The sequence below is a fragment of the Aquimarina pacifica genome, assembly GCF_000520955.1.
Taxonomy (GTDB): domain Bacteria; phylum Bacteroidota; class Bacteroidia; order Flavobacteriales; family Flavobacteriaceae; genus Aquimarina; species Aquimarina pacifica.
Map to the genome: position 1 here is coordinate 57,672 of NZ_JACC01000011.1, position 103,024 is coordinate 160,695.

A 103,024-nucleotide genomic window follows, 5' to 3' on the forward strand; every position below is an offset into this window, starting at 1 on the left:
ATAATCTCTATCCTCTTTTTCGTAATTCTTACAGAAATCTGAATCTTTAGGTATATTCCAATCCATTCTAAAACCATTTAATTGACTGTAAAAAGCCAGCATAGAGTCAGGTAATTGTCTTTCTATACACGTTTCTATTTTACGAACCATATAAATATTTAATGGTTTTGGAACAAACGATATAAGAGAAAATTCAGTCGTCCAAGTCTCTGTATATGGAATTTTATTTTCTCCTTCTACAGGTTTATCTTCAAAAAAAACTTCACTTTTTGCTATTAATTCCTCAAAATAATTCTTTTGAACAGCAATAGATGTAAAAGGATAAGATGGTTCAATCGTCTTATCATTCCCTGAAAAATCAGTAAGATCTACCTCTGGAAACACAGAAGACATATTTGCAAAAAATCGCCCGCTTCTCATGATTTTCAATTGTTGAAGTGCCTCCTCTGTACATTTTTCTTTATCTATAAAATGTTCCATCCACGTATCCAATGCTCTTACCTTATCAACCCAATAGACATATTCTTGAAATGATATTTTTAACGGAAATAAGAAATTTGGATATATAAATAAGGTCAACTCTGGCTTAGGAGATGGGTCTTCACTAAAACTTAACAATACAAATGTATTGGAGTAAAAACATATAAAATCCAAAATAAAATATCTCGACTCTAACTCGTTGATCCATTCTGTATTCATCCCTTCTACCCAAAGATGCCCCTTAAGTTTCTCGCCTTTCTTTTTTGTTCTTCTAGCATTAAAATAACCTTTATTAAAAGAGTAAGGTCCGTGTAACCAAGATCGCCCGTTAATTAATCCTACTCCATCTTTTCTATACTGCCATAATAAATTAATAGATTCATGATAATTGTACAACTCCAACATTTCATCGGGTATACCAAAACCAATAGTTTTTTCAAACTTCTCGTTTTCTTTTTTACTTGATTTACTACTCCGTTGGTTAGAACAAGCAAACACTCCGTCTATACGTTGTATTTTATCTTCTAATTCGAATGGGGTTTTTAGAACTTCTAAATTCATAATTTTACCAACTAATTAATTTTTCTCTATCAATAACTCTAAGAGTTCTAAATATATCTGGAAAAGCACTTTTTGTTGTGTCAATTCCTTCGGCTTGAATTCTACTTTCTAAATCCGAAACTCCTGAAGCTCCAGATTTATGCTCCCAAATATGATCATATAAACGTTTACCTCCTGTTCTCTTATCTCTTAAATTATTTTTAAACGTAGTTCTATTTACACCTGCTTGATCAAAGTTAATTTCCATGATTTGTACAAAATCAGCGGAGGGGAAGTGTACTTTTTTAGCTTCAGTATTTGTAGTACTAGGCAAAGGTATTGGAAAGGACCTATCCAGAATTTTACGTTTGTCTCTTTTCCATTTTGATCCATCATAAAAATGTAACCCTCCTTTAACATGTATAGATTTTGCAAAAAGATATAGAGGCTTTCCTGTGGTATCATTATTAACATCTCTTCCTTCACTAGCCGAATAATAGGCTACATTTGTTTCCATCCAAATCACCGACTTGTCATATGTAGTCCCAACACCTACTGCTTGCTTATGTGGAGACTCAGACAGTTTTTCCATAGGTGTATTCACTGTTTTAGGTCCAGGAACTAAATTTTGGGATATCCCTTGTCCTCCCAAGTTATCATTAATTAAATGCATTCTTACCCATAAATTAGTTAACCCATTACTCGTAAAATAAGGCCAAGAAGCGCTTACGGTGCTTCCTGGAGCAGATCCATAATTCGGTTGATACGGAATCAACTCCATAACTGCTCTTTTAGGGTATTTGACTCCATCTCGGGTGACGAACTTAGATTTGTTCATACTCATTTTAGTTGCTTTGCTTACTTCAGGTATGTCTTCCTGCATTAAATCTCTTAATGCACCACTAAGTCTATCCATATTAGAAACAATAAGTCCATTAGATGTTTTTAAAGCTTTTTTACCGGCTTCTGTCTCTGGGTTTATTTTTTTTGATTTTGTAATTTCTCCTTTAATTATGTTATTAGAAGTAACGGCTGTCTGATAATGATTCTTTAATAAAGGATCATTCTGAAACTGGCTCTTTTTATCTTTTAAGAATTGATCTATTGTTCTCGGTTTTGAACGAACGTACAGCTTTGCATTTTTTTCACCTCCTTCTAGATATAAAGTATGTTGTTGACCATCCTTGGCCTTAAATTTCTTTTTCTTCTTCCACCATTTAATGATTCCGGCAATAGCCCCTTTGACCTTCGCCTTGCCTTTTCTGATCAGTTTCTTAAAGGCTTTTTTGGCCTTTTTAATCATCTTATTAATTGCCTTATCGATACGTTTTCGGATCTTTTTGACAATCTTTTGCACTTTAGAAGCGATCTTACTGATTCCTAGTAAAGCCGCTAAGAATCCAATCACCACAGGTAGTGCCGTTGCCAATGCCTTTTCTATCATTTCGGCCACTTTTTGCACCGATCCAGAAGCCACGGCTCTAATCCCATCGATAAAGGCTTTGACCAATTCTAAAATTTGACTACCTCGTTCTATAAAGAATTTGACAATCTCAATAATTGCCATTGCTGCTTTGACAAAGGCACCTGCTGGATTCATCAATCCTAAAATCCATTTTATCCCTGCTTCTACCACGGTAGTAATCACCATATCCTTGATAGCATCAAGTACGGTTTCTTTAAGATCCTGAAACTGTTCTTTGAGATATTCCCAAAGTCCTGAAATTCCTTCGTTTTTGATAATCATAAACATTTCGAATCCAGTTTCCATAGCAGCGACCATCTTCTCTCCCATGAGCTTCACTGCTTTGCGGCGAATAAAATCCCATGTCACACCCAATATCTGAGATACCAGACTAAAGACCCCTTTGAGACTAAATAAATCATCAGGCATCGTTATACCCACTGGTCCCAATGTACCTGTAAGCCATTGAATGAGTCCTGATTGTAAATGTTTGAAAATATTACTTCCGAAATTGGTAAATCCTTGACTGATTCCTGAAATTAAATTACTTAAGAACCCTATCGGATCACTGATAATTGCACCGATAGCATCAATAGCAGCAGCCAATAGATTCGTTAGTACATTTTTAATCTGGAGAATGACCTTGATTACTGCCCCAATAGCATCCATAACCATATCGATCAGTCCACGATTGGCTGCTTTCATCTCCTCTATACGGGCATCTACTGCTTCTAACTGTTCATTGTACTGTTCTGCTAAACTATCAATTAGCTCTTCTTGTTTACTATCTACTGATTGCTCTAATTCATCAAACTTGTTTTGTATACCTTCAGCAGCTTCTTTACCTATATTTTGTAGATTTTGTGGTAAAGCGGTTACATAATCTTGTACTTCTTGCTTTCCTTTTGTAATTCGCGTTTTGGCTTCTGTTAATTTACTGGCAACCAGATTTGCAATCACAGTAATCACTTTATCCATCTTATCGATAAATACCTGTCGCCCTTCTACAAAAAACTCATTCACCTCATCAGGTAAACCTGTAAAGGCATCTCCGATCCTACTAAAAAATCCACTTACTCCTGCATAACGCTCATCTCTGTATTTATCCATCTTGCGATCGACATAATTCTCAAATGCTAATTTGGCGATATAGGCCCCAGCTTTAAATAAAGCACTTACTTTTGTATCGAGATCGCTTAATAGTGTCTCTACATCTGTTTTGGTATTTTCGTAGATTGTATTAATTTCTCCGGCAATTCGTTCGCGTTCTGCAGTATCAGTGGTTCCTGTTTGTTGTTGGTTACCTGCTACTTGCCCTAGTAAATTGGCACGATCTGCATGCATTCCTCCTAAGGTCTGCTGACTTTGGTTCTCTGCACTCACACGTGCATTGGCTAATATTCCTTGTTCTTGCTGGCGGAATTGACCTGGAGCAGTATCGGTATGTTCTTGTGCTTTTTGCTTCTCTCCTAGCGCCCCTGTAAATTGCGGCTCATTTGAGTTTGCTAATTGTTCATCTGTGATTTCGTTATCCGCCATTTGCTGATCTACATCACCCATATTTTCTTGCAATGGTTGGGTTACCTCTGCATTTCCGCGTGAAGGCGGCATGGCTTGATTGGCATTTACACTATTAGGAACAGCGCCGGCTTGTTCAGGTTCTAAAGGTGTTACTTCTCTTGCTGGTATCGCAGCAGTATTAGGTGCTGCCTCTGTTGCAGATGCAATAGCTCCTGCTGCATTATCCCGTTCGGCTGCAGCATCCTGAGTACCTTGCTCGGTTACCTCATCAATATTGTTATTATTTTCAAAATCATCTGCCTCATCTTCATCCTTGGGCAATTGCATGCTCTCGATACGCTGCATCAATTGCGCTTTGAAAGCTTCTGCACTAAATTCTCCTGCTTCTTGCTCTTCCATGGTATCGACCTGAGCAGCTTGAGCTCCGCTTTCTTGCTCATTATCCGGAGATACGGCTGCGGCCTGCGCACTGCCGGCAGCAGAAGTGGCTGGAGCATGACCTTGTTGCTCCCCAGAGGTAGTTTCTACACGACCTTCTAGTTTCTTAAAGTTTGGATCTTCTTCTGGACTCCTTGGTGTTGTATGTTGTGGTGCTCCTCCTTCTTGTCCTCCTGCTTCTTGTCCTTGCTCATCTGCTGCTACTTCTTCAGCTCCTATTGTTTCTGCAACTGCTCCTTGTCCTGATGCTGCTGCCTCTTCAAGTTGAGGCTTTTCTGATTCTAGGGGCGCTACTGTATTTCCTGATGCTGACTCTACTGCTGTGCCCTCTAGTTTTGTGCCTTCTTGACCTGAAGGCCCAGATGCACCTTGCTGTATTGTATGGGTCAGCTCATGAGCTAATAGCGTTTGTCCCTCTGTAGTTGCGGGATTGAATTTATTTTCATTAAAATGAATATCATTACCCGAAGTAAATGCTTGTGCACCCAACGTTTTATTCATCCCTACTGATGTGCTACCAGTATGCACGCGCACTCCACTAAAATCTGCTCCAAAACCTGATTCCATTTGAGTTTTAACACCATCTGGTAACGGAGATCCTTGTCCTCTTGCACTTTTGATAGAGCTACTAATTGATGATGCTGGAGTAAGTCTTGAACGGCCGGGATTTACTTTTGCTTGGGCCTCTTCATCTGATTGAGTTTGAACATCCTCATCCTCTTGCATCTGCGCTTCTTCGTCTGACTGAGTTTGAACATCCTCATCCTCTTGCATCTGCGCTTCTTCATCTGATTGAGTTTGAACATCCTCATCCTCCTGCATTTGCGCTTCTTCGTCTGACTGAGTTTGAACATCTTCATCCTCAGCTTTTGTTTGTGCCTCTTCTTCTTCCATTCGCTGAACGGGGGACACCTCATTCAAACGCACCATTGGTTGAATACGTTCTGCTATAGGTTTTTCTTGAATAGTCTCTTCATCAGGTTTGGCTTGAATGGTCGATGGTGCCGACCCCAATCCGGGCATTGTACTTTGTTGTTTATTGACTACTTGATCGGCGACATGATCTGCCTCTACTTCATATTTATCACCCGGTTTTCCGACCTTCAATTTAGGCTGTATAAACATATCGCTTCTGTTTTTTTGTGTAAAAACAGAAGGCGTATTGTTGCCCTTGGTTGCGGTATTTGCCGTTTTTGGTGAAAACATGTTTTACATCATTATTCTTTATAAGGTTCCTAAGGTCGTTTTACCCAAAATGACCTGACCATCAATATCACTATCATTTTCGCAATCAATTAATCTACCCGCAGGATATAGCGTTTGTAAACTAAATAATCGTGCTATAAACTCTTTTAACTTTGCCATCTCTTCTTCATCGTTTTCTTGCGGATACTCGGTCTTCGCCATTAAAAATTCTTTATATGCATTTTCGAAAAGTAATAGACCATTTTCTGTATCGTCAACTTCTCCTTTTCTATGTCCTACCCAACATATTCGGGCAACCACATGTGCCGGAATTTCTTGCTTAATAACATTCTCCATATAATTTCTAAAATCAGTATCTGCAAATCGATAGGTATATCCTGGTAAAATAATACTAACTCTAAATGAATATGGATCTACAGGTTCGCAATTTTCGCATGTATCTGCACATATAGGTATAAAACACGAAGGATCTACATCTACTTTCTTTACATCAGGACGCAGTAATATATGTTCTACAAGAAATAATCCCTCCTCTGTAAAGTCATTTTCTATAAATGCCAATGCGTTAAAAATTGCTTCTCTCAACTCCTCTTGTGTATCATAAAAACGAGAATGTATTGAGGTAATCATTTTTGTACTTGATACCGGTTCTTCAGGATTGATAACCGAAAAAGAATACAGTTTTTCTTTTTCTGATATATTAATTTTGATATTACTAACATAGGTGTCGTCCTTTAGTTTTTTGGTAAACGCTTCTTCTAAATCATATACACTCGTTTCTATTAGTAATAATACTGTAAAATGCAGCTCATTTATCGCAGCTGTTTTTGATCCATAATTTTCTGTAGACCTAAAAATGGGGTCGCCATTCGTATCGAGAATCTCCCATCTAAATACAATGCAATCGTTTTTATCAACATCTGTTTTAATTCTGATAAAGGAGTTTGAGACATTTCTTCTGTTATAATCTTTGATCCCTAATAATCTGGCAATTCTCTTTTGAGTTCCCGAAACATTATCGGTATCCCATAAAGAATCTAACTCCTGATTATAATAATTAAATGCCTTTCCTCTTTCGCTGCTGATCACTTGGTACTCTTTTAAAAAAGCTTCTTTATTACGAAGTACCACCTCTCCTGTAGTATCACCATATAAGGTTTTCATTAAAAAAGTATACTCACTAAAACGTTCTGCAAATCGTGCTAGAAGATGATCTAAAACTTGATTTCTTCGCTCTACATTATTATCTATCTCTTTGAATAGTGAATTTGTTAATTCATCATCATTATCAGCATTATAATTAGTTACCAACTCTTCGAATCCTGCAATATCTTCTATGGCTTGCGTGAAATAAGTATTCACTGATTCTCCACTAACAGAGAGTAATTCTTTTACTTTCCCTAAGTGTTGAAAGTAACTTGCGAGAATCTTGTCAAAAAACAACAAATACCCTTTTAATTGTTTGGCTTGAGACTTTCTTTCTGTTGTCGCATTACCGGATAATCCATCTCTCCCAATACCATAAGTACTTGGGAAATCATTTTGGATAGTTGTATATTTTTCATTTTCGAAATATTGTCCCTCGGGAAAATCTAATTCCTGATCTAATACCTCAGTTTCTTCCGGCGTCAATTCTTCTATATACGCTTCAACTTTCTGTTGATTAAGATTAAGAGGTAAGAAGCCTTTATTGTAGTTGATAATACTTTTGCCGCATAATACTGGTTTTTTTCCTTCTTCTATGCAAATCAACCAATCATTTGACTCGGCTATATTATCATCGCAATTACCAATCGTAATTTCTTTTACGAACTTCACACCCTCAATATTCATGATCAATTTTATGATATCTGATAGCCGAACTTCTTCTCGTAAATTCGCTTCTTCTAACTCAATGGCATCAATAAAACCTTTGTTAAGAATTGGACCTTCAAATATTTGATCCGTGGTATACCCTTTATCCAACATTTGCTGAATAGAGTAAAAATTTATGGTGGGCGAAAAATAGTTATCAATTGCTATTAATATTTGTGCATGTATATATTCCTCATCCGCCTCATTCTCTACTTCAATACTTGCGCATATGGCAATCTCATGGGTTTGTATTTCTTCTATATCAATTAGATCTTCACAGAGATTTCTATTTTGATGATAAACAACTCTAATATTGTCTATAATTTGATTCTTCGCAGTATCATCTTCTACATCATCTTCATATTCAACATACAAATTATATAAACCTTTGAGCATAAATTCTTTTTTGAATTCATCTTTTAGGTCACTAACATCATCTTGATTATAAGTAAGTACATCATTCTTACAGTCTAAATACATCATTTTCTCATATGTACTCAGCCAGCAATTTTTAACTCCTGCTATATCAACAAATAATTTTCGATAATCTAATGCTGTTACAGGTTTGATAGGAAAGATATCAGCAGGCTTAAAAAACTGTGTTTCTAGTCCTTTTTTCTTATCATCAGAGGCTAACAGATTCTCTATCGGCATGTTAATCCTCATTCCTAAATCAGAAATTGCATATGCTAACATTTCGAGAATTGTGATTCCTGGATCATGTGTATTATAATCTGTCCAGAGATTTCCTCCTAACTGAGAAATATATTCTATCCCTAGTTTCCTTAAGAAATAGAAATCCAGATCATCCTCTGTGGATACATCTTTAGGAATGCTAATATGTGAATCTAAATTTGACATTTTTCTATTTCTTCTATAAATGTTGTTTTACATGTTTGGATCGCTGTGTCTATTTGATGTGTCTTTGCAGATACTAAAATTGATGAGGGATTAGAAGGTGCGATACTATTGCCAAATACTTCGTCATCTTTTTTCATGATGACATCCTGTAAATAATCGACATACGCTAGTTTCTCTATATAATCAATCAGTATACTTCTATGTAATGTAACTCCAAAATCTATACTTCGGGAAGTATCAAAAGCCCAAGGAGAAAGAAACTTAGTAATATCCTCGCTCAACTGCTTGGCATAAAAACTTTCATCGTATCCTTCATAAAACTTAACCGAAAGAGAAATTTCTACTTCTTCATAAGATGGGTTAATTACCGCCGCAGTAACATGCATTGAGTTCAATTTATTGATAAATGACGCTACTTTGTTTAACAAGGCTTTACTTACTCTGGGTTGAAAAATATCGAATACATTTTTATTGATCGTGTCTGGTATCACAACCAACGTGACATCTCCTGGGGATAAAAAAGAGGAATCATTAGTATGATTCAGACATTTTACTTGATAGATTTCTGGAAATTCTTGAAGTACCAAACTTTCATAATCCCAAAGAGTAATTGCTCTATTTTTATGACGTAATCGCTCACTTATTCTTCTATAGTAGGCATCATCTGACTCTTGGGGTTGACCATCAAAAGAAGTATAGGGTTGAGTAATTGATTTTATTTGAGGCACTCTAGTTATTAACTTACTTATAGTACCATCAGGCAGCCCTGACTCTAAGTGCGATAACTCATTACCTTGGTCTTCGAAAACAGCCACAACTGCCTGTGCATGAATTGCCTTTACCTTACTTACTACGTCATAAGTTTTATGCATTCGTGCACGAACCCATGTCAGCCCTGTTAATAATCTTGTATTTTCTTTGGTGGCTTCTTTAGGGATCGTAAATCTTACAATTCCCGAACTCAGAAAATTGTCGATATTATTAATTATCATTGATTCCTCAAGGTCTTTCCATTGATTCTGACATAAAACAGACCACTCTACTCGCTGTTTCCCTTCAAAACTATCCGCTTTTGGGTTTTCACTACCTTCTAAAACCTGTATTAGCAGAGAAACTTGTTGCGAGATTTCTGCTTCTTCTAATCCTATATATAGTGATCCTCCTTGGCAATAAGTTGGGATTAAATAACTATTGGTAATCAAATTTTTTGCTTGTGTTTCTGATAATCCATTACTAATACCCTCAGAAATTTCGGCTAGATCATTTTGGTCTTGTACATCTTTGGTTATCTTAATTTCTTTAAGAAAACCGTGCTCTTCATTCTGACCAAAAGGATTAATATGAAACAGTTGTATTCGATTATTCTGGTATGCAGTTTCCGTTTTTACACTAAAATCTGTAGTTTCTTCTGCCTTATAGTCCATGGTCAAAAACTCTACAAGTGGTGTATAGGCCTCTTGAGGGACAACCTCATCTCCTAAAGTATCATTTATGGCTTTAGCAATCTGCACTGCATACACCCTAGGAAAAACATCATGTAAAAACGATTGATTTAATGAAATTCGCAAAGGACCACTGTAATTTGCCTTGTATGCTCGACCCGCATTGGATAATGAATATTTGAACTCATATACACTATTGGTGGGTGCATTTTTATTAAATAAACCCGTTATCAAATCTCCACTATTACTATCATTCTGAATGATTTCCCACTCTTCATTTGCGTACATTGCCGATCTTACTGTAAAATAAGAATCTGACACTCCGCTAACTGAGTACCCCTCATATAGTTCTGTAAAACTACTAGTAGCAGGATCAGGCGTATTTTTCCACTCTGCATATATTGACATTTCAGTCCATTGTTTAGAAAAAGCCTCGTTATAATTGATATAAAAATTGGATTTTTTAAGTGGTTGTGTTGTAAATGGGAAAAAAGGTTTTTCTGCATTTATTTTTCCTGTATCATTTTCTAAATTCAAAGATTTTATTCCTGTTACCTCATTAGTAACGGTAATCGTTTCTACTACCTGATTTGCAAGGGTTGTATATAAATCATATCCTTTTATTACCTCTTGTTCTGCTTGGGTGAGATCTATATCTTCTTGTTTTATAAATACTCTAAATAATGGAAAATCTGTATCAAAATTTCCTCCTAGAACTTCGTTATTATAAGGTAGTATTGCGGGTACATCCTTAGCCAATGTGCATCCAATAATAAGTTGGTTTCCTATAATTTGAGAAACCGAAGTATCTAACGCCAGTGGACCAATCCATTCTTCTTCTCCAGAAGCATAGCAACTTAATGAAGCTACTAATTCATCTGTTCCTATTGCCCTCAAGTTTTCTTCAAAAGTGATAGTAATTTTCAGTTTTCGTTCTCCTTCCTGCAGCAATAGTAAAGGCGAGGCTATTGCGAAACCTATCGATGCATTTTGTAATTCTGGATATTCTGTCTCAGTTTTGGGATATCCAAAGGGCCACCAACTATTTTCTTCTTCATCAGGAAAAGTCTCTCCATCTCCACCATAAGAGTTTGCTATTTCACTAATTTTTATCCTTGTAGAATCAGCATCATTATATACATTTTTAAGAGCTGAGACCTTAATTTTATTGGCAATAAGTTCTTCTGTAGTTTTATAAATACGTTTAACACCAATGGTGTCCTTACCTCCATCTAAGGCTGTTGCTTCGGGAACTCTTTCTTCTACACTCTTTTTTGCAATTTCGAACAGGATATGCACTTTATCTTCAGAAGCCGGAAGTTTTTCTACTTTTAAAATTTCTTCAAAATAAAAATCCAAATGCCTCTTGGTAAGATTGTTAAATCGTTCTCTAGAAAGCGACAATAGCTTCAAAAAACAAATAAACAACGTAAAATGAGGCGTTATTTCTGCCTCACTTTCTTGCGCAGCTATTTTTGCTGTTATTTGTTCTTTGATTTTCTGATACTCTGTAGCACCTCGCAATGGTATTGTTTCTTCATCAAACTCAAAGTATCTGAATAAATCCTGCCAGTTTCCTGAAGGTGTATTATCGTTATTAGTATCAAAATAATTTACATGCTTTGCAAAATTATACGCAAAAAGCATCCAATCTTCTATATCAAGATCATGAAGTTTTAGATTATCCGGATCGAGCTTTTCATTAAACCGTTGTTCCTGATCCCTGCCACTTCTCTCTAAAATACTATCAATATATTCACAATTTTCTGACATTGTTTTGTTTTAAAAAATTTTAAATATCAGTTCCTTCTTCTAAATAAAATGGGAACACTACATTATTTCTAGCATTTGTAGCTCTTACAGTATATGCTACTTTTATATATAATTCTCCTTGTAGCGTATCACTTTGGGTAATATCAATTTTGTCTACATCTATTCTAGCTTCATGATATAAAATAGCTGTCTTTATCAATTCTGTAACATAAGAAATCAAGGTTCTATTAAGGTTTTCGAACAATAACTCATCAAGGTTACAGCCATAATTAGGAACCATAATACGTTCTCCCAAACGGGTAGATAATAACACCTCGAGGCTACTTTTTATATCTTCTTCGGCAGAAATCATTTTTACCGAATTTGTTTCTTTGGTAAATTCTGGCGGGAAGATCCAGCCAGTTCCTAAAAACGACTTTTTATTATCCATCATAATTATCCTATTAATACAGTAGGTTCTCCTGCCACTATGGTTCCGCCATGCGCAGTGCTATCACCCATTCTGGCTGCCGGCATACCACCTATCATAACTGTTCCTGATCCTACGGCTATCGTATCAGGAGGACCTGTACATGTTGCCATATCACCAACTCTCGCTGCTGGCATCCCAGCAATAAGTACTGTAGGTTCTCCCGCAGGTAAAATTGGACCTCCTACATGAGGTACCGTTCCTGTTACCATAGGACATACATGCATATCATTAATTCTTGCTGCTGGTGGCATATTATTTTATTTTTTTTTTGAATTAATTTATATTACTTAATCTTCTTTTTTTACTAGTTAATCTGCACTAATGATCCTTTTAATACAGCAGTAGCTCCCGAGGACACTTCTGCTCCCGAAGCTCCTTCGGCTTTAAAAGATGCATTGGCAGTTACATTTACATTGGTCCCTTCTATAGTAACATCTCCCGATGCTTTGATTTGTATATCGCCAGCACTTTCCATTACAATCCCCGAACTATCTAGGGTAAGGATATTCGAATTTTCATCCTCTACGACTATGGTTCCTTCATCTTCATCAAGTGCTATTCGCTTACCCGCAGGGGTAGTGATATTGAGTGTCTTTTTATCATCATCAAAAAGTACTTTCATCTCGCTTCGCGTAATAAAACCTTTTTCGTGGTTATCATCAGATGCTACTAATGGAGCTGGCTTGGCACTGCTATGAAGCATTCCTAAAATAACAGCATCATTTGGGTCTTCATTGATAAAACCAATGATAACCTCGTCTTCTATCTCTGGTCTAAAAAAAGCGCCTCTATTTTCTCCCGCATCTAATGACGCCATACGACACCAAATCCCTTGCTCTTCATTATTAATAATTGGTATTTGCACCAAAATACGTTCTTCGCCATCAGGATCATCTTGTAATTGTGATACGATACCAATTTGAAGTCCCTGGATTGCGGGAAGTAATCCCGAAGCCGGTGGGGTATGAATATCATATGTCTCTGTAAACCATTCTGGATTCAAACCAAATTGTGCATCAACGGTCCAATTACCATCAGTTAAACTATGTCGAACTCCGGTTACAAATACATTACCATTAAACCGATCACCTACTCCTTCAAGTTTTAATATGGTATTCGGTTTAACCTCAGAAATTCCTTGAAACTTAACACGTCCTCGTACTTTTGATAATTGTTGAAAAAGCAGCTTTGCATCTGCCCAGCTTTGTAATTCGGCATCAGTTACCGCTCCACCGTGTCTTAATTCAAGATTTTCTAACCCTATCGTTTCTGACAAATCTGAAGAAGATAAATTTCCGTTAAGTGATACTGCTGGATCTGTTCCTTCGATTTCTAACAATTCTTGATCCGAATAATTCCAGGCATACGAGGATACAGTACTCATTTGATGTCGTGCATCAATTTCTGCATCAAAATCTAACAGGCTTGCTCCAAAAGTTACTGTTTCTATTGCTTCCTGCCCCAAATCGGGAGCTTTGATTGTTATTTCACCATCATCAACACAGCAGATTTTTCCGTTTGCCTGCGCCCGTGCTATAATAAAATCCCAATCAGAAGCATTATATTGTACTAATTCTGCATGCGAATGCGTTGTTGCTTCAATCGTATTGGATAGCCCGTAAGTACCTATAATTTCTTCAAAAATATCACTATCAGTACTTTCATAGAAGTATTTACTCTTTCTACCAATCGTAAGTTTAACAGTCTCATCCTTACACTCTATAATCAATTGGTTGCCATTAGATCTAATTCGTAAGTTATGTTTAATCACAATTCCTTTAAAAATGGTACTCTCATCAGAATGATATCCTGCAGTAATTTCTATGTTCTTGCCTGGGATTAGTAAATCTTCATTACTTAACTCAAAATCCCGTGCTGTAGCATCACCGTCTATAAGTACTAGTTTTGCCATTGAAATTCGGTTTATTTCTTTATGGACCAGCACACTTTTTACTTGATATTTTTTAGACAATTCTTGCCCTTCAACCAGTATCTTAAAAGTTACTAAATCTGAACTCTTTGAGGTTTGTATGACTCCACTATTATTCATTTATGACTGCTTTTGTAATGGTGGAAAAAACAACTCTTGACCTACATTCAGTTTTCTGAAATTACTTATATTATTAACTCTAGCAACTTCTAGATAATACTTAGGATCTCCGTATATTCTAAAGGTCATTAACGGAAGTGTATCGCCTGCTTTAACTATCCTATAATGTGTTAAATCAGGTGATTGATCATTTTGTTCATTTGAGCGCTTTTCTTTTTCTATAAATTTTTTAAACTTGGCTTTTACCAATGCTCTAAGTGGGGTTCCATCTGGTTTAAACAATTTGTATTCTATATCCATAGAAACCAGATGACACGGAAATGTTAATGATCCCCAAATCACCATCAAATAGTTAGGCTTATGTTTATCTCCGTTATAATCATAAGCTGCTTTTTTAAAAGCATCTAGATCGTCAATAATACCATTCCCATTATCCTTATATACAGTATCATCACTACTAGAATTAGGATCATCACCATAATGCACGATTGCACCTGTACGATCAAAAAGAAATTCAAGATCAAGGTCTTCGGGAATAGATCTTACGAATTGTAGATCATTAGAACTTGTTCCTTGGGCTTGTTCCTCATTAAACTCTGTAGTAAGGGAGAAGCTATACTTTTCTGGATTTAATAATGCTGTATATTTCAGATCTGGTAGTTCTTCGGTGAACTTTTCATCCTTAAAACAACGAATAACCAATTTTTGTAATTTGCCTGTACTCATTTTCTCAACGTTTAACGTTCATTCTTCGTCTCCAAGATTTCCATTACCCTTTCTACACAATTAGCAATCAATTCGGCATTTCCTTTTTGACCAGAAGAGGTAGCACCTTGAGACTGATTTTTGGTTTCATCAACGTTTATCTTTATATGTAATTCTTTGATCTCTATTGGCATTAGTTAAGGGTTTTGAAATAATTATAGGTTAATTCTAAAGATTCTATCGCCAGTTTACTTTCTTCTGCATTAAAATCTTCTACAGCCCACTTCACTGGGTATGCATGAACAACATCCCAAGTAAGTAGCGGTTCATGCTTTTCGTTGAGTAGGATTACAGTAAGATTAATAGGCGCTATTTCTAGATCCTCAATGGCTTTTTTGCACCAATCTATTAATCCAGAATCGATCAAAAGTCCTCGTTTCAATACTAGATTAGGGTATTTAGTCCTAACAGGAATTTTATGTTTAAATCGATTCTCTCCTCCTTCAGCGATTTCTTCGGTTTCGAGATCTACAGAAAGTCCCGAAACCGACTGAAATTGATGATCATTAGATGCACTGGTAATCCCTTGAAATTCTACTTTAAAATGAAACCCAACTGGTGGATAGTATGCAGCCATTATAATAAGGATAACTTCTCATGAACAAATTCTGCTGTTTCTATTGCTATTTCATTACCATCAGCTTTGAGATCGGTAGATTGTATTTTGGTTACATATGCCTGCTCTGCTTTCCAGGAAATAACGGGCTCATGTTTCTCATCAAGGAGACTAATGGTTAAATCACCTCTATATTGCTCTTCACCTTCTTGAAAATAAACTGTTTTGATCCATTGTTCGTAAAACTGCTTATTTGTATCTATAAATGTTCCTCTTTTGACTGTGATATTGCTATACTTAGCTAGTCCAGGTTGTTTTGTTTTATGATATTCATTATCGGCTCCTCCTCTATACTCTATCATTTCTCTTTCGAAGTCCAAACCTGATACTTCGGTACAATTAAACTCTGATTCACCAAAAGACACTCTAAAATGAAATTTTGGTAATGGATATGTTGCTGCCATGTTTTGTATACTTTAAAAAATTAATTTTGATAATTTGTGGATTATGCTTCTTGCATTTTATGAGAGAATTTAAGTATGATAAATTCTGCTGGGCGAACAACAGCCATACCTATTTCTACAAACATATACCCTTCTAAGATATCTTGAGCTGTCATAGTTTCTCCTAATCCCACATTTACATAAAATGCTTTATCAGGTGTCGGTCCTGCTAACGCCCCTGCGCGCCATTGTAAATTGAGGAAATTAGTGATCATCGCTTTTACTTTTACCCAAGTATTGGCATCATTAGGCTCAAAAACGAATTGTTCTGTTGCTTTTTTGATAGATTCTTCTGCCATATTAAAAAATCGACGCACCGAAACATATCTCCATTCATTATCATTACCCGCTAATGTTCTGGCACCCCATATTAAAGTCCCCTTACCAACAAAAGTTCTAATAGCATTAATAGACTTACCGCTTGTATGTACATTAAGTTCTCCTTGTTCTGCATGAGAAATATGTACTGTTGGTTTACTTACGTAGGTCATCCCCACATTAGCCGGGGCTTTCCATACACCTCTACTATTATCAACTCGCGCGTAAACACCTGCCATACCACTGCTTGGAGGCAATATCACTGGTAGTATGCTTATTTCTGCTTTTATTCTATTATATAAGGCATTATCACTTACTTCTAAAGAATCTAACGTACCAGAGGTAGGTGATGATCCACCAGATGCTGGCAATGCAGCTATTAATGCAAATAACTCCCCAGAAGCTAATAAGGTATCAATTCGAGCTTTTAATGCATCTCCTGCCGCATCTGTAGAATGAATCCCTAGTGCATCAAAAAGTCCTGGTTGATTAACAGAAATTTCATTTACAATTTTTAATTGTGAATCATCTGCATTTAATCTGTCAATACTTTTATTAAGATCCAAAATAGTTTGTTCGAGTACATCGGTCAACCATGTATCTAATGCATTAGCTTCTGCATCAACGCTACCGTCGGTTCTGGCAATATCTATTGCGCTATTAATACCACTACTGACTCCATTAATATAACTTATGATCTCATTAATCTTAGCCTTAAGATCTGGTATCATTGCAATAGCATCAGCATCGTTACCTGCAGCTGTAATATCTGTATCAATCACACCTAACTCTGTAATAAGTGTTTCTAGATCGGTGGTGTCTATGGCATCAGATATGTCTTGTACCGATTCTTGAAGATTCGTTGTATCTGTAGAGCTTTCGTTAACTGTAACCTGACTATCAGCATATTGATAATCCAAAATAGTTTCTACAAATGGATAATATGCGGCTCCATATTTGATAAAATCTTTTCCAAGGGTCATCCCAGCTCGTAATTCTCCTATATTAGGATCTACGATTGCAGTATTATCATAACTATATGTATCAATAATGGTAAAACGATCTTGTAAGTCTTCACACTGAATAAGTGCTTGTTCATAGAGACCATACATAGAGCCACTATCGGGTAGTGATGTTGCATCTGGAAAAACAATCAAAGTAGGCTCATCCTCTTTTTTTATAATTTCTAATCCTTTTCGCAAACCAACTGTTGTTGTTGTTCCTAAGGCGACCGTAGAAATAGAACCGTCGCCGTATTGATCTACAGATACAATATAACACGGCCCACCACCATTAGCAAAATATAGTTGCATAGAATAATACATCAGAAAAGGTGAACGTGTTGCAGGAGTAGGTACAGAAATAACATCATCAACAACATTGACAACGATTCCTGTTTCTAATTCTGCTCCGCCAAAATAGTTTTCATATTCTAGCATAGAAGATATTCTTGTAGGAATCTCATTGAGATCTCCTTCTTCTTTATTCGTCGCTTTTTCTGTATATCCTATAAAAGCAGGAATAGCCGTTGCGACTTGAGCTACAGACGGAGGAAACTTAGCAATCTCCTCAACATAAACTCCTGGTGTACTGTACGGTGCCATAATTTGTGAATTTTAATTTTGATTAACTTTTTAAATAAATATTTCTGAATAAACTTTACCTTCTTCTGTTCTTATGATATCCTTATCTGGATTAAGAAGAAATGTATTTCTTAATCTTGGGGTTAATCGATTAGGTCTTAATGCTATAAACCCCTTTTGAGTCAAGGGATACGCTATATTTGTAATATATTCTTTATCCTCTTCTACATTAATATATTTCCAATAAGTTTCTCTATTCTTAAACTGAATTTCTGAACTCAGTATCTCTTCGGGCAAACAAGCAATATCCTTATTAGGTGCATCGGGAATAAGAACAGTATTGTTTTCTAATAGATCATTGGCATCTCCTTTCACTGTAATTTGTATATATCCCAGTTGTCCGTTTCTCTTTTGAGCGGCATTATAACTATCTAATAATGTAGCATTTTCGGGGAGTTCGATATCAGCTTCATCCATTTTGATAATCAATTCTAATCCGGTATCATTCATAGGAGCAACTTCATTGTTCAGAATCTCATGAGTCATTTTTCTGGTGCCCTCTGGAGTTAATAAAAAATTAGTATGCTCTTGTTTCGAGTCAAAGAGATCAGGAAAAGATACAGGCTCTGTAGTGGGTATTACATTTGTAAAAAAATACAACTGTGCTTCATCATCTACGATTGTATTGGTGTAATTAGTAAATGTTGAATCTTTATACCTCAATTCAAATGTGAATGTGAGGTCATCACCTAATTCGACCTTCGGAGCATATACCTCAGAATTATCCGAAGCTTTTTCATACTGATCAACATGAATAAACATAACAAAACCTCTATCTGATAATCGGAATATTATTTTATGATTTTGGAGTCGCATTCGTGTAATAGGAGTTGGTATAATTTCTAAATACTCAGAAACCTTGTACCCTAAAAGTTGATTTTTCTGATCTTCTTCAGACATTGAGATAAACTTATCATCTCCATCATCCAAAAAATAATCATGGTCTATGTTGACCTCTAACAATGGCTTATATACAATTCGAAAACTCATTAGATTTTGTTTAAGGTTGCTCCGATTTCTGTAATAATTGCTCCCTGAACTGTAGTTACATCTCTTTCGATTTCAAGCAATCTAATCTTGTATATAACCGAAGGATATTGTTTACCTCCCAATATCCCCCAGATATAACTCAGTTGTTCGAATGATGGGGTATATAATTCTGTAATAAACTTAAAGTTGCCAATCTCCTGCATATCTGCGTCATCTCGATTGAAATTACTATTGACATGTGTAAATACATTTTTGCCCTGAAAAAATTCGATAACCTTAGAAATACTCTTTAATGACTCTACATATAATTGATTGTTGGCACTAAAAATCACATACAAATTGACATTTACTTTAGGGTTTTTGTAGGATACCGTATTTCCTTCTATGCTGTAATTAGGAATGTTTTTTAAGGTAGGTTCTTCGTCTATATTAAGTAATGACAAAATAACATCAGAATCTTCATCATCTTCACCATCTCCAGTCGAAGCATTGGCAATATTACCAAGCGCGACCGTAGTATCTTCAAAATAAGAATTCACTTCTTCTTTGACAATTTGTAGTACTTGAAAAATCATTTAACAGTGGTTTATAAGTATCAATTGTATTCAAAACAAAACACACTTCGTCTGAAAACATAAAAGCTATCTAACTCAAAAAAAATAATAATCATTGACATCTAGACTCACATAAGAACTATGCAAATCTTCTCCTTCCTAAAAGACAGGAACTTCATTTTTCTCCTTTATTAATGAAAAAAAATGTTCAACAAAAAAAGGAATCTAAAATCTCTTTTTGTCAGGGGGTAATCTTCTCTAAATATACAAAAAAAGTTCATTGAATTCGCTCTGAAAAAAAATAATTTTGAATTTACGGCTTTACTTTATAACAAGTAAGGTTAACACTCACCATGCCAAAAAAACGAACTAAATATCTGCTTATCAGTTAATTAAATTAAATATTTATTTTTTGTGTTATTATACCCTATTGCTTACACCTACTATTAACCATAGGAAATATGACTGTTATCCACCATCACAATTTGATCATAGAAAAGACGTTGCTTTGTGCCTAAATTTTTTAAAAAAAATTGCTTACACGATTCATTATTCCGTAAAAAAAACATTTTTCAACTTCTTACTCCGAGCGATTCTTTCTCAAGCAATGAATTCATTTTTTTGAGGATAAAAAAGGTGATTTTTTGATAATTTGAAACCTCTTTTTTTGACTTGATGACACGGTTATAAGGTCATAAAAGCATAAAAGATGTTTAAAAAAGATGATTTTAAAAGAAATTATAAAAAGTCAAGATGAGTTTCAATTAATATACTCGTGCAAAAACATTATTTTTGCCCCTCATTTTTCACATAAAACAGTAATTAAAATTAGGTACACATGAAAATACTTGGAATTGGAAAAAACTACGTAAATAGCAAAGAAGAAATTGCCGCCATAAAAAATGGAAAACAAGTTATTTTTTCTAAACCTGAATCTAGTTTGGTTACCAACAATAATGATGTGGTTTTTCCGGCATGTTCTAATGAAGTAGCATATGAGGTTGAATTAGTTATAAAAATAGGAAAGAAAGGAAAAGACATCGCAGAAAATAACGCTGCTTCTTATATTTCTGAAATTGCAGTAGGTATTGACTATACCGCAAAAGATATCCTAAGTAGATACAGAGAAACCAAAGGTCCTTGGGATTTGGCCAAGGGGTTTGATGGTGCAGCACCAATTTCTTCTTTTATCAGTATTTCTTCTTTTGAGGATTTAAATGCTATTAATTTTGATTTAAAAATTAATGGAGAACAAAAACAAGTAGGTACTACTGATATGATGATTTATAATTTTAATGAAATTATAGCGTACATATCACAGTTTATGACTCTAGAACCAGGAGATCTTATTTTTACAGGAACACCAGCTGCTGGAGTTGGTTTAATTTCTAAAGGAGATCATCTTCAAGCGTCTATAGAAGGAGAATTATTATTAGATTTTAAGATGATATAATACATCTTTATATATATTCTAATTCACATAGAAAATATAAAAAACCACTACGATCGTAGTGGTTTTAATTTTTTTAGTGTTCGTTATTTCTCATTGCATCCAGAAACTCTGGAGGTATCCCAATGTGCAACACAATGTTACCATAAGGTAGATCTATTTTGGGTTTTCCCTGGGGTATTTAAGTACTCTCTTTAGCTCACAGATTTAGGGTCTTTTGCTAATGTCCTCACACTTTATTTCTCCCTGATGTTATAAAAACTATTATTTATCTAACTATCGTCATAATCTTCAAAATAATATTTTTAACAACATCAATGCTATTACTTAGCGTTACTAAAATACTAAAAAACAACGATTAAAAACAAATAAAATCGACAAAATACACAAATTTTAACATAAAGATCAAAAAACTCTTTCTTTAGAAAACTAATTTTCTATTTCTTGTCTTGTAACTCCCACATTCTGTAACAACATTTTCTACGCGATCTTTTTATGAAGAATACAACAGATCACGCCTATTTTTAGTCAAAATATTTTATACAACGAGTAAGTAGACTGATATGCTATGAAGCGCTCACGTAACTCAAAACCATATTCACTTTATCTATTAGCTACTCTATCTAAGCACCTATTTGCATTTGATATGGTTTTGCTTAACATATGTATCAACAATTGTGGAATCTCTATTTACATAACGCAGACACCAAGAGCATAAAACATTGTTTTACAACACCTTACTCATAGTCTTAATTTACACTTAGCATAAAGGGGATAAAAGCTAATACACTACGGGGAAACCCTAATTAATTTGTTAATTTTATGTAAACTTATTGTAAAATTAGGTATTTTTACATTCTAATTTACTGATTTCACCCCTTTTTACATGAAAATCAATTGGTTATCTGAAACGCCCGAAAATGGTTCTGATATTCAGAATTCTCTGAAGCAGGAATATAATTTTAGACAAAAGACTACCATGTTCTTACTTGAACTTATAGAAAGTAAAGATTGGATTGATTTAAGTCTGATTGAATTCGATTTTTGTCCGAAACTTAATAGTTTTTCTATCTCTAAAAACACTCCAGAACCAGTATATTCATTTTTATCAGAACTTTCTACTAAATCATCTGTTCAATCAAAGATACCTTGGTTAGAATACCAATAAATTAGCTTTACTTTTTTACCTATCGATGTAATCGGTCTAGAATCTCCATCACCTCAGTTTTTTTTCGAACAGAGACAGGGATACTTTCTCCACTTTTCAACATGAGATAGCCTCCATCTGTTTTTATAAATGCACTAATACACTGCAGATTAACCAAATGACTTTGGTGAACTCTCAAGAACTGATAATTCTTAAGCATATCAGCAAAATACTTTAGTGTTTTGGTTACAAAGATCTTTTGTCCATCCTGAAGAAAAAAGATAGTGTTATTGCTATCTGATTCACAACGGATGATATCATCTAGATTAACAATTATTATTTTATCAAGTGTATGTAATGATATTTTATCAGGCTTTTGCTCTGGTGCAGATAGTGTTTCTTTTAAAATATTTATACGTTCTTGATTAGGCTGAATTTGTTCTTTTGCTTTTGCAATGGCGAGAGCCAAATCTTCATTCGAATAAGGTTTTAGAACATAATCAATAGCCGCAAATTTGAAAGCTCTTATTGCGAATTCATCACTAGCTGTCACAAAAATAATTTTCGATTTCAGATTAGGAAATATCTCTAGTACGTCAAACCCTGTACCATCACCCAGCATAATATCTAAAAATAAAATATCAGGCTGTTTATTTCGTAATGACTTTGCAGCTTCAACAACACTTCGTGCAGTATCAACTACTTCTATTTCGGGATGATTTGTTTCTAGATCACTTCTTAATAACTGAAGTGCATCAGACATGTCGTCTACAATAGTGGCTGTAAGCATAGTATAATATCTTAATAGTCTGTTTGTAATGGTATTTTAAATGTGATCTCAGTTCCGGCAACAGCATTATCTTCCTTCAACTCTCTTATATTCAGAGAATCTTTTCCTGATATAGATTCTAATCGTTCTCTAGTTACTGTTAATGCCATTGACTGGTGATCCGTTTTTGTTTTCTCCTTTTGTGATTCAAAAATTCCCATTCCATTATCCAATACGGTACAATGTAAGAAATCTTCGGTGGTATGAAACCCTACTTTCAAATCTCCATACCTACTGCCCTTTAGAATACCATGCCTAACAGCATTTTCTACAAAAGGCTGAATTAACATTGGGGGAATCAGTATTTCTTCTGGGTCTAAATCAGTATTTATGGCAATACTATAATCAAAAGATTTACTTGCCATTAATTTCTCTATTCCAATATAATGTTTTAAAGTTTGTACCTCTTGATCTAAAGTTATGTAATCTTTCCTAGAATTATACAATGTTTCTCTAAGCAAAATCGCAAATGTATTTATGGTATTATTCATACGATTAGGATCACTAGTTCCCATGGCTTTAATACCATTAAGCACATTAAATATGAAATGAGGGTTCATTTGTAGTCGCAATGCTTTTTGCTCTAGTGAAAGCAAATGATTTTGCATTTCTAAACGCTCCTGTACTTCTTTATTTTTTTGCTTTACCCTACGAACGTAAGATAAGGCATATCCCCCTATTATCAATATAATTAATGCTAATACTGCTAGTTGAAACCAGGTTTTTTTATAAATAGGGCTGTCAATAAAAAACCGAAAAGAAATGGGGTCACTTTCTTCCCATCTATAATTTCTAGATTGGGCAGAAAAGGAATGCGGCCCATAAGCTAGTCCTGCAAGATTTTGTCTAAAGTCGTTAGACCATGGGCTCCACTCAGAGTTATTGAGCCTCCACCTATATTCTATATCGTTAGGGTGGTCTAAGTCGATAGTTTTATATGCAAATGATAATTCTGTTTGATTAGGTGTTAATTTTAGAACCCTACTACTATTAGCCCATGTACCTAATTGTATCGAATCTACATTTTGATATGCAACCTCAAGATTTTCAAAATGTAAACTTGGTTTTATAGTTTCTTTAGTTATTTCAGAAGGTTGGTATTTTGTTAAACCATGTATTGCTCCAAACCATAAATTTCCATTATCATCTTTTGTAACCGCATTCAGGCATGTCTCAATACCCAAAAAACCATCATTTCTACCGAAGTGAAAAACATCAACAATGTCATTAGATTGGTTCAATTCTATTTTATCTACTCCCTGCTCATTTCCGACCCATAAATTATCTTTATCATCAAATATCATTTGATAAATATTATCAGAATATGGTCGTTTTTTCCCTTTAAGTTTTTTGAACTCAAGATTCCCATCTATACTAGACCACCAAATTCCTCGTCCTGCGGTACCCAGGTACAGCATATTCTTGTGAAAAAGCAACGTCTTAATAGCCACTTTTTTATTCAATACATTCTCTATGTGAGTTACTCTATTTTTATGAATATACCCTAGATTTCCGTTCTGAGTAGAATACCAAATCTTACCTGTAGGATCAGGTTGCATGTCTTTGATTTGTAAATCCTTTATACCATTTTTCTGTGTAAATTTTTTCTGAGAACGTATCCTTCCTCGTTTGGGATCATACCTAAGTTTGGCTATCCCTTTTGAGTATGAGGCTACCCAAATATCATCCCCAACTACTTGAATTTTTCCTATCCAATTAGATATTAAACCTTTTCCCTTATCGATACTATGATTCTTAAATGCCAATTGCAAAACAGTATCAACCATCACTTTGGGATCCTTTTTTAGCGCTTTAATCCGTCTATCATCAACAAGAAGTGAATCCATCTGAAAAATTTCCTTATAAAAAATCCCTCGACCATCTGTACCTGCCCATATATTACCGCTCGCATCACTAGTAATTGTTTTAATCTTTAGATTAGATAATCGATCCTCCTGAGGGATGGGGTGCACACCGGTAGAATCTATTAACACCAATCCTTCTTCAGAATTAGATGCCCATATTTTATTTTCTATATCATGAACGGCATAAACACGATCAGCTTTTAATCCTGTATTTTGATCATAATGCACAAAATTATTCTGAAAATATTTATAAAATCCCGCTCCTGAAGTTGCAATCCAAGTATTCGCCTGACGGTCCAAAATACTTTTTTTAATGTGAGAAACCGCTAATCCACTTTTACGATTAATGACTTTCTTTTGCTCTTCTAGAATGGCATCTATTACCACAACGCCTACATTATCAGTTGTAAACCATAGCTCACCATTAGCATGCGCCCCTATATGCGTTACTCTAACAGGACTAGGAATCCAACGATTACCATACGTTGAAGCATTGGTAGTAATTACCAAGACGCCCCGATTAAATGCTGCCGCAAAAACTTTATTATTATAAAAAATGGCTGCTGTATATTCATTCTTACTATGCCTCTCAATAATTTTAGCGCCCTTTTTAATATTGCTTAATTTCCACAAACCTTTACTTGTAGCTATCCAAAATAATTTTCCATCAAAAACTATATCGTTAATAATACTTGTATTGATCTTAGCGTTAAGATCAATTTTTATTAACCCAAGTTTTTTACGGTATTCATAAATCCCAAGATTAGTTGCTAAGTACGTCTTTCCTTCAATTTTGGTTATTCTGTTGACTCGAGGACTTTCGAAATTTGTGAAATTATTTTTTGTCTTTATACTTAATCCTCCTTTGGTACCTATAAAAAGGCTATCCTTAATAAAGGCCAATGAATGGATATAGTTTGACTGTAAGCCATCATTTTCGGTCCATATATTAAACTCCTCTCCATCAAATCGACATAATCCTCCTCCTTGGGTCCCTAGCCATAAATATCCCACTTCATCCTGTATGATATCATACACTTGAGATTGGGGTAAGCCATCCTCTAACGTATATGCTCTAAGCTGATTATTTTGAGATAGTAGAGGATTGACATAGCTAAGGCTAAACATCAACAAAAAAATAAGTGCCAGTCTTTTGAACTCTAGATAAAGATTGATAGTCATATAGTAATATACGTTCAAGAAAATTAAATGGTTTCTTACAAATATAATCAAACTCGTTTCTTGAACTCGAACCATAATTGTAAAAAAAACCGACCCACTGGTAAGCGAGTCGGTATAAATAAACAAAAGTTTCCCCCTTTTTGTCTATCAGATTGAATTTATATTAAGTTGGTTAATAGCCCGTAATAGCCGATGTCTTAGAGTCTAAGACGGTGCCATCATTCCAGGTAAAGCTTTGTTTCAAATTAATATTATTAATATTAGTTGATGTATCGTTATAAAAAGTTTGCGTATACAATATACTTCCCTCTACACCATGTTCTTGATTTGGAAATATATACTGATAGTCTGTATCAGAATTTTCGCAATACACATTTTGAATTTCAGGAAGAGGTACTACCGTTTGATCTTCTTTTACCATATAATAAAAAGTCTCAACATGTGCACAACAAGCAAGGTATTCTACTTCCATTTTAATGACCTCAGAGACCCCCGCTAGTCCAGGGTTCTCTAAGGTAGTTAAAAAGATATCCTCAAAAAGTTCTGTGTCTTCAATTGTTAGAGTAGATAATTTTTTCACTTTATCTCCTGATCGCACCAGAGTTATAACATATGGGGAGTGTTCTTCTTTCTGGTCCATAATTTCAGTTGTTACAAAAAACTTTTCGGTCTCTGCAAAACCTTCCTGTGCGCTAACAAACTGAAAGCTCTGGAGTAGAATAATGATTATGGCGACATTTTTCATAACAGTAGATTTTGAGAATGACTATCTGTTGCCAAATGTAATACGACTTCTTAATTAAAAAGATGTTGTTTTAGAATTCGTAACGATTTAGTTAGAATTCGTTTTAAATACCACTAAAATTCTCTAAAACCAACTTAAAAACCACCTGTCTGTAGAAAACCATCACCTGCACCCCTTATCAATAAAGGGATTGTGAGACATGTATGTTTTTAACCCACTCACACTATAAATCATCATCTATCAAAAAAAACGGGGATAATTCCCTTATAAATAGGGAAATGCCCCTTTTTTAACATTTTAAAGGCATTAAAATAAAAAATAAACTTAATTTTTTAAAAAATTCATACATATCAACCTAACACAGATACTCTTGTAAGACAATAAGAACCTATTTAGGTTCAGAAATACAGCATAAAAACCTTATGAATGTTCTACAAACAATTCTATGTATATGAATCTGATTCGTAAAAGAAAGAAAAACCAGAAATCATTCATTATACTAAAACACTACACTATTAATTTGTTATTCTCAAAAAATAAGATATTATGGACCGAATGTATACATTGTACAAGACTTCATATCGTTGAAACCAGTTCTACTGAAGTACCATCAAATTATCAAAAACGATAATATATAAACACAAATAAGCCTATAAGTTCAATTAATATCTCTAGAATTGATTTCAACCAAAAAAAATGTTATTTTTATAAAAAAGAAAGTTTTTGAAAATTAATAACTTACAAAACATTTGTTTTTAACCTATATATCATACTCATGGAATTGGATTGGACCATCAACAAAATTGACGCGCACGTACACTTTAATACACTAAGGACTTCACTTATTGAATATGGAGTGCAAAATAATATCCGCTTTCTTTCGATTAATACTGATATTCCGTTTTTTCCATCTATCGATAATCAAGAAAAAACGATTTTAAGTCTTAAAAAAGAACATCCTGATCATATAGACTATGTAACTACTTTCTCATGTCATAAATGGGGGTCCGAACAATGGTTGCAGGAAAGTCTGGATCGAATAAAAAAATCCGTTGATCAAGGTGCCGTTGGAGTTAAAGTTTGGAAAAACATAGGCATGAGTCTAAAAGATGATAATGGACATTATATAAAAATTGACCATCCTTCTTTTGCTCCTATTTTTAGTTATTTAGAAGAAAACAAACTTCTTCTCATTGGTCATATTGGTGAACCTAAGAACTGTTGGCTACCTCTAGAAGAAATGACAGTCGAGCAAGATAGGAAATACTTTGCTGCTCATCCTGAATACCACATGTTCTTACATCCAGAATATCCTGATTACCAAGAACATATTGATGCCAGAGATAAGGTACTCGCTAGACACCCTAACCTGAATTTTGTTGGATTACATTTATCTAGTCAAGAATGGGAGACCGACCTAGTAGCGACTTTTTTAGACACTTTTCCTAATGCAATGGTAGATTTAGCAGAACGAATTTGTCATTTACAGCATCAAGCGGTCACTAATTGGCAAAAAGTTTATGATTTTTTTATCAGATATCAAGATCGTATTATCTATGGTTCTGATGTTATTGACGATAATAGTTTATCTGACGAACAACTAATTGCCTATATGGATGAAAGATATAAAAAACACTGGCAGTTTTTTACGAGACAAGAAATGATGTCTGCGCCAAAGGTTTCAGAAAATTTTAGAGGACTAGGATTACCCTTTGAGGTTATCAAAAAGATCTATTCTGAGAATGCCTTGAGAACCTATAAACTACCCTAAAGTATATTAACTTTTATCTTTGACCAAACTCTAACCAACAGACCCCCAGCCAGAAGAGCAACCAAAGTAACAGGAATGGCCATAATATATTCTCCATATATCCAATATCCGGTTGCAAATAGACAACCATATATAAAGAGGCAACCCAATAACATTGCTAATATCCCTGAAGGCACACTCCATTTTCCTGTTTGTGTAACAATCTTTTCCTGATCTTCACTTGCTTTGGTTAAAACGGTATCCCAACCAGGCCCGCCTGGTTGTATTTTTCTGTAAAAATTAAATAAAACTGCTTTCTTTTCTGGTTTAGTAAGAAAGGTTACTGCTACCCAAAAAACTGTGGTTATTAAAACTATTACCGGAAATTTTGACCAACTTGGCAACACACCCACTATAGCATTACCTGTCATTACATCCGTATGATCAAAAAAATATGTACCTATATCTGTGAAATTAAATAAAATAGAAATAATTCCTGAAGTAAACATGGCCGTAATCTCACTCCAAGCATTTATTCTCCACCAAAACCACCTGAGTATAAATATAAGACCAGTACCGGCTCCAAACATTAAAATAATATCAAAAATTTGTTTTGCATTGGTTAGAACCAGTGCAAAACATGCACTTACTACCATTAGTATTACTGTTGAAATACGACCTACGGCAACAAGTTCTTTATCCGATGCTTTCTTATTGACTTGTTGCTTATAAAAGTCGTTCACAATATATGAAGAACCCCAATTAAGGTGGGTTGATATAGTAGATATATAGGCAGCAGCCAATGAAGCCATCACAACTCCTAACAATCCATTAGGCAATTTCGTAAGCATTGCAGAATAGGCAAGATCATGTCCTAATTTATCTTTAGTTATATTAGGAAATGCTTCTTGGATACTAGCAATATCTGGAAACACAACCAAGGATGCTAAGGCAACTAATATCCATGGCCAAGGGCGCAATGCATAATGCATAATATTAAAGAAAAAAGTAGCTCCTATAGCATGATTTTCATTTTTGGCAGCCAACATACGCTGTGCAATGTATCCACCACCTCCTGGCTCTGCTCCTGGATACCATGAACTCCACCATTGAACAGCTAACGGTATAATCAATAATGTAATTAATGCTTCTGTATTACTAAAATTTGGCAATATATCTAATTTATCCACAACATTGCTATTGGTCATGAGGCTACTCATTCCTCCTACCTCTGGTAAATTAACACAGTAATACGCAGCGCCAATAGCTCCCACCATGGCTACAAAAAACAGCACAAAATCTGTATACACGACTCCTTTAAACCCGCCGAAGGCACTAAAAACAACAGTAATAGTTCCGGCGATTGCCACAACCATCAAAGGACTTACACCTAACATTACCTGTCCTATTTTTATAGCCGCCAAGGTCACTCCTGCCATGGCCAAAATATTAAAAATAACACCAAGATATACCGCTCTGAACCCTCTTAAAAATTGTGCAGGTTTACCACCATATCTTAATTCATAAAATTCAATATCTGTGGCTACTCCTGATTTTCTCCACAACTTGGCATATACAAACACAGTAAGAAGTCCTGTAATCAAAAACGCCCACCAAACCCAATTACCAGAAACTCCATTTTTTCTTACTATATCAGTAACAAGGTTCGGGGTATCTGTTGAAAAAGTGGTTGCTACCATTGACAAACCCAAAAGCCACCAAGGCATGTTTCTACCTGATAAAAAATATTCGTCAGCATTTTTACCCGCTTTTTTTGAAGAATAGATCCCAACGATCAAAATAATTGCGAATAGACCAAAAATAAAAATGTAGTCTAATGTGCTTAAAAATACCATATGTGAGCCTTTGTTTTTTTATTATTTATGTGACAAAAGTGAGCATAGAGAACATAAGTTTTGTCAGCACTATGTTCTTTATTAATTAAATTTAATCGAAATGTACCACAAATCAAGCTGCTACGCAACGTATCAATAATTCGAATTCTATTTTTATTAAAAGAAAGCACAAAAACTACTTTCTATTATTAATACAGAACATGCGGTAAACCCTACAAATCTAATGTGAATCTTTTATCCAATTATATGGTTGTCTTTTGACCCATTTTCCTCTGGTAAAATCCGGAAATTCCTGAGGTTCTCCATTCTTCTCAATTGAGACTTCTGATAAGGGAGTAATTGCGCTCCAAGCAGCTGCATCATATGCGTCCATAGGAGGAGCTATATTTTGTTTGGCAGATTCTACAAAAGCATTAAGCACAAAAAAGTCCATTCCGCCATGACCTGCCCCTTCTGCATACTCACCATATTTTTTCCATAATGGATGGTCGTATTTTTCTAACCATGATGTAGCAGTATCCCATTGATGCGGTTTTGATTTTCCTTCAATATATATTCTATTACCATCTACCTCCCAAAGTCCATTGGCTCCTTGAACCCTAAAACCAAGCGAATAGGGTCTTGGTAGATTGCAATCATGTGTAACCACAATAGTTTCTTGATTCGCCGTTTCTATAACAGAAGTAATCACATCTCCTTGCTTAAATTTTATTTTTGCATTAGGATGATTTTCACCTCCTCCCTTTACAACATGATTATGAAGACCGATCGCCTTGGTGGCATTACTTGTCATAGAAACAAAACGGTTACCTCTATTGATATTTGCCATGGCCGCTATTGGACCTATGCCATGAGTAGGATATACATCACCATTTCTTTTAACAGAATGTAACGTTCTCCATTGTGCTTCTGAGGTAGACTTCTCTCCAAACTCAACCCCACCTCCGTAGGGTTGTTTTCCATTGTTAAATTTTACTTCACGCAAATCATGCTGATATCCGCATCTAAAATGTACTAATTCGTCAAAAACATTTTGACGAACCATATTAAGAACCGCCATAACATCCCTACGATAATTGACATTTTCGAGTATCATCATATGAGTCCCTGTTTGCTCATGAGTATTAACAAGGTCCCAACATTCTTCTAGTGTATTGGCTGCTGAGACTTCGACTCCAGCATATTTATTTGCCAACATTGCCTCTTTGGTCATCAGAGTATGCCAGAGCCAAGGAGTAGAGATAATCACTGCATCTACCTCTTCTAATGCGAGCAGATTACGATAATCGTATTCATTTTTACCAAAGACCTCTGGTTTTTTTGCTCCAGCATTTTCTATACTCTTAAGAACGAGATCAATTCTTACAGGATCTATATCACATACAGCTGTAATATTAACATCTTTTCTCAGTAATAAATTATTAAGGTGATGAGTACCTCTCAATCCCACCCCAATCATGCCGATATTGAGTTTATCGTTTTTACTACCATTAGAACTATAACTAAATTGTGGTGCCAAAAACAACCCTGCCCCAATGATTGATGCATTTTTAATAAATTTTCTTCTTGTACTCATGTCTAGTTAATTTATAACACATATATTCAACAATTACTTTTATACATATCATTTCGATACAATGATAAATATTTATAAATATAACTAAAAATAAGATATAAAAACAAAAAAAGAAATAAAACGAAAGTTTTTTGACAAAAAAGCTATGTAATAATTTTAGTTTTGTTTTAAAGAAAATAAAGGGCTTCTTACTATCAAATCAAAAAGTCTTCACCTTAATTTACAGTAAAAAATCTCTTGGCAAAACACCAAGCTATATATAAGTATGGTTTTTAAAATATTCTATTGGTTAAAATGAATGTATTTTCTCAAAGTTATATCTTCACAAATAAAGGATACATTCTTATTATACATCTCCTTATAATTTGCATATACTTTTCCACAGTTCTTCTCTCCATAATGATTAATGATTACTATTTTTCCTACATCCAAAAAACTTTGCGCTCCAGATTGATCCCACCAATTTTTATCTTTTTTATATGACTCATATAAGACACCGTCAAAACAAACACCTTCTTCTACCGTATTTTTAGCCATGCATTTCATTCCCTTGGCATGTACATAATCACACAATTTATTATAGTACGCAATCCCTTCAGCTTTAGTAACCTTTAATTCATATTTTTCTCTTACATCATCATATGAAGCCCAGTCCATATTATCAAACTCGACCCAATCACAACCCCAAGCCGCAATTTTATCAATTCTTGCTTTCATAATATCCACAACACCTGTAGTTACCTCATTTACAAAATATTCTCCTTTCCATTCATCCCATGCAGTGGTAATTATATAGGGTTTCATCTCATTATAATCATCTCTCCAATCCTCACCTGTTCCTATACTTATATAAGCACCTACTTCATTTCCATTAGCTTTTATGGTAGTAATGGCATCTGCAATATCATTGCCAAATGGATCCACAAGGACATAGGCGTTTTTGGCATTTTCGATGATATCTGCTATATTATCTCCATCATAATTCTCATTATACGCATGATTGTACACTGGTATAGCTTTACTTTTAAATCCAGAAATATCATCAACCTCATGATTATTTATTGTATCACCATAATTCTGACCAAAAGTCAAAAATGTGGTTAAAAAAAGAAAAGCAATGTTCATTTTTTTTATCATCATTTTCAAGCTATTTATTTTATAAAAATCTTTTACTTATAATTCACTCTCAAAACCTATAGTTTTCAGAAGAACACTAATTTTACATCCTAATGTTGGCACCCCTTATTTTCTTATAGACCAGACTGAATTCAATTCATAGGAATCACCTCTAAAAGAAGAAAATCAGAAAAATTAGCCTCTAGAGTATGGTTATCAGGTGAAATAGTCCCCATTTTTTTGTTATTAAAATAATCATTGATGGTATATGACCTATCTGCTTCTAACCCTTTAAGATTTATGTTTCCATTCCAGCTTTTAGCATAAAAAGCATAATACATAACTTCACCTTTTTTAATAACATGTGTTTCTGGTTTGTCGTACCCTATATCATATAAATCTCCCATGTATGCTTCTTTAGATAGCATCATATCATTATATAAGGAAAACCATTTTTTCCATATTTTCTCTTTTTCTGGAGTTAACAAATAACTTGCTTCAGCATATGGATTATCTTTAGGCCACGTAAATTTTGTTCCCAGAACCGCACCAATTCCAAATGAACTTGCAAAATCATTTGCATTATCACTCAACTCGACATGATCTCCATAATATGCGGTATTAGGCACCAGTGCCTTATAGGTTTTTCCTTTATGGCGCACCTGCCAACTGGATAACGGATCAGAAGACACTGCTTGATTCATTGATGCCATATTAAAATAAGACATACACGCTCCACAAGGGCAGTTTTCTATAACTGCATTAGGTTTTATCTTTCGCGTTTCGTCATAGATCATTTGAAAAAAAGCAGGAAGCTCTTCTACTGATTTTTGCGGATCATCAATCCCAAAATCAGCCCCAACACCGTTCATATGCTGTCCATCCATTTTGAGACCATCAAATCCCCATTGATTCATAAACAGATCAATAATTTCTTTGGTATGTCTTTCTGTTTTGGGATTTGCAGGAGAGAGACAATACGCATCCCACCAGGTAATAAATTGTGGAGATTCATCTTCTTTAAAAATTCGCATATCGGGATCCTTCTTAAGCGCATCACTATGCGGATCTGCTGCAAGAGGGGTCCACCAAATTTTTGCTTTTAATCCATGATCATGAATATCATCTACTAGTTTTTTAATTTCTTTATTCCCATTTGGGAACTTTTTTGGATTTGCATCCCAATCACCCTCTGCTATCTGAAATCCATCGTCTAAAACAGCCCATTTAATACCTAATTCTTTAACTTTTGGGAGTGTTCCTACGATTTCATCTAATGTAAATTTACGCTCATAGCCCCAAGCACACCAAATAGGTTCAAAAGCTGCGGGCTCTGGCTCAACAATATGAATACCCTTATCTTGCATCAACTTCGAATATCTAGAGAGGTTTTCAAAATAATCTCCTTTTGTAATCGATATAAATGTTTCTAAAGTCTCTATCTGACTTTTAGATTTGAATACTGTTCTTTCCTTAAAATCTTTAGAAACACCAATTATTACATCTTTTCCTTTTTTTGGAATTTCTGTGGGAAGATTTACTTCCTTAGGCACTAAAGCCAAATGTCCTGTTGCAATATTAACGTCTGATCTCCATATCGACGTTACAGGAACACCACCGCCATAATCCGTTGCATTCATCCCCATAAAGTTCTTTTGATAATATCCCGGCTCTAAAGGCCTAATCCAATCGCTTCGACTTTGTGAAGAACTTCCCTGAAATGCCCAAAAAAGAGGCGAATCCTCTTGAGACAAAATACTATATTGATTATTAGTCCATTTTGTAATATAAACATCCTCATCCGAAACATTCTTGTATATAACTTTAGTAGTCAACAGATCAGAGTAGACATCATAAGCGGTAATAATCATCTTTTTCTCTATAGATACTTTTTCATCTGTATGAATTCCGTTTACTACCCATTGTCTTCCTGACAAAACCCCTTTTAACTCCAGCTCATCAATATTTAAAAACTTAAACTCAATGATGCTTTCTTCGTTAACCCCTATTGTCTCTGAAGATTGAAAATCGTTCATTATAGACTTAATATCATCCTGTGTTGTATAAAATTTTGTTTTTAAATTTTCATTCACTTCAAAATTCAACGAACCGTGGGTAATTTTTACAACAGAATTTGAGGATGTTGATGTATTTTCATTCTGACGTACACAGCTATTAAGTGTGCTTAAGAAAAGAAATAAGAGTATAGGGTAATATAGTAAACTACTTGAGAATTCTTTTTGCATTTTCATGATATAGCTTTTTAAGTATAGAGTCATCGAGTCCAAATCCGTATAAGGGCCAATGATAATTAAACAGTTTTTTTTTGTAAAAATGTTCATCTTCAGTTTCTAAAATTCGTAACGTAACATTATACATAGATTCTTTTATACCCATATCGGTACCATAGAGCAACTTATCTTGATATTTTTTGTAAAATGCTCTTGTATATTTGGGCACCGAAGCGGTTTCGCCATAGCGTGCAGAAATATCAGCATATAAGTTATCGTACTTTTCTAGAAGACTCCCAACACGATCTAAATCATAACTACAATTAGCAAAATGACATGCAATAAATGTAGTATTAGGATGTTCTTTAACTGCATTTTCTAATGTATTGATTAATTGTTGATGTGACAGTATGTTTTTCTTTGTCATATCGACTTTCCAATTTGCTGCATTCATTAAGCCATCATTATGAACATCAGCAGGTTCATACATCCAATATGGCTCTGCTATATGAATGTTTACCGGCATTCCCAACTCACCACATTTCTGAAGTACCGGCTTCATACGCTCATCATCAATATGCATCCCATAAGCAGCTACTGGTTTCGAATACAACAACCCTTCTCCTTTATCCCCTAATTCACCAACACCTCGTGCGCCAACATTATAACACCTTTCTAACTCTCTAATTGCTTTTTGACTCCAGCCTTTTTGATCATACCCTGTAAAATCAAAACCGCACCAGATCTCAAAACGACCCTTATGTTTAGAATATGCCGCATAAATACTATCAAATGCTTTACCTGTTTGATAGGTAAGTAAAATTGTTTTTTCTATCCCTATTACATCCATAGTAGCCACCCATTCTTTAATTTCTTCATCAGACATTGCATAGGGATGAGAATGCATATCTATAATTGGAAATTTTGCTTTGGATACTTTTGTTTTAGGAATGTTATAAATTGAAACTGGATCATAATCCTTCAATAGGATTTCGTGCTGCCCAATAAGCATCTGGCTAGTAATCAAAAAAAGAATACATCCTATATAAAAAGCCTTCATATCAACTAAAATTCACGGTTTTCAAAAAATTAATTGTTCTTAGCTTATCCTCGATTAGAGAAGTAGCTTGCAAAGTAGCCTTAGGAAAAACCTTTCTTAAATCAATATCATCGGACCTCAAAAATTCTTTTTGCAAACTCGTCATAAAAACATTCTTAATCTCTGTTGCCAGGTTTATTTTAGTAATTCCGTTTTTGATAGCCTCTTGCAATTGATCATCCGGAATTCCTGAACTGCCATGCAGTACTAATGCTGCCGACGTTACCGTATTAATTTCTTGAACTAAATCTATTTGCAGTTGGGGTGTTTCTTTATAAAACCCATGAGCTGATCCAACAGCGATAGCCAAAGCATTTACTCCTGTATCCTGAACAAATGCATGTGCTTCGTTAGGCTGGGTATAAATCATTTTTTGATCCTGTCCGAGCTTTGAAATATACCCTAATTCTGCTTCTACATTAGTAGCAGAACCCTTGGCATATTGAACAATCTGACTTGTAATTTTTACATTTTCTTCAAAAGGTTTTTCACTCGCATCAATCATTACCGAATCATAACCAGCATCGATACATTTCTTTACCAATGTAACATCTTGACCATGATCCAGATGCAGCCATGCTTTTACTCCATATTGATGTGCTGCACTTCTTGCCAATGCCTTTGCAACTCCCAGTCCCATATACTTAATAGAACTTTCTGATACTTGTAAAATAATATCTGACCCAGTATTTTTGGCAGCAATTAATACTGCTGACAGTGTTTCAAAGTTGTAAAAATTGGTCGCCAACAAAGCCTTCCCTTCCTTTTTATTCTGCTGTAATCTATCTTGTAATCTCATAATTTTAAAAATGGTAAGAAAATTTGCTTTTGGCTATGTCTTTTATCGTTTCAAAATTCTTAAATGCTGTTGTACCTCCAGAAGCGGTAGTATTAATTGCTCCTGTTATATTTCCTATCTCCAAACAATATAAGTTAGGTTTTCCTTTTATGTACTCACTAATAAATCCAGCATCAAAACTATCACCAGCCCCGATACAATCAGCCACATGAGTATTGAGAAATGCTGGTTTTGAGGTTAACTCACCTTGTTCCCAAAGATGCGCTCCATGTTCACCATCCTTAATCACAATTGTATTGGCATATCTCTTTACTTTCTCTATTCCCGATTTTATATCCGTACAATTGGTCAAGTGTTTAAATTCTGTTGCATTGGGTAAAAAGACATCGATATAAGGAAGTAATTCTGCTAAACTCAACTCCCATTTCTCTTCAGGATCCCATTGCGGATCCATAGAAGTAGACAATCCCATTTTTTTTGCTCGTTGAAACAATTTTACAATATCCTTTTTCAGTTTTTTTTGCAAAAAAACAGAGCTGACATGCAAGTGTTTGGCTTTTGACAAAACCTTATCAGTAACTTCATCCTCTCCTAAATAATCCATTGCACCAGGAAAAGTAACATTCGCACGATCCATATCATAGTTCATTACAATAGTCAAACCTGTTTTGTATTGCGGAGAAGTAATTACAAAATCCGTATTAACATTTTTACGTATCAATGTTTCATTTATAAGGTTTGCAAAACTATCATTCCCGATTTTACCCAAAAAAGCAACATTGATTTCTAATGAACTTAGGTTACTAGCGAATATTGCAGAACTGCTTCCTAGTGTAACCGTTAAATCCTCTGCGATAATTTCTTTTCCGATTTCTGGAAATGCCTTTATATTATCTAAAATAATATCCACATTAAGTTCTCCTACAACAAGTACATCAAAATCTTTCATAAATGCAGTTTATATTAGTATTAATTCGTGCTCTTTTTTAAAAAGTAAGTCATTAAGATTAACCAGATTAAAGGTATAGAAATATTTATCCATTGCCATCTCTATATGAGACAGTAAGATCTCCTCGGCTCGAAAACCGTTATTTTCTAAATTTTCGTACAACAATACTCTTGATGCTATAACTTCGGGGTTTTGCCATATATATCGACATCCAGTTTTAACCAACCACTCTTGTCGTTGTTCTTCATTCGCATAAAAATCACTTGAATCTTCTGCATCCTCTAACCATTTTACCCAACGCCCTGAATCAACCACAGCATCCCATAGACATTTTTTGATATCAGCTCTTTTGGCAACAGCACCTTCTTTGAACAACCGCCCCTCAATCTCTTCTAACTCCATTAATCCTTCGTACTCTCTTTCAGTAAACTCTGGACCCACATTAGCTCCGCCCATTCCTGACAAAGGATATTGTTCTGGATTTGTAACATTATCAGAATAATGACCTTTTATGACACTTCCATATTCTGCTGCAATATCAACAATTGTCTTCGCAACCTGTGCATCAAACTCAGTAGTGTGTAAATCTGTACCTACTTTACCAACAACAAAACAAGGCCACACATCTTCTAGCCCTGCTTCTTTGAGTCCCGTTTTAAGGTATTCAAAAAATAATTTAAATACGGATAAATCAACAAGCCCACCATGAACTTCCTCTGTACCGACTTCATAAGCTATCTTAGGCAAACCTTTGTCCCGTCTATACTCTTCACAATGTTTTATCAGCTCTACTGTTCTCGATGCAACTACCTCTATTTTTATAGTTTCTCCTTTTGCCAATGTAGTATCTATAGTAGGGTCTACATGAATTAGATCATAGCCCGCATCAATTGCTGCTTCGAAAGAATCCTTGACAGCCTTCATAGTTTGCTCATAATTCATTCCTTCTTTTCTATGTTGATCTTTTAACCAAGGACCGCCATGATCAATAGCTATAATTACAGGAGATTGCAAATTAATTGCTTTTGCAGCAAGCCTTACTTTGTTTGCAAACTGATGCTGAGTAAGACCTGTATATCCACCATCAAGATCTACTTGATTTAATGTAGTAGCAAACTTGATAGGAGCGTTACACCTTTTTGCAGAATTTAAAGCTGCTTTTATAACAGCCATAGAATTAGGACAAGCAGCAAAAATGGTCCTATTGACACCTGTTTTTTTTGCTATCTTGGCATTTCTATCCAATATATAATCGAGTAATGACTGATTTGCATGCGCTGCACTACTTCTAAGGTTTTTATTCATCACACTACTTTTTTGCTAGGCATCTTTGCTATTTTGATAAAACAAAAAACAACATCAAATCCCTAATTATTAAAATAAAGCTAATTGTTTCTGAGTACAAATCTATCAAAAATACCTTAAACTTACAAAACCTTTCTAATTTTAAATAAAATCTTTTTCTTTCTTTTTATTTAACTAAAAACAAAAAGAAAGAAAAATTCACTAAATAAACAGAAGAAAAGAATACAAACAGCTGAAAAACAGACACAAACAAACAAAAAATGCACAAAACTACACAACCTTAGGACTACCTTGATACACATCACTTAATAATTTATAAAAAGTTTCAAAGGATATCAAAAAACAACTATACATCATTAAATCTGTTGATATTAGGAAGTTTTTTACTTGTTAAACATGCATTTTTAGAGGTAAAAACATAAATTACAACAAATTGAAACATAACAAAAGATATAATTATTATAAAATAAGTTTGTGAAAGATATTTATATTACATAACTTTGTAAAGTATACGTTAAGAAATTATGTTTATTAATTTAACACAACTAAGTAATGTGGAATATCAATTACAAAAGAATTACAGGGGCTTTACTGATTCTATTTTTTGCTACTTCTCTCTATGCACAAGAGACTATAATATCAGGAAAAGTAACTGAAACCGACGGACTCCCAATGCCTGGGGCAACCATTTTGGTTAAAGGAACTAATCAAGGAGTAACCTCAGATTTTGACGGAAAGTATTCAATTTCTGCTGGTCCAGATGCAACAACCCTTATTTTTTCTTATCTCGGATTCACAACTAAAGAAGTCGCAATAGACAACAGAACAACAATCAACATACAATTAACAGAAGATACTGCTACCCTAGAGCAAGTTGTTGTTGTTGGTTATGGAACACAACGAAAAAAAGACCTAACAGGCGCCGTTGCATCAATTGGCGAAAAAGAGTTACAAAAGTCTCCAATTGTTTCACTTGACCAATCGCTAGGAGGTAATGTTTCGGGAGTTTTTATCGCCAATCGTGGAGGTGATGCTGCCTCACCAATTAACGTGAGAATACGTGGAGTCGGAACCACCGGTAACAACCAACCCTTATTTGTGGTTGACGGAATCCCCTTGGTTCAAACCTCAAATCAAACGGTAAACACCTCTTCTGCCACAGAGAGCAACCCTCTGGCGTCGATGAATCCAGCCGATATTGAATCTATTTCTGTCTTAAAAGATGCTTCTGCTGGAGCCATTTATGGATCAAGGGCATCGAATGGTGTAATTATAATAACTACCAAAAGAGGAAAACAAGGACAAAAAACACAATTTAACTATGATACCTATACTACGTTTGCGCAAAGACGAAAATTCTATGATGTCCTGAACACAGAACAATATCTAGATTTTATGGACGAACTTGGGAATGTAAATTTCAACTTAAGTCAGTTTAGAGGAGCACCAACATATGATTGGCAAGATGCAATAACTCAAACAGGAATTACACAAAGTCATAATCTAAATATCAACGGAGGGAGTGAAAAAAGTAATTTTAGTATCTCTGGAGGATATCTTGATCAAAAAGGAATTACATTGGCGCAGAATTTTGAACGTTATTCTTTTAGCGCTAATTCTGATATTAAAGTTGGTAAGTTATTCAAATTCGGAGAATCTATAAGCGTAGGTTTTACGGATCGTTTGGTTGCCTCAGAACCTGGTGGTAGTACCACTCTAAGATCAGCATTAAACCAACCATTCGCTCCTATTTTTGACCCTAATGGCCCCAATGGTTACGCAGTAATGAATGCAGATACTGTAGGTGACCTAGCTAACGGCAGTGACGAACCTGTTCAAATTGTAGGGTTAAATGATCTAGAACTCAATGAAACTAGAATAAAAACCCGAAGAATAATAGGGAGTGTATATGGGCAAGTTGAATTACTAAAAAACTTAGTTTTTAAAACCTCTGGGGGTATAGATTATTCTACTGGAGATGGTGAATTTTTTCAAAACGTTTATGAATTCGGAGCAAATGATGCGAATAGAACAGATATTAGCCTATTAGTCAAAGAACGTCCTATAGAACTAACTACTAACCTAGCTAATACACTAACCTACAATACAACAATAGATAAGCACAATCTTTCTCTTCTATTAGGTCACGAAGAAACGCTGTTTAAATATACAAAATTAAGGTCTCAAGGAAATGACTTAATCAATACAGATGTTAGAATCGTAAATGCATCGGCATCAGCCACATCAGGAGAAGAAGCTGATCAATGGGCTTTACGAGGTTTCTTAGGAAGACTTAATTACTCTTATGATGACAAGTATTTATTAACCTTTAATATAAGGCGAGATGAAACAACTAGATTTAGTCCAGAAAATAGAGCTGATTATTTCCCCTCTGTTGCAGTAGGGTGGAATATTGCTAATGAATCGTTTATGGATAATAATTCATTATTCAATCAGTTAAAACTAAGAGGATCTTGGGGGGTCGTTGGAAACCAATTTACCGGAGCCAACTTTGCATACCTTAATCAAGTAGTTTTTATACCAGGATATGTTCTTGGCTCTAATCAGGATGTGATTACAGCCCCAACGTCAATTGTTTTTGCCAATGAGGATCTAAAATGGGAAGAAAGTGTACAATCAAACGTAGGTTTAGATGTAGGACTATTTAACAATAAACTAAGCTTTACTGCAGAATATTATCATAAACTCACAAAAGATATTCTAGTAAGTGTACCGCTGCCCGCAACAACAGGTTTTACATTTCCTACAGATGTTAATCTCGGAGAAGTTTCGAACCAAGGTATAGAACTTTCATTTAATTATCAGGATAAAATTGGCGATTTCTCTTATAATATATCCGGAAACTTTTCGACATTAAAAAATAAAGTAGAATCCCTAGATGGCAACAGTTTATTTGCAGACGCTGTAGCTACAACAACAAGCAGAACTATAGAAGGTGAACCCATTGGTCAGTTTTTTGGATATGTAACTGATGGTATCTATCAAAATGAGGCCGAATTGGCTGGGGCGGCACCTGATGATCTTGCTTTTAACTCAGATGCAAGAGCACCAGGAGATATAAGGTTTGTAGATATCAATAATGATGGGGTTATCAATGAAGATGACAGAACCGGAATCGGAAGCCCAATACCAACGCACTACTATGGGTTGACTATTGGAGGTTCTTATAAGAGGTTTGATTTTTCTATCTTTGTTCAAGGTGTAGGAGGGAATGACATCTATAACTATACTCGACAGCAATTAGAAAACTTAAACGCGTTAACCAATAAAAGCACTACCATTCTCAACAGATGGAGCGGAGAAGGCACAAGTAGCACGATACCGCGGGTCGACCTCAATAATGCTAATAATAATGATCGTTTCTCTGATCGATGGATAGAAAATGGATCCTACGCAAGATTAAAAAATATACAAATAGGATACACCCTTAATCCTGATTGGTTAAAAAAGAACACTAAGGACATTATCTCTAATATTCGCGTTTATGTCGCAGGACAAAACTTAGCTGTAATTACTGGGTATTCAGGACTAGACCCAGAAGTAACAAGAGCGCAGAGTTTTATAAAAGGTGAAAATGCACTAGCAACTGGTATAGATGACGGATATGCAACTCCACAACCTATTACCTTTCAGTTTGGCACCAGAATAACGTTCTAAATTAACTACTAATTCTAATACGATGAAAAAAATAAAAACATTCAGATTCAAATACGTTCTAGTCTTAGTTATGATAGTAGCTACAACTTCAGAATGTACTGACTTAGATTTACAACCCTTAGATGCGGTTACCGAAGAAAACTTTTTTCTTACCGAAGTTGATTTCAAAGGAGCAACACTAGCTTCTTATTCCTCAATGCAAAGTCTTTTTGCTACCACTGAACAAAATTACCCCGCTTTTAATGAGTGGTTTAAGGTCTGTTATGTCACATCTGATATGGTCAATACGTTCTCATGGAATTTTGATATTTTAAACTTTAGTAAATTTAGAGTCCTCGATACAAACCCAGGTTTTCAATACGTTTATGTAACTATCTATCAAGGAATTCATAGAGCTAACCTCGTCCTTGAGAAAATTGATACGGATAATGAATTGACTGCCGATGAAAAAATACTATACGAAGCAGAAGCTAAATTCTTAAGAGCATGGTTTCATTTTCAGAGCTACAAAATATGGGGAGGGCATGCTCCTTTAATGCTAGAAACCACTACGGATATTAATAACTTGGTTGTAGGAAATTCTACCCCAGAAGCAACAATAACAGCTATTTTAGAAGATTTTTCTTTTGCTAGCGCCAATCTTCCTACATCTTGGGATGACAGTAATCTGGGAAGAGCAACTGCTTGGACAGCAAAATCATATCTAGGTAAAACTCATTTGTACAACAAAGATTTCGAAAGAGCATTGCCAGAATTTCAGGATGTGTACAATAATGGTCCATATAGCTTAATGCCTACTTACGATGAGGTTTTTGATGTTAGCCAAGAAAATAATTCTGAATCAATTTTCGAAATTCAATTCGCAGGTGCCGCAGATGATAATGGCTGGGTTTTAGATGATTTCCACCCAGAGAATTTTAAAGCTACACAAGGGTTTAATAGAGAATCTGATATTGGAATATGGAGCTACAAATACAAACCTTCTCCCAAATACTTCGAAGTTTCTGAGGACGATGACCCTAGAGTAGCAACCAATATTTATCAGTTAGGAGACACTTACTATACTGCTTTTGAGTCATATACACTAGAATGGATTGATCAATCAGATGGGACCACAAATACACTTATTAAAAAGTACCGCGGCGAAAATGTTCCAAAAATGGCTCCTAGTAATGGCGCTGTAGATTACAACAATGAACGTATATTTCGTTTTGCAGACCTTATATTAATGTATGCCGAAACCTTAATAGAAACGGGCGGAGATACAGGTCTTGCTACGAATTTGATAAATGAAGTTCGTCTGCGGTCATATCCTACTGCTACTCCTATTGCAAGCGGATTATCAACCGGAGATCTTACAGATGCATTGCGATTAGAAAGAGGGTTAGAATTATTTTTTGAAGGACACCGATATTTTGATCTTGTACGTTGGGGCATTGCCCAAGAAACATTTGATGCTATTGATGCAACAGAAGATCCTAATGCCGTAATTACACATTCTTGGGGCACAAGAACCGCAAATGGGTTATTTCCTATTCCGCAAACCGAAATCGATAAAAGTGGAGGAGTACTAACTCAGATACCTGGATTATAAAAAATGAAATGAATTAGCACGTAGTTTTGTTTTTGAAGACATCTTTGCTCTGGTTCATCATATTATCCAGACAAAGATGTCTTTGTTTTCTATAACCTATGTCAAAACCTAACTCATCTCTAGTATTAAAAAAGAATATGGTATTTTAGACTTACACATCAATTTTAAACAGTATATCACATGATGTTTCTTTTAAAATTTAAGAATTTTTTTTTAATTGCTTTTTCATGCTCCTTTCTTAGTATTACTATTGGGTGTGATCAAGAAAAGAGAGAGACGCTTTTTACACTGCTCAAACCTAATGAGACGGGTATCACTTTCCAAAATAAACTTTCTTTTGATGATTCCTTAAACATTCTAGATTTCGAATACATGTTTAATGGAGGGGGTGTTGCCATCCTAGACGCTAATATTGATGGTTTACCCGATATTTATTTTACGGGAAATCAGGTGTCTAATAGACTTTACATCAATAAAGGGAATTTTTCTTTTGAAGACAAAACTGATTTTTCGAATACCAGCAGTACAGGATGGTCTAACGGTGTCTCTATAACTGATATCAATCAGGACAACTTACCCGATATTTATGTTTGTAAAGGAGGTCCAAGAGGATCTTCGACAAAGGACATGGCTAATTTACTTTTTGTAAATAATGGAGATGGCACCTTTAGCGAAGAAGCTAAAAAGTATAAGATTGATGATGCTGGTTATAGCATTCAGGCGATTTTCTTTGATTACAACAAAGATGGACATAAAGATCTATATGTTTTAACCAATGCGCTAGTTGCTTTTAACAGAAATAATTCTAGACCAAAAAAACAAAATGGAGAAGCCGCAAGTACCGATCGATTATATAAAAATAATGGAGATGGCACATTTACTAATGTATCTCATGAAGCTGGTATTCTAATTGAAGGATTCGGACTGGGAGTTTCGATTTGTGATATAAATAATGATGGATGGCTAGATATATACGTGTCTAATGATTTTCTCACCAACGATATTCTTTATATCAATAATAGTGACGGTACCTTTACCAATAAAATCGGTAATTACATACGCCACCAAAGTTATAACGGAATGGGGTTAGATATTGCTGATATAAACAATGACATGTTATCAGATATAATAGTTCTAGACATGCTCCCTAAGGACAATGCTCGTCTTAAACAGACAGTTGGGTATTTTAGTTATGATAAATTTGTTCTTAACACTCAATATGGCTACCAACCCCAATTTGTACGCAATACGCTACAAATAAATAACGGAAATGGGTCTTTTAGTGAGATAGGGCAGCTTTCTGGAATACATAACACGGATTGGAGCTGGGCTCCCCTTATAGCCGATTTTAATAATGACGGGTGGAAAGACATATACATAACTAACGGCTATAGAAGAGATGTTACTAATCTTGATTTTATTAATTATGGAAGAGAATCCTCAAAAATGGGAACACGAGAAGCCATAAAAAAACAAAAACTCGATAAATTAAAGACACTCCCTGAAGTAAAACTATCGAACTATATGTTCGAAAATGATAAGACCCTACGCTTCAACTCTGTAAGTAAGGATTGGGGACTTTATCACCCAAGTTACTCTAATGGCGCAGCATATGCAGATTTAGATAACGATGGTGACCTAGATATTATCGTAAATAACATTGATGACCCTGCTTTTATTTTCGAAAATAACACAACCAAAGTAAAGAAGGATACACTAATTTCTAACAACTATTTAAGAATCCAACTAAAAGGAAACATCAATCCAGAAGGCACTCAAGTTTTTTTATACGACAGCACATCTATTCAACATCAAATATTTTCAACGACGCGGGGATATTTATCCTCTGTAGAAAACCGCATTCATTTTGGATTAGGGAAATCTTCTAAAATTGATTCTGTTAAGATTATCTGGCCTGATGAGAAATCGCAAATCTTGACTAATATAAATGCCAACCAAGAATTAGAAGCTCAGTACGCAAGTGCCGTCTTACCAAAAGCTTCATTCAAAAATACCCAAGCACCCATTTTCGTGAAAACCCATGATTCTTTAGGCATTACCTACATGCATACCGAAGATGAATATGTTGATTTTAAAAAACAACCCCTAGTACAACAAATGCACTCAAGACTTGGTCCCGGCATGGCTGTTGGTGATATCAATGGAGATCAACTAGAAGATTTCTTTGTTGGTAATGCCTCAGGAAAATCTGGTAGTTTTTTTATTCAACAGCGAGATCATTCTTTTATAGAACAGAAATTAGACATAGACATTAATTCTGACGACATGGGATCTTTATTACTCGACATAGATAATGATAATGATCTAGATTTAGTCATTGTAGGTGGCGGAATTACAAATACTTCCAAAGTAGACACATACAATACAACATTATACCTAAATAATGGTCAAGGCCATTTTACCGAAAAGGAAAAACACAACAATAGTGCTAGTGGTTCGGTTATCACCGCTGCCGATTATGACAGAGACGGAGATTTAGATTTCTTTATTGGCAATCGAATCTCACCAGGAGAATACCCCAAAACATCTTCGAGTGTACTTCTCAAAAATCAAAATGGTAATTTTATAAATACCACCCAAGAAGATTTTGACGGAGAAATGCCATTCGGAATGGTCAGTGCTGCCATATGGACAGATTTTGATAACGACCATTGGATTGATTTAATAGTTACCGGAGAATTTATGGAAATCAAATTCTTTAAAAATTATAAAGGAAAACTGAAAGACATTTCAAAAAACACAGGACTAAAACATACCTCGGGTTGGTGGAACAGTATTATCGCAGGAGATTTTGACACCGATGGTGATATGGATTATATAGTAGGCAACTTAGGTTATAACAGCAACCTAATCGCATCCCCATCAGAACCCGTTACGCTATATGCTAAAGATTTTGACAATAACGGATCTATTGACCCAATATTGACCTGCTATAGAGAAGGTACAGAACAAATAATATACTCTCGTGATTTGCTAATTCAGCAGATTAACGCTATGCGAGGTCGTTTTAAAACTTTTGAATCCTATGCAACAACATCGTTCCAAAACTCTTTTCTCCCTAAAGAAATAAAAAACAGTCAAATCCTAAAAGCCAATAACTTTTCTACCTCTTATTTTGAAAATTTAGGGAACGGAAAATTTGATCAAAAACCCCTACCGATTCAAGCTCAATTCGCTCCTGTTTACGGAATGCTTACAGACGATGTAAACCATGACAATAATCTAGATGTTATCCTAACAGGAAATATGTATAGCACAGAAGTTCTTACCGGACAATACGATGCATTTACAGGACTTGTTCTTTTGGGAGATGGAAATGGTAATTTTAAAGTAACGCCTTCTTATAAAAGCGGACTCGCCATTATGGGTGATGCAAAATCAGCAACAAAACTTACGCTCCAGAATAATACAAAGCTTTATCTTTTTTCTCAAAATTCAGGGAAATTACAATCCTACACTTTATCCAAAAAAAACAAAAAACAAATAACAGTCACTCCCAAAAACAACGAATACTATGCGATAGTATACCGAAAAAACAAATCCAGATATAGACATGAGTTTCATTATGGTGATGGGTACTTAAGCCAGTCAACACGGCATTTACAACTAAACAAAACCATTGTTGATTCTATAAAACTTGTCTCATATCAAGGAAAAGAAAGAATACTTCGCTTTAATACTAGTAACCTACCATGAAATATCATATAACACCATATTTGTATTTTTTACTTACCCTTTTATTTACTTCTTGTAAAAATCAGGATACTCTATTTACGGCTATGGATTCTTCATACACCCACATAAACTTTTCTAATAATATCGAAGAAGATGAAGAAAATAATATGTTTAATTTTATGAATATTTACACGGGTGCGGGTATTGGCGTAGGGGACATTAATAATGATGGACTTGTTGATTTATTTTTCTCCGGAAATCTGGTATCAGATGCATTATATCTCAATACAGGTGATTTTAAATTTAAAGACATATCCCAAAACGCAGGGCTCACTATTAATCGATGGAGCTCTGGGGTAAGTATGGTAGACATTAATCAAGATGGTTGGTTAGATATATACGTATCTGTATCCGGAAATAGCAAATACAAAGAGACCAATAATCTACTATACATTAATCAAAAAAACAATACTTTTAAAGAAATGGCAGCTGCTTATGGTCTCAATGATCCTGCACAATCTACGCAATCTGCATTCTTTGATTATGATCGCGATGGAGATTTAGACATGTTTCTTATCATCAACCCCGTAGATTATTCGTTATCTAGTGTAAATAGAATACGTCCCCGAAAAATAAATGGTGAAGCAAAAAGTACAGACAGATTATATCGCAATAACGGGGACAACACCTTTACAGATGTATCAGCCGAATCGGGCATTCTTATCGAAGGCTACAGCCTGGGACTTGGTATTAATGATATCAATAATGATGGCTGGCCAGATGTATACATATCAAATGATTTTTTAACTAACGACATAATGTATATTAATAATGGAAACGGTACATTCTCAGATCAATCTCACCATTGGCTAAAACATACAAGCTTTGCTGGAATGGGTAATGATTTATCCGACATCAATAATGATGGATTAACAGATATAATGGTTATGGATATGTTACCAGAAGATAACAAACGGCAAAAAATGATTATCCCGGCTAGTAGCTATAATAAATTTAAGTTATTAAATCAAAAATCCTATCAGAAACAATACACACGCAATACATTACAACTTAATCATGGTAACAATTCGTTTAGCGAAATCGGCTTTCTATCTGGTATAAGCAATACCGATTGGAGCTGGAGCATCTTATCAGCAGACTATGACAATGATGGTGCTAAGGACATCTTTATTACCAATGGTTTTCGCCGTGATCTAGGAGACTTAGATTATATTCATTACCAACAAAAGACCTCTAACCCTTTTGGAACCGATGCCTCTAAAAAAGAAAACAAATTAAAAGCTATTAAAGAAATGCCTAGTGCTGCAATTCCTAATTACTTTTTCAAAAATAATAATGACCTTACTTTTACCAACACATCACAAGCATGGGGAATCACTAAACCTGATCTTTCTAGTGGAGCCGTATATGCAGACCTAGATAATGATGGAGACCTAGATCTGGTTGTCAATACAATTAATTCTAAAGCCACCGTATTACGCAATAATAGTGAGCAATTAGCAAACACCAATTTTATAAAAATCAAACTTATAGGCGCCATAAATAATTGTAACGGTATTGGCTCAAAAATAAGAGTTAGTAATCAAGGGAAGCATCAATATTATCAGCACTATCTCAGTAGGGGTTACGAATCAAGCGTTGACCATTTCATTCATTTCGGAATTAGCAATGCAAAGACAATTGATAGTATTAATATCACTTGGCCAGACCAAAAAACAGAAACGATTTACAATCCAGCAATCAATACCTTGATTGTAATTGATCATAAAAATGCTGAACCTCAAAAATTAATAAAAGCAAATGAATTTCCTGAAACATCTAAAAAACTTTTTGAGGAGGTAGCTAGACAAAAAGACGCTCAATTCACTCATAAAGAAAATGAATTTATTGATTTTAGGTTACAACCTCTTCTCCCCCACATGCATTCAAAACTCGGCCCTAAACTGGCTGTAGGAGATTGTAACGGAGACGGCTTAGAAGATTTTTATGTAGGAGGAGCCAAGGGATATAGCGGGACCTTCTTTCTACAAAACGAACTTGGAGGTTTTGATCAAAAAACACTCGACCTCGATATTGATCAAGAAGACGTTGATGCCCTTCTTTTTGATGCCGACAATGATAATGATCTTGACCTCTATGTGGTAAGTGGTGGAACCGAATATCCAAAAAACAGTACGGCCTATCAAGATCGACTGTACCTAAACGATGGGTTAGGAAATTTTAGCAACAGTAAAAACAATATATTACCCAAAATAACTTCATCAGGATCAACTGTAAAAGCTTGTGACTATGATAATGATGGGGACCTAGACCTTTTCGTAGGCGGAAGAATTGTACCAGGCTCCTATCCTATGCCACCTCAAAGCTTTCTCCTCAATAATTCAAATGGGATATTTACAGATGTTACAGAAATTGCTTGTAAAACACTCAAAAAAAGTGGGATGATCACTTCTGTACTTTGGACTGATTTTGACAATGACTCCAAAATAGACCTTATGCTAGCAGGAGAGTTTATGCCGATTCGTTACTTCAAAAATAAGGGAACAACCTTCACAGAAATTACAAAAAAAGCGAATTTAAGCCCTTCACAAGGTTGGTGGAATAGTCTGGCAGAAGGAGATTTTGATAATGATGGAGATACCGATTATTTAGCAGGAAACCTAGGTATGAATAGCAGATACAAAGCAACTCCCGAGGAACCATTATGTATATACGCTAGTGATTATGACAAAAATGGCAGTATCGACCCTGTGCTTTGTTTTTACATTCAAAATAAAAATTACCCTGCTGCCCCAAGAGATTTGATGATTAGTCAAATAAATTCAATGCGAGGAAGATTCAAAACATATAAAGAGTACGCCGCTGTTACCTTAGAAGAAGCCTTTCTTCCAAAAGAATTAGAAGAAGCCCATGTTGTAAAAAGTGAAACATTCTATAGTTCCTATATCGAAAACCTAGGAAACAATACCTTCAAATTACATCGACTACCCACAGTAGCCCAGTTTGCTCCTATCAACGCTATTCAAGTTATGGATATTAACGGAGACCATAATTTGGATGCTCTGGTTGTAGGCAATAATTTATCAGTTGACGCCTCTGTAGGTGATTATAATGCTATGATTGGACTTTCTCTCATGGGTGACGGAAACGGAAATTTCGAACCCATTTTGGGTAATAAAACTGGTTTTTTTGTAGATTCAGATGCCAAAGATATTGCCACGATACATACAAAAACAAAGGACACCTTATTACTAGTAAGCTCAAACTCAGACATGCTTAAAATTTTTAAAAAGAATGATAATTAGAAAAGTATCACTAATGAAACATAAGCAAACATTTCATAAAAACATATATATAAAGGTGAGTATTATGCTAGCTTTTTTACTCACCTCCCTTGGTTGTAAAAAGGACCTCCCTGTTGAAAAAATAGACCTCGAAACTGGGTATCAACTGATAGAATGGAATAAAAAATTAACTGAAGTAATGATATCAGATGTTTTCACTCCTCCTGTTGCAAGCCGAATTTATGCGTACTCAAATATTGCAGCCTACGAAGCCATACAAGCAGCAGAAGGAAATAAGAATTCCTTATCGCAAAAATTAAATAAACTGTCTGATATCCCAACACCACAAAATCATCACGAAATAAATGCTACTATTTCTGGTGTGATTGCCTTTGCCACGGCAGGAAAATCTCTAGTATACAATAGTGAAGCAATCGAAAAACATAAAGAAGATTTTATTTCCCAATTAGAAAAAACAGAAATTGACACTAAAACACTTCAAAATTCTATTAATTACGGAGAAATAGTAGGAACGCATATTCTAGATTGGGCCAATACTGATGGATACCATCAGCGATCAGCACTGTCTCGCTATCAGCTAAAACTAAATGATCCTGGAAGTTGGAAACCAACACCTCCCGATTATATGGAAGCGATAGAACCAAACTGGAATACCTTGCGCACCTTTGTTCTAGATTCGGCTAATCAATTCCTCCCTGAACCTCCTACTGCTTTTGACACCATACCTTCTTCTCAATTTTACCAAGAAACTATTGCCGTTTATGATGCTGTAAAAAACCTAAGCCCCGAAAACCTCGAAAAGGCAAAATTTTGGGATTGTAACCCTAATATTTCTTTTACAAAAGGACATATTATGTACTACAAACAACAAATATCACCAGGAGGACATTGGATGATGATTGCTTGTCAAGTTATTAAGGAGCAAAAACTTTCTTCATTACAAGCCAGTGAGACCTTATCAAAATTAGGAATTACAATTGCAGATGCATTTATTAGTTGCTGGTCAGAGAAATATAAAAGTAGTCTAATTAGGCCGGAAACCTATATCAACACCTACATTGATCAAAATTGGAAACCTATATTACAAACACCGGCATTTCCAGAATATACCAGCGGACACAGTGTAGCTTCAAGCTCAGCCGCAATAATGCTCACTCATTTATTCGGAAATAATTACAAGTTCACCGACTCTACCGAAATCCCATATGGACTGCCAGCAAGATCGTTCGATTCTTTTACTGCAGCAGCAGAAGAGGCTGCAATAAGTCGACTCTATGGCGGTATTCATTATATGCCTGCTATCGAGAATGGAGTTAAACAGGGAACTCAAATCGGCAGGTATATTGTTAATAACATAGGAAACAATCACCGCAACTCAGATAAATAAACCTTTATATAAAAAAACACCTCATCTTTTATTCAAAACATAATATAATGAAAGTTAATATCTTTCAAAAACTTTCTTATATTTACAGTTACTTAACTTTTTGTCTAAAATAAACCAGAGAAATTGCTAAAAGTTATGTACTAAAACAAGGGTTCTCTAGAGACATCCACTAAACGACATTTTTTTATGAAATCTAAACTATGGTTATTTTACGCAATAATAACAACATTATTTTGGGGTATTTGGGGAGCATTTACAGGAGTTCCTGCAGAAAATGGATTTCCCGATACTTTGATCTACTGCGTATGGGCACTAACAATGATTCCTCCAGCACTTATTATTTTAAAACTAAATAACTGGAAACTTCAGTACGATAAAAAATCAATTATCTATGGTGCTATTATTGGTCTATTGGGCGCTGGCGGACAAATGATACTTTTTCATGCCGTAACTATTGGACCAACGTATCTAATATTTCCAATTATATCTGTTTCCCCAATGGTCACCATTATGTTATCCTTTTATTTATTAAAAGAAAGGACAGGTCGTCTAGGGACTTTAGGGATTGTTTTGGCCCTTGTTGCACTACCACTATTCGAATATTCTAATGGCGAAAATGAAGCTGATTATGGCTACTTGTGGTTCGTTCTTGCTATTCTTGTACTATTCGCTTGGGGACTACAAGCATACTTTATGAAACTTGCTAATAATACGATGAATGTTGAAAGTATCTTTTTTTATATGATGCTCTCTGGCCTATTTATCATACCCGTTGCACTCTATATGACCGATTTTTCTCAAGAAATTAACTATGGGCCTGACGGACCATGGTTAGCTGCTGGTATTCAAATTCTTAATTCTATTGGTGCATTATGCCTTGTATATGCCTTTAGATACGGAAAAGCGATGGTTGTATCTCCATTAACGAATGCTGGAGCCCCATTAATTACCGCTATAATAGCCATGATACTCTTAGGATATGTTCCGAATGGGTTCAAAATAACAGGGATTATACTTGCTGTTGCTGCCGCATTCTTATTAGCATTAGACCCAGACGATAAAACAAAAGAAAATAAAAGGTAGAAAACGTAGTTCTATTATTAGAAAACGATCATTGTTTACAGTGATCATAACAATTCTTAAAATAAAATGACAGTAAATGATGATGACGTAATACTGGGAACATCAAAAAAACATCTTATATCAAACATCTTGTTTTCTTGTTGATTCAAAATCAAATAAATAAACATAGCACACAACAACCCCAGACAGGTATGTTGGCTATGTTTCAGAAAAAACATTGTGATTTCGAAACAAATTGCAAGGAAACAGCCCTCTAAGAGGTATAAAAAAAACAGCTATGAAAACTATTTGTAACACACTTCTTTTAGTCCTATCAATTTGCCTTTTTCTAAACTGTAGCAATGATAATGGTACTAATGCTGAAAATGATACTGAAAATGACACTGAAAACGAAGATCAAAATGGGAATGAGGATGAAAATCCAACCGAAAGCAGCGTAACTATTGAGTATACAGAAAGTACAGCTGATTTTGCAAACCCTGACAGAGGTTTTTATAGATATTCAGAAACAAGAGCTAGTAATTATACTGTCTTATCAGAAGAAGAACTAAAAACATATAGTTCTCCTTCAACTTCCTCGGGCGCAACATACCAAACCATAAGTACTTTAGTTTTTAGATATTACATATTAGATGGTTTAACAACCGGAACGATTCCTCAAAGTTTTTTAGACAACATGCAGTTAGATTTTGACGCTGCCAGAAATGCAGGAGTAAAACTAATCCCGAGATTCACATACACCGTGTCATCTAATTCTGGTAGTTGTTCTGAAGGGTTTATATGCCCCCCTTATGGTGATGCCTCAAAATCTGTTGTACAGGCACAGATTGAGCAATTAGGTACCGTACTGACCGCCAACTCTGACGTTATTACCGCGATACAAATGGGATTTATTGGCACTTGGGGAGAAAATTATTATACCGATTATTTTGGAGATGCCTCTTCAAACGATACACAAGGAAAGTTACTTGATGAAAATTGGACAGACAGAATAGCTGTACTACAAGCTCTTCTTGATGCCACGCCAAAAGAACTGATGATACAAGTACGATATCCACAAATGAAACAACGTTTTGTATATGGTATTAATGCAACAACTGATGTTGCACCATTAACTAATGCCGAAGCTTTTACCTCATCAGATAAAGCAAGAATAGGGTTTCATAACGATTGTCTTTTTGCAAGTGCCGACGATTTTGGAACCTATCAAGATTATGGAAATACAGCCACTTCTAGCACAACAGATATTACAAACCTAAAACCTTATTTTGCAGATGATAGTAACTATGTAATAGTTGGAGGAGAAACATGTAACGATAGCTATAGCCCAGAAAATGATTGCTCTCCCACAGGCATAGCAGATACTGATTTAAGAACATTACATTACACATACCTCAATGCAGATTATAATAATGAGGTAAATAATGACTGGGTCGACGGTGGATGCATGGAGGATATAAAACGTAATCTGGGATATCGATTTGTTCTAAAAAATGCTGAATTTCCTGAAGAAGTAACTGCCGGAAATACTATTAACCTAACCATTAATCTTGAAAATATAGGCTACGCATCTCCTTCTAAAGAAAGAAATGTAAAACTAATTTTGAGAAATACCGCAGACGCAACTTTAACCGAATTCAAAATTGACACTGATATAAGGTTTTGGTTCTCAAGCGTATCCCTTTCTGGAGAATTTGAAACAGAAGCATCTATGCCAAAAGGAGATTATGAAGTCTTATTGCTGCTTCAGGACACCCACGAAAGCATTAAAGATCGTATAGAATATAGCATCCGTTTTGCGAACGACGACGTATGGGAAGAAAACACAGGTTTTAACAAACTAAACCACAGAATAACCATTATCTAATATCAAATTTTAATATTCTCTTGACCTCTATCTCTTTTTTCTTATCGCAAAAGAATCAAGTACATTATAAATTATTAATGGCGTATCTAGTTTTAATAAGTAATACCATCATTTTTTGCATTTATCACAATCTACACTTAGAGTAAGTTCATAAAACAACAGATACAATTCAATAAAAAAAAACACTTTAATACGCTTATTTTAAAGTGATTGCACTCACAACAAGCTATTTACTCTCTTCTAATAAGCTCCCTTTATGCTATACTTATTATCTAATCAAAAGAATCAAAAATTAATAATCTCATCAAATTTATTTCTAAATGATAACAAACCATCAATAAATTCACTAAAAGTTAATCATATTCGCTAAAAAATATATTAAATTACCTTAATTAAAACTTAAAATAAAAAATAAGGTTAATATAGCATATAAATATGTAAATATTGATGTGTTCTACTTCTACATTCATGCATATCTTTGCCTTGTAAATAATACATAACTTAAAATTAGAAATTATGAAAAAAGCTGTAATCGAATGTTTGGTACTAATCGCAGAATTAATGTCAAATTACCATGCAGATGTTAACTAGTCAAGGATTAGAAACAACATCAAACAAAGTAGGACATCAAGTATGTCAAAAAACAGGAGTTTCCCATTTACGCCTCAAAAAATATAGAAACGTTCCTATAAGGATATATATAATGTAGGTTATCAAGTTAAAAGCTTGAATGGGTAACTCCTTTTAAGTAGTTACGATATAATTACCTTTATATTAGCATCCTCTAACCTTTTTAGATCAGCCCGATCTATATTCTCATCGGTCACCACCACATCTATCTTATCCAAAGAACAAATAAAAGCAAGGCTTCTTCTACTGAATTTGCTTGAATCGGCTACCAAAATCACCTCTTTGGCAATATCAATCATAATTTGATTAAGTGAAGCTTCTTCTATATTAGGAGTAAATGCCCCCACAGTGGTATCAAAACCATCAACACCAATAAATACTTTATCTACATAAAAATTCTTAAGATTTTTCTCGGCTAATGGCCCTACCAAAGAATGCGAATTTTTCCTCAAAGTACCTCCAGGGACTATTATATTAATACCAGGAAATCCAATCAATTGATTAACTATATTAAATGCATTGGTAATCACATTAAGAGAAGTCTTGGTATCTAAATTCTTGGCGATTTCCATAGTAGTTGTTCCAGAGTCGATGATAATAGTTTCTCCTTCATTGACAAGACTAGATGCTTTCTTTCCTATTTTTATTTTCTCGCCATAATGAATCTTATCTTTATCCGAAATCTGATAATCTATACTTACATTATTTTCATATTTCATTGCTCCTCCTCTAGAGCGAATAAGCAATTTCTTTGATTCGAATAAATCAAGATCGTTCCTGATCGTTACTTCACTTACCTTAAATTGCTCGCTTAATTCATGAACAAAAACCTGACCATTATCATTAAGCATATTTAATATTTTCTTACGTCGTTCTACTGTAGATCGTTTTTTCTTGCTTTCTCCCATACCTTAAGTAACTAGTTTATATACCAAAATTAACCATTTGCAACTTACATCGCAAGAATATGTCATGAATATTACAACATCCCCAATTTTAACAAAGTTTTTATTTGAAAAAAATAATGTTTTGAAAGTTTAAATAACTTTTGTAAATTTGTATCAAAATGTTTCGAAAGCATTTCGAAATTATAAACAACAAACCATAGTATGACGTATCTTAATATTGAAGAAGACATCCTTAAAAATAATGGTGCTTTGCATACTGCAAAAGAAATAGCCGGACAACCAAAACTATGGGAAACTATATTTGATAAAATAATTTCAGAACAAAAAGAAATAGGTTCATTTATGAACAACGTTCTTAATAGTGTTCAAAAAATTATTCTTACCGGAGCAGGAACAAGTGGCTATATAGGCTACTCAATAGAAGGGAGCTTACAGAGAAAAACGAACATTACAACTGTTTCTGTAGCTACTACTCATTTGGTATCACATCCAGAAGACTATTTTGAGCTTGATACTCCTACATTAATGATTTCTTTTGCAAGATCAGGAAATAGTCCAGAAAGTACCGCGGCGGTTAAGCTCGCAGATATGACTACTGATACCTGTTACCACCTTATCATTACTTGTAATGCTAATGGTAACCTCGCCAAACATACATTCAAAAATAATGGATACGTATTTATCTTACCCGAAGAGGCTGATGATAAAAGTTTGGCAATGACAGGAAGTTATTCTGGAATGTTATTATCTGCTTTACTTATTAATGACATAAAAAATATAGATTCTCTAAAACCGACGATTGATCAACTCAAAAAGTATGGTACTACTATAATCTCAGAAAAACTAGAGGCACTACGAGATATCGCAGAACTACCTTTTGATAGAGCTGTTTTTCTGGGTTCTGGCCCCCAATATGGTACCGCTATGGAATCACATCTCAAATTGCAAGAATTAACAGATGGACTGGTAATATGTAAGCACGATTCTTATCTAGGATTTAGACATGGCCCAAAAGCGGTAGTAGACCAAAATACCCTTATGATTTACTATCTATCTAATAAGGATGACGTATTACGCTATGAAAAAGACCTAGTACAAGGAATGGATAAAGGAAAAAAACCTTTATTTCAATTAGCAATAGCAGAAAAAAAGATAAACGATATTTCTAAGAATATTGATATGTTAATCGTATTATCAAATGATTCTTATACCATTGACGAACCCTATCTAGCTGTATCAAATATCACACTTGCTCAGGTATTAGGTTTTTTTAAATCATTAAACAAAAATTTACAACCAGACACCCCCTCTCTAAGCGGTGCTATTTCGCGTGTTGTCAAAGGAGTAACAATTTACTAGTTAACCAAAAAGGTTGACATATAAATATATAATAAACAGTTGTGTAAATGTATGAGTAACAAATACACAACTGGCATGTGGGGCAAAACGACATTTTCTACAGAATGTCGTTTTTCTTATTCTATCTAAATTCTATCTAATCTTTAGGACATACTCTATTTATCTCAAATTCTCACATTTTCTAATCATTCAAGAAATAAAAACTGTAACGGTTTTTAGAAACTTATTATATTTACTTTTCTCTATTGAATTTGAATAACAGAAAAATGAGTCTAAGAATATATTCTCATAGGAATTACCTGCCATAACACCCCCACTGCTAAACACTTATCGCCAAACACTTGCGTTTTTTTGACAAAAAAACATCTATTTCATTTATCTATATAAAAATACCATTCGTCTATACTAAAACCCCTTTGAACGAAAGAAAAGAAAAAACATTACTAAAAAAGAAGACCTTTATAATTGTGAAACAACAAATTTTGACTTAACTTAATAATCTGAAAAAATGAGTTTGAACTTTTTATTAATTGACGACGACGAAATAGAACGACTAAAATTTGCAAGAGTTCTGCAAAAAAATAATTACCCCCACAGTATTGTAGAAGCCAAGAATGGTGAAGAAGCATTAGAGATATTAGCTCAAAAAGAGCAACCGGATTTGATATTTTTGGATTTAAACATGCCAAAAATGAACGGTTTAGAGTTCTTAAGAGAGTTAAAATCAAATGCAGATTTGCGATACATCCCTGTGATTATATTAAGCACCTCTAACAATCATCAAGATCTTAAAGAGGCATATAAAATAGGAGCAGCAGGATATATTGTGAAACCATTAAAGTATGAAGATTATATGCATAAGATAAAATGTCTAATCGAATACTGGAGTGTTAATGAACTTCTACAAGTATAGCTACTTAACTTATAGAATGTATACTTATGAAAGGAATAGTGTTTACAGAATTTTTAGAACTAGTCGAAGACAAATTTGGACTCGAAGTAGTTGACAAAATCATACAACAATCCAATCTTTCGTCTCAAGGTGCCTATACAGCAATTGGTACGTATGATTTTTCTGAAATGTTAAGCCTTCTTACCCATCTTAGTGAACACACTAAAATAAGTATTGATGACCTTCTTCTTACCTATGGGGAGCACTTTTTTGCAATTCTAGCCAATAGCTACCCAAGCTTAATCAATACATATACTGATCCTATAGAACTTTTATCATCTATAGAAAATCATATTCACGTCGAAGTTCAAAAAATATATCCTAAAGCCGAATTACCCACTTTTGAGATAACAGAAAAATCTAATTCTAAGCTTGTTATGATCTACAAGTCAAGTAGAGCCATGTATAGTTTTGGATTAGGATTAATGCGCAAAACTTTTGAGCATTTTAATACCAAAGCACACATCAATTTTGAAAAACTTACCCCTACCGGAACCGAAGTAAAATTTAGTATCGTGGTAACAAATGAGTAGTGATGATATTCTTATATTAAAACGAGCGCTCGTAAGAGAAAAAACCGCTCGAAAACAAGCCGAAAAAATTCTTGAAGATAAATCAAGAGAATTATTTCTACTTACTCATGAACTTAAAGGTGCCAACGAAAAGCTACAAGACCTTATTGGTAAAAAAGAACTAGAGCTACAAGGAGTATTTGATAATTTGGTAGATGCCTATGTACTTATTGATGTGTATGGTAATATTCTAGAAATGAATAATGCTGCCAAAATACTTTTTGGATATGATATTACTGAAGAAAAAATTAACGTTATGTCTCTGGTTTACAAAGAAGATTACCAATACGCCATGACATCATTTCAGCAATTGGTATCAGAAGGTTCATTCACAGACTATCAAGCTAGAGTATACACCAAAAATAATGGCGTAAGAACAGTGCATATTAATGCTAGTCTTATTAAGGATAAAAAAAATAACTCGATAAGAGCTCAGGGAATTATTCGAGATATTACCGAAGAGCTAGAACAAAAACAGATATTCGAGGAGCAAAAAAAACAACTATCAGCTATTGTAGAAAACTCTTCCTTAGGCATTGCATTGACCCAACAGGATAAAATACTACAATGCAACAAAGCTTTTCAAGATCTTTTAGGGTACACCCAAGAAGAACTGTTATCAAAAGAAATTAAAGATGTCTCTTTGGCTATTCACAATGGTTCTCCGGCCGAATTTCTACAAAAAATGGAAAAAGGTGAAATAGATACCTTTTCTATGAATCAAAAATATATAAGGCAAGATCAATCAGCATTTTGGGCTAAGACAAATGTCGCAGCGGTTCGCAACCCAAATGGGTCTATAAAATACCAAGTGACTCTTGTAGAAGATATTACTGAACAATTAGAGTTTGAAAAACAAAGAGAAAAATTCGTCAAGGACCTCGAAAAAACGAATAATGAACTCAAAGATTACGCCCATATCGTTTCTCATGACTTAAAATCTCCTCTTCGTAATATTAATGCTTTGGTAAATTGGATTAAAGAAGACTATGGTGATGTCCTTAATACAAAAGGATTGAATCATTTCTCTATGATAGAAACAACATTAGAAAAAATGGAAACTCTAATAAATGATATTTTAAGTTATTCGAGCGCAGGAGATAAAGATAATCTAAATACCAAAAAAATAGACCTCAACTCTTTGGTCAATGATATTAAAAACATTGTGTTGATTCCTAAAACAACTTCGGTGAACGTTCTCAAAAAGTTACCCGTAATAAAGGGAGATGTAACAAGAATCCAACAACTTTTTCAAAACCTTATAGGTAACGCTGTAATCTATATGGACAAAGAAAATGGAAAAGTAGAAATTGATTACCAAGACAAGAATACCCATCATCTTTTTATCATTAGGGACAATGGTATTGGGATCAAAGAAGAATATCACAATAAAATATTCAAAATGTTTCAGTCTGTCGGAGATAACGAAAATTCTACTGGTGTCGGACTTGCCATTGTCAAAAAAGTCGTCGAGCTATATGACGGAGAAATTTGGCTCGAAAGTACTCTAGGCATTGGCTCCACATTTTATTTTACACTAAAAAAATAAACCTTATGAGATTTCAGCAATTCGAAAAGAAAAAAAATAAAAATTGGACCGCTCTGCAAGCTAATCATCTAACTCTTAAGAAACCACTCGTGTTGGTTTTTGGAAACCGATATGCTTTAGAAAACACAAATGTCTATGAAGAGGTAAAAGAACTTTTTCCTGACGGAGAAATTATTTTTGGCTCTACGGCTGGCGAAATTATCGGAGCACAAGTTCTAGATGACTCATTAACTCTTACTGCAATTGAGTTTGAAAAAAGTACCTACACTGTTTTTAGAGAAAATAGTTTTGATAATAATAAAGATGCCATACAATTAGGAAAAGCCTTAATCCGAAAAGTCCCCAAAGAAGGTTTAAAACACATTTTTATTATTTCTGAAGGAAGTTTTATTAACGGATCGGCATTAATAGAAGGCTTAGAAACTATGACTTCTAATGTAGCCATTACAGGAGGATTGTGTGGTGATGATGCTAGATTCGAAAAAACAATATCAGGATATAATGAGAACCCAAAAGAAGGAGAAGTGATATTAATTGCCTTTTACGGAGCATCATTAGAAATAAGTTACGCTCAATATGGAGGGTGGACCCCTTTTGGTCCAGAGCGAATTATTACAAAATCTGATCAAAATATATTGTATGAATTAGATAACCAACCCGCATTAGATCTATACAAGAAATATCTCGGTGACAAAGCTGCCGAACTCCCAAAATCGGCTTTGCTCTATCCTCTAAGTGTAAAAACTAAAAATAAGAAAGAATCAATCGTACGAACAATTCTGACCATCGATGAAGAATCAAATGCGATGATACTTGCAGGAGATGTTCCCGAAGGATCTATCGTACAACTTATGATGGCTAATATTGACCATATTGTAGATGGAGCATTGCATGCTGCAGAAATAGGAATGAAAAATCGAATCCACAAACCAGAACTAGCACTCTTAATTAGCTGTATTGGGCGCAAATTAGTGCTTGATCAACGTGTCGAAGAAGAAATAGAAGAGGTTATCGAAGCAATTGGATCACAAGCCACTGTAAGCGGATTTTATTCGTATGGAGAACTAGCTCCTTTTGCAGGAAATCAAAGTTGCGAATTACATAACCAAACAATGACATTAACTTTATTTAGTGAATAAAATGCATTCATTATTAGCACGACAAATCAGAAAATTTTTGACTCCACAAGCTCAAGAGTCTCAAAAAATAGAAAAATTTCTTCATGCTATTGATAGATCGTACCACAATTTTGAAGAACAGTTTGGTATGCTTCAACGAGCTATGGACCTAAGCTCTAATGAGTTATTCGAAGCAAATCAAAAACTACAACAAGAAGCCGAACAACAAAAAAAAGTAATTGCCCGATTAACAGATGCTACAAAAACATTACAAACGATAACCATCAAAAATCAACAAGGCAATAAACATGGTTCTGAGCTTAGTGGTATAGAGCTAGCTGTTATGATCGAAGAACAAGCATATCAAATTTCTGAAGCAGAAAAACAACGAGAATTACTTTTACAAGATTTAGAAAAAAGTAATAAAGAACTTAATGACTATGCACATGTTGTTTCTCACGATCTTAAATCTCCTTTGAGAAGCATTAATACTCTTATTAACTGGATTAAAGAAGATAGTGAGCGATTAGAACCTACGGTAAAAACAAATCTAGATATGATTGATCAAAATATCGAAAAAATGGATAATTTGATTAGTGGTATTTTAGAATATTCAGTAATCGATGATAAATCAAGAAATCTCGAATCCGAAATTGACCTTAATCAAGTAGTTAATGACATCATACGATTATTACAAATCTCTGATCATATTACTATAACTTCAGATATCTCACTACCAATCATATATGCAGACCCCGCAAGAATTAAACAAATATTTCAAAATTTGCTTAATAATGCAGTGAATGCAATAGATAAAAGAAAAGGAGAAATTATAATTCTTTTTGAAGACAAAGAAGATTTCTGGCAATTTGGAGTCAAAGACAACGGAAAAGGAATTTCTAAAAAATACCACGACAAGATATTTCAGATGTTTCAGACCTTGGATACAGAAAAAAAATCAACGGGTATTGGTTTGTCCATTGTAAAAAAAATAGTGGAGTTTTATCATGGTACCATTTGGATCGAATCCCAAGAAGGAATAGGGACCACCTTTTATTTCACATTAAAAAAATAAAACATGAACGAAATCCCTAATCTAAATTATATCAAAGAATTAGCAGGTGACTCTGAAGCCTTTAAAGAAAAAATAATTGGTATTATCAAAAGAGAATTCCCCGAGGAAAAAAAAGAATTTTTACAAAATTATACAGCACAAAATCTTGGCAAGTCAGCAGAGAATGTGCACAAATTAAAACACAAAATAGGAATGTTTGGTTTCGAAGATGGATATCAAACTGCTATTGACTTTGAAGAAGAACTAAAAAAAAAGAATACTTCTTTATATCCAAAATTTATGTTAATTTTAGAATCTATAGAGCATTTTCTTGAAACCCTTTAAAACGAAACTTGTATGAATTGCATTATAATTGATGATGAAGAGACCGCAAGAGTTATTACACAACAACTTTGCTCACAAGTTGATGAGCTTAATGTTATAGAAGATTTTCCTAATGCAATGCAGGCTATCAAATTTTTGAATAAAGAGGAAGTAGATTTAATATTTCTAGATATTCACATGCCTGATTTTACCGGGTTTGATTTTATTGATACCCTCAAAAACCCTCCTAAAATCATACTTACCACATCTGACAAAAATTTTGCTCTAGAAGCTTTTGAATATGAGTGTATAGTAGATTACCTAGTAAAACCAATTACACTACCTAGATTTATTAAAGCTATTCAAAAAGCTGAAAGCGCCCAGACTGCACCTACCTCAGAAACAGTCAAAGAAAATGATATAGAATCCTCTTCTAATAGTACAGAACAAAAAGAATTATATATTAATATCGACCGCCGACTTATCAAAATTAATATCCCAACTATCAATATGATCGAGGCAAAGGGAGATTATATACTTATAAAAACAGAAAGTCAAAATTATACTGTACATTCTACACTAAAAAAAATAGAAGAAAAATTACCTGATGACCTTTTTCTAAAAGTACATAGATCCTATATCATTAACATAAAGAAAATCATAGACATAGAGGACAATAGTGTGCTTATTGCCAAAGATGTAATCCCAGTAAGTAGATCAAATCGACCCGAATTAATGAAACGCCTCAATATGCTATAAATATTTATCTGAGCATAAAACCCACTCACCTATATTAATATACTACTGATCGAATAAAGGCCTTACCTAGCACTTCTATAGATTAATTTTAAGTATCTGAAAAACTTAATAATCTATAACGCTATGAAAAAAATTACTCTTTTAATCTTTTTGATTACAGGTTCTATAATAATTGCACAACAGCCCTTTGATTGTAATGAAGGAAACTTCTATCAAGTAATCTCTGGTGTAATGAAAGCATACGATCCAATAACCGGTTCTTATTCTGAAGCTTTACACTCATACTCTGCGTACAATGCAGGAGGATACAACATCGAAGACAATTACTTATATGCAATCAAAAATAGCGATAGGCATTTACTAAGGATTGCCAAAGACATGGTAATCGATTTAGGAGAAGTAACTATAAATGGTACCACCGAGTTTGGAGGAGGATATGCCGCTGATATTGATGATCAAGGAAATCTTTGGGTTTTTCAGAATACCGACAAAATAAGTTTCCACAAAATAACAAACCTTACTACATATGATGGTACGTCCTCTCCGACTTTTGAAATTGTACAAGCAGATGTAGCATCACCGAGTAATTGCGCAGATATAGCATTCGTTAATGGTTCTTTTTACGGAGGAAGTAAAGGAAAATTATTTACTTGGGATCTTTCTTCGGGTACACCTGTGTTTTCTAGTAAAACAGTGGCGAACCTACCAAATAGTACTTTTGGCGCAGCTTATGCAGATGCGACTAATCGATTATACTTGTCTGATAATAAAGGTGGGCTATATCTTATTAATGATTACACCGAAGCATCTCCTACAGCAGTATTACTTAATCTAACAGAAACAACAAACTCTAATGATGGTTTTAAATGTGCATCTGGAATTTCTCCTCTGGACAGAGACCAAGACGGTATTCTAGATTCTATGGATGCAGATTGTGATGGCGATGGTATTACAAATACTGCAGAATCTAAGGGGATTGATCCCTATGGCGATCAAGATGGAGATAATATGTATAATTATTTAGACAACGATTTTAGTGGTAACGGTAATAATGTAGTACAAGATGCCTTTGATAGAGATGGTGATGGTAACCCCGATTTTCTGGATATTGATTCAGATAATGATGGTATTTATGATATTGTAGAGGCTGGTCATGGTGACAAAGACACCAATAATGATGGTGTATACAATGGTTTTGACGCTGGATATATAGACAGCGATAATGATGGTGTTGCAGATTTTTTTGACACAGATCACGCAACCACTGACTTTACTCCTCTAGATACTGATAACGATACAATATATGATTGCTATGATACGGATTCTGATAATGATGGTATTGTAGACATTATAGAAGGACAAAATCCTGGATCATATACAGGGCTTTCTGGCATAGATCAAGATAAAGATGGGATGGATGATGCGTTTGATCCTGATTTTGGAAACACCACAAATGGAACTGTAAATACAGATAATCAAGACGATGGATACGATCATCTTGATATAGACTCTGATAATGACGGAATCTTAGATAATACTATAGCCTATGATTACGATGGTGATGGCATTGCAGAAACAACCCCCTCAGGTATTGATAATGATGAAGATGGGTTAGATGATAATTACGATTTAAGAAAGAGTAGTTTTGATCCAGAGAATGGAAACCAAACCCCATCTAGTTTTCCTGTACCTGAAATATGTGACAGATATAACTATCTAGGAGATTTTACTTCTGATGGTACTCCCCTATACTTTGATGAAAAAGATACCGTAAGTCAAGAAACGATTGATATGATAAACAATGCCTTACCAGAAGGGTATCCTGTTCCTGACTATAACCCTCATTATATTTCCTCTGGATATGACACTGACGTCATTCTAGAAGAACAAGCCGATATTTGGATAACATTCGTAGGAGAAGGTGCTGGTTACAAAAATACTTTAGGTTTTTACACCTATGACAAAGATGCTCCTTCGGTAACTGCTCCAACTCCAGAAGATATTACTATTGTTTTTCCGAATGTATCAGCTGTAGGAAGCGGTGGTAGCTTAGAAGTTGGTGATAAAGTAAAGATAGGGACATTCTCTGCTAATACTGGTATCGGATGGGTACTTTTGGCAAATGCATGGTCTGACGGCTGTGTAGGAACTGGTCACTGGCAAGTTCATTCGAATCCAGATTATAACCCAGAAAGTAACGCATCTTTGAGATATCACAACGTTTTGTTATCAGACCCAGACAATGAGAGAATCATCCTTGGTTTTGAAGATATTAGAAGAGATTATGCTTCTTGTGATCAAGATTTTAATGATGCTTTATTCTATATTACAGCAAGCCCTTATACTGCAATTAAGACCACGAATTATGTAGGTATCGAAACAGCTACTCCGGTAACTTCTGGTAACAATGGTGGGTTAGAAAGTAACGGAGATTTGGCTAACCTTATCGCTAAGCGTAACTTTATAAGAACAAAAACCAATGCTGTGTTTAATACTAAAAAAACACAAAAAAGCTTTCAACCGGGTATTAAATCATATAAGTCGAGTAACAACGAAGATCTAAGTGTTCACTTTCCTAAAACAGGAATGTTAGGTACTGAGACTACTTATGTCTCAAGTCCCGAAGATTTATTAGGAATTACCAATGCCCAATCCGTATTCTCTGTAGATTACTATGATGGCGAAGAAAGAGTTGCTGCAGCTCTGGCAACCTCAACAAAAGGAACGATATATGACCATTCAAAAACTATTTGTGATCGTCTTAATGGTTCTACTTTATTAGATGTAAGAACAGTAAACATAAAAAACCATACCCTTGTAAGCACGAGAATAATGCGTGCTACCGGAGAAATTGAATATACGCTGACCTTTTCTATAAAAAAGGAAGATGCAGAAAATGAAGTATATAGCTTATGGAATATTAATGAATATCCTGCAGGTGATTATATCAACTTTCAGGTATGGGGAGGATCTGTTTCACAAGTATCAAATATTGCAAACCATATTTTAGACTCTTTTTTGGCTAACAAACCGATAAGAAGTCACAAAGTAAGTAATAGTATCCCAACCGTATTTGTACAAAAAGGTTTTTATGCTAACGGAAAATTAACTCTTGATATCATAAATAAATTAGGAGCTACCCACATGATTTTTAACGGAAATATCCGGAAGACGGAGCAAACCTCTGAAACGAATATCAACAAGACGATAGCATTATCAGGAGCATACTCAGAACAAATCTCAATTGATACAGGGCACTTATTCGATATAGGGTTCTCAATTGCAGGAGAACACTCTACAAAATTAGATGCATTATACCTTGCAGATGGGCCATGGGGTATTGATTACTTACAACAAGGAGTTGTTATTGACAGTTTTGAAGTTATTGAGCATCACAAAAAAGCAAGTGATCATGAATATACCATAGAACGTAATGCCATTGTGCAAGGAGAAGTAAAAGAAACTATAAATCTTTTTAGAAACATTCTTGCTGGTGACCTTACTTTTGATGTCTCTAACTTCGATGCAGTACAATTCGAAATGACAAGTAATACAGATATAGAACTTATTCTTGTAACAGAAGGACTTACCGATTGGAATAACAGGTTGAGATACACCATTACTGCTACAGATGAAAATACAATGCATACTATCTCATTTGCAGATTTTACAAATAACAACAATAAAAGTGAAGAAATTAACAGAGTGAGAGGTATTGTGTTTTCAGTACAAGGAGACTACCAAACCTTCATCCCTTTTTATCTATCTGTTTCTGATCTGGCATTTACAAATACCACAAAAGATACGCCAGCTCCAGAATCAGTAGAAGAATTAGAAGAAAGTGAAGTAGCAGAAATAATCGAAGAAGAAACGGTACAAATTATAGAAGAGGTTAGCAAACCAATAAGATTAATGAACTACCCTAACCCCTTTACTACGACCACAACCATACAATTACCTGATACAACAAATGAAACATTAGAAATAATGGTTATCGATATGGTAGGAAGAACAGTACGTCATGAGCAGGTTGCCTCAAAAACTACCGCGCTTACTTTTAAGACAAGAAACCTGACTCCAGGTATGTATCAATACATTATAAAAGACATAAACAATAAGCAATATATAGGTAATTTATTAATACAATAAGTAATGAAATAGTTTAGTTTCAAAATTTGGGTAAGACGAGGATAACTGTTGTAGTTATCCTTGTCTGTTTTTTAACCCGCTTTATGCAGTAGAAAATTTATTATTTCTATGGAATTACTACCTACTGCCTATGCATACCACATAAAAAAACAGTCACCTTTTAATAGGCGACTGTTTCTTACTTTTTTATTTTAAATAGTTACTTTTAAATACTGAGCTTTGGCAGCACCTAAAAAGATTGTAGCCATACCCCCAATTTGGAATAGCGGCTCTTAAAAGTTGGTCGAGTCATCGAGATCAGAAAAATTTCTAAAATCAACATGATGTCTTACTTCATTTGTATTTCCTTGATTATCGATAATAGTGTGAGTAACATATATTCTGGTTGGTCCGGTGATCTCCATTCCAGGTTCAGGGTTTTGTCTTACGGTAAGATACGAATCACAATTGTCATCCATATTAAGTGTATATACCAAGAAAGATCTATAGTCTCCTACCTTCGATGGAAAATTTGGCACCCAATGTGTTCGCCCTCTGCATATGGTCCCACCACTTACTCTGTAACAAGGTGGATCGATAGTAGGTTTTTCATTGTCCATATCACAACTGTTACCTAAAAGAACGTAGTAATTTGCTTCCTCCCATGTGTTCCATGAAGAGGAAAGATCAGTAGACCAATACATTCTTTTATTAGCACCAGGATACCAGATAGGTAATGCCAAATATAGGTCTCTATTACTATCCAGAACATAAACAAAATTATCATCTTCCCATTCTACAGTAAAAGTAATCGTATCCTCACCAAAATAATTTTCCTCCTGTACGATATCTCCGTTTCTATAAAAGTCTGATACTGTACTACCTACTCCATACCATACTTGATTTCCTACTTCTGGACCATATACTTGGTTTTTGGTTTGTGATTCGCTGGTGTTTTTGTTGCCCGGTAAAGGATTCGATAGTTTTGCTGTTTCTGTAGGAATATTTAGATCCTTCAGAGGGATTTCTGAAATGCTAGACTCTAACTCCTGTATTTCTTGGGTCTCATCAAAAGTTTCTACATCCTCTTTGGTACATGAGAATGTAAAGATGCTAAAAATTACAATTACGTAATAAGTAAGGTTTAATTTCATAATAAATTGCTTTGTATGTGAGTGCCTAAAAATATTTCCTTTTCTTTAAGGAGACACCCCTGCTTTCAGGGAATTTGACGTATAAAAAATCAATCCTCTTACAATATCATACATTGCTTAAAAGAAAAATCCTAACCTTATTCTAGTTACTACAACATAACCTAAAAGCACAGATTTTGCATCTTACCCTTGCATTACACAATCACTGAATCCCCGACTATTTAAAGCGCTCAATAAAGGTTAGTGCATAGGTTCTATAATATTCTAATTCGAAATCCTCGATAGATAGAATCTTAATTACATTTTGTGAATACCAAGCAGGAGATCTTTCTTTGTCACCCATTTGCGCTGCACCCCATCGGTTTTCTAATTCTATAATCTTTTTGAATTTTGATTTTTCAAACCTCTCTGTATTAACAATTTGTTCAAAACATTTAGAAATTTTTTTATTAGCTACTGTATCAGTGACCCGTATTTTTGAAGTAAATTCATAAGCATTACTAAAATCAACAACTTCGCCTTTTGCCACTTTTTCATATAACTGATAATAACTCTCGGGTTCTCTTGATTTCAAAATTCTCTTTTTTATCAAAAGACTCTCATATTCAGAAATAGTAGTGTTTATATGGTCTTTTTGTTGTGTAGATAAACAATTCATCATACATTCTTGTATGTCAAACTCGATTCTTTTATTTTGACTATTGCAATAAATTGTAAATAAAAAGAAAAGGATAATGTACCTTAACGTGTGTGTTTTCATATGCTATATATAAGTTCTATACTTCAAAAGTACTTGTTATACTACTATTGACACTACCTGTTTTCAGTTACATTGGTATATCTATGCTCTATAACCCATTACTAAACCTCAATAATCCCCTATCCAGAGTTTGAAACTTCATACCTCGCTCAGCAAAACCTTACGATTTTGAGACAGATACACCGCCTAACCTCTTCTTACCCATAACCAACACCAGATATATATGCATTTAGCATCTTTCACCTAAAAAATAGTTCATCAAAACAACTATAATGATAGCGAATATTTTTGTAAATAAGCAATTAACAGCTATCAAGAATGTATGGTGTTAACAAAAGTTCAAAACACAACAATCGTAATTACTTTTGTTATTTTTTTGAGTCAGGTTAAGCTCCGTAATTTAGTTAACATCTCAAGAAACCATCAAGTATTACTATAGTTCTGTTTTATTTATATCACAAAATATAGTCCCAAAAAACACATTTTATTATGTAAATTCAAGATGTAAGTAGTATTGCATGATATCGTTACACGAAACCAAAGTAAATACAAATTAAAGCAATAGTGTCAAAAAAACCATGTACCGCAACAAGAAACCACAAATCATATTTGCGCAAGTAGAATATCAGGGCTAAGAGTGCACCGACAACCCCTGTAACAAGTTGTCCTGTAATCCCTTGATAACTATGCATAAAGCCGAAAAAACAAGAAAGTAGGACAATATTAAGTACAATACTAACTTTGCTTTCTCCAAAGAATTTTACAAATTGTCGCATAAAATAACCACGAAAGATAATTTCTTCTCCGAATCCTGCAGAACCCCACACTATTAATAATGCAATCAAACAGGCAGGGAGATTTCCTCTCAATTGATCAAAACTTGAATAATCTATAGGAGCTCCTGTGAGTTTTGTAATTCCGGGAACCAATATAAAAACATAAAAAACAAAGAGCCCTAGTGCAACTAAGGGAGCAAATACTAAGATATTTTTGAATGTAAATTTTTCACGTTGAAACCCTAGTGCCGAAAATGGTTTTCCTTTGTATTCTATATAATTCGCTATAATAATTAATATAGAAATAATGATATTTTCTATATAACTTATACGGATTGGTCCAAACCATAAAAAACAGATAATTGCAATGGTAATTAATGGAATTAATGTTTGTCGTAAGCTAATTTTGTTCATTGTTTTTGATTTCAAATTCTAAACGAAATAATGAACAAATTCTCTGAAAACCCCTTTAAATACTTATGTTTTTACTGAATGGTCATAAATTTGTAACTGAATAGTCGATAGTTTTTGGTATCTTTTATTGAAACCAATCCATAAATGCTTTTCTCTTGTAACGACTGATATTAATTTCTGCTATTGCATCGTTTTTAATAGAGGCTTTTAGCTGAATACGTAACTTACCATTTTCAATCTTTTCAATTTGGTCTACGGCATCTTTGTGAAGGATAATTTTTCGATTGGCTCTAAAAAATAATTGATCGTTTATTTTTTCTTCCAGTTCATTCAATGTGAAATCAGTATTCATTGTGCTACCGTCATTTTGAACTGTGTATACAATTTTATTTTCGCTATAAAAGCATGCAATATCTTCATAAGTAAGTTTGGTTGTTTTTGCACCACTTTCAATCGTGATTTCAGCACTTTTTACAGATACAATATACAAGCCGTACATAGTGCGTGCATAAACCAATATGACACCAATAAAACTCAGTAATAAGGTAAGCAACAAACCTATTAGCAAATAATAGAATATTGTTTGACCACCTACAACTTTATCTACAATAATATTTACAGGAATATACATGATGGTAATATATCCTAAAGTAGAAGCTAGAAATCCTGCGATAGTGCTAGCTTCTACTTTTTTAGAAAAATACTTCTTCTTGTAAAATTTAAAATTAAGATGCGCTATGACCCCAATGAACGTGGATAAAATAATAGACGCCAAGAATCCTTCAATGGGAAATCTGTATGATCCACCATCCGGAAAACTGTCTCTTGTTGCTAAATGGTTGACCACCAAAGAGAAAATTATCAATACAATTGCTCTCTGAAACCAAAGCCATGCAGAACTACTGATACATATATGCCATGCTTTTTTTACTGTATTCTTGATTGGTTGTGTACTACTCATGAATCAAAAGGGCTTTTCTTTAGATTCAAAAGTAAAAAATAATTTCTCCATAGAATTTTGTCAAGAATATTACTCGTCATTCATTAAATTTACTTCGAGTATTTTTGCATCAAATCTATTATTTGGATCTCATCACGGAATAAAAAATCATGTATGATCCCTTGTTCACTTCATTTTACCCACTTGGCAAAGTAAAGGCAAAGTCTCCCGACTTTGAGCGATCCTATGCTGTTGACTCTCTTATTGGCAAGTTTTGAGTCAAATTATAGCAATCTATACACTCGTTGTAAATGCCCCAAAGTCAGGAGACTTTGGATAGCAGGAAAACATTCTTATTTTATCTTGGATATCTGCGAATCTTTCACAAAAGATATCAAATATCTCAACAGCCGTAACTTCTATCATATTTAATAAAAAAACAAGTTATTCAATATAGTTTTGTTTTGCAATACAAAGTTATTGGTTGTGCTGATATGACATTTTACAAGACAATGTCATTTGTATTGTAAATCAGCTTTTTGAACATTATAAAACATCATACAAAAGCATCTATTTTTCAGGGTGTCTTTTTGTTTTTTTGTGATATTCTACATCGATACGCTCACGATACTCTTTCCTATAATTAATAGGGGTTTTGCCCGTTACGCGACAAAATTGTAGCGAGAAATAGGAATGATTCTCAAAACCACATTGATAAGCAATTTCAGAAATACTATCATCAGTTTCTTGTAATAACTTTGTACCCCTATGTATTCGATATTCATTTAGATACTCGACAAAAGGTTTGTGAGTCAATGTCTTGAACATTCTGCAAAAAGAATTTGTAGTCATACCAATATGTTTTGCAACATCTTGTGTACTAACCTGAAGACTATAATTTTTGTTAATGAATTCGAATATTTTAGTTACCTGTTTGTTTTGCGCATACCGATCACTGACTCCCTCTTTGATCAAAACTTTTTTTGATGTTGACAATGACAATTCATCAAGCAATCCAAATATTGACAGTAACTGTTTACCCTGTGTTAGTCCCAAAATGTTTTCAAACATAGGAGCAACTTTATTTTTTGTTTCGGTATCAAAAACCAAAAATCGCTTAGAGAGATGTAATAATCGAAGTAAATATGTAAACTCTGGAAATAACTTTAAGCGCTGCTCGACAAAAACATTATCAAAATGAATGACAATTTCATAATTATTCTCGAACATTGTATTAGAGAAACCAAAATGAGGAATACAAGGCCCCATAAAAATTAATGTCCCATTGTTATAGTTAAATTCAATTCCTTCAATATTTATTTTCCCGCTCCCGTTTTTTACAAAGACAATTTCATAACTATTATGAAAATGTAACCCATCATGGGTACACGGGATTTTCTTATCAAATTTTTCTATCTGAAAAGCACTTTGAAAAGAATAGGATACAGGTCGGAAAGAAGGTTTCATTATCGCAAAATTATCTAAAATATATCTATTTTTTATTACAAAAGAATATATTGTGTTAATATTAGAATAGATATTTATATTTCTACTACCATGATCATAGTTTCTTTGCAAGAAAGAAATCTTATGAAATCCTTACGCCTTATTTTTTCTGATATGCAATATTTTGCTCCTGTATGGGTATTTGCTTCTATCAACATAGTAACAGGAACTTGGGTTCTTTACCTTCCTCATATAAAAATAAAATTTGGTTTCAATGACGCTCAAATGGGCACCCTGTTTTTTTTTATGGCATTGGGACTACTTATTTCAATTCCTTGTGTTCCCTATATAAATAAAAAAATTGGAGTTGGGCATTCTACTAAAATTGGAATTATAGCATATGCATTACTTTTCAATCTTCCTCCATTAGCACCTAGTTATTGGGTATTATGCTTATACTTGCTTTTGATCGGTATTGCTTCGGGGTTTACTGATGTCTCTATGAATGCATTAGTTTCTACAATTGAAAAAAGAAATCAACAAAATTTTATGTCTGCGGCTCATGGCTTTTTTAGTTTAGGAGGCTTTATTGGTGCAGGAGTAGGAAGTTTAGTGATTATTCTTTTACCTTCTCCTAGTTATCATATGCTTCTTATATCATCTCTAATCATTCTTTCCAATATACTTTTATTCAAGAAATATGATCAAGTAAAGGAATTCATTGAAAAAGAAGCTCAAAAAAGTGGTCGTATATTTAAAGATATCAAACCCATTCTAGCACTTTCAATATTAGCTTTTATAAGTATGTTTAATGAAGGTGCCGTAGAACATTGGAGTAATTTATTCCTTTTTGAGGTCGCACAATTGTCACATAATCAATCTGGTTTGGGGTTTATTCTATTTTCATTAACGATGACACTGGGTCGTTTTCTTGGAGATGACATTAGTTATAAAATTGGGGCTATTAGAACTATCAATTACGGATGTATTTTGGGAATTGGTGCTTATCTCTTGGTTTTATCATCCAACCCATATATGAGCACCATGGGATTTGGATTTTTAGGACTAGGACTTTCTGTGATTATCCCCGAAATCTTTAGACTGGCGGGGCGCACCCAGGGAATTTCTGCTTCCTTGGCGATATCAACAGTATCCGGCATTGGGTTTATCGGTTTTCTTATAGGACCTATTGTTCTAGGCCTCATTTCCTATAGAAGTTCTATAATCATGAGTTATGTGTTTTTGTTACTGCTAGTATCCATTGCTTTGTGTATTAATTGGTTCAAAATCAGAAATACTTATAATACAAATGCCCTTCGGAATAACCGAAGGGCAAAAAAATAAAGCCAAAAGATATGTATATATGAGGACAAAACTTGGTTCCCTTACTCAAATAAATTCTTAAACGCACACAAGAACAAGTCTTTCACCCTGTATATTATCGTACTTCTTCTGTACCATCACTATACAAGGCAAATCGCCCTTTATTTTTTGCATGCACTACCTCTGTTTCTTTCCATGGCCATCCACCAAATTGAGTGACACTATATTCTCTCATAGCATCTCTAATTTCTTCTTGCGTATTCATTACGAAAGGCCCGTGCTGTGCTACAGGCTCCTTAATAGGTTTTCCTTCAAGGATCAAAAAATAAGACTCCGTAGTTCCGTTTTCGAATACTATATCCTCTCCTGCAAGGGCAGTGATACGTTGATTTTCTACTACATTTTGACCATCTATCGTTACCGATTCTCCCTTATAGTAAAAAACGGTTCGATTAGCTTCGGCACTTGTTTTAGGCAGTGTCCACAGCGCACCCGGATCCATCTTTACGGTATATACACCAACTGCATTTTCTTTGTTGGCAGCCCATGAATCTGGTGTGGGATCTAATGCCTGAATCTCTGCCAAATTACCCGCTATAATTTGCACGGTAGTTGTCTTACCGGTATTATCTTTATGTAGAAGTTCCGGGATTTTCTCTGCCCATAACATTTTGAAATGTGGTTCGACCATTTTAGATACTTTAGGCAAGTTCAACCAGATCTGAAAAATCTCTAATGGGTTTCCATTTTCCTCATTAATCATAGGAAACATCTCAGAATGCTGAATACCTCTTCCTGCAGTCATCCACTGTACATCTCCTGTCATAAATCGACCTGCAGCACCTAGTGAGTCTGAATGATCGACAACACCTTCTTTGTTAATGGTTATTGTTTCGAACCCTCTATGAGGGTGGTACGGAAATCCAGGGATGCTAGAGCCATGATACATACGCCATCCTTCTTTCAACATAAAATCCTGACCTATATTTCTGCCATACAAGTGTTCTGTATCTATCCCCATCTTATCATTTCCTGAAGGATACTCATCTCTATGATATGCACAAAACAAAAATGGATCTTGTGTTTTCCATGGGAATCCTAACGGTTCAATAGTTAAAATCTTACTCATGATTATTTTTTTAAAGCGCTACTTGAGCGATTATTAATTTGATATAATTATATCCTAAACATTATTACTTTTCTTTTTTTCATTGCCAAAAAAAGAAACAAAAAAGTCTAGGCTTACGAAACTTTGTCTAAATTTTTTGCTCAACCCCTGAATTTCAGAAACTCAATACGCTCAAACAGTCTGAAATTCTTCGGAGTTTTCACTTCAAATTTCACGACAAACTTTCGATAGGCCAAAAAAACATAACATCTTACAGTGTCCCATAAACCCAAAAACTTAGAGCCAAAAGACTAATTTTCAATTTTTTAATTACAAAACACCAGAACGTTTTGGATGCTATTTATTTAATATAATAGTACATGTAGCGTATATGTCATATTAAGTTTTACCTACCTTAGTATCTGCAATGAAGTACTTATAATTAAAATACTATTATTTGTATCAAATGTATGCACATATATGATGGTATGCATTCATCTAGATTAATTAATAGCTCCTATCTTGACCGGGCAATCTTTCCTCGTATCGTACTTAGCGCTTGTGGAGTAATGCCCAGATATGTAGCTATCATATGCTGCGGAATTCGATTGAGTAATTCGGGGTACGTTTCTACAAAATAGGTATATCTGTCGATAGCAGGAGCACTCATTAACATCAGGACTCTACGCTGTAAAACACCCATTCTTCGGTATAATAGCTTCGCGTTGTTCACCATGGCTTCTTTGGATAAATCGGCCTTAAAAAGACAATCTTTATCAAAAACGACAATCTCTGAGTCTTCTAAACAATCAACATATAACTCTACGGGTTTATTAAACTCTAGGGATTCGACATCGGCAATGATCCACCCTTCGGGAGCAAACATAAAAATATGTTCTTTACCCTTACTGTCAATAATATAGCTGCGTAATAGCCCCTTTTTTACAAAAAATGTATGTACATGATGATCTCCAAAATGTTGTAGAATATCTCCTTTTTTATAGGTTCTTGTAGTTGCATTAGGATCAAGATATAAGATGTCACTCAGATTTTTCATTTAAACTTTTTAGTTTTAATTATCTATAACTACCATAGACCGTTTTGCAGATAATAAAAATACGAAATTCATCATAGTGTCTAAACCACTTAATCTTGTCTCAACGCTTCAATCTTTTTATCAAAAACAGGTGTGCTTAGAAAATACCATTTTAGACGAAAGCCTACCTCACCAAACTCAAAACCAGCAGCGGTAGCCGAGGCAATATTACTGTATTTACCATATATATACGCATCAAAGCGCTCAGAAAAATGATGCCCAAGTTTTGCTTCTGTTCTAAATGTTGATGTAGCAGGATCCTCTTCTACAAACTGCTGTCCTAAAGCGGCACTTAGATGATAATACCAATCTTTACTTTTGTCACTTAATACTTCTAAAAACAACTCCCCTAACTTAAATTGATCTGGGCTAAAATAGATAGTAGGAACTTGCTTATCGAATGTTATATATTGAAAATTCACTCCCCCTTTTATCACAGGTTTCTTATGCATGGTATAATATAAAGAGGTAAATAACAAGTTTCTACTATTTGTATCAGTTTGCGAAGTATGTATCAATTGAGTAAACCAACCTAAATTAATAGTAGTACCTAGATTATAGGTAAGGATATAATTATTCATAATAATTTCTCGATTTAACAAATCCGCATTAAAATTTTGTAATTCGCGCGTGTATCCAAAATTCAAGGTCTGTAATCTCCATGGTTTTAATGACAGTGTTGCTCGTGCAATAATTGCTGTATAATCTGTTGTAAAACCTTGGGTACTATTGACACCTATCTTAGCTTGCAAAGAAGTACGACCGCTAAATTTATATTCACTTCCTAACCAAAAATCATGAGAGCTTGCCTCAAATTTTGTCATTGTATTTTTGGTAGTCCTATAGTCATACTGCACCATAGTTTTTGCATTAGTAGAAATAGGTACTTCTGCTTTTAAGTGTACTGCTATTGCCTCGTTATCACCGTTATCAAAGGTTAATGCGGTTTTCTCTTCGACAAAGGGAGTATGCGACTTCTTTAGCACTTTTATCAGCTTTTCGGCATCAGGCTGTTTGGGATACTGCTGTAAGGTTTTGAATGCATATTCATACGATTTCATATCATCCCCCAATGCTCGATACGCATTAGAAATCCCCAAATTACCATCAAAAGAGGTGGTATCTTGTTCTAATATTTGCTCATAATGCTGTAAACTGGTTTTAAAATTACCTCGATACATTCCCCTAGTAGCCCGCAGCGAAGGTATCGCTATATCCTGCGGATAAAAAGACTGTAACTGGTCTGTTGCTATCTTAGCACTTTTATATTTTTGATTCCATAACAAGGCTTGTATATATCTTGCTTGTGTTGATACATATAGTATCGAATCTTGTTTGAACCGGGCAACTCGATTTTTGGCGTCTGTAGCAATGCACAATGCTTTTTTTTCTTTACTTCTTTTATGCGCTACCAATGCAAGACCATTTAAAGAAATGATACTATCCTTTGCATCTACTGCCAATGCAATATATGCCTTTTGGGCCTGCACTAAATCATTGCTCATTAGTCCGATATTCGCTATGGTTAATTGAGTGTCTTTATCATTAGGAAAGTCTATTAAATTCTCTTTTAACAACGCTATAGCATCCGCATACTTTTTTTCTTGAGCCATAGTGTTAGCATATCCCAAACGAATGTATTTTCTAGAGACCATTGCGTTAGGATTTCCTTTTTGAATCTTTAATGCAGCGGCCACTGTATTAAGAGCCTGCTCATATTTTTTTAAATTAGATAACGTATTTGCATATCCTAATACTGCAGGAAAGCTTTGTGAATTCTCAATAATCAGTTTTTCATAAAAAACTTCTGCTTGTATAAATTGTTTATCCCACAGTAAAGCTTCTGCATAGTTTAATTTAATTTCAAAATCATTCGGGTACTCTTGCTTTAGCTTAATAAAAAGTGATAATGCATTAGTAGAGTCTCCTAATAATCCTATTGCCCTACCATAGCATAAACGAGCTGTTCGATGTTGAGGGTAGTCCCGTAATACATTCTCAAAAAAAAGTTTAGCTTTTGCATATTTCCCTGTTTCTAATGCATCAAAACCTTGTTGAAGCTCTTGCGCAATAGTACAAACCGGAATACATACTATCAAAAAAACAAAAAGTAGTAATCGAAGCATATAGGTAACTAAGTTTTAGGTGTTCAAGTTTTAACGTGGGGTAGTTATTACAAGTTAAGCATATCTTTTAATAGAATTGATGGTATATGACAGAAAATATCCTCTATTCGTCTACAGCAAAATGCTTTCTGTCGAAATCTAATAAAAAAAAGTGCTTACTCGCCTCATATTTGTAGAAATAGAAACCCCCAAATTAAGAGATTATGGCATTCAAGATTACAAACAATCAAGGAATATTAGAAGTAAACGGAAATATTATCGGAGAAAACACCGTCTTTATGAGATCTTATTTCGAAGAATTATTAAGCGATACTGATAAAATTGTACTCTCATTAGATCATGTCAAAACAATTGATTTAAATGGTGTAGAAGCAGTAACAACATTATGTAAAAAAGCAATGGAGCTTAACAAAATTTTTTATGTGATCGGAAAAGATAATAGAAGTATTTCTAACGCTTTTGGGAAGATGAACTACATCCTGAGACATGATTTTATATAAATCAATTTCTATATAAAACCCAAAGAGCAATGAATATAAGAAACAACGCAGGCACTTATGAAGTTTTAGGAGAGTTTACCTCGTTATACAATAATGAGATACAGGAATACTTTGATTACCTGCTAGATCATTACCAAGAAATAGTCATGTCTCTAGAAAAAGTAAAAAAAATAGATGCAGTAGGAATCGAAACTCTTAATCGAATCTATACCAAAGCGACTAAAAGAAGTAAAGTATTGTTTGTATTAGGAACTAAAAATACTATTGTAGTCAATGCACTTAAACAAAATCAATTAACTCATATTTTTAGAAATGATTATTAGTACATCAATATCAAAACTAAGTGCTGAACAAAAATTCATGTGTAGTGTATTGATCGTGAATGCGGGCAACTATCTCTACAATTTGGCATTAGGAAGAATTTTAGGCCCCGAATTATTTGCAGACGCAGCACTACTGATTACTTTTCTATTGATTGTGTCTTTTATTGCAATGACATTTCAATTAGCAACCGCGAAGTTTTCTGTACTTTTTGAGAAAGAAGTATTTACAAATTTTGTCGCTATTAGTTATAAATATGCTTCAATAGCTGGTATCGCTCTGGGAGTAGCTCTGATCGTTTTTGCTAAAGATTTACAACATATGTTTAATACTCAAACACATTTTATGTTTGTGTTTTTTGGTCTGGGTATCCCTGTCTATTTTATAATGAGTGTCAACCGTGGTATTTTACAAGGTAAAAACAAATTTGATGATCTCGCCAAAACGTATCAAGGCGAAATGATTAGTCGCCTCATTATTACCCTAGTACTTCTGTATGTATTGTCTTCTGTACAATCCTCGATAATCATAGCTATCGGACTTGTTGTTTCTTTTGTAATAGGTCTTTATCCTTTTAAAACAAAAAAAGAAAACCTAATAAAAAAAGCAACCTTATGCCCAAAAGATTCAAAAAGGGTGATTCGCTTTTTTGTGTTAACGGCGTTTTATGAATGTACTCAAATCATTATTAATAATAGTGATATACTACTGGTAAAACACTATTTCGAAGAATATGATGCTGGTCTATATGCTTCTTTGGCATTAATAGGTCGAGTGGTATATTTTGTCGCTTGGATGTTCGTGATGCTATTATTGCCCAAAGTAGTTCAAAAGCAAAAAGATGGAGAAGAACATACGTCAATTCTATTTAGATATGTTGGTTATATAACTATTCTTGCTATTGCTATTGTATCAGGATGCTACCTATTTCCAGAAACAGTTATCAAACTATTATTCGGAAGCGAGTATATTTTTATAGCACCATTATTATGGAAATACGCTATCGCTACTTCGTTATTCGCAATATCAAATATTTTTGCATACTACTTTCTATCATTAGACCGCTATATCCCAGTATTATTATCCGGTATATTAGGAATCTCACAGATTGTTTTAGTTGTGCTATTTCATAGTTCATTAACACAGGTTGTAACTATGCAAATTATAGCCATGGCTGTTTTATTAGTTGTACAGGGAATCTATTTTTTTAGATTTGGCAGATAAGCTACCAGAGGTATCCATCTATCTATACATAGCTGTCGCTCATCGAAAAACAGTAAAAACATCTTACAATTAGAACCATATTTGTAGTGTAACCCAAAATAATGAAAAAATGAAACTAGCCATTGTAACTGCCTACCCGCCTAGCAAAGTAACATTAAACGAATATGCATATCATTTGGTAAAAAGTTTCAGACAACACCAGAATGTAACCGAATTGATCCTATTAACAGATACGACACCTGATCAAGCCGATATTGAGTTTAGTGAGTTAGGTTGCAGAGTTACCATTAAGCAATGCTGGACATTTAATTCATACACTAACATCTTTTCTGTCATGAAAGCGGTACGTCAGTCAAAGCCTGATACCGTACTATTCAATTTACAGTTTATGAAATTTGGTGACAAAAAAATACCTGCTGCACTTGGCTTATTATTACCTTTTCTGTGTAAGTTAAAGAACATCCCAACCATAGCATTACTTCATAATATATTAGAACAAGTAGATTTAGGAAGTGCTGGTTTTACTAATAATAAAATTTTACAAAGAACCTATAACCTAATTGGCAACTTTTTGACCAGATGCATTCTTGCTGCTGATAAAGTAGCAGTAACCATACCTGTATATGTAGATATTCTTAAAGAAAAGTACAAAGCAAAAAATGTTACGCTTATTCCTCATGGCACATTCGAAATCCCCAAAGAACCTACATATAGCATAAAAGAAGGCCCTATTAAAATAATGACTTTCGGAAAATTTGGAACCTATAAAAAGGTAGAAATCATGATAGAAGCGGTAGAGATAGTGCGTAAAAGAACGAACAAAAATTTAGAAATTGTAATTGCAGGTACCGATAATCCGAACGTACCTGGATACCTAAAATCAGTACAACAAAAATATAGAGAAGTACCTCAACTAACTTTTACGGGTTATGTAGAAGAAAAAGATGTGGCTACAATTTTTGAAGAAAGTGCCATGGTTGTATTCCCATACACCTCAACAACAGGTAGTTCTGGAGTATTACATCAGGCAGGAAGCTATGGTAAGGCAGTTGTTATGCCAGACCTAGGAGATCTCAGTATTTTAGTAAAAGAAGAAGGATATAGAGGAGAGTTTTTTAGCCCTACAGATGTGCAAAGTCTAGCAAATGCAATTGAAAAAATTGCCATCGATCCTGAGTATCAAATGGCTCTTGGCAAAGCAAATTATAATGCCGCCACTGCATACCCTATGAGTAAAATTACCCAAATGTACCTCAATGAGTTTAAAACAATCCAAATGGAAAAAATAAAAATAACCAAATCAAAGAAAACCATAAAAACAGCACCTCAACATCATATCGTCAATTAGTGACTCTATCACGCAATGATACCCGAGATTACCCCTACAACATCATGTAAGCTTTGAATTAGAGATAAATGTTGTTTCAACCTAATTTTCAGATTAATAAGTACTAATTTTCTTTTATCTCGAATTTAAAGTTTACATGAAATAATTTAGTTTTTTTTATATTCATGAAGCACCTGTATATTCTGCAGGTGTTTCGCTTTTTTATGATTGTACTGAATGTCAAAATCAATACAATATACCATATATCTATTCGCTAATAAACTCAAAAGCTGGTTTCTTGTTTCCACTAGCATCAATAAACCCAAAGTACTTCTGCTTTTGTTTTCTCCAGGGTAGGCTACCGGACACATCGTTGGGTATTTTTATAAAATCGTATAGGGTCCAGGACAAATAATGAATGTCCCTTTTTTGAATATTTTCCTGAAACTTTTGATGATAGATCGCCTGACCTTTTTCTGAATACCCAAATGGATTTAACAAACTTCTATTAGAAGAAATACCAAACTCTTGCAGCACTAGTGGCTTATCAATTTTTTCTGTTAGTTTATTGTATACATTTTCAAAATCCTGCTGTTCTCTATAGTAATGAAAAGACACAAAGTCTACCTTATCTTTTAATAAGGCTGCCGATTCTGGATCTGACCAACCTATTGTTATCAAATGATTAGGATCAAATACTCGTATCTGGTCGATCATCTCGTCTAACCATGAAAGCACATTTTCTTTTCCTCTCGAATCAAAATCAAGATTAGGTTCATTTTTAATATCCCATGCCAAAATAGCCTTATGATCCTTAAGCGAACGTATGATTTGTTCTGCATGTCGATGCGTCAAAGTCCAATTAAGTACAGAATACTCTCCATAAAAATCAAATAGGGTAACGATCACTTTTATACCTGCTTTTTCTGCACTACTTAGTACCTGTTGTAGCCTATTTACTTTTGTAGAATTAACTGTTTCTTTTCCGAAATCTTCATAGGACACAAAAATTCGAATGGTATTCAGTCCTGCTTTTTTAATAATCTCAAAATCCTTTTGGATCACCGTAGTATCAAAATAATCTCCAAACATATCCCAGGGAGTTTGCTGAGGGTAATAATTAATACCTTTTATCTGAAATTCTTTTTCATCAACATATATGTTATCACCAACTACTTTTGCCTGCGTTGACAGTCGTTGAGTACTATCTAAAATTTCGTTTTTATTCTTTTTGACCATATGACGAATTCTCCAAAACCCATCTTCTAGCATTAGCATAACTTGATAGTTTGATCGTGTTTTATTTTCGACCAAAACGACATCTTCTTTATAGGTTCTTTGATACTCTTTTACCCCTATATCAGAAATAACAACCAACTGTCCATCTGCACTATAAAAATCCAAATGTAAATTATGGTTAATGGTGGTTCCGTGTATTGTGACATTTTCTTTTTTGTTAAACAACATCGTTTTATAGATATTTTTTCTCGCACTTTTTGTAAAGTAATCAGCGACTCCATCAATAGTATTCATTTGGTATGCAATATTTCGCACATACCAAGCATTGAGATAATCTCGCTTAATATCTAGTAGTGTTTGTTTCTCTATTGGCCGCCCAGGATTAATCGTATCGTTCCAACTTGTTTTAGGAAAATAGACTGGTTTTTTATTTAGTGTAAGATGTAACATTGCTGTTCGATCTGCTCCTGTATTAAGATAAGATAATGCCTGACCTATCCCAAAAAGCATAACAATTACTAATCCTATAAATGAAATAATAATAAAAGACCTGTATATATTTCTATTCCACTTTATCATTGTATAACAATATTATCATACTCTTTATGAACTCCCATAGATCCTATCTTAAAACTATAATTGCCTGCACCAAAGAATCCCTCTTCTAATAAAAACCGAACCATTCCTCTGGATGAACTTTCAGATTTCGTTTCTATTTTTTTGTTACCTCTATAAATATCTAATTTTACCATAGCGCCGTCTGGTATTAATTGTCCCATAAAACTTTTTAATGGTCCTACTATAATTTCTCGATTACCCTTACCAAAGTTGACATCAAAATCCTCTAGAACCTTGGCAAATGACAAAGATAATTTGTCACTTTCTCCCATACCATAAACGTAGGCTTTGACCTCCCATGTGTCTTCATGATCAGGGTGTAACATTTTCGCGACTGCAGAGCCATTAATTATAGTCCCTTGGGTATGTAATAATTTACCGCTTGAATTTTTAACTATGAAATTAACCATTGTACCATCACTAATACTATTGCCGTATTGATCGTTTACTATTGATGTTTTAAAATTGATCACTTGGTTACCATCGGCATACCTATGTTTGCGCATATAGCTTATTGTAAAATCCTCAGGAAATGCAGGAAAAACTTTTATTGCATGCTCTTTAGAATATGTTTCCTTAACCTGAGATGACAACAGTAATTGACCGGACTCTTCATACGAGAATATTTGCTCCCAACCCAACATATCTTTACTACTAACTTGTCTCTCATTTACTATATCCAAAAACTGGTGTTTTAGAATAACTGCAGTACTATCTGGTAGCGGATTATCATACGTATCTGTAGGTACAACAACATGCATTGTATAATCATTCCCTCCTGCAATAATACTAGGCGGACCAATATAAGATTCTAATTGTACAGGAGTTGTAGTATTTGCTTCTATAAAAAACTGAGATTGGTATATGTTTTTTGATTCATAAAATAAGGTATAAGACACCATACCTTTCTTATTAACTATAAATTCAGGAATACTGAATTTTGGTTTATCTAATAAGTCAGAAGAAATTAGGACAGTACCATAAGAGTAGTGCAGTAATAGCTCTGTAAAAACCTGTGCATTGAGTTCAAATGTTAATTGTATCTCATTACCTGCCTTAAATACGGTTTCCTTAGTTACTAATTTTGCAGTTACTGATTCTTCTGTTTTTAGAAAATTAGTAAAGGCAGCACTTAACACGTACAATATTAATAGTGCAACAAATAAAAATATGGTATATACTGCTTTTATCTTCATTAATTAGGTGCTCCTATATAGGTATTGATTTCTAACTTAACATATGCGAACCCTTTTCCTTGAACGGGTATCAGAGGGACTAACCTATGATCGCTTATTCGATTAGGAACTACTTTTTGACTAATCACTGTATTTGATAACCCATTAACAAAAACAGCACTCATATCCTTATCTATCTCACAAACTTCTGACAAATCCATTAAGTTATGGGTAAAATACTGTTTTCGTTGTTGACGAATTCCTTCAGAAATATATTGATGATCTACCCAAATTAATTCTTCATTCTCATTATAGTATGAAACTAATAACATAGGGATGGTTACCTCTTGTAGTCCTGAATTAAACAACACTCCATGAATTTGTTGATTTTGTATAGTCAAATCATTAATGACTACACCTTTATATAAATCTACTGTAGCTACATTTCCTGCACATTGCAGATTAAATGTATTGGGAGTCTCTTTAAAATCTATTGCTGTAAATTGATCAGGATCAAATGTTTCTGGCTTACGTTCTTCATGATTCACCCATGCAATCCCCTCAAAATCAATACGAAAACTTGTGATTTCTTTTGGAATTAATTTATGCTTCATTTGATGTTTAACATTGTATTTTGCCAATTCCTTGCTTTCTCGATCATACAAAGTGCCTGTAATAACGACATCCGCAGGTACATTATCGATATTTTGCACCTCCCCTATTATCATATATTGATTATTATTTTCTATTATTTTGGCCGATAACACCTCTAAGACTGGTTGTTTTAGAACATCCTCATGATATGTTTGTTCTGAAGTAATTCTTCGTCTACCATGGTTATAAAACTTGGTGGTGTTTTCTGCTAATAATTGGTCTGGTGGTATGTCTAAATCATAAGCTCTGGGTTTTAGAAACCATTTATTATTTCTTCTTACCAACTCATGATAAAAGACCTTATCAATTGCTTCTAGAGCTGTTATCCAACGTGTAAACACCTGAGTTTTTGCTGTACTATCTGTTTGCGCAACCACATGCACTTTAATTTGGTCTAATTTCGAATACGAACTCAATAAACCATCAGTCACAGAAACTTCTAACATATATTGATCAAGGGTCTTATCACTATACGGATCGAGGTATGAATGCGCTCTTACGAATTCTTTAAAATCCAACGCATCATAATATGCTTTGGCAACGTTTACCGGACTTAACTGTTTTTCATTTTTAATATAAAACAGATACGAGCCATATCCTATACTAATAATCAAAAAGACAGACCATATTGATAAAGACTTTACAACTGTACCATTAAAACGATTATAGGCAATCCCAAACTTAAAATATACAGGAAAAGTTTTATTTCTTGACTTGAGACCATGTATCCATATCAATTGTATATTGATAATAAAAGCAATCAATACTGTACCTATAGGAATCAAACCCCACATTAGCTTTTGAAACGTAGCCACTTCTTCTTTTGGTAAGATGGTAGATACAGGTGGTACATTAAGCTTTTCCCAAACCATAATTCCATTTTCTAATTGCCGAAGTCTTTGCCATCCGCAGAAATACAAAATCGGATCATAGAACTTATCATTAGAAAACACATATTTGAGATTATATTTTTCGGGTACTGTAAGAAATTGCTGTAAAGAACCTATACCCTCTATCCCTCTATATTTTGAATTTTCTAGGCGTTCGACAGCTCTCGTAGTAAGTTCAGGAAGCCTTCTGGCGGAATGATAATTACCATCTACAGTCATAGCTTTTGTTTGTGCAGAAAGCCAGGCCATCTGGTCTCCAAAACCTAAAGGAAGAAACCTCCATTTATCATGCTGATCTTGACTTAAAAAATTAAGTATTGGCAACATTTTTATTTTTTGGGGCTGAGAGGGTCTAAAATACCCCAAATTCATAGTAAAGAACGTCATAAACACTACTCCCGTCATAAGTAATCCCCCTAAAATCTTGTGTACAATACCTCCGTACTTTTCTCTAATTTTTTGTTTTAAATCTCCCTCTACAAAGCGATATGCAAATTCTCCAAACATTGGCAATGCCATCATAGATCCCCACAAAGTAAATCTATCTAAAGTAAGAATATTAAATGCACTCTCTCCCAACATCATTCTTGGGAACGGTGTGGTACCACCAGTTCCTAAAATAGTAAGTAAAGTAATCGACAATCCGAAAAATAAATATCGTTTACTAAAAAAGCGATACCAGATATAAGGCATTACAAATAGTAAAATACCCCACGGAATTAAAAAGAACACTAATCCCGACGAGGTAACCTCTAAAAAATTGTCTCTAGAACCATGAGGGATCGGTACTTGGGTGATAGGATTATTCTTTGTATTAATCCAATACGGTAGGATACATATAATAATTAGGAGAAGGGATCCTATACCAAAAACGACAATTCTTCTAAAAAGAGATAGAAATGTTTTTAAAAAAAGTAAAAACCGTATTTCTTTATATGAACCTGCTTTTTCTCTAGAGACATCCATTAAAACAGTTCCTATTAATGGAAAAATAAAAAAGACCATTCCAAAAATTGGAGTAACATGATGAGAAGTTACCGTCACGGCAAGAAGGCTTAAACTATTCAGCAGATACTTGTATTTGCCTATTTTGAGCCATAAATAGATTTCTGGTAAGGCGTGCATTAATACAGAAAGTCCTATAATACTAGGTAATTGCCCAAAAATATGTAGCGTTTCTGCAAAAGCTGAAGAAAACACCCCAAATAACGCGGCATATCCAGCTACCTGTCTATTAGATGTAAGAACCAAAGCAAAACGATATACTCCTGTGATAAAAAGAATAATGGCAATAATAGCCACTGTAAACATTCCGAACTTTAATCCTCCTACATAAGATAATAATGCAATACTCTGATGTACTAAGGGAGGATACCCCATGACTGTAAATCCCGTATACCAACTATAATCCCACGGATCGAACCAACTATCGGCATAATGGTTTCCAAAAAAAAGATGAATAAGTGCATCATATGTTGACTCAAGCGTAAAAAAAATGGTGATTCCATGAAAAATCACCCCAATGAGCAATGCACTGATCAAATACTTATTTGTGGTTTTATCCATAAAAGCTCGCCGTAGTTTATTCATAAATATACAACAAAGGTTTAATACCCTTTTATTCGAATATAATTTTAAAGCCAATCGACCTTTTTCGATAACAAGTATCGACGAATGGTATGTCTTTCGATAAAAACACTTCATCTAAACGAATGTACAAGTGATCGAATCTGATGGATTTATGCTAGTAAATGCCGGTATCTTCGGAGTGTAATCCCCAAAATATACTACTATGAAAACTGGAATTATCATACCTTGCTATAACGAAGAGAAAAGATTAAACATAAATGCTTTTGCAAATTTTATACAAAAAGAAAATAGTTTTCATTTATGTTTTGTGAATGATGGCAGCAGTGACAATACGATTAATGTACTAAAAGAGATTCAGTCTAATAATCCATACAAAATCAGCGTAATTGATATCAAAAAGAATTCAGGAAAAGCTGAGGCAGTAAGGGCTGGAGCCAAATATTTTCATAAAAGAGAAGATATAAACCTTATCGGTTTTATGGATGCAGACCTCTCTACTGATTTTAAAGATTTCAAAAATCTTGTAAAAACATTAGAAAAAGATACTAATCTTAGTATGGTATTTGGCTCTAGAGCAAAAGAAACCTCTCAAGGAATTGAAAAAAATGCCATACGAGCACTCTTTTCCAAAATAATCAAAACATTAGTCTTTTTCATTCTTAGATTACCAATAGAAGACACACAGTGTGGGGCTAAAGTATTTAGATCAGAACTTGTCCCTGTAATTTTTAAATCAAACTTCTTTAGTCGTTGGTTATTCGATATCGAAATGTTCCTAAGAATGAAAAAACACTTTGGTAAAGTTATGATTCTAAATAAAATATACGAACAACCTTTACAAAGATGGGTTCATATGGAAGATTCTAAATTAGGAATCAAAGATTCTCTTCAAATCCCTTATAGGTTGTTATCAATCTGGTTTAATTATAGCGTTCTACAGAATCTTAACTATTCGAACACCTATCAAATGACCGAATTAAATACCGAAGTCTTTGAACAACCAATCCATGCCTTAGCTGCATAATAACAAAAGTAAAAGATATACTAATGTCCTCAATACCTAATCTCTAATTATATTTTTTACTAGTATTTTTATATTTCTCCCAAAACATCATTCTTGGAATGATGTTTTCCCTTTTTTGTAAAATAACACGTCATTGCATCTAGCTATTTTCGACAATAATCAACTAATCAACATTTTTTCAAAAAAAAATTAAAAAATAATGTTAAATACATTTAAATAATTACCTCATTTATGTTAAAAAATTAATAAGAATGAGCAATTGATAAAAATTCAACAATACTGTTAATTTATTATGTTTTTATGTAAAATAGCAATTATTTGTTATTGTTTTTTTAATATTTTTGTACGTCACTAAAATTGGTCGACCAATTCAATAGTTGGTTGTCCTTACAAAAACACACACAAGAAACACTAAATTAACAAAAAATGAAAATAGCAAAACTTAAAAAGGGCTTTTTCTTATTTCCTAAATTCAGTAAAATTATTCAAATTTACTTTCTCTTATTAGCGGCAATTTTTCTTTATAATTGTTCTAATGAAGAATTTTCTGAGGATGATATTTTACAAGCAAAAGTGTCCCCTCAATCTGAGCAGCTAGCTATCTCGAATGTATCTGCTTCTGTAGTACAAAACCCGAATATTCCGGAAAATGTACTTGAAGATGGAGACACAAGATGGTCCGGAAAAGGGACATCGGTTGATTTTATTATCGATTTGAGCACTACAGCGCTAATTGATTATATAAAAATTGCCTTTTACAAAGGTGATACCCGAACAGCAAGTTTTGAAATATGGACAAGAACATCTTCATCTGATGAATGGATCCATATTAATTCTAAAACAAGTAGCGGATCCACTACAGATCTAGAAACCTTTGACCTTACGAATACTTCGGCAAAGTTTGTAAAACTTGTTTGTAAAGGCAATAGTTCAAATTCATGGAACAGCATTAATCTATTAGAAGTTTGGGGAACTCCTGAGGAGGACGATAATGGAGGAAGCAACAATGGATATGAGTACCCTTATGAGATTCCAAAATTTAAAGATGCCATTAGCAAGTCTAAACTACAAGCTCCTACAAGTTCTACTGCGGCAACAGCATCACAACTAGAGGCTGGTTATACATCGAACTGGTTTTATGTAGCAGATAATGATAAAATGGCATTTTATCAGACTGGATCAAGCAAAAGAACAGAATTACGTTTCGAAAATAATTGGTATGCCCACAATAGTAATAGAAACGCTCATGCAAACCTAAAAATTATTTCGCAAACAGGAGATCAAACCACCTTTTTACAAATTCATGATGATGCCAATGCAGGAAACGGTCCTAACAAACCATTATTAAGAATGTACAGAAGTATAAGTAAAGGAGATGGAAATCATATCTGGGCGGCTATCAAAACTGATGACGGAGGAAGCACAACTACACATGTAGATTGTGGTGAAATGCCCTCAGGGTATTTTGATTGTGATGTTTCTATTAGCCAAGGATCTATGACTATAAAAATTAATGGAGCTACAAAAACAACAAAAAATATTTCATTCTGGGATTTTCCTAGCTATTGGAAAGCTGGAGTGTATAACCAAAATGATGGTGGCACAACCATATATTTTAATGAACTAGAGTGGTATTAAACAGAAACAACGCCTCTAAAAATTGATCAAATTTATTCAAAAGAGACTTCACCAGGAGTCTCTTTTTTCTGATGATACCTTTTTAAATAAGTACAGATAAAAACTAGAAGACCTGTTCGCCCTATTTTTTTTTAGTAATAATGCTTTGGTATAAGAAAAGAAGCGAGAAGAAACTTTATAAACTCAAATTCAATATATTGAGATGCCTTGTGACCAAGTATTATTAGGCAATATACTTTTAGATCGAATCAATATGTGGATGATTTTGGTCATACTCAATTTTAAGTCTTTGTAGTTTATCAAAAAAAGAAGCATTTTCTTTTTGAGTCTTACTATTTCTAAAATTGACAAAACGACCTTGACCATGAATACTCATTCCTATTGTTTTATAAACATATAATTGATAGTAGGGAATTACCCAAGTAAAATTTCGCAACCCTTTATTTATGGCAACCAAAATACCTTTAGGCCTTAATTCTATATTACCATAATTAAGGTCAGAGACATCATTAAGAATGATTTTCAGGTTTGGACTTACATCATCTATAATCATGCGCTTAGAACCAATACCCTTTAACCTAAGTATTTGAATAAATGTAAATGGAGAACCAACCAAATTATTGATTAATTTCCTGTTTTTTTTATTAGCATATGTGGTTTCTAAAACCATTTGGGTAAAAATCAATTTACATGTACGAAGTAGACTTTTTAAAAAATAAAAACCCGGAAGATCAATATAAGAAGTAAGCGTTGCGATGGTTAAGCAACGCCACTCCCTTAGACCTATAGGTCAGGCATACCTTTTAAACGTTTCTCTATTCTTTGCTTCTTTACTGTAAGAAGTTTCATAACATCCATGATTTCAGGATCCTTGGTTTCCTTATAAACCTCATTCAACGCTAAAATAAGCGCCTTTGCCTCACGAGAAGCTTGAACTCTATCACTCGTGGTCATATTACTCATTTTCATGCTTTCGAATTCCAAAGCTTTTTTTATTAATTCCATAACTGCTTTTTATTTAAAAAATACAAAATGCTGCGCAAATGTATAAAATGTTTAAAGTAAAACAACTTTTATCGCACCTTAAGCATAATAAAAGTGAATTAACTTAATAAAGTTATACAAAAACTAAATGTTTGATATTAAATCCATATAACTCTATAAAGTATACTTATTATACAACTTAAAACTACTTTTACTGTAATGTGTGAATAATTGTAACAAAATGAACTATCAAAAAAGTAAAGCCCTAGAACAGTTTATATGATTGATTGAGTAAACAATCATAAGTTTTGTGATAAAAAATTATGAAATTTATTTCGGATAAAAAAATATTACCCCTCGAAATATTGATATTTATCAAATTTTATGAATCATCAACTATTTGTACTCGGGGTATCTAAACCTCATAAATTATCAATTCGTACAATTAGTATTCATTTCCTACTTTTTTAAAAATTTATATACTATCTTTAGTATAACTATAGCAACGCTGTTTACCGTTAATACTAATTAAAATAGAATTACTTTATTCGCATAAACCTCCTGTAACCTCCTCAATTTTATAAGAACCAAACGTAAGACTCTCAATCTCTGTTTTTTTTTGAAAAATATAAAGCCAACATATATTTTTTACTACTTTTCTTCTTTAGTCGCATTAATAATCGCTACTTTTTTTGATAGAAAATTTTTAGCATTTGCACTACCAGCAATTATTGTATCTATTGGCATTCTGTATGTTCGAAATACTAAAAAAATAAACATCTTCTATATTCTCATTTTGCTGATTCTGGCCATTTTTAATAGTTTAGTCTATTTAGACTTTAAGGCTAATATCCCATATTTACTTATTCTATTGATTGCATACTTTCTACTATGTATGTTAGTCCTGAGAACATTTTTCCCTTCAGAAAAAATAACGTTAAAATCATTCGTATCTCTTTCCTTCGTTATTGGTTCATTTTTGACTATTTATATACTATTCGCTTTTTCTCTATTAATACTCCCGTATATCAAAGATTTTATTGTAATTTTTGTTAGTGCGACCATCTTTTTTTTATGCTATTTCTTAATGTCATATCGAATATATATATCTGATGGATATACAGGAAGTATTAAATTATTGATCATCGCATATCTTATCCTATTTGGGATACCTCTTATTGCTATTAATGAATTATTCTATTATGATAGAATCTTTACAATTCTCATTACGGTTACTCAAATTTTGAGGTACTATATCTTTACCACATTTTTAATAGAAACAAAAAAAACACCAAGTAAAAACCAACAATACCTCTAAAAAAACAGGAACAAAGAATAGGCTTTCTACTTAATTAATTTCTAAAAGAAATCTCATATATATGTATAATATGGGTTAAATATCTTTATTAAAATGAAAGGTCTTCGTATTTTGAGAAACTAATTGATTATACATTTATTAGAGACAGATAATTAAAAACACAATAAATTTGAACGTTTTTAGAAATGTAAATAGCACCAGCCCTTTAGAAAAAAATCGATGAAACAATATATAACAGCATTTATAGATGCCTTTTTAGGTAGTATAGACTGGACTTGGAAATCTATTCTATTTGATGTTTTTTGGTACACCAATTATTTCTGGGGACTCATTATAATTTCCTTGGTGGTTTGGTTACTTGAAATTATTTTTCCCTGGCGAAAAGAACAATCTATAGTTAGAAAAGATTTTTGGTTAGATGGCTTTTATATGTTCTTTAATTTTTTCATTTTCTCTATTGCCATTAGCGGATTTTACAAAGTAATGCAAGTAGCATTTACTAATATAGGAGTCACCCACACTTCGCTAGCCTTAATTGACCCATCAGAATGGCCCATGTGGTTGCAATTACTAACATTTTTTGTAGTACTTGATTTTGTACAATGGTTTACACATACATTATTGCATAAATATTCTTTTTTATGGAAATTCCATAAAGTGCACCATAGTATAAAAGAAATGGGGTTTGCGGGTCACCTGCGATATCATTGGATGGAAAATATCCTATACAAGCCTCTAAAAACCTTTGCTATTATGATATTATTTGGTTTTGAACCCGAACAGGCCTATGTTGTACATTTTTTAGCCATTGCTATTGGCCACATAAATCACTCTAATGTCAAAATCACCTGGGGACCTCTTAAATATGTCATTAACAATCCGGTGATGCACCTATATCATCACTCCTATCATATTCCTAAAGGTACATATGGTGTAAATTTTGGCATCAGTTTAAGTCTCTGGGATTACATTTTCAAAACAAATTATATTCCCGAAGATAGTGGCAAAATTCTATTAGGGTTTCCTGGGGACGAACACTTTCCTAAGGACTTTTTGGGACAAAATACATATGGATTTAGGAAACGTGATAAATGACAGCAATATGCATAAGAATTTCTGTTACACCAATACTCGTTGGTTTATCAAAAGTATAAATTCAATTAGGTTAACTAATAATGATTACTTCTTCTTTGTTACTTTCTTGTGTTTTCTTAGCTACGTTTATAAAATTCTTAATCAAATCATGCAACTTTACTACGTTTGATTTTTTCCATGATCTTTTTGGTCGAAAACTAATTGTAGTTTTAGCACGAGACGCTGTTGGCAAGAACTTTTTATTAATAAAAGACATCTCTTGAGAAGACACAATATTGGTATATTGAAATCCTGTAACCTCTACTTTTACCGTTTCAGGAATTTCTAGAGCAAGTATTTCTACTGAATTACTATTTTGAGATCCATATGAAATAAAAGGAGCACAAAAAATTAGTACGGCAATAAATAGGAAGGTTTTAAGATTTGTCATTTTAGTTGGTTTTAAGCTTGTTGATGGTTTAAAATTAGGTTTAAAACCAAGAATACTATTTTTTTCTTCGACGAATTACATTTTTATATCGATAAACGGTATTTCGTATCCGATAAACGGTTTTACACAATTGATAAAAAACAATCATCAAACGCCAAATACCTCTTTATTAAACTTATACAATTTAACTTAGTCAAAGATTAACACCCTATCTTTTACTAGTCTTTTGCCATGGCGTTTTTCTGAACAGGTAATTAAGTCGACCAAAAAATTAGTAAAGTATGTTAACATAAAAAAGTATATTTTTATTGTATCACCAATATCATTATAAACTTTTGAGTATACTGGTATCAATAGGATAGACACGTTATATGGATCAAATAAAAGTAGGAATTGTTTTATTGGCTGCAGGTAACTCTAGTAGAATGGGAAGCCCCAAACAGCTATTGCGTTTTGGTAACACTACTCTTTTGGGGGTTACAATTGAGAATGCTTTGGCATCAAAAGCAAGTACAATTGCCTGTGTCTTAGGCGCGAATGCAGATATAATTAAAAAATCTATTCTTTCCTATGATATAGAAATTGTAATTAACTCTCAATATTCTAATGGCCTAGGTAGTTCTATTGCCACAGGTGTGACCCACTTGCTACCTCATACTTTGGATGCGGTAGTAGTACTTCTTGCCGATCAACCCTTTATCACTTCAGACTATATCGATATGCTGATAACTTCTGTTGCAAAAGATACGCAATACGTCATCGCCTCTGACTATAATGGTAAAAAAGGAGTTCCCGCAATATTTCCTGAAAAATACTTTGATAAGCTTCTAAAATTAAATAAAGATACCGGAGCAAAAAAAATATTAAATTCTAAAGAAATAAAAGTAAAAACTGTCGCTACAAAACCGAATTTATTAGATATCGACACCCTAAAAGACTATGAATCATTAATAAAAAAATAAAAATTTAATTTGTTTGTTTATCTTTAAAGATACACAAACACTAAAAACAGAAGTATTTGGGTCAATTAACTTCTATTAAAACCAATTAGATCATGAACATTTTTAGTCACATTGAAAATTTCCTAAAAGGCGAAATATGCGAAACTACCATTCTTAGCATTTCTGTTGTCGTATCTCTGCTTGGGTTTGCTTTCTTGATTGTTGATTATTTTTTAAAAGCTGTATTCTAGAAAAAACACTGTTACTATGATACAAACGGCGATACTTAGATCTAGTATATAGTGCGTAATTCATTATAAGCAGGATCTTTTTCGATCATTTGTAATAATTTCTTTTTAGCATCAAATTTCCTTTTTCTGGCACTTCCCAAAGAGCATCCTGTAACATTCGAAATTTCTTTCATTGATCTTCCTTCAAAAAAAAGATGTAATAATTTTCTATTATCAGGACTTAGTCTTTGAAAATGTTTTCTATATAAATGCTCTCGTTCTTGATATTCGATATCCCCTATTATCGAGTCATGTGCTTCTTGTTCTATGCGATTTTGTCCATCAAAAATAAGCAGGTCCTTTTTCCTTAATCGATTTCTCCATACATTTTTACAAATACCATAGAAATAAGTTTTTAAAGCTACCTTTATCACAAAATCTCCTGATTTCAATTTTTGATACAGCACAACCAAAGCATCCTGAAAGACATCTTCTACATCTTCTGAGTTTCCAGAATTATTAACGATATAACCCCTAATATACCGTATGTTATCTCTATAAAAACGAGTCAGTATACGATCATCTCCATTTAGAATCCCTTTTATAATTACTTGCTCTTTGTCTACCATGATACTTAGTTTGTGCATGTTTATGTTTAGTATAGACTCCCTAGATCTATCCCTTACTTTTTTATGACACAAACTTAAATCGACTTAAGAACATCTCCATACAGATTTCTGTATGAGCGAACATTTTTTTTCAAAAAAAACAACGCCAATCTTCTGAAAACCAGAAATAGCAAGACCTAGCGTAGATTCATTTTTTTTGTACTTTCTTCCAAAAAAATTAGAGCAATCCCAGGTCTTTTACAATGGCAATTAAATGTGGTGTATTTCTAGCTTTAAAATCATCAAAAAGCTTACTTACTCTTTTGTCAATATAGCTTTCTCCATTAGGAGATATTTGTAAGTCTTTAAGCTTAACTCGAATTTCTTTTTTTGTAGCACCTTGTGATAATTCCTCTAATAAAATCATATCAAGTTCATCAAGCTGAATCATCATCGACGCTTCTGGGTTGTTAGTAAGCTCTGGCGGATGTACTGTTTTTCCTTCATATACGCCTTGCACGCATTCTATTAATTCTCGTATCGCATGCTGTCCTTTACAGACATATCCGTTTATATTTAGTTTTTCGAATAACATATTGATTTTATCAGGTCTATCTTCCTGAGAGTATACAATGACTTTGATATCAGTTTGTATACTACGAACATTTTTTATCAACGCCTCTCCCGAAGTTATTGTCTGGATATTATGATCCTCTCTAAAGGATAGATCTGTAATCAATAATTGAAATGTGTTCTGGTCATTAAATGCTTTTCTAAATTTTAGATAGGCATCATCACAATACTTAGACTCCTCAATGCATGGGATTCCTATATGCTCGTTGAGCACTTTTATAATACCCTGATTGGCAATCTCATAGTCTTCTGCCACCAAGACTTTTGTAAACATGGTATTAATTTTTTAATTAGGGATTCGTAGTTCGGCTCTAAAACCTTTTTCTTTTTCTGAGTCAAAGATAAGTGTTCCTTCAATAGCTTGAATACGCTTTTCCGTATTGCGCAGTCCATTTTTTGTTTTTAAGCTTTCTGCATCCATCCCCACACCATTATCCGAGTATTTAATGGTCAGGATATTGTCTGTATTAGAAAAGAATAATTTGACCAGGTTTGCCCGACTATGCTTTTGCATATTAGTCATCAATTCTTGTAGTACTCTATATATAGTAATCTTCACGTTTTTATCCATACTATCCCAACCTACCTTATCAAAACCTATGGTAATTAACCGAATCCCATTTTTGGTATAGTTTTGTAACATATTTTTTAATTCTTCTGAGAAGGTTTCATCGGTTTCGAATTCGTTATTCTCGCGAGAGATATCCCGAGCTTTGGCATATGTAGTATTTAATTTATCTTTTATTTGCGGATCATGGGGATCATTTTGGTATTGTAGCATTACCTGAAAAATATCATTCCCCAACTCATCATGCAATCGCTTAGCAATACGTGTTTCGGTTTCATAACTCGCCTGAAACTGTACTATTTTATTTTGTTGACTTAGATACCGAGTGCGTTGTCTAAAAAAGTAAATCGCAAAACCAATGGCGGTGAGTAACAACAATATCCCAAGTAAGTAGACAGTGTTTTGATTGCGCACGGTGGTGATTTTTCTGTTTTTCTCTTCGTTTTCTTTGAGCAAGTTTTCATTCTCGAATCGAGTAGGCGCATAGATCTCCCGAGTCTTTTTACGAAGTTCCATCAGTTTAAGGCTGGCTTCCTTAAAACGTTGATGATCTTCTAGAGAATCTGGATTAAGTTCTGTGATAAGCGTAAGCACCTCTAATTGTGCTTCGTAATCGTTGAAATCTTTTATATGCTCATATGCCTGGTAGGCATGATATTTGGATTTGGCTTTATCTTTATCTCTATAATATTTGGTGAGGTGTATATTACTTGCAAATAAACCAAATTGATCTTCTTCTTCTTGCCTAATGCGAAGTGCTTTTAATAACATTTCTTCACTTTCGCCATTGCTTGGATTTTGAAGGAATTTTGTATACCCAAGGTTACTTAAAACTCTTGTATACATTTGTCCTTGATTTATATTTTTTTCTTTTAATAATTTATTAAGGATACCTATGCTTTCAGCATAACTCCTTCGCTTTGCTAAAATATTGGCTCGAGTATTTTCAAAATATAATACACCTGTTCCTATCTGTTTTCTAATCATAGAATCCTTAGCCAATTGTAATACTTTATTATTCCAAACTAAGGCTTCCTCATAGTTCCCTAATTCCTTAAATGATATTGATATGATATGATACAAACTTGAAAAAAATTTGTACTGGGATGAGTTTTCAAGATATACCAAACCATCCGTTGCCGTCGTTTTACTCGCATTGTGATCTCCCAGTGTAAACTGGATATTTGCCATCGCCATAAGACATCTTCCAGCATTGACACTGTCCTTAATATCTCTACGAACCTTAAAAGATTGATTGTAATACCTAAAGGCTTCTAAATAATTATCTAGCTTTTTGTTATACAGCCCTAATTTATAAAGAGCTCTTCCCATAAAAACACTATCCCTATTTTTTTTTGCCAATTTCAATAACAAATAGGATGCGTCTATCGCTTTTTTAGGATTCCCAGATTGATTCAAGAGCTTCGTTTGCAAAATAAACCCTTTATATTGTAAGGAATCCAAACTCAATTGATCAGCTCCATGTAAAAAATGCTCGAGTGCAATTAGTCTCTTATTTTGATCATTCGAACTTATGGAAGCAACATCATAATACCTATTTAAAGAATCTATCTTTTTTTGAGCAGAATAAGGAACAAGATGATCTTTGGTTTTTTCTGAAGAGCATGAGCTTAACAAAACCAATAGATACCAACCAAAAAAAGAGAGGGATGCAAACGTCGATCGTTTCATCCCTCAAAAGTACTAAATAAAATCATTTCTAATTAATTGTCATCTTCCTCCAAAATTTGGTCTTCTCCTTTTGTGAACGACACCTCTGTATGTAAGGTTTCGTTTTCCTGGACACTATCGTCAGGAGTACAAGAAACAAGGTTGATACCCAAAAGGATTGCTAGTGCTATGTATTTTAAATTTTTCATGTGGTTAATATTTTTGTATTCCAAAGTGTATAGGGTACGCCCATAGGTGTCAACCCCAGATCGGTATGGTATTGCATACCAGTGCCTATGGGAAACCATCGATTGGTTTTCGGGAAAGTGTTATCCTGCTACAGTTGCGATACCCTACTTTCCCCTTGGGGTAGCAGCAAACTGTAGTTTGGATTTTGTGGCGGGTTAATTGTCTTTATTTTCTATTCCATTTTTACGATATATCGCATGATTGCATCCAATTTATTGGTACAAAATTCGGGCTACCTGAAAAAACAATTACGGCTTCAGGAGGCTACAAGCGACTTAAACGTCAACCAAGACAGAAAATAATAGATAATGACAACTAAAACTCTTTAATGATGTAATCAGAGTCTAACAACAATTTATATGTGAAATGATATAAGCAATACAAAAAGTATATGAATGTATATTCTTCCTGGCCTTGTCCTTTCGGGAAGTATAAAACCAAATGTAAAAAACGTATGTCTTACTATTTTGTTATTGAGCGAAAATGCTCAGTGTTATCGCCTATGATCACCTTTTCTATCCCTTAAGAAATAGAACTTTCACAAAAAGTGTCATTAGATTTGATTACTAACTCATTCGGCGTATTAAAGATAAACGGTAACGTCATCTCTATATCACGGCCTATGATTTTAGTTTTCATTATTAGGAGAGGAGTAACAACCGAAGTATACGAATCCTCCCAAAGGATACCGCCAGATACATTGGCTACCAGGTGACTTCTGTCCTCCTGCCCTTTTTTAGAAAATTGATGATACTTCATTGTTTTTTAGTTTTTGTTTTGTTATTAATTATGGTACAAAGATAAGAATAATGCTAGAAATCACAAAGAAAAATTACATTTATTTTATTGATAATCAAATGGTTACATTAAAATAAAGACATAAGAACTCCTGTCCGTCTTATTACGGAAATCGGATATTTCAGCAATCATCTAGTTTTCTGATGCTTACTTTTCCTATACTATTTTTCATATGTTATTCATCATTTATTCATTCACTTTAAAAAAATTATTGTTTTTATCGAATCACAGGCTTTATTGGGGTATTCAAACCAGGTTCATTACTATTCATTTACTTAACATCAAAAAAAAGCGCCCAATTTCTTGGACGCTTTCTGTTTATATGAGTTTTCTAATTTATATCATTCCAAAAAATGATTAAAATAGTTACATAGCGTCCTTTTTTGTCCGGATGTTTCTATAATCCATCGACAATCACATGGATTGTATAGAGATGGTACTACGGTATGTAATCTACTTTGTTTCATTTTAAATATCTGTGGGACAAATATCCGAAATTTTAGGATTATTTCCTAAAATAATGTTAAATAAAACATTGCATTACATAAGGTTAAGGCTATATAATCTGGACAAGAAATAAGTGACGTTGTAAAAAATAGAATTTGGTAAGGTACCGAGGTATTTGCTTTATAAACATAGATCAATTGGTTTGGTTAAAGACCAAATGTATGGTAGTAGCATTTCATAAGAAATAATGACCGAGGGAAGTAGTATCCTGAGTGAGGGAAGTAGTAATTCTTATAAGTAATCAATATTATGATCCATTTTGATAATAGTAACCAAAAACCTGCAGAAAAGTTTATTTCTATAGGTTGACACTATCCCGCAAAGTGTGTAATTAA

Annotated in this window: 74 protein-coding genes (1 of these 74 running past the window's edge); 29 read left to right on the plus strand and 45 right to left on the minus strand. The window is 34.0% G+C overall.

Going from position 1 to position 103,024, the window contains the following annotated elements:
- The 14 genes in view from DZ60_RS0107900 to DZ60_RS0107965 are tightly spaced (at most 53 nt apart) and all read right to left on the minus strand, a layout consistent with a single transcriptional unit that may run on beyond the window.
- Positions 1 to 1,041: the 5' portion of a hypothetical protein gene (locus DZ60_RS0107900; RefSeq protein ID WP_025741551.1), read on the minus strand. 450 nt of this gene lie to the left of the window's left edge; only the first 1,041 of its 1,491 coding nucleotides appear in the window; its start codon is at positions 1,039 to 1,041; its stop codon lies off the left edge, out of view.
- Positions 1,042 to 1,045: 4 nt separating this feature from the next.
- Entirely contained in the window at positions 1,046 to 5,650 is a 4,605-nt protein-coding gene (locus DZ60_RS0107905; RefSeq protein ID WP_025741552.1) for an eCIS core domain-containing protein, read from the minus strand.
- Between the two features lie 18 nt (positions 5,651 to 5,668).
- Positions 5,669 to 8,365 (minus strand): hypothetical protein, encoded by a 2,697-nt coding sequence (locus tag DZ60_RS0107910; protein WP_025741553.1) that lies wholly within the window; start codon positions 8,363 to 8,365, stop codon positions 5,669 to 5,671.
- Entirely contained in the window at positions 8,353 to 11,580 is a 3,228-nt protein-coding gene (locus DZ60_RS0107915; RefSeq protein ID WP_025741554.1) for a baseplate J/gp47 family protein, read from the minus strand. The genes DZ60_RS0107910 and DZ60_RS0107915 overlap by 13 nt, the downstream gene beginning before the upstream one ends.
- Before the next feature lie 19 nt (positions 11,581 to 11,599).
- On the minus strand, positions 11,600 to 12,013 hold the full coding sequence (locus DZ60_RS0107920) for a GPW/gp25 family protein (RefSeq protein ID WP_316929869.1): 414 nt from the start codon (positions 12,011 to 12,013) through the stop codon (positions 11,600 to 11,602).
- A gap of 2 nt (positions 12,014 to 12,015) precedes the next feature.
- Positions 12,016 to 12,303: a PAAR domain-containing protein gene (locus DZ60_RS0107925; protein WP_025741556.1), complete on the minus strand. Its 288-nt coding sequence runs from the start codon at positions 12,301 to 12,303 to the stop codon at positions 12,016 to 12,018.
- Positions 12,304 to 12,356: 53 nt separating this feature from the next.
- A complete protein-coding gene (vgrG, locus tag DZ60_RS0107930; protein WP_025741557.1) occupies positions 12,357 to 14,102 on the minus strand; it encodes a type VI secretion system tip protein VgrG in 1,746 nt (581 codons plus the stop codon).
- Entirely contained in the window at positions 14,103 to 14,828 is a 726-nt protein-coding gene (locus DZ60_RS0107935) for a CIS tube protein (RefSeq protein WP_025741558.1), read from the minus strand.
- Between the two features lie 11 nt (positions 14,829 to 14,839).
- Positions 14,840 to 15,001, minus strand: coding sequence for a DUF5908 family protein (locus DZ60_RS25445; RefSeq protein ID WP_162831960.1), 162 nt, complete (start codon positions 14,999 to 15,001; stop codon positions 14,840 to 14,842).
- Positions 15,001 to 15,444 (minus strand): phage tail protein, encoded by a 444-nt coding sequence (locus DZ60_RS0107945; RefSeq protein WP_025741559.1) that lies wholly within the window; start codon positions 15,442 to 15,444, stop codon positions 15,001 to 15,003. The genes DZ60_RS25445 and DZ60_RS0107945 overlap by 1 nt, the downstream gene beginning before the upstream one ends.
- A complete protein-coding gene (locus tag DZ60_RS0107950) occupies positions 15,444 to 15,887 on the minus strand; it encodes a phage tail protein (RefSeq protein ID WP_025741560.1) in 444 nt (147 codons plus the stop codon). The genes DZ60_RS0107945 and DZ60_RS0107950 overlap by 1 nt, the downstream gene beginning before the upstream one ends.
- A gap of 41 nt (positions 15,888 to 15,928) precedes the next feature.
- On the minus strand, positions 15,929 to 17,848 hold the full coding sequence (locus DZ60_RS0107955) for a phage tail sheath family protein (protein WP_034229095.1): 1,920 nt from the start codon (positions 17,846 to 17,848) through the stop codon (positions 15,929 to 15,931).
- Positions 17,849 to 17,878: 30 nt separating this feature from the next.
- Complete coding sequence (locus DZ60_RS0107960; RefSeq protein ID WP_025741562.1) at positions 17,879 to 18,877, minus strand: hypothetical protein; 999 nt, start codon at positions 18,875 to 18,877, stop codon at positions 17,879 to 17,881.
- Positions 18,877 to 19,452, minus strand: a complete 576-nt coding sequence (locus DZ60_RS0107965) for a DUF4255 domain-containing protein (RefSeq protein ID WP_025741563.1) — start codon at positions 19,450 to 19,452, stop codon at positions 18,877 to 18,879. Before DZ60_RS0107965 ends, DZ60_RS0107960 begins: the two co-directional genes overlap by 1 nt.
- 817 nt (positions 19,453 to 20,269) lie before the next feature.
- Here DZ60_RS0107965 and DZ60_RS0107975 point away from each other — a divergent pair.
- Positions 20,270 to 20,884, plus strand: coding sequence for a fumarylacetoacetate hydrolase family protein (locus DZ60_RS0107975; protein ID WP_025741564.1), 615 nt, complete (start codon positions 20,270 to 20,272; stop codon positions 20,882 to 20,884).
- Between the two features lie 883 nt (positions 20,885 to 21,767).
- Positions 21,768 to 22,049 (plus strand): hypothetical protein, encoded by a 282-nt coding sequence (locus DZ60_RS0107980; protein WP_025741565.1) that lies wholly within the window; start codon positions 21,768 to 21,770, stop codon positions 22,047 to 22,049.
- Between the two features lie 19 nt (positions 22,050 to 22,068).
- On the opposite strand, the gene DZ60_RS0107985 is transcribed toward DZ60_RS0107980, so the two are convergent.
- The 3 genes from DZ60_RS0107985 to DZ60_RS0107995 form a co-directional block, all read right to left on the minus strand.
- Complete coding sequence (locus DZ60_RS0107985; protein WP_025741566.1) at positions 22,069 to 22,818, minus strand: LytR/AlgR family response regulator transcription factor; 750 nt, start codon at positions 22,816 to 22,818, stop codon at positions 22,069 to 22,071.
- 11 nt (positions 22,819 to 22,829) lie between these two features.
- The gene (locus DZ60_RS0107990) at positions 22,830 to 25,904 is read right to left on the minus strand and encodes a sensor histidine kinase (RefSeq protein ID WP_025741567.1); all 3,075 of its coding nucleotides are present in this window, start codon (positions 25,902 to 25,904) and stop codon (positions 22,830 to 22,832) included.
- 172 nt (positions 25,905 to 26,076) lie between these two features.
- On the minus strand, positions 26,077 to 26,649 hold the full coding sequence (locus DZ60_RS0107995) for a hypothetical protein (RefSeq protein ID WP_025741568.1): 573 nt from the start codon (positions 26,647 to 26,649) through the stop codon (positions 26,077 to 26,079).
- 775 nt (positions 26,650 to 27,424) lie between these two features.
- Here DZ60_RS0107995 and DZ60_RS0108000 point away from each other — a divergent pair.
- On the plus strand, positions 27,425 to 28,420 hold the full coding sequence (locus DZ60_RS0108000; protein ID WP_034229101.1) for an amidohydrolase family protein: 996 nt from the start codon (positions 27,425 to 27,427) through the stop codon (positions 28,418 to 28,420).
- On the opposite strand, the gene DZ60_RS0108005 is transcribed toward DZ60_RS0108000, so the two are convergent.
- The 8 genes from DZ60_RS0108005 to DZ60_RS0108040 form a co-directional block, all read right to left on the minus strand.
- Entirely contained in the window at positions 28,417 to 30,255 is a 1,839-nt protein-coding gene (locus tag DZ60_RS0108005) for a sodium:solute symporter family protein (RefSeq protein ID WP_025741570.1), read from the minus strand. The genes DZ60_RS0108000 and DZ60_RS0108005 overlap by 4 nt on opposite strands.
- 220 nt (positions 30,256 to 30,475) lie before the next feature.
- Positions 30,476 to 31,831, minus strand: coding sequence for a Gfo/Idh/MocA family protein (locus tag DZ60_RS0108010; RefSeq protein WP_025741571.1), 1,356 nt, complete (start codon positions 31,829 to 31,831; stop codon positions 30,476 to 30,478).
- 282 nt (positions 31,832 to 32,113) lie between these two features.
- On the minus strand, positions 32,114 to 32,971 hold the full coding sequence (locus DZ60_RS0108015) for an endo alpha-1,4 polygalactosaminidase (protein ID WP_081740429.1): 858 nt from the start codon (positions 32,969 to 32,971) through the stop codon (positions 32,114 to 32,116).
- Between the two features lie 128 nt (positions 32,972 to 33,099).
- Positions 33,100 to 35,199 (minus strand): glycoside hydrolase family 36 protein, encoded by a 2,100-nt coding sequence (locus tag DZ60_RS0108020; RefSeq protein WP_025741573.1) that lies wholly within the window; start codon positions 35,197 to 35,199, stop codon positions 33,100 to 33,102.
- Positions 35,171 to 36,238 carry an amidohydrolase family protein gene (locus DZ60_RS0108025; RefSeq protein ID WP_025741574.1) on the minus strand — a complete coding sequence of 356 codons (1,068 nt, stop codon included), beginning with the start codon at positions 36,236 to 36,238 and terminating at the stop codon, positions 35,171 to 35,173. Before DZ60_RS0108025 ends, DZ60_RS0108020 begins: the two co-directional genes overlap by 29 nt.
- 1 nt (position 36,239) lies before the next feature.
- Entirely contained in the window at positions 36,240 to 37,076 is an 837-nt protein-coding gene (locus DZ60_RS0108030) for a class II fructose-bisphosphate aldolase (RefSeq protein ID WP_025741575.1), read from the minus strand.
- Between the two features lie 4 nt (positions 37,077 to 37,080).
- Positions 37,081 to 38,025, minus strand: a complete 945-nt coding sequence (locus DZ60_RS0108035; protein ID WP_025741576.1) for a carbohydrate kinase family protein — start codon at positions 38,023 to 38,025, stop codon at positions 37,081 to 37,083.
- Positions 38,026 to 38,034: 9 nt separating this feature from the next.
- Positions 38,035 to 39,330: a class II D-tagatose-bisphosphate aldolase non-catalytic subunit gene (locus DZ60_RS0108040; RefSeq protein WP_025741577.1), complete on the minus strand. Its 1,296-nt coding sequence runs from the start codon at positions 39,328 to 39,330 to the stop codon at positions 38,035 to 38,037.
- A gap of 552 nt (positions 39,331 to 39,882) precedes the next feature.
- Between DZ60_RS0108040 and DZ60_RS0108045 the strand changes: the two genes are divergently transcribed.
- The 7 genes from DZ60_RS0108045 (at position 39,883) to DZ60_RS0108075 (ending at position 55,961) form a co-directional block, all read left to right on the plus strand.
- Complete coding sequence (locus DZ60_RS0108045) at positions 39,883 to 43,008, plus strand: SusC/RagA family TonB-linked outer membrane protein (RefSeq protein ID WP_025741578.1); 3,126 nt, start codon at positions 39,883 to 39,885, stop codon at positions 43,006 to 43,008.
- Positions 43,009 to 43,030: 22 nt separating this feature from the next.
- The gene (locus DZ60_RS0108050; RefSeq protein WP_081740432.1) at positions 43,031 to 44,602 is read left to right on the plus strand and encodes a RagB/SusD family nutrient uptake outer membrane protein; all 1,572 of its coding nucleotides are present in this window, start codon (positions 43,031 to 43,033) and stop codon (positions 44,600 to 44,602) included.
- A gap of 180 nt (positions 44,603 to 44,782) precedes the next feature.
- On the plus strand, positions 44,783 to 48,319 hold the full coding sequence (locus DZ60_RS0108055) for a VCBS repeat-containing protein (RefSeq protein WP_081740433.1): 3,537 nt from the start codon (positions 44,783 to 44,785) through the stop codon (positions 48,317 to 48,319).
- Positions 48,316 to 51,624, plus strand: coding sequence for a VCBS repeat-containing protein (locus DZ60_RS0108060; RefSeq protein WP_025741581.1), 3,309 nt, complete (start codon positions 48,316 to 48,318; stop codon positions 51,622 to 51,624). Before DZ60_RS0108055 ends, DZ60_RS0108060 begins: the two co-directional genes overlap by 4 nt.
- Positions 51,625 to 51,637: 13 nt before the next feature.
- Positions 51,638 to 53,011, plus strand: a complete 1,374-nt coding sequence (locus tag DZ60_RS0108065; protein WP_161634377.1) for a vanadium-dependent haloperoxidase — start codon at positions 51,638 to 51,640, stop codon at positions 53,009 to 53,011.
- Positions 53,012 to 53,197: 186 nt separating this feature from the next.
- Entirely contained in the window at positions 53,198 to 54,094 is an 897-nt protein-coding gene (locus tag DZ60_RS0108070) for a DMT family transporter (protein WP_025741583.1), read from the plus strand.
- Positions 54,095 to 54,371: 277 nt separating this feature from the next.
- Positions 54,372 to 55,961, plus strand: a complete 1,590-nt coding sequence (locus DZ60_RS0108075) for a DUF4832 domain-containing protein (protein ID WP_081740435.1) — start codon at positions 54,372 to 54,374, stop codon at positions 55,959 to 55,961.
- A gap of 752 nt (positions 55,962 to 56,713) precedes the next feature.
- On the opposite strand, the gene agaR is transcribed toward DZ60_RS0108075, so the two are convergent.
- Positions 56,714 to 57,499, minus strand: a complete 786-nt coding sequence (gene agaR / locus DZ60_RS0108080) for a transcriptional repressor AgaR (protein WP_025741585.1) — start codon at positions 57,497 to 57,499, stop codon at positions 56,714 to 56,716.
- A gap of 201 nt (positions 57,500 to 57,700) precedes the next feature.
- On the opposite strand from agaR, the gene DZ60_RS22715 reads away from it, so the two are divergent.
- The 9 genes from DZ60_RS22715 (at position 57,701) to DZ60_RS0108125 (ending at position 69,335) form a co-directional block, all read left to right on the plus strand.
- Entirely contained in the window at positions 57,701 to 58,858 is a 1,158-nt protein-coding gene (locus DZ60_RS22715; RefSeq protein WP_051477605.1) for an SIS domain-containing protein, read from the plus strand.
- Between the two features lie 508 nt (positions 58,859 to 59,366).
- Positions 59,367 to 59,771, plus strand: coding sequence for a response regulator (locus DZ60_RS0108090; protein WP_025741586.1), 405 nt, complete (start codon positions 59,367 to 59,369; stop codon positions 59,769 to 59,771).
- Between the two features lie 26 nt (positions 59,772 to 59,797).
- On the plus strand, positions 59,798 to 60,343 hold the full coding sequence (locus DZ60_RS0108095) for a heme NO-binding domain-containing protein (protein ID WP_025741587.1): 546 nt from the start codon (positions 59,798 to 59,800) through the stop codon (positions 60,341 to 60,343).
- The gene (locus DZ60_RS0108100) at positions 60,336 to 61,931 is read left to right on the plus strand and encodes a sensor histidine kinase (protein ID WP_025741588.1); all 1,596 of its coding nucleotides are present in this window, start codon (positions 60,336 to 60,338) and stop codon (positions 61,929 to 61,931) included. Before DZ60_RS0108095 ends, DZ60_RS0108100 begins: the two co-directional genes overlap by 8 nt.
- A 5-nt stretch (positions 61,932 to 61,936) precedes the next feature.
- Positions 61,937 to 63,070, plus strand: coding sequence for an FIST signal transduction protein (locus DZ60_RS0108105; protein WP_025741589.1), 1,134 nt, complete (start codon positions 61,937 to 61,939; stop codon positions 63,068 to 63,070).
- A gap of 1 nt (position 63,071) precedes the next feature.
- A complete protein-coding gene (locus DZ60_RS0108110; protein ID WP_025741590.1) occupies positions 63,072 to 64,124 on the plus strand; it encodes a sensor histidine kinase in 1,053 nt (350 codons plus the stop codon).
- A 3-nt stretch (positions 64,125 to 64,127) separates the two neighbouring features.
- The gene (locus tag DZ60_RS0108115; RefSeq protein ID WP_025741591.1) at positions 64,128 to 64,448 is read left to right on the plus strand and encodes an Hpt domain-containing protein; all 321 of its coding nucleotides are present in this window, start codon (positions 64,128 to 64,130) and stop codon (positions 64,446 to 64,448) included.
- 12 nt (positions 64,449 to 64,460) lie between these two features.
- Complete coding sequence (locus DZ60_RS0108120; protein WP_025741592.1) at positions 64,461 to 65,186, plus strand: LytR/AlgR family response regulator transcription factor; 726 nt, start codon at positions 64,461 to 64,463, stop codon at positions 65,184 to 65,186.
- Positions 65,187 to 65,309: 123 nt separating this feature from the next.
- Positions 65,310 to 69,335 carry a DUF6923 family protein gene (locus DZ60_RS0108125; RefSeq protein WP_025741593.1) on the plus strand — a complete coding sequence of 1,342 codons (4,026 nt, stop codon included), beginning with the start codon at positions 65,310 to 65,312 and terminating at the stop codon, positions 69,333 to 69,335.
- 272 nt (positions 69,336 to 69,607) lie between these two features.
- Here DZ60_RS0108125 and DZ60_RS0108130 read toward each other — a convergent pair whose 3' ends face one another.
- The 5 genes from DZ60_RS0108130 to DZ60_RS0108155 form a co-directional block, all read right to left on the minus strand.
- Positions 69,608 to 70,468: a hypothetical protein gene (locus DZ60_RS0108130; protein ID WP_025741594.1), complete on the minus strand. Its 861-nt coding sequence runs from the start codon at positions 70,466 to 70,468 to the stop codon at positions 69,608 to 69,610.
- Positions 70,469 to 70,685: 217 nt separating this feature from the next.
- Positions 70,686 to 71,129: a hypothetical protein gene (locus DZ60_RS0108135; protein WP_152537395.1), complete on the minus strand. Its 444-nt coding sequence runs from the start codon at positions 71,127 to 71,129 to the stop codon at positions 70,686 to 70,688.
- 626 nt (positions 71,130 to 71,755) lie between these two features.
- Complete coding sequence (locus DZ60_RS0108140; protein WP_025741596.1) at positions 71,756 to 72,418, minus strand: CPBP family intramembrane glutamic endopeptidase; 663 nt, start codon at positions 72,416 to 72,418, stop codon at positions 71,756 to 71,758.
- 124 nt (positions 72,419 to 72,542) lie between these two features.
- Positions 72,543 to 73,379: a LytR/AlgR family response regulator transcription factor gene (locus DZ60_RS0108145; RefSeq protein ID WP_025741597.1), complete on the minus strand. Its 837-nt coding sequence runs from the start codon at positions 73,377 to 73,379 to the stop codon at positions 72,543 to 72,545.
- 549 nt (positions 73,380 to 73,928) lie between these two features.
- Positions 73,929 to 74,825, minus strand: coding sequence for an AraC family transcriptional regulator (locus tag DZ60_RS0108155; RefSeq protein WP_152537396.1), 897 nt, complete (start codon positions 74,823 to 74,825; stop codon positions 73,929 to 73,931).
- A gap of 123 nt (positions 74,826 to 74,948) precedes the next feature.
- Between DZ60_RS0108155 and DZ60_RS0108160 the strand changes: the two genes are divergently transcribed.
- Positions 74,949 to 76,148 (plus strand): MFS transporter, encoded by a 1,200-nt coding sequence (locus DZ60_RS0108160; protein ID WP_025741599.1) that lies wholly within the window; start codon positions 74,949 to 74,951, stop codon positions 76,146 to 76,148.
- Positions 76,149 to 76,242: 94 nt separating this feature from the next.
- On the opposite strand, the gene DZ60_RS0108165 is transcribed toward DZ60_RS0108160, so the two are convergent.
- The 3 genes from DZ60_RS0108165 to DZ60_RS0108175 all read right to left on the minus strand — a co-directional run bounded on the left by DZ60_RS0108165 (position 76,243) and on the right by DZ60_RS0108175 (position 80,457).
- Positions 76,243 to 77,256 (minus strand): pirin family protein, encoded by a 1,014-nt coding sequence (locus tag DZ60_RS0108165; protein WP_034229108.1) that lies wholly within the window; start codon positions 77,254 to 77,256, stop codon positions 76,243 to 76,245.
- A gap of 496 nt (positions 77,257 to 77,752) precedes the next feature.
- Entirely contained in the window at positions 77,753 to 78,292 is a 540-nt protein-coding gene (locus tag DZ60_RS0108170; RefSeq protein WP_025741601.1) for a Crp/Fnr family transcriptional regulator, read from the minus strand.
- A gap of 89 nt (positions 78,293 to 78,381) precedes the next feature.
- Entirely contained in the window at positions 78,382 to 80,457 is a 2,076-nt protein-coding gene (locus DZ60_RS0108175) for a tetratricopeptide repeat protein (RefSeq protein WP_025741602.1), read from the minus strand.
- Positions 80,458 to 80,660: 203 nt separating this feature from the next.
- On the opposite strand from DZ60_RS0108175, the gene DZ60_RS0108180 reads away from it, so the two are divergent.
- The 4 genes from DZ60_RS0108180 to DZ60_RS0108195 all read left to right on the plus strand — a co-directional run bounded on the left by DZ60_RS0108180 (position 80,661) and on the right by DZ60_RS0108195 (position 83,850).
- Positions 80,661 to 80,957 (plus strand): STAS domain-containing protein, encoded by a 297-nt coding sequence (locus tag DZ60_RS0108180; protein WP_025741603.1) that lies wholly within the window; start codon positions 80,661 to 80,663, stop codon positions 80,955 to 80,957.
- Positions 80,958 to 80,986: 29 nt separating this feature from the next.
- A complete protein-coding gene (locus tag DZ60_RS0108185; RefSeq protein ID WP_025741604.1) occupies positions 80,987 to 81,280 on the plus strand; it encodes an STAS domain-containing protein in 294 nt (97 codons plus the stop codon).
- On the plus strand, positions 81,270 to 82,502 hold the full coding sequence (locus tag DZ60_RS0108190; RefSeq protein WP_025741605.1) for an oligosaccharide flippase family protein: 1,233 nt from the start codon (positions 81,270 to 81,272) through the stop codon (positions 82,500 to 82,502). The genes DZ60_RS0108185 and DZ60_RS0108190 overlap by 11 nt, the downstream gene beginning before the upstream one ends.
- A gap of 109 nt (positions 82,503 to 82,611) precedes the next feature.
- A complete protein-coding gene (locus DZ60_RS0108195) occupies positions 82,612 to 83,850 on the plus strand; it encodes a glycosyltransferase (RefSeq protein ID WP_025741606.1) in 1,239 nt (412 codons plus the stop codon).
- A 246-nt stretch (positions 83,851 to 84,096) separates the two neighbouring features.
- Here DZ60_RS0108195 and DZ60_RS0108200 read toward each other — a convergent pair whose 3' ends face one another.
- Genes DZ60_RS0108200 through DZ60_RS0108210 form a run of 3 tightly spaced genes read right to left on the minus strand, consistent with a single transcriptional unit; the run spans position 84,097 to position 89,971 of the window.
- The gene (locus DZ60_RS0108200; protein ID WP_025741607.1) at positions 84,097 to 85,647 is read right to left on the minus strand and encodes a cellulase family glycosylhydrolase; all 1,551 of its coding nucleotides are present in this window, start codon (positions 85,645 to 85,647) and stop codon (positions 84,097 to 84,099) included.
- Positions 85,644 to 86,882 carry a hypothetical protein gene (locus tag DZ60_RS0108205; protein ID WP_025741608.1) on the minus strand — a complete coding sequence of 413 codons (1,239 nt, stop codon included), beginning with the start codon at positions 86,880 to 86,882 and terminating at the stop codon, positions 85,644 to 85,646. The genes DZ60_RS0108200 and DZ60_RS0108205 overlap by 4 nt, the downstream gene beginning before the upstream one ends.
- Positions 86,882 to 89,971, minus strand: coding sequence for a membrane protein (locus DZ60_RS0108210; protein ID WP_025741609.1), 3,090 nt, complete (start codon positions 89,969 to 89,971; stop codon positions 86,882 to 86,884). Before DZ60_RS0108210 ends, DZ60_RS0108205 begins: the two co-directional genes overlap by 1 nt.
- Positions 89,972 to 90,197: 226 nt before the next feature.
- Between DZ60_RS0108210 and DZ60_RS0108215 the strand changes: the two genes are divergently transcribed.
- Complete coding sequence (locus DZ60_RS0108215; RefSeq protein ID WP_025741610.1) at positions 90,198 to 91,019, plus strand: dolichyl-phosphate beta-glucosyltransferase; 822 nt, start codon at positions 90,198 to 90,200, stop codon at positions 91,017 to 91,019.
- 426 nt (positions 91,020 to 91,445) lie between these two features.
- Positions 91,446 to 92,657, plus strand: coding sequence for a polysaccharide lyase family 7 protein (locus DZ60_RS0108220; RefSeq protein WP_025741611.1), 1,212 nt, complete (start codon positions 91,446 to 91,448; stop codon positions 92,655 to 92,657).
- 238 nt (positions 92,658 to 92,895) lie between these two features.
- Here the strand turns inward: DZ60_RS0108220 and DZ60_RS0108225 are convergent, their stop codons facing one another.
- The gene (locus tag DZ60_RS0108225) at positions 92,896 to 93,327 is read right to left on the minus strand and encodes a hypothetical protein (protein WP_025741612.1); all 432 of its coding nucleotides are present in this window, start codon (positions 93,325 to 93,327) and stop codon (positions 92,896 to 92,898) included.
- A gap of 113 nt (positions 93,328 to 93,440) precedes the next feature.
- A complete protein-coding gene (locus tag DZ60_RS0108230) occupies positions 93,441 to 93,662 on the minus strand; it encodes a hypothetical protein (RefSeq protein ID WP_025741613.1) in 222 nt (73 codons plus the stop codon).
- A 1,066-nt stretch (positions 93,663 to 94,728) separates the two neighbouring features.
- Between DZ60_RS0108230 and DZ60_RS22720 the strand changes: the two genes are divergently transcribed.
- Positions 94,729 to 94,959 carry a hypothetical protein gene (locus DZ60_RS22720; protein ID WP_034229120.1) on the plus strand — a complete coding sequence of 77 codons (231 nt, stop codon included), beginning with the start codon at positions 94,729 to 94,731 and terminating at the stop codon, positions 94,957 to 94,959.
- Between the two features lie 219 nt (positions 94,960 to 95,178).
- Positions 95,179 to 96,054 (plus strand): sterol desaturase family protein, encoded by an 876-nt coding sequence (locus DZ60_RS0108240; RefSeq protein WP_025741614.1) that lies wholly within the window; start codon positions 95,179 to 95,181, stop codon positions 96,052 to 96,054.
- Positions 96,055 to 96,124: 70 nt separating this feature from the next.
- On the opposite strand, the gene DZ60_RS0108245 is transcribed toward DZ60_RS0108240, so the two are convergent.
- Positions 96,125 to 96,484: a hypothetical protein gene (locus DZ60_RS0108245; RefSeq protein WP_025741615.1), complete on the minus strand. Its 360-nt coding sequence runs from the start codon at positions 96,482 to 96,484 to the stop codon at positions 96,125 to 96,127.
- Between the two features lie 371 nt (positions 96,485 to 96,855).
- On the opposite strand from DZ60_RS0108245, the gene DZ60_RS0108250 reads away from it, so the two are divergent.
- Positions 96,856 to 97,446: a nucleotidyltransferase family protein gene (locus DZ60_RS0108250; RefSeq protein ID WP_034229122.1), complete on the plus strand. Its 591-nt coding sequence runs from the start codon at positions 96,856 to 96,858 to the stop codon at positions 97,444 to 97,446.
- 271 nt (positions 97,447 to 97,717) lie between these two features.
- On the opposite strand, the gene DZ60_RS24130 is transcribed toward DZ60_RS0108250, so the two are convergent.
- From DZ60_RS24130 to DZ60_RS0108275, 5 genes are all read right to left on the minus strand, one after another.
- Positions 97,718 to 98,302, minus strand: a complete 585-nt coding sequence (locus DZ60_RS24130; protein WP_051477606.1) for an RNA polymerase sigma factor — start codon at positions 98,300 to 98,302, stop codon at positions 97,718 to 97,720.
- A gap of 199 nt (positions 98,303 to 98,501) precedes the next feature.
- Positions 98,502 to 99,170 carry a response regulator transcription factor gene (locus DZ60_RS0108260; RefSeq protein ID WP_025741618.1) on the minus strand — a complete coding sequence of 223 codons (669 nt, stop codon included), beginning with the start codon at positions 99,168 to 99,170 and terminating at the stop codon, positions 98,502 to 98,504.
- 12 nt (positions 99,171 to 99,182) lie between these two features.
- Entirely contained in the window at positions 99,183 to 101,156 is a 1,974-nt protein-coding gene (locus DZ60_RS0108265; protein WP_025741619.1) for an ATP-binding protein, read from the minus strand.
- A 32-nt stretch (positions 101,157 to 101,188) separates the two neighbouring features.
- The gene (locus tag DZ60_RS25100; protein ID WP_161634378.1) at positions 101,189 to 101,344 is read right to left on the minus strand and encodes a hypothetical protein; all 156 of its coding nucleotides are present in this window, start codon (positions 101,342 to 101,344) and stop codon (positions 101,189 to 101,191) included.
- Between the two features lie 562 nt (positions 101,345 to 101,906).
- On the minus strand, positions 101,907 to 102,143 hold the full coding sequence (locus DZ60_RS0108275; RefSeq protein WP_025741620.1) for a hypothetical protein: 237 nt from the start codon (positions 102,141 to 102,143) through the stop codon (positions 101,907 to 101,909).
- Positions 102,144 to 103,024: the final 881 nt, after the last annotated feature.

What these genes read in the sequence shown, in the direction of transcription:
- DZ60_RS0107905 (WP_025741552.1), bottom strand. Translation starts at nt 5,650, where the DNA reads ATGTTTTCACCAAAAACGGCAAATACCGCAACCAAGGGCAACAATACG.
- DZ60_RS0107910 (WP_025741553.1), bottom strand. Translation starts at nt 8,365, where the DNA reads ATGTCAAATTTAGATTCACATATTAGCATTCCTAAAGATGTATCCACA.
- DZ60_RS0107915 (WP_025741554.1), bottom strand. Translation starts at nt 11,580, where the DNA reads ATGTCAGAAAATTGTGAATATATTGATAGTATTTTAGAGAGAAGTGGC.
- DZ60_RS0107920 (WP_316929869.1), bottom strand. Translation starts at nt 12,013, where the DNA reads ATGATGGATAATAAAAAGTCGTTTTTAGGAACTGGCTGGATCTTCCCG.
- DZ60_RS0107925 (WP_025741556.1), bottom strand. Translation starts at nt 12,303, where the DNA reads ATGCCACCAGCAGCAAGAATTAATGATATGCATGTATGTCCTATGGTA.
- vgrG (WP_025741557.1), bottom strand. Translation starts at nt 14,102, where the DNA reads ATGAATAATAGTGGAGTCATACAAACCTCAAAGAGTTCAGATTTAGTA.
- DZ60_RS0107935 (WP_025741558.1), bottom strand. Translation starts at nt 14,828, where the DNA reads ATGAGTACAGGCAAATTACAAAAATTGGTTATTCGTTGTTTTAAGGAT.
- DZ60_RS25445 (WP_162831960.1), bottom strand. Translation starts at nt 15,001, where the DNA reads ATGCCAATAGAGATCAAAGAATTACATATAAAGATAAACGTTGATGAA.
- DZ60_RS0107945 (WP_025741559.1), bottom strand. Translation starts at nt 15,444, where the DNA reads ATGGCTGCATACTATCCACCAGTTGGGTTTCATTTTAAAGTAGAATTT.
- DZ60_RS0107950 (WP_025741560.1), bottom strand. Translation starts at nt 15,887, where the DNA reads ATGGCAGCAACATATCCATTACCAAAATTTCATTTTAGAGTGTCTTTT.
- DZ60_RS0107955 (WP_034229095.1), bottom strand. Translation starts at nt 17,848, where the DNA reads ATGGCACCGTACAGTACACCAGGAGTTTATGTTGAGGAGATTGCTAAG.
- DZ60_RS0107960 (WP_025741562.1), bottom strand. Translation starts at nt 18,877, where the DNA reads ATGAGTTTTCGAATTGTATATAAGCCATTGTTAGAGGTCAACATAGAC.
- DZ60_RS0107965 (WP_025741563.1), bottom strand. Translation starts at nt 19,452, where the DNA reads ATGATTTTTCAAGTACTACAAATTGTCAAAGAAGAAGTGAATTCTTAT.
- DZ60_RS0107975 (WP_025741564.1), top strand. Translation starts at nt 20,270, where the DNA reads ATGAAAATACTTGGAATTGGAAAAAACTACGTAAATAGCAAAGAAGAA.
- DZ60_RS0107980 (WP_025741565.1), top strand. Translation starts at nt 21,768, where the DNA reads ATGAAAATCAATTGGTTATCTGAAACGCCCGAAAATGGTTCTGATATT.
- DZ60_RS0107985 (WP_025741566.1), bottom strand. Translation starts at nt 22,818, where the DNA reads ATGCTTACAGCCACTATTGTAGACGACATGTCTGATGCACTTCAGTTA.
- DZ60_RS0107990 (WP_025741567.1), bottom strand. Translation starts at nt 25,904, where the DNA reads ATGACTATCAATCTTTATCTAGAGTTCAAAAGACTGGCACTTATTTTT.
- DZ60_RS0107995 (WP_025741568.1), bottom strand. Translation starts at nt 26,649, where the DNA reads ATGAAAAATGTCGCCATAATCATTATTCTACTCCAGAGCTTTCAGTTT.
- DZ60_RS0108000 (WP_034229101.1), top strand. Translation starts at nt 27,425, where the DNA reads ATGGAATTGGATTGGACCATCAACAAAATTGACGCGCACGTACACTTT.
- DZ60_RS0108005 (WP_025741570.1), bottom strand. Translation starts at nt 30,255, where the DNA reads ATGGTATTTTTAAGCACATTAGACTACATTTTTATTTTTGGTCTATTC.
- DZ60_RS0108010 (WP_025741571.1), bottom strand. Translation starts at nt 31,831, where the DNA reads ATGAGTACAAGAAGAAAATTTATTAAAAATGCATCAATCATTGGGGCA.
- DZ60_RS0108015 (WP_081740429.1), bottom strand. Translation starts at nt 32,971, where the DNA reads ATGATGATAAAAAAAATGAACATTGCTTTTCTTTTTTTAACCACATTT.
- DZ60_RS0108020 (WP_025741573.1), bottom strand. Translation starts at nt 35,199, where the DNA reads ATGAAAATGCAAAAAGAATTCTCAAGTAGTTTACTATATTACCCTATA.
- DZ60_RS0108025 (WP_025741574.1), bottom strand. Translation starts at nt 36,238, where the DNA reads ATGAAGGCTTTTTATATAGGATGTATTCTTTTTTTGATTACTAGCCAG.
- DZ60_RS0108030 (WP_025741575.1), bottom strand. Translation starts at nt 37,076, where the DNA reads ATGAGATTACAAGATAGATTACAGCAGAATAAAAAGGAAGGGAAGGCT.
- DZ60_RS0108035 (WP_025741576.1), bottom strand. Translation starts at nt 38,025, where the DNA reads ATGAAAGATTTTGATGTACTTGTTGTAGGAGAACTTAATGTGGATATT.
- DZ60_RS0108040 (WP_025741577.1), bottom strand. Translation starts at nt 39,330, where the DNA reads ATGAATAAAAACCTTAGAAGTAGTGCAGCGCATGCAAATCAGTCATTA.
- DZ60_RS0108045 (WP_025741578.1), top strand. Translation starts at nt 39,883, where the DNA reads ATGTGGAATATCAATTACAAAAGAATTACAGGGGCTTTACTGATTCTA.
- DZ60_RS0108050 (WP_081740432.1), top strand. Translation starts at nt 43,031, where the DNA reads ATGAAAAAAATAAAAACATTCAGATTCAAATACGTTCTAGTCTTAGTT.
- DZ60_RS0108055 (WP_081740433.1), top strand. Translation starts at nt 44,783, where the DNA reads ATGATGTTTCTTTTAAAATTTAAGAATTTTTTTTTAATTGCTTTTTCA.
- DZ60_RS0108060 (WP_025741581.1), top strand. Translation starts at nt 48,316, where the DNA reads ATGAAATATCATATAACACCATATTTGTATTTTTTACTTACCCTTTTA.
- DZ60_RS0108065 (WP_161634377.1), top strand. Translation starts at nt 51,638, where the DNA reads ATGAAACATAAGCAAACATTTCATAAAAACATATATATAAAGGTGAGT.
- DZ60_RS0108070 (WP_025741583.1), top strand. Translation starts at nt 53,198, where the DNA reads ATGAAATCTAAACTATGGTTATTTTACGCAATAATAACAACATTATTT.
- DZ60_RS0108075 (WP_081740435.1), top strand. Translation starts at nt 54,372, where the DNA reads ATGAAAACTATTTGTAACACACTTCTTTTAGTCCTATCAATTTGCCTT.
- agaR (WP_025741585.1), bottom strand. Translation starts at nt 57,499, where the DNA reads ATGGGAGAAAGCAAGAAAAAACGATCTACAGTAGAACGACGTAAGAAA.
- DZ60_RS22715 (WP_051477605.1), top strand. Translation starts at nt 57,701, where the DNA reads ATGACGTATCTTAATATTGAAGAAGACATCCTTAAAAATAATGGTGCT.
- DZ60_RS0108090 (WP_025741586.1), top strand. Translation starts at nt 59,367, where the DNA reads ATGAGTTTGAACTTTTTATTAATTGACGACGACGAAATAGAACGACTA.
- DZ60_RS0108095 (WP_025741587.1), top strand. Translation starts at nt 59,798, where the DNA reads ATGAAAGGAATAGTGTTTACAGAATTTTTAGAACTAGTCGAAGACAAA.
- DZ60_RS0108100 (WP_025741588.1), top strand. Translation starts at nt 60,336, where the DNA reads ATGAGTAGTGATGATATTCTTATATTAAAACGAGCGCTCGTAAGAGAA.
- DZ60_RS0108105 (WP_025741589.1), top strand. Translation starts at nt 61,937, where the DNA reads ATGAGATTTCAGCAATTCGAAAAGAAAAAAAATAAAAATTGGACCGCT.
- DZ60_RS0108110 (WP_025741590.1), top strand. Translation starts at nt 63,072, where the DNA reads ATGCATTCATTATTAGCACGACAAATCAGAAAATTTTTGACTCCACAA.
- DZ60_RS0108115 (WP_025741591.1), top strand. Translation starts at nt 64,128, where the DNA reads ATGAACGAAATCCCTAATCTAAATTATATCAAAGAATTAGCAGGTGAC.
- DZ60_RS0108120 (WP_025741592.1), top strand. Translation starts at nt 64,461, where the DNA reads ATGAATTGCATTATAATTGATGATGAAGAGACCGCAAGAGTTATTACA.
- DZ60_RS0108125 (WP_025741593.1), top strand. Translation starts at nt 65,310, where the DNA reads ATGAAAAAAATTACTCTTTTAATCTTTTTGATTACAGGTTCTATAATA.
- DZ60_RS0108130 (WP_025741594.1), bottom strand. Translation starts at nt 70,468, where the DNA reads ATGAAATTAAACCTTACTTATTACGTAATTGTAATTTTTAGCATCTTT.
- DZ60_RS0108135 (WP_152537395.1), bottom strand. Translation starts at nt 71,129, where the DNA reads ATGATGAATTGTTTATCTACACAACAAAAAGACCATATAAACACTACT.
- DZ60_RS0108140 (WP_025741596.1), bottom strand. Translation starts at nt 72,418, where the DNA reads ATGAACAAAATTAGCTTACGACAAACATTAATTCCATTAATTACCATT.
- DZ60_RS0108145 (WP_025741597.1), bottom strand. Translation starts at nt 73,379, where the DNA reads ATGAGTAGTACACAACCAATCAAGAATACAGTAAAAAAAGCATGGCAT.
- DZ60_RS0108155 (WP_152537396.1), bottom strand. Translation starts at nt 74,825, where the DNA reads ATGAAACCTTCTTTCCGACCTGTATCCTATTCTTTTCAAAGTGCTTTT.
- DZ60_RS0108160 (WP_025741599.1), top strand. Translation starts at nt 74,949, where the DNA reads ATGAAATCCTTACGCCTTATTTTTTCTGATATGCAATATTTTGCTCCT.
- DZ60_RS0108165 (WP_034229108.1), bottom strand. Translation starts at nt 77,256, where the DNA reads ATGAGTAAGATTTTAACTATTGAACCGTTAGGATTCCCATGGAAAACA.
- DZ60_RS0108170 (WP_025741601.1), bottom strand. Translation starts at nt 78,292, where the DNA reads ATGAAAAATCTGAGTGACATCTTATATCTTGATCCTAATGCAACTACA.
- DZ60_RS0108175 (WP_025741602.1), bottom strand. Translation starts at nt 80,457, where the DNA reads ATGCTTCGATTACTACTTTTTGTTTTTTTGATAGTATGTATTCCGGTT.
- DZ60_RS0108180 (WP_025741603.1), top strand. Translation starts at nt 80,661, where the DNA reads ATGGCATTCAAGATTACAAACAATCAAGGAATATTAGAAGTAAACGGA.
- DZ60_RS0108185 (WP_025741604.1), top strand. Translation starts at nt 80,987, where the DNA reads ATGAATATAAGAAACAACGCAGGCACTTATGAAGTTTTAGGAGAGTTT.
- DZ60_RS0108190 (WP_025741605.1), top strand. Translation starts at nt 81,270, where the DNA reads ATGATTATTAGTACATCAATATCAAAACTAAGTGCTGAACAAAAATTC.
- DZ60_RS0108195 (WP_025741606.1), top strand. Translation starts at nt 82,612, where the DNA reads ATGAAACTAGCCATTGTAACTGCCTACCCGCCTAGCAAAGTAACATTA.
- DZ60_RS0108200 (WP_025741607.1), bottom strand. Translation starts at nt 85,647, where the DNA reads ATGATAAAGTGGAATAGAAATATATACAGGTCTTTTATTATTATTTCA.
- DZ60_RS0108205 (WP_025741608.1), bottom strand. Translation starts at nt 86,882, where the DNA reads ATGAAGATAAAAGCAGTATATACCATATTTTTATTTGTTGCACTATTA.
- DZ60_RS0108210 (WP_025741609.1), bottom strand. Translation starts at nt 89,971, where the DNA reads ATGGATAAAACCACAAATAAGTATTTGATCAGTGCATTGCTCATTGGG.
- DZ60_RS0108215 (WP_025741610.1), top strand. Translation starts at nt 90,198, where the DNA reads ATGAAAACTGGAATTATCATACCTTGCTATAACGAAGAGAAAAGATTA.
- DZ60_RS0108220 (WP_025741611.1), top strand. Translation starts at nt 91,446, where the DNA reads ATGAAAATAGCAAAACTTAAAAAGGGCTTTTTCTTATTTCCTAAATTC.
- DZ60_RS0108225 (WP_025741612.1), bottom strand. Translation starts at nt 93,327, where the DNA reads ATGGTTTTAGAAACCACATATGCTAATAAAAAAAACAGGAAATTAATC.
- DZ60_RS0108230 (WP_025741613.1), bottom strand. Translation starts at nt 93,662, where the DNA reads ATGGAATTAATAAAAAAAGCTTTGGAATTCGAAAGCATGAAAATGAGT.
- DZ60_RS22720 (WP_034229120.1), top strand. Translation starts at nt 94,729, where the DNA reads ATGTCATATCGAATATATATATCTGATGGATATACAGGAAGTATTAAA.
- DZ60_RS0108240 (WP_025741614.1), top strand. Translation starts at nt 95,179, where the DNA reads ATGAAACAATATATAACAGCATTTATAGATGCCTTTTTAGGTAGTATA.
- DZ60_RS0108245 (WP_025741615.1), bottom strand. Translation starts at nt 96,484, where the DNA reads ATGACAAATCTTAAAACCTTCCTATTTATTGCCGTACTAATTTTTTGT.
- DZ60_RS0108250 (WP_034229122.1), top strand. Translation starts at nt 96,856, where the DNA reads ATGGATCAAATAAAAGTAGGAATTGTTTTATTGGCTGCAGGTAACTCT.
- DZ60_RS24130 (WP_051477606.1), bottom strand. Translation starts at nt 98,302, where the DNA reads ATGCACAAACTAAGTATCATGGTAGACAAAGAGCAAGTAATTATAAAA.
- DZ60_RS0108260 (WP_025741618.1), bottom strand. Translation starts at nt 99,170, where the DNA reads ATGTTTACAAAAGTCTTGGTGGCAGAAGACTATGAGATTGCCAATCAG.
- DZ60_RS0108265 (WP_025741619.1), bottom strand. Translation starts at nt 101,156, where the DNA reads ATGAAACGATCGACGTTTGCATCCCTCTCTTTTTTTGGTTGGTATCTA.
- DZ60_RS25100 (WP_161634378.1), bottom strand. Translation starts at nt 101,344, where the DNA reads ATGAAAAATTTAAAATACATAGCACTAGCAATCCTTTTGGGTATCAAC.
- DZ60_RS0108275 (WP_025741620.1), bottom strand. Translation starts at nt 102,143, where the DNA reads ATGAAGTATCATCAATTTTCTAAAAAAGGGCAGGAGGACAGAAGTCAC.